110 protein-coding genes, 5 tRNA genes and 1 riboswitch (2 of these 116 only partly in view) are annotated in these 115,343 nt (G+C 54.8%); of the genes, 52 read left to right on the top strand and 63 right to left on the bottom strand.

Annotated features, from left to right (window positions below; genetic code table 11):
* Positions 1-540, bottom strand: partial view of a 3'-5' exonuclease gene (locus DY252_RS11335; protein ID WP_197482584.1) — the 5' portion only. 294 nt of this gene lie to the left of the window's left edge; only the first 540 of its 834 coding nucleotides appear in the window; it begins with the start codon at positions 538-540; its stop codon lies beyond the left edge, outside the window.
* 367 nt (positions 541-907) lie between these two features.
* On the opposite strand from DY252_RS11335, the gene DY252_RS11330 reads away from it, so the two are divergent.
* Positions 908-1,939, top strand: coding sequence for an ABC transporter substrate-binding protein (locus DY252_RS11330; protein WP_064789600.1), 1,032 nt, complete (start codon positions 908-910; stop codon positions 1,937-1,939).
* Positions 1,940-2,032: 93 nt separating this feature from the next.
* Here the strand turns inward: DY252_RS11330 and DY252_RS11325 are convergent, their stop codons facing one another.
* Entirely contained in the window at positions 2,033-2,416 is a 384-nt protein-coding gene (locus DY252_RS11325; RefSeq protein ID WP_064789599.1) for a thiol-disulfide oxidoreductase DCC family protein, read from the bottom strand.
* 195 nt (positions 2,417-2,611) lie between these two features.
* On the opposite strand from DY252_RS11325, the gene DY252_RS11320 reads away from it, so the two are divergent.
* Together DY252_RS11320 and DY252_RS11315 are read left to right on the top strand one after the other, a co-directional pair.
* On the top strand, positions 2,612-3,475 hold the full coding sequence (locus DY252_RS11320) for an ABC transporter permease (protein ID WP_064789598.1): 864 nt from the start codon (positions 2,612-2,614) through the stop codon (positions 3,473-3,475).
* A complete protein-coding gene (locus DY252_RS11315) occupies positions 3,475-4,500 on the top strand; it encodes a quaternary amine ABC transporter ATP-binding protein (protein WP_064789597.1) in 1,026 nt (341 codons plus the stop codon). The genes DY252_RS11320 and DY252_RS11315 overlap by 1 nt, the downstream gene beginning before the upstream one ends.
* A gap of 21 nt (positions 4,501-4,521) precedes the next feature.
* Here the strand turns inward: DY252_RS11315 and DY252_RS11310 are convergent, their stop codons facing one another.
* Together DY252_RS11310 and DY252_RS11305 are read right to left on the bottom strand one after the other, a co-directional pair.
* Positions 4,522-5,025: a M67 family metallopeptidase gene (locus DY252_RS11310; protein WP_064789596.1), complete on the bottom strand. Its 504-nt coding sequence runs from the start codon at positions 5,023-5,025 to the stop codon at positions 4,522-4,524.
* 27 nt (positions 5,026-5,052) lie between these two features.
* A complete protein-coding gene (locus tag DY252_RS11305; protein WP_129542723.1) occupies positions 5,053-5,424 on the bottom strand; it encodes a hypothetical protein in 372 nt (123 codons plus the stop codon).
* Between the two features lie 224 nt (positions 5,425-5,648).
* Here DY252_RS11305 and DY252_RS11300 point away from each other — a divergent pair, with 224 nt between their 5' ends.
* Both DY252_RS11300 and rpoH read left to right on the top strand, forming a co-directional pair.
* Complete coding sequence (locus tag DY252_RS11300; protein WP_064789594.1) at positions 5,649-6,620, top strand: RluA family pseudouridine synthase; 972 nt, start codon at positions 5,649-5,651, stop codon at positions 6,618-6,620.
* A gap of 119 nt (positions 6,621-6,739) precedes the next feature.
* The gene (rpoH, locus tag DY252_RS11295) at positions 6,740-7,606 is read left to right on the top strand and encodes an RNA polymerase sigma factor RpoH (protein WP_040823769.1); all 867 of its coding nucleotides are present in this window, start codon (positions 6,740-6,742) and stop codon (positions 7,604-7,606) included.
* A 97-nt stretch (positions 7,607-7,703) separates the two neighbouring features.
* Here the strand turns inward: rpoH and DY252_RS11290 are convergent, their stop codons facing one another.
* The 10 genes from DY252_RS11290 to DY252_RS11245 form a co-directional block, all read right to left on the bottom strand.
* Positions 7,704-8,189, bottom strand: a complete 486-nt coding sequence (locus DY252_RS11290; RefSeq protein WP_063089899.1) for a hypothetical protein — start codon at positions 8,187-8,189, stop codon at positions 7,704-7,706.
* 9 nt (positions 8,190-8,198) lie between these two features.
* Entirely contained in the window at positions 8,199-10,334 is a 2,136-nt protein-coding gene (locus DY252_RS11285; protein WP_064780871.1) for a serine/threonine-protein kinase, read from the bottom strand.
* 246 nt (positions 10,335-10,580) lie between these two features.
* Positions 10,581-11,876, bottom strand: coding sequence for an adenylosuccinate synthase (locus DY252_RS11280; protein ID WP_063089905.1), 1,296 nt, complete (start codon positions 11,874-11,876; stop codon positions 10,581-10,583).
* 35 nt (positions 11,877-11,911) lie between these two features.
* Positions 11,912-13,078: an ATP phosphoribosyltransferase regulatory subunit gene (locus DY252_RS11275; RefSeq protein WP_064789593.1), complete on the bottom strand. Its 1,167-nt coding sequence runs from the start codon at positions 13,076-13,078 to the stop codon at positions 11,912-11,914.
* Between the two features lie 156 nt (positions 13,079-13,234).
* On the bottom strand, positions 13,235-14,416 hold the full coding sequence (locus DY252_RS11270; RefSeq protein WP_064789592.1) for a phosphoserine transaminase: 1,182 nt from the start codon (positions 14,414-14,416) through the stop codon (positions 13,235-13,237).
* Between the two features lie 173 nt (positions 14,417-14,589).
* Positions 14,590-16,461 (bottom strand): SLC13 family permease, encoded by a 1,872-nt coding sequence (locus DY252_RS11265; RefSeq protein WP_008890832.1) that lies wholly within the window; start codon positions 16,459-16,461, stop codon positions 14,590-14,592.
* Between the two features lie 268 nt (positions 16,462-16,729).
* Positions 16,730-17,554, bottom strand: coding sequence for a PhzF family phenazine biosynthesis protein (locus tag DY252_RS11260; protein ID WP_064789693.1), 825 nt, complete (start codon positions 17,552-17,554; stop codon positions 16,730-16,732).
* A 78-nt stretch (positions 17,555-17,632) separates the two neighbouring features.
* Entirely contained in the window at positions 17,633-19,063 is a 1,431-nt protein-coding gene (locus DY252_RS11255; protein WP_082923537.1) for a pyridoxal phosphate-dependent decarboxylase family protein, read from the bottom strand.
* Entirely contained in the window at positions 19,060-20,022 is a 963-nt protein-coding gene (locus DY252_RS11250; RefSeq protein ID WP_064789692.1) for a threonine dehydratase, read from the bottom strand. Before DY252_RS11250 ends, DY252_RS11255 begins: the two co-directional genes overlap by 4 nt.
* Positions 20,023-20,152: 130 nt before the next feature.
* The gene (locus DY252_RS11245; RefSeq protein ID WP_064789591.1) at positions 20,153-20,416 is read right to left on the bottom strand and encodes a DUF1127 domain-containing protein; all 264 of its coding nucleotides are present in this window, start codon (positions 20,414-20,416) and stop codon (positions 20,153-20,155) included.
* A gap of 79 nt (positions 20,417-20,495) precedes the next feature.
* Between DY252_RS11245 and DY252_RS11240 the strand changes: the two genes are divergently transcribed.
* Positions 20,496-21,962 (top strand): aminotransferase-like domain-containing protein, encoded by a 1,467-nt coding sequence (locus tag DY252_RS11240; protein WP_064789590.1) that lies wholly within the window; start codon positions 20,496-20,498, stop codon positions 21,960-21,962.
* Here the strand turns inward: DY252_RS11240 and DY252_RS22155 are convergent.
* Positions 21,926-22,243 (bottom strand): hypothetical protein, encoded by a 318-nt coding sequence (locus DY252_RS22155; protein WP_165374883.1) that lies wholly within the window; start codon positions 22,241-22,243, stop codon positions 21,926-21,928. The genes DY252_RS11240 and DY252_RS22155 overlap by 37 nt on opposite strands.
* Before the next feature lie 41 nt (positions 22,244-22,284).
* Between DY252_RS22155 and DY252_RS11235 the strand changes: the two genes are divergently transcribed.
* Together DY252_RS11235 and DY252_RS11230 are read left to right on the top strand one after the other, a co-directional pair.
* Positions 22,285-24,528 (top strand): ATP-binding protein, encoded by a 2,244-nt coding sequence (locus tag DY252_RS11235; RefSeq protein ID WP_231959755.1) that lies wholly within the window; start codon positions 22,285-22,287, stop codon positions 24,526-24,528.
* A 2-nt stretch (positions 24,529-24,530) separates the two neighbouring features.
* Complete coding sequence (locus DY252_RS11230) at positions 24,531-25,310, top strand: SPOR domain-containing protein (protein ID WP_064789588.1); 780 nt, start codon at positions 24,531-24,533, stop codon at positions 25,308-25,310.
* An 8-nt stretch (positions 25,311-25,318) separates the two neighbouring features.
* Here the strand turns inward: DY252_RS11230 and DY252_RS11225 are convergent, their stop codons facing one another.
* On the bottom strand, positions 25,319-25,627 hold the full coding sequence (locus DY252_RS11225) for a DUF5818 domain-containing protein (protein WP_008890840.1): 309 nt from the start codon (positions 25,625-25,627) through the stop codon (positions 25,319-25,321).
* Positions 25,628-25,773: 146 nt separating this feature from the next.
* Between DY252_RS11225 and DY252_RS11220 the strand changes: the two genes are divergently transcribed.
* The 4 genes from DY252_RS11220 to DY252_RS11205 all read left to right on the top strand — a co-directional run bounded on the left by DY252_RS11220 (position 25,774) and on the right by DY252_RS11205 (position 31,815).
* Positions 25,774-26,478, top strand: a complete 705-nt coding sequence (locus tag DY252_RS11220) for a GGDEF domain-containing protein (RefSeq protein WP_063089926.1) — start codon at positions 25,774-25,776, stop codon at positions 26,476-26,478.
* Positions 26,479-26,806: 328 nt separating this feature from the next.
* A complete protein-coding gene (locus DY252_RS11215) occupies positions 26,807-28,675 on the top strand; it encodes an EAL domain-containing protein (protein ID WP_064789587.1) in 1,869 nt (622 codons plus the stop codon).
* Entirely contained in the window at positions 28,672-30,408 is a 1,737-nt protein-coding gene (locus DY252_RS11210; protein WP_064789586.1) for a sensor domain-containing diguanylate cyclase, read from the top strand. The genes DY252_RS11215 and DY252_RS11210 overlap by 4 nt, the downstream gene beginning before the upstream one ends.
* A 12-nt stretch (positions 30,409-30,420) precedes the next feature.
* Positions 30,421-31,815, top strand: coding sequence for a DUF2336 domain-containing protein (locus DY252_RS11205; RefSeq protein ID WP_064789585.1), 1,395 nt, complete (start codon positions 30,421-30,423; stop codon positions 31,813-31,815).
* Between the two features lie 34 nt (positions 31,816-31,849).
* Here the strand turns inward: DY252_RS11205 and DY252_RS11200 are convergent, their stop codons facing one another.
* Together DY252_RS11200 and DY252_RS11195 are read right to left on the bottom strand one after the other, a co-directional pair.
* Positions 31,850-32,341: a GNAT family N-acetyltransferase gene (locus DY252_RS11200; RefSeq protein ID WP_064789583.1), complete on the bottom strand. Its 492-nt coding sequence runs from the start codon at positions 32,339-32,341 to the stop codon at positions 31,850-31,852.
* 41 nt (positions 32,342-32,382) lie between these two features.
* The gene (locus DY252_RS11195) at positions 32,383-32,634 is read right to left on the bottom strand and encodes a sulfurtransferase TusA family protein (RefSeq protein WP_063089936.1); all 252 of its coding nucleotides are present in this window, start codon (positions 32,632-32,634) and stop codon (positions 32,383-32,385) included.
* 120 nt (positions 32,635-32,754) lie between these two features.
* Between DY252_RS11195 and DY252_RS11190 the strand changes: the two genes are divergently transcribed.
* The 3 genes from DY252_RS11190 to DY252_RS11180 all read left to right on the top strand — a co-directional run bounded on the left by DY252_RS11190 (position 32,755) and on the right by DY252_RS11180 (position 35,178).
* Complete coding sequence (locus DY252_RS11190) at positions 32,755-33,678, top strand: sulfite exporter TauE/SafE family protein (protein WP_008890848.1); 924 nt, start codon at positions 32,755-32,757, stop codon at positions 33,676-33,678.
* The gene (locus DY252_RS11185; RefSeq protein ID WP_064789581.1) at positions 33,678-34,445 is read left to right on the top strand and encodes a TIGR02186 family protein; all 768 of its coding nucleotides are present in this window, start codon (positions 33,678-33,680) and stop codon (positions 34,443-34,445) included. Before DY252_RS11190 ends, DY252_RS11185 begins: the two co-directional genes overlap by 1 nt.
* 229 nt (positions 34,446-34,674) lie before the next feature.
* Complete coding sequence (locus tag DY252_RS11180) at positions 34,675-35,178, top strand: universal stress protein (RefSeq protein WP_064789579.1); 504 nt, start codon at positions 34,675-34,677, stop codon at positions 35,176-35,178.
* 12 nt (positions 35,179-35,190) lie between these two features.
* Here the strand turns inward: DY252_RS11180 and DY252_RS11175 are convergent, their stop codons facing one another.
* Positions 35,191-37,596 carry a tetratricopeptide repeat protein gene (locus DY252_RS11175; RefSeq protein WP_231959761.1) on the bottom strand — a complete coding sequence of 802 codons (2,406 nt, stop codon included), beginning with the start codon at positions 37,594-37,596 and terminating at the stop codon, positions 35,191-35,193.
* Positions 37,597-37,887: 291 nt separating this feature from the next.
* A complete protein-coding gene (locus tag DY252_RS11170) occupies positions 37,888-38,994 on the bottom strand; it encodes a saccharopine dehydrogenase family protein (protein WP_269451528.1) in 1,107 nt (368 codons plus the stop codon).
* Between the two features lie 140 nt (positions 38,995-39,134).
* On the opposite strand from DY252_RS11170, the gene DY252_RS11165 reads away from it, so the two are divergent.
* Both DY252_RS11165 and DY252_RS11160 read left to right on the top strand, forming a co-directional pair.
* Positions 39,135-39,572 (top strand): Lrp/AsnC family transcriptional regulator, encoded by a 438-nt coding sequence (locus tag DY252_RS11165; protein ID WP_008890855.1) that lies wholly within the window; start codon positions 39,135-39,137, stop codon positions 39,570-39,572.
* Positions 39,573-39,618: 46 nt separating this feature from the next.
* On the top strand, positions 39,619-41,463 hold the full coding sequence (locus DY252_RS11160; RefSeq protein ID WP_231959754.1) for an adenylate/guanylate cyclase domain-containing protein: 1,845 nt from the start codon (positions 39,619-39,621) through the stop codon (positions 41,461-41,463).
* 113 nt (positions 41,464-41,576) lie between these two features.
* On the opposite strand, the gene ykgO is transcribed toward DY252_RS11160, so the two are convergent.
* Entirely contained in the window at positions 41,577-41,702 is a 126-nt protein-coding gene (gene ykgO / locus DY252_RS11155) for a type B 50S ribosomal protein L36 (RefSeq protein ID WP_007090004.1), read from the bottom strand.
* A gap of 161 nt (positions 41,703-41,863) precedes the next feature.
* Positions 41,864-42,922, bottom strand: coding sequence for an SAM-dependent methyltransferase (locus DY252_RS11150; RefSeq protein WP_231959753.1), 1,059 nt, complete (start codon positions 42,920-42,922; stop codon positions 41,864-41,866).
* 182 nt (positions 42,923-43,104) lie between these two features.
* On the opposite strand from DY252_RS11150, the gene DY252_RS11145 reads away from it, so the two are divergent.
* On the top strand, positions 43,105-44,460 hold the full coding sequence (locus DY252_RS11145; protein WP_064789571.1) for a DnaJ domain-containing protein: 1,356 nt from the start codon (positions 43,105-43,107) through the stop codon (positions 44,458-44,460).
* Between the two features lie 48 nt (positions 44,461-44,508).
* Here the strand turns inward: DY252_RS11145 and DY252_RS11140 are convergent, their stop codons facing one another.
* From DY252_RS11140 to DY252_RS11130, 3 genes are all read right to left on the bottom strand, one after another.
* Positions 44,509-45,969 (bottom strand): aminoacyl-histidine dipeptidase, encoded by a 1,461-nt coding sequence (locus tag DY252_RS11140; RefSeq protein ID WP_064789569.1) that lies wholly within the window; start codon positions 45,967-45,969, stop codon positions 44,509-44,511.
* A 188-nt stretch (positions 45,970-46,157) separates the two neighbouring features.
* Positions 46,158-46,667, bottom strand: coding sequence for a GNAT family N-acetyltransferase (locus DY252_RS11135; RefSeq protein WP_064789567.1), 510 nt, complete (start codon positions 46,665-46,667; stop codon positions 46,158-46,160).
* 100 nt (positions 46,668-46,767) lie between these two features.
* Positions 46,768-48,399: a sensor domain-containing diguanylate cyclase gene (locus DY252_RS11130; RefSeq protein ID WP_064789565.1), complete on the bottom strand. Its 1,632-nt coding sequence runs from the start codon at positions 48,397-48,399 to the stop codon at positions 46,768-46,770.
* Positions 48,400-48,685: 286 nt separating this feature from the next.
* Between DY252_RS11130 and DY252_RS11125 the strand changes: the two genes are divergently transcribed.
* Positions 48,686-49,297 carry an NUDIX domain-containing protein gene (locus tag DY252_RS11125; RefSeq protein ID WP_064789564.1) on the top strand — a complete coding sequence of 204 codons (612 nt, stop codon included), beginning with the start codon at positions 48,686-48,688 and terminating at the stop codon, positions 49,295-49,297.
* 138 nt (positions 49,298-49,435) lie between these two features.
* Complete coding sequence (locus tag DY252_RS11120) at positions 49,436-50,434, top strand: cysteine synthase A (RefSeq protein ID WP_063089955.1); 999 nt, start codon at positions 49,436-49,438, stop codon at positions 50,432-50,434.
* Between the two features lie 60 nt (positions 50,435-50,494).
* Here the strand turns inward: DY252_RS11120 and DY252_RS11115 are convergent, their stop codons facing one another.
* On the bottom strand, positions 50,495-51,853 hold the full coding sequence (locus tag DY252_RS11115) for an MFS transporter (protein WP_174713878.1): 1,359 nt from the start codon (positions 51,851-51,853) through the stop codon (positions 50,495-50,497).
* Between the two features lie 111 nt (positions 51,854-51,964).
* Here DY252_RS11115 and DY252_RS11110 point away from each other — a divergent pair, with 111 nt between their 5' ends.
* Positions 51,965-52,870: a LysR family transcriptional regulator gene (locus DY252_RS11110; protein WP_064789562.1), complete on the top strand. Its 906-nt coding sequence runs from the start codon at positions 51,965-51,967 to the stop codon at positions 52,868-52,870.
* 20 nt (positions 52,871-52,890) lie between these two features.
* Here DY252_RS11110 and DY252_RS11105 read toward each other — a convergent pair whose 3' ends face one another.
* Entirely contained in the window at positions 52,891-53,409 is a 519-nt protein-coding gene (locus DY252_RS11105; RefSeq protein WP_064789560.1) for a P-loop nucleotide/nucleoside kinase family protein, read from the bottom strand.
* Positions 53,410-53,560: 151 nt separating this feature from the next.
* Here DY252_RS11105 and DY252_RS11100 point away from each other — a divergent pair, with 151 nt between their 5' ends.
* The 3 genes from DY252_RS11100 (at position 53,561) to DY252_RS22150 (ending at position 56,493) form a co-directional block, all read left to right on the top strand.
* Positions 53,561-54,580 (top strand): LLM class flavin-dependent oxidoreductase, encoded by a 1,020-nt coding sequence (locus DY252_RS11100; protein WP_064789559.1) that lies wholly within the window; start codon positions 53,561-53,563, stop codon positions 54,578-54,580.
* A 178-nt stretch (positions 54,581-54,758) separates the two neighbouring features.
* The gene (locus DY252_RS11095; RefSeq protein ID WP_064789557.1) at positions 54,759-56,333 is read left to right on the top strand and encodes an L-lactate permease; all 1,575 of its coding nucleotides are present in this window, start codon (positions 54,759-54,761) and stop codon (positions 56,331-56,333) included.
* Between the two features lies 1 nt (position 56,334).
* On the top strand, positions 56,335-56,493 hold the full coding sequence (locus tag DY252_RS22150) for a hypothetical protein (protein WP_156518947.1): 159 nt from the start codon (positions 56,335-56,337) through the stop codon (positions 56,491-56,493).
* Between the two features lie 54 nt (positions 56,494-56,547).
* On the opposite strand, the gene DY252_RS11090 is transcribed toward DY252_RS22150, so the two are convergent.
* On the bottom strand, positions 56,548-57,180 hold the full coding sequence (locus DY252_RS11090; RefSeq protein WP_064789555.1) for a LysE family translocator: 633 nt from the start codon (positions 57,178-57,180) through the stop codon (positions 56,548-56,550).
* A gap of 170 nt (positions 57,181-57,350) precedes the next feature.
* Between DY252_RS11090 and DY252_RS11085 the strand changes: the two genes are divergently transcribed.
* Positions 57,351-58,514, top strand: coding sequence for a PA0069 family radical SAM protein (locus tag DY252_RS11085; RefSeq protein WP_064789688.1), 1,164 nt, complete (start codon positions 57,351-57,353; stop codon positions 58,512-58,514).
* A 48-nt stretch (positions 58,515-58,562) separates the two neighbouring features.
* On the opposite strand, the gene DY252_RS11080 is transcribed toward DY252_RS11085, so the two are convergent.
* From DY252_RS11080 to DY252_RS11070, 3 genes are all read right to left on the bottom strand, one after another.
* Positions 58,563-58,841 carry a tyrosine--tRNA ligase gene (locus tag DY252_RS11080; RefSeq protein ID WP_008890871.1) on the bottom strand — a complete coding sequence of 93 codons (279 nt, stop codon included), beginning with the start codon at positions 58,839-58,841 and terminating at the stop codon, positions 58,563-58,565.
* Positions 58,842-59,143: 302 nt separating this feature from the next.
* On the bottom strand, positions 59,144-59,671 hold the full coding sequence (locus DY252_RS11075; protein WP_040823776.1) for a hypothetical protein: 528 nt from the start codon (positions 59,669-59,671) through the stop codon (positions 59,144-59,146).
* 86 nt (positions 59,672-59,757) lie between these two features.
* Positions 59,758-60,417 (bottom strand): hypothetical protein, encoded by a 660-nt coding sequence (locus DY252_RS11070; protein WP_064789551.1) that lies wholly within the window; start codon positions 60,415-60,417, stop codon positions 59,758-59,760.
* Positions 60,418-60,688: 271 nt separating this feature from the next.
* On the opposite strand from DY252_RS11070, the gene DY252_RS11065 reads away from it, so the two are divergent.
* The 5 genes from DY252_RS11065 (at position 60,689) to rpmF (ending at position 63,892) form a co-directional block, all read left to right on the top strand.
* On the top strand, positions 60,689-61,399 hold the full coding sequence (locus tag DY252_RS11065) for an alanyl-tRNA editing protein (RefSeq protein WP_063089972.1): 711 nt from the start codon (positions 60,689-60,691) through the stop codon (positions 61,397-61,399).
* A 168-nt stretch (positions 61,400-61,567) separates the two neighbouring features.
* Complete coding sequence (gene sseA / locus DY252_RS11060; protein ID WP_064789550.1) at positions 61,568-62,425, top strand: 3-mercaptopyruvate sulfurtransferase; 858 nt, start codon at positions 61,568-61,570, stop codon at positions 62,423-62,425.
* 44 nt (positions 62,426-62,469) lie between these two features.
* Complete coding sequence (locus tag DY252_RS11055; protein ID WP_064789548.1) at positions 62,470-62,988, top strand: GNAT family N-acetyltransferase; 519 nt, start codon at positions 62,470-62,472, stop codon at positions 62,986-62,988.
* Positions 62,985-63,671 (top strand): GNAT family N-acetyltransferase, encoded by a 687-nt coding sequence (locus tag DY252_RS11050; RefSeq protein ID WP_064789546.1) that lies wholly within the window; start codon positions 62,985-62,987, stop codon positions 63,669-63,671. Before DY252_RS11055 ends, DY252_RS11050 begins: the two co-directional genes overlap by 4 nt.
* Positions 63,672-63,712: 41 nt before the next feature.
* Positions 63,713-63,892, top strand: coding sequence for a 50S ribosomal protein L32 (gene rpmF / locus DY252_RS11045; protein WP_064789544.1), 180 nt, complete (start codon positions 63,713-63,715; stop codon positions 63,890-63,892).
* Between the two features lie 128 nt (positions 63,893-64,020).
* Here rpmF and DY252_RS11040 read toward each other — a convergent pair whose 3' ends face one another.
* Positions 64,021-64,977: a threonine ammonia-lyase gene (locus DY252_RS11040; RefSeq protein ID WP_064789542.1), complete on the bottom strand. Its 957-nt coding sequence runs from the start codon at positions 64,975-64,977 to the stop codon at positions 64,021-64,023.
* Between the two features lie 168 nt (positions 64,978-65,145).
* On the opposite strand from DY252_RS11040, the gene metC reads away from it, so the two are divergent.
* Positions 65,146-66,330: a cystathionine beta-lyase gene (metC, locus tag DY252_RS11035; RefSeq protein ID WP_064789541.1), complete on the top strand. Its 1,185-nt coding sequence runs from the start codon at positions 65,146-65,148 to the stop codon at positions 66,328-66,330.
* Between the two features lie 143 nt (positions 66,331-66,473).
* Here metC and DY252_RS11030 read toward each other — a convergent pair whose 3' ends face one another.
* From DY252_RS11030 to DY252_RS11015, 4 genes are read right to left on the bottom strand one after another with little or no spacing between them, the layout of a single operon-like run.
* On the bottom strand, positions 66,474-66,941 hold the full coding sequence (locus DY252_RS11030) for a hypothetical protein (protein ID WP_129542721.1): 468 nt from the start codon (positions 66,939-66,941) through the stop codon (positions 66,474-66,476).
* 15 nt (positions 66,942-66,956) lie between these two features.
* Complete coding sequence (locus DY252_RS11025) at positions 66,957-67,763, bottom strand: metal ABC transporter permease (protein WP_197482583.1); 807 nt, start codon at positions 67,761-67,763, stop codon at positions 66,957-66,959.
* Positions 67,760-68,602, bottom strand: coding sequence for a zinc ABC transporter ATP-binding protein ZnuC (znuC, locus tag DY252_RS11020; RefSeq protein WP_064789537.1), 843 nt, complete (start codon positions 68,600-68,602; stop codon positions 67,760-67,762). Before znuC ends, DY252_RS11025 begins: the two co-directional genes overlap by 4 nt.
* Positions 68,583-69,059 carry a Fur family transcriptional regulator gene (locus DY252_RS11015; protein ID WP_064789535.1) on the bottom strand — a complete coding sequence of 159 codons (477 nt, stop codon included), beginning with the start codon at positions 69,057-69,059 and terminating at the stop codon, positions 68,583-68,585. Before DY252_RS11015 ends, znuC begins: the two co-directional genes overlap by 20 nt.
* Positions 69,060-69,210: 151 nt before the next feature.
* Here DY252_RS11015 and hisI point away from each other — a divergent pair, with 151 nt between their 5' ends.
* The 4 genes from hisI (at position 69,211) to DY252_RS10995 (ending at position 72,781) form a co-directional block, all read left to right on the top strand.
* Entirely contained in the window at positions 69,211-69,609 is a 399-nt protein-coding gene (gene hisI, locus DY252_RS11010) for a phosphoribosyl-AMP cyclohydrolase (RefSeq protein ID WP_064789534.1), read from the top strand.
* A gap of 42 nt (positions 69,610-69,651) precedes the next feature.
* The gene (locus DY252_RS11005) at positions 69,652-70,755 is read left to right on the top strand and encodes a CobW family GTP-binding protein (RefSeq protein ID WP_064789533.1); all 1,104 of its coding nucleotides are present in this window, start codon (positions 69,652-69,654) and stop codon (positions 70,753-70,755) included.
* A gap of 336 nt (positions 70,756-71,091) precedes the next feature.
* A complete protein-coding gene (locus DY252_RS11000) occupies positions 71,092-71,922 on the top strand; it encodes an aldo/keto reductase (protein ID WP_064789532.1) in 831 nt (276 codons plus the stop codon).
* A gap of 196 nt (positions 71,923-72,118) precedes the next feature.
* Positions 72,119-72,781, top strand: a complete 663-nt coding sequence (locus tag DY252_RS10995; protein WP_064789531.1) for a YitT family protein — start codon at positions 72,119-72,121, stop codon at positions 72,779-72,781.
* 191 nt (positions 72,782-72,972) lie between these two features.
* Here DY252_RS10995 and DY252_RS10990 read toward each other — a convergent pair whose 3' ends face one another.
* The 6 genes from DY252_RS10990 to DY252_RS10965 all read right to left on the bottom strand — a co-directional run bounded on the left by DY252_RS10990 (position 72,973) and on the right by DY252_RS10965 (position 76,779).
* Entirely contained in the window at positions 72,973-73,755 is a 783-nt protein-coding gene (locus DY252_RS10990; RefSeq protein ID WP_129542720.1) for a hypothetical protein, read from the bottom strand.
* A 482-nt stretch (positions 73,756-74,237) separates the two neighbouring features.
* A tRNA-Arg gene (locus tag DY252_RS10985) sits at positions 74,238-74,314 on the bottom strand.
* A 142-nt stretch (positions 74,315-74,456) separates the two neighbouring features.
* On the bottom strand, positions 74,457-74,750 hold the full coding sequence (locus DY252_RS10980; RefSeq protein ID WP_064789528.1) for an ETC complex I subunit: 294 nt from the start codon (positions 74,748-74,750) through the stop codon (positions 74,457-74,459).
* Between the two features lie 144 nt (positions 74,751-74,894).
* Positions 74,895-74,971, bottom strand: a tRNA-Pro gene (locus DY252_RS10975).
* A gap of 150 nt (positions 74,972-75,121) precedes the next feature.
* Entirely contained in the window at positions 75,122-75,568 is a 447-nt protein-coding gene (locus tag DY252_RS10970) for a DUF192 domain-containing protein (protein WP_064789527.1), read from the bottom strand.
* Complete coding sequence (locus DY252_RS10965; protein WP_082923534.1) at positions 75,565-76,779, bottom strand: acetoin utilization protein AcuC; 1,215 nt, start codon at positions 76,777-76,779, stop codon at positions 75,565-75,567. The genes DY252_RS10970 and DY252_RS10965 overlap by 4 nt, the downstream gene beginning before the upstream one ends.
* A gap of 151 nt (positions 76,780-76,930) precedes the next feature.
* Here DY252_RS10965 and DY252_RS10960 point away from each other — a divergent pair, with 151 nt between their 5' ends.
* From DY252_RS10960 to DY252_RS10925, 7 genes are all read left to right on the top strand, one after another.
* A complete protein-coding gene (locus DY252_RS10960) occupies positions 76,931-78,055 on the top strand; it encodes an alpha/beta hydrolase family protein (protein WP_064789526.1) in 1,125 nt (374 codons plus the stop codon).
* Between the two features lie 103 nt (positions 78,056-78,158).
* Positions 78,159-78,356 (top strand): hypothetical protein, encoded by a 198-nt coding sequence (locus DY252_RS10950; RefSeq protein ID WP_064789525.1) that lies wholly within the window; start codon positions 78,159-78,161, stop codon positions 78,354-78,356.
* 69 nt (positions 78,357-78,425) lie between these two features.
* A riboswitch (TPP riboswitch) is annotated at positions 78,426-78,537 on the top strand.
* Positions 78,528-79,313, top strand: coding sequence for an ABC transporter ATP-binding protein (locus DY252_RS10945; RefSeq protein ID WP_064789524.1), 786 nt, complete (start codon positions 78,528-78,530; stop codon positions 79,311-79,313). It overlaps the preceding riboswitch by 10 nt.
* Positions 79,310-80,122 (top strand): ABC transporter permease, encoded by an 813-nt coding sequence (locus DY252_RS10940; protein ID WP_082923533.1) that lies wholly within the window; start codon positions 79,310-79,312, stop codon positions 80,120-80,122. Before DY252_RS10945 ends, DY252_RS10940 begins: the two co-directional genes overlap by 4 nt.
* Before the next feature lie 78 nt (positions 80,123-80,200).
* Positions 80,201-81,154: an ABC transporter substrate-binding protein gene (locus DY252_RS10935; protein WP_064789523.1), complete on the top strand. Its 954-nt coding sequence runs from the start codon at positions 80,201-80,203 to the stop codon at positions 81,152-81,154.
* Between the two features lie 210 nt (positions 81,155-81,364).
* Positions 81,365-82,417 (top strand): MBL fold metallo-hydrolase, encoded by a 1,053-nt coding sequence (locus tag DY252_RS10930; RefSeq protein WP_231959752.1) that lies wholly within the window; start codon positions 81,365-81,367, stop codon positions 82,415-82,417.
* Positions 82,418-82,507: 90 nt separating this feature from the next.
* A complete protein-coding gene (locus tag DY252_RS10925) occupies positions 82,508-83,359 on the top strand; it encodes an EamA family transporter (protein WP_064789521.1) in 852 nt (283 codons plus the stop codon).
* 45 nt (positions 83,360-83,404) lie between these two features.
* Here the strand turns inward: DY252_RS10925 and DY252_RS10920 are convergent, their stop codons facing one another.
* The gene (locus DY252_RS10920) at positions 83,405-84,718 is read right to left on the bottom strand and encodes an NAD(P)/FAD-dependent oxidoreductase (protein ID WP_064789520.1); all 1,314 of its coding nucleotides are present in this window, start codon (positions 84,716-84,718) and stop codon (positions 83,405-83,407) included.
* 102 nt (positions 84,719-84,820) lie between these two features.
* Between DY252_RS10920 and DY252_RS10915 the strand changes: the two genes are divergently transcribed.
* Entirely contained in the window at positions 84,821-85,975 is a 1,155-nt protein-coding gene (locus DY252_RS10915) for a trans-sulfuration enzyme family protein (RefSeq protein ID WP_064789685.1), read from the top strand.
* A 35-nt stretch (positions 85,976-86,010) separates the two neighbouring features.
* On the top strand, positions 86,011-87,060 hold the full coding sequence (locus DY252_RS10910; RefSeq protein ID WP_064789519.1) for a ChaN family lipoprotein: 1,050 nt from the start codon (positions 86,011-86,013) through the stop codon (positions 87,058-87,060).
* A gap of 31 nt (positions 87,061-87,091) precedes the next feature.
* On the opposite strand, the gene DY252_RS10905 is transcribed toward DY252_RS10910, so the two are convergent.
* From DY252_RS10905 to DY252_RS10885, 5 genes are all read right to left on the bottom strand, one after another.
* Entirely contained in the window at positions 87,092-87,652 is a 561-nt protein-coding gene (locus DY252_RS10905; RefSeq protein ID WP_008890906.1) for a Panacea domain-containing protein, read from the bottom strand.
* Between the two features lie 122 nt (positions 87,653-87,774).
* The gene (locus DY252_RS10900) at positions 87,775-88,221 is read right to left on the bottom strand and encodes a hypothetical protein (protein ID WP_064789518.1); all 447 of its coding nucleotides are present in this window, start codon (positions 88,219-88,221) and stop codon (positions 87,775-87,777) included.
* Between the two features lie 127 nt (positions 88,222-88,348).
* Positions 88,349-88,876 carry an adenine phosphoribosyltransferase gene (locus tag DY252_RS10895; protein WP_008890908.1) on the bottom strand — a complete coding sequence of 176 codons (528 nt, stop codon included), beginning with the start codon at positions 88,874-88,876 and terminating at the stop codon, positions 88,349-88,351.
* A 164-nt stretch (positions 88,877-89,040) separates the two neighbouring features.
* Positions 89,041-89,274 carry a hypothetical protein gene (locus DY252_RS10890; RefSeq protein WP_064789684.1) on the bottom strand — a complete coding sequence of 78 codons (234 nt, stop codon included), beginning with the start codon at positions 89,272-89,274 and terminating at the stop codon, positions 89,041-89,043.
* 329 nt (positions 89,275-89,603) lie between these two features.
* The gene (locus tag DY252_RS10885) at positions 89,604-89,870 is read right to left on the bottom strand and encodes a hypothetical protein (protein ID WP_064780770.1); all 267 of its coding nucleotides are present in this window, start codon (positions 89,868-89,870) and stop codon (positions 89,604-89,606) included.
* A gap of 247 nt (positions 89,871-90,117) precedes the next feature.
* Between DY252_RS10885 and DY252_RS10880 the strand changes: the two genes are divergently transcribed.
* The 3 genes from DY252_RS10880 (at position 90,118) to DY252_RS10870 (ending at position 93,623) form a co-directional block, all read left to right on the top strand.
* The gene (locus DY252_RS10880) at positions 90,118-91,830 is read left to right on the top strand and encodes a methyl-accepting chemotaxis protein (RefSeq protein WP_082923532.1); all 1,713 of its coding nucleotides are present in this window, start codon (positions 90,118-90,120) and stop codon (positions 91,828-91,830) included.
* A gap of 294 nt (positions 91,831-92,124) precedes the next feature.
* Positions 92,125-92,919 carry a motility protein A gene (locus tag DY252_RS10875; protein ID WP_064789517.1) on the top strand — a complete coding sequence of 265 codons (795 nt, stop codon included), beginning with the start codon at positions 92,125-92,127 and terminating at the stop codon, positions 92,917-92,919.
* 11 nt (positions 92,920-92,930) lie between these two features.
* Positions 92,931-93,623 (top strand): OmpA/MotB family protein, encoded by a 693-nt coding sequence (locus DY252_RS10870; protein ID WP_064789516.1) that lies wholly within the window; start codon positions 92,931-92,933, stop codon positions 93,621-93,623.
* A 31-nt stretch (positions 93,624-93,654) separates the two neighbouring features.
* On the opposite strand, the gene DY252_RS10865 is transcribed toward DY252_RS10870, so the two are convergent.
* The 3 genes from DY252_RS10865 to DY252_RS10855 all read right to left on the bottom strand — a co-directional run bounded on the left by DY252_RS10865 (position 93,655) and on the right by DY252_RS10855 (position 96,847).
* Positions 93,655-94,479 carry an MBL fold metallo-hydrolase gene (locus tag DY252_RS10865; protein ID WP_008890914.1) on the bottom strand — a complete coding sequence of 275 codons (825 nt, stop codon included), beginning with the start codon at positions 94,477-94,479 and terminating at the stop codon, positions 93,655-93,657.
* A gap of 110 nt (positions 94,480-94,589) precedes the next feature.
* Positions 94,590-95,315, bottom strand: coding sequence for an SAM hydrolase/SAM-dependent halogenase family protein (locus tag DY252_RS10860; RefSeq protein WP_064789515.1), 726 nt, complete (start codon positions 95,313-95,315; stop codon positions 94,590-94,592).
* Positions 95,316-95,437: 122 nt separating this feature from the next.
* Positions 95,438-96,847 (bottom strand): SPOR domain-containing protein, encoded by a 1,410-nt coding sequence (locus tag DY252_RS10855; RefSeq protein WP_064789514.1) that lies wholly within the window; start codon positions 96,845-96,847, stop codon positions 95,438-95,440.
* A 333-nt stretch (positions 96,848-97,180) separates the two neighbouring features.
* On the opposite strand from DY252_RS10855, the gene DY252_RS10850 reads away from it, so the two are divergent.
* On the top strand, positions 97,181-98,479 hold the full coding sequence (locus DY252_RS10850; protein WP_008890917.1) for an EAL domain-containing protein: 1,299 nt from the start codon (positions 97,181-97,183) through the stop codon (positions 98,477-98,479).
* Positions 98,480-98,590: 111 nt separating this feature from the next.
* Positions 98,591-99,961, top strand: a complete 1,371-nt coding sequence (locus tag DY252_RS10845; protein WP_064789513.1) for a DNA polymerase IV — start codon at positions 98,591-98,593, stop codon at positions 99,959-99,961.
* A 78-nt stretch (positions 99,962-100,039) separates the two neighbouring features.
* On the opposite strand, the gene DY252_RS10840 is transcribed toward DY252_RS10845, so the two are convergent.
* From DY252_RS10840 to DY252_RS10815, 6 genes are all read right to left on the bottom strand, one after another.
* Positions 100,040-100,115, bottom strand: a tRNA-Glu gene (locus tag DY252_RS10840).
* Between the two features lie 44 nt (positions 100,116-100,159).
* A tRNA-Glu gene (locus DY252_RS10835) sits at positions 100,160-100,235 on the bottom strand.
* Between the two features lie 37 nt (positions 100,236-100,272).
* Positions 100,273-100,348, bottom strand: a tRNA-Glu gene (locus DY252_RS10830).
* A 154-nt stretch (positions 100,349-100,502) separates the two neighbouring features.
* A complete protein-coding gene (locus DY252_RS10825) occupies positions 100,503-101,765 on the bottom strand; it encodes an MFS transporter (RefSeq protein ID WP_064789512.1) in 1,263 nt (420 codons plus the stop codon).
* An 80-nt stretch (positions 101,766-101,845) separates the two neighbouring features.
* The gene (recJ, locus tag DY252_RS10820) at positions 101,846-103,636 is read right to left on the bottom strand and encodes a single-stranded-DNA-specific exonuclease RecJ (protein ID WP_064789511.1); all 1,791 of its coding nucleotides are present in this window, start codon (positions 103,634-103,636) and stop codon (positions 101,846-101,848) included.
* A gap of 83 nt (positions 103,637-103,719) precedes the next feature.
* Positions 103,720-104,259: a peroxiredoxin gene (locus tag DY252_RS10815; RefSeq protein WP_231959751.1), complete on the bottom strand. Its 540-nt coding sequence runs from the start codon at positions 104,257-104,259 to the stop codon at positions 103,720-103,722.
* A 194-nt stretch (positions 104,260-104,453) separates the two neighbouring features.
* Between DY252_RS10815 and DY252_RS10810 the strand changes: the two genes are divergently transcribed.
* A complete protein-coding gene (locus DY252_RS10810; RefSeq protein ID WP_231959750.1) occupies positions 104,454-104,771 on the top strand; it encodes a hypothetical protein in 318 nt (105 codons plus the stop codon).
* On the opposite strand, the gene DY252_RS10805 is transcribed toward DY252_RS10810, so the two are convergent.
* The 5 genes from DY252_RS10805 to DY252_RS10785 all read right to left on the bottom strand — a co-directional run bounded on the left by DY252_RS10805 (position 104,772) and on the right by DY252_RS10785 (position 111,670).
* Positions 104,772-106,064, bottom strand: a complete 1,293-nt coding sequence (locus tag DY252_RS10805) for an Hsp70 family protein (protein ID WP_064789509.1) — start codon at positions 106,062-106,064, stop codon at positions 104,772-104,774.
* Positions 106,065-106,210: 146 nt separating this feature from the next.
* The gene (glpX, locus tag DY252_RS10800; protein ID WP_008890926.1) at positions 106,211-107,170 is read right to left on the bottom strand and encodes a class II fructose-bisphosphatase; all 960 of its coding nucleotides are present in this window, start codon (positions 107,168-107,170) and stop codon (positions 106,211-106,213) included.
* Between the two features lie 146 nt (positions 107,171-107,316).
* Complete coding sequence (locus DY252_RS10795) at positions 107,317-108,621, bottom strand: homoserine dehydrogenase (protein WP_008890927.1); 1,305 nt, start codon at positions 108,619-108,621, stop codon at positions 107,317-107,319.
* 122 nt (positions 108,622-108,743) lie between these two features.
* Complete coding sequence (locus tag DY252_RS10790; RefSeq protein WP_064789508.1) at positions 108,744-109,985, bottom strand: LL-diaminopimelate aminotransferase; 1,242 nt, start codon at positions 109,983-109,985, stop codon at positions 108,744-108,746.
* Between the two features lie 332 nt (positions 109,986-110,317).
* The gene (locus DY252_RS10785) at positions 110,318-111,670 is read right to left on the bottom strand and encodes an OmpA family protein (protein WP_064789507.1); all 1,353 of its coding nucleotides are present in this window, start codon (positions 111,668-111,670) and stop codon (positions 110,318-110,320) included.
* 261 nt (positions 111,671-111,931) lie between these two features.
* Between DY252_RS10785 and DY252_RS10780 the strand changes: the two genes are divergently transcribed.
* Together DY252_RS10780 and DY252_RS10775 are read left to right on the top strand one after the other, a co-directional pair.
* Positions 111,932-113,734, top strand: a complete 1,803-nt coding sequence (locus tag DY252_RS10780) for a PHA/PHB synthase family protein (protein WP_064789506.1) — start codon at positions 111,932-111,934, stop codon at positions 113,732-113,734.
* Between the two features lie 86 nt (positions 113,735-113,820).
* Positions 113,821-114,696 carry an NAD(P)-dependent oxidoreductase gene (locus tag DY252_RS10775; protein WP_245960878.1) on the top strand — a complete coding sequence of 292 codons (876 nt, stop codon included), beginning with the start codon at positions 113,821-113,823 and terminating at the stop codon, positions 114,694-114,696.
* Here DY252_RS10775 and DY252_RS10770 read toward each other — a convergent pair.
* Positions 114,693-115,343, bottom strand: partial view of a cytochrome-c peroxidase gene (locus tag DY252_RS10770; protein WP_174713877.1) — the 3' portion only. 627 nt of this gene lie beyond the right edge of the window; the window shows 651 of its 1,278 coding nt (coding positions 628-1,278); its start codon lies off the right edge, out of view — the gene reads right to left on this strand; the stop codon is at positions 114,693-114,695. The genes DY252_RS10775 and DY252_RS10770 overlap by 4 nt on opposite strands.

Here is a 115,343-nt window from a genome sequence, read left to right as displayed (position 1 = left end):
ACAAACCTCGTTCATCTTGGTCCGGGCCGAGGCGCCGTAATCGGATAGAACTTCCGCCAGATCGCAATGCCAGTTCGGCGCATAGCGCGCGGTATAGTTTTCCCACTTGTTGGACGCCTGATGCAGCCAACGGGCTGAAACGCCATGTTTCATCGCGCGGTATTTCAACACCGGCAAATCAAAACCACGACCATTGAAACTCACAAGACGCGGATAAAGCTTGCCGCAATAGGCAAAGAACCCGTTCACAAGGTCCTTTTCCTCGGATGTCAATTCGCCGCCGGATCGCAACTCTTCGATCTCGTACATTTCGGTATCGCCATCACGTTGAATGGTCGCGCGCAAGAAGCTGATCGCCACCACCTTATGAAACGGTTGGCGCGGGAAGCCATTGCGACCACTGGTGATTTCAAGATGATAGTCTTCCAGCATCTTGCGCCCGGTTTCAGGATCCGGCGCGGTTTCACCGGTCAGCTGCGGCAGAACATCAATATCGGGCACGGTTTCGATATCAAAAACGAACAGGTTGGTATGCATCATGACGGCTCCCGATTATCTGTGCCCGATTGGTTGGTTTGCCCAACATAACGACAAAGTCCGACAAATTCACGGGCAGAGTTAAACCAATCGCGCCGACACCCGTAAATCACATTACCTGACATCTCCTGCCATCCCTGTCAGGAGCATTCTGCAATGATATCAGCACGGAAACACCCATCACGTCGGCGTTATAATCGACACCGGGGGTTGCGCGCATTCTAACCACACGTCTAGAATTGCCGCACCTGTATCAGGGGCACGGTCAAATCGAAGTTCGGGATCACACCTGATCCCAAGCTTTGCGGGCTTCCCGCACCGACCATGCATTTGATGCGATTCCGGACCGCAACCACGAAGGGACAGAAGGATGAAAACCCTGCCTACCGGAGCCGCAATGCTTTTGGCCGCTGGCCTTGCATTTACTTCTCATTCAAGCGCAAACGCGCAAGATGCCACATGCGAGATTGATCGACCGGTGATGTTTGCCGGTCTCAATTACGACAGTGCGCTTTTCCATAACGCCGTTGCCCGCTTCATCATTGAAAAGGGCTATGGCTGTCAGACCGATGCCCTGCCCGGCGATGTCATTCCGCTTTTGACCGGCGTTGGCAAAGGGGATGTTGATATCGTCATGGAAATCTGGCGCGACAACGTTGCCGAAGCCTGGACCAAGGCCGAGGACGCCGGCAATGTCAGCCAGATCGGGGTTAACTTTGATGACGCTGTCGAAGGCTGGTTCGTGCCGACCTACGTCATCGAAGGCGATGCAGAACGTGGTATCGAACCGATGGCACCTGACCTCAAATCGGTCGATGATCTGGCAAAATACACCGAACTGTTCGAAGACCCCGAAGAACCCGGCAAAGGCCGTTTTTATAACTGCCCGTCAGGCTGGGTTTGCGAGAAGGTCAATTCGGCCAAGCTTGGTGCCTATGACCTTGATGACAGCTTCACCAACTTCCGCCCGGGCACTGGTGCGGCGCTTTCGGCTGCCATCGCATCGGCGCATAAACGCGGCAAACCGGCCCTTTATTACTATTGGGGGCCGACCTGGGTGATGGGTCTTTATGACAGCACGCGTCTTGAAGAACCCGCCTATGACAAGGCGATCTTTGATGCGCTAAAAACGGAAGAAAACCCGACCAAGGCAACCGCCTACCCGCAAAGCACGATCACGATTGGTGTGAATAACGACTTCAAAGCCGCCGCACCAACCCTGATCAATTTCCTGACCAACTACGAAACCAGCAACGCGCTGGTCTCGGAAATGCTGGCCTATATGCAGGAAAATGACGAAAAGCCCGATGGGGCCGCGATGCATTTCCTGAAATCCAAGCCGGACGTCTGGAAAGACTGGGTACCAGCGGATGTTGCAGCACGCGTTGAAAGTGCTATGTAAGTAACACCACCAATAAATTACTCAAACACCCCGCAGGAGAAATCCTGCGGGGTGTTTTGTTTAGCGAGAAAAATACGACGATAATTGAATAAACTAGGTCGGCCGGGATCCATCCTCAACAGCCGCCAACTGGCAGTGTGTAAGGCGCTTGAAGCGCCAAGCGGCCCACAGTCGATAAACAAGATTTGCGATCTGCCGAATAACCGGCAGCGCGACGACCGCGGCTAAAACACGCCATCTGTCTAGCTGGCGCCAGATCAGAATGAATGCATCAGCACCTGCATGCCATTCCCCTGATGAGTCTATGGCACGCATTTGCTTTAATCCTTGGACAAGGGATATGCCGTGTTTTTCAAGATCACTGGCATGCTCCGTGACGTCCTGCCATTCGAAAACGCCCTCGGGTGCGATCTTGCGGTAGTAATTGATTTCGCGCGAACACAGACCGCATTTTCCATCAAAGAACACAGTGATCATCGCAACCTCTCAGGAAAACAATTTTCTCTATGAGTTACGGCAATAGCTGACATCTGGATTATCAATCACAGAACAACACAGCCAAAAGAAGTCAGGAGATGTCAGGTAGGCTTCGATTAACGGTCGCGCGGTCCACGTGATCTTGTTAGGCTCTTACGCTCATTGATTTTTTGAGCAGATCGGGCCAGTTGCGCCATGTTTCCAGAACAGTTGAATGTGCCTTTGGGCAAGTGGGTCAATCAGTTTGTTGATTGGCTGGTGATCAATTATGGCGCAGCGTTTGAGGCCTTTGCTGACAGTTTGCTGACCGTACTGGTCGCGTTGGAGCAGGTTCTGCGTGGTGCGCCCTGGTGGGTGGTCCTGATCGCCATTGCCGCCATCACCTGGCATGCCAGCAAAAACTGGAAGCTGGTTGTCGGCTTGGTTGTTGCGATGTTTGCCATCGGGATGCTGGGCCTTTGGGACAAGGCGATGCAGACCCTGGCCCTGATGATTGTCGCCACATCCCTTTCAGTTCTGATTGGCATTCCGGTGGGTATTGCCATGGCGATGTCCAATCGTCTGCGGGCCATCATGTTGCCGATCCTTGATACCATGCAGACCATGCCGAGTTTTGTTTATCTGATCCCTGCCCTGATGCTTTTTGGATTGGGCAAGGTTCCGGCGATCCTCGCCACCGTGATTTACGCTGCCCCGCCCGTCATGCGATTGACCGATTTGGGCATTCGGCTTGTTGATCAGGAAGTGCTGGAAGCATCACGGTCATTCGGGGCCAGCCGCAAGCAGATCCTGTTTGGGGTGCAGTTGCCGCTTGCGCTTCCCAACATCATGGCCGGGATCAACCAGACGACGATGATGTCAATCTCGATGGTCGTCATTGCCTCGATGATTGGCGCGCGCGGATTGGGGGAGCAGGTCCTGATGGGTATTCAGCGTCTGGACGTTGGTGCGGGCATGGAAGCCGGGGTTGCGATTGTGTTGCTGGCCGTGGTGTTTGACCGGATCGGTCAGGCTTATGGCAAGCGATCACAACGATCGCACGATGCGGAGGACGCGTAATGAGCTACATCGAAATCCGCAATATTTTCAAAATCTTCGGGCCCGATCCGCAGTCTGCACTTGAACTGGTAAAGGGTGGTGCTGACAAGGATGAAATCCTTGCCAAGACCGGTCATACGGTTGGTCTTCACTATGTGTCCCTGTCGATTGAACAAGGGGAAACCTTTGTCGTCATGGGCCTGTCTGGATCGGGAAAATCAACCCTGATCCGCCATCTTAATCGACTGATTGATCCGACAGCGGGCGAAGTATCATTTGGTGGCGAAGATATCCTTGCCATGGATATCCCGACACTGAACGCCTTTCGTCGAAAGCGGCTTGGTATGGTGTTTCAGCGCTTTGGCCTGCTTCCCCACCGCAATGTGATGGATAACGTTGCCTATGGGCTCGAAATCCAGGGTACCGCGCGTAAGGAGCGCGAAGCCGCCGCATCAAAATGGATCGAGCGTGTCGGTCTGGAGGGGTATGAGGCCAAATATCCCGATCAGTTATCAGGTGGCATGCAGCAACGTGTCGGCCTTGCCCGGGCCCTTGCGACCGATCCGGAAGTCTTGCTGATGGATGAGGCTTTCTCCGCCCTTGATCCATTGATCCGGTCTGACATGCAAGATGAACTGATGAAGCTTCAGGCGGAGCTTCATAAGACCATCGTGTTCATTACCCATGACCTGGACGAGGCGCTTAAGATCGGCGACCGGATCGCAATCCTCAAAGACGGCAAGCTTGTGCAGGTCGGGCGGCCAGAAGAGATCGTTCTTAGACCCGCAGATGATTATGTGCAGGCCTTTACCCGCGGTGTGAACAGATCACGCGTCCTGCGCGCAAAGTCGATTATGGAGCCGATCACATCTGGCGAACACCAAGCGGCACGCGAAGACTGGCCAAGCATCCAGGCACATGCACGCCTTGCAGATATCCTGCCTGTTGCACTTGCCAATGGCACGTCAATGACGGTGCGGGATGCCAAAGACACTGCAATTGGGACGCTGTCGCCACAGCAGATTGTCGAAGCACTGGAAGGTTAAGCCAGAGCGCCTTGCGAGACCTTAGCGGTCAATAATCTGGCAGCGCCGGAAGTAGCGCAGTTCAGATTGCTCTGCCGCGTCGGCGGTTGATTGGTGAATGATGCGATAAAGGCCGCTGTCGCCTGCGCGATTGTGCTCTGTGGCAATGATCAGCCACAGAAAACCATTTTCATCAGCGCGTGCGCGGTCTGTCGGCGATGGCAGGGCCTTGCCATTGGGATGGGAATGGAAACATCCCACAACCTGCTCCCGCTTTTGCCGCGCAGTACGATGGGCTTCAATCAGGGTTTGTGGATCAATTTCAAACGTGGTCAGCGGATCTTCCGCGACGTTGCGCGCAAACACCACACGGTCGATCCGGTTCGGGGTATCAATGGCGGCAATCAGAAGTCCACAGGCTTCCTCCGGCCATTTAACAGCGGCGAAATCGCGTATTTCTTCGAGAAGCGCCTTGCCAAGTGCGATGTGGGTCTGATCATCGCCACCTAATGAGTTGTTGTTTGCGATCCCCTGCCCGTTTGCCATCGCTGCACGCGCCCTTGTGGTTTGAGACTACTGCGCATCCTGTTGCAACAGGATACGGCCAAGGACCTTCTTTTCGCTCAGGGAAACAATAACGAGACGTGCGCTGTCACCGTGCCGACCTTCGATATGGAGCGTCGCCTGCTGACCATCGACAGAATAGCCAACAAGACGTTCACCTTCTTCAAGATCGATAACGACATCACCGAATGCGCCAAGAGCACCTTGCGCGGCCGCATTATCGCCACCCGCAAACGGCACGGACGGCGTCACCGTTGGTGTATTTGCCTCAACACTTGGATCGGTGGCGTTCTTGTCAAGCGACAGGCCATAGACGACAAGTCCGATACCCACCACGATCAGAATGCCCATGAACGCGACCAGAGCCTTAACTACACGCATCGTATTTCCAACTGACAAAGTTTGATGAAACCTGCATGCTCGCCACACGCGCGATCATACGTACCCTGTTTCAAGGCCATAGCGACAAGCACGATCAATTGCAAGGCAACAACGCCAAATGAAGCAAGTTGTCGCAATTCGTTGCAATCGCCGGACAAAGCGCTAAAAGCGGCGAACACATGCATTATTACAGTCACCCAATCAAACCATGCCAATAGCAAACGATGTCTGAAAACCTGACCTATACCGCGACAGACCAGGACGAAGGTGCCCGCCTTGATAAGGTGTTGGCGACCGCCTGGCCCAATCAGTCGCGTTCGCGGATCAAGGCCTTGATCGAAGACGGTCAGCTTTGCGTCAATGGCACGCCTGCGGCCAAGATGTCTGCCAAGGTCAAGGCTGGTGATGTTTTTGATCTGAGCGTTCCCGAACCGGAAATGGCCGAACCGACGCCCGAAGACATCAAGCTTGATGTGCTTTTTGAAGATGAAGACCTGCTGGTGATCAACAAGCCCGCCGGCATGGTTGTTCATCCTGCAGCCGGCAATGAAAGCGGAACGCTTGTTAATGCGCTTCTGGCCCACTGCGGGGACAGTCTTTCGGGTATTGGCGGGGTTAAACGCCCGGGGATTGTGCACAGGCTGGACAAGGACACCAGCGGCGCAATGGTGGTCGCCAAGAACGATGCAGCCCATCGCGCCCTTTCAAACCTGTTTGCCGAGGACAAGGAAAACATCGAGCGCGCCTACCTTGCGGTCGTGTGGGGTGTTCCTCGCCCCCGCTCAGGTGATATCGAAGGCAATATTGGCCGCAGCCCGCGCAATCGGAAAAAGATGGCGGTGGTCAAAAAAGGGGGGAAATATGCCCTCACACACTACAAGACTCTGCAAACTCGCGACGACTCGTTGGCGTCCCTTGTTGAATGCCGCCTTGCAACCGGACGGACGCATCAAATTCGTGTTCATATGAACCATATCGGGCACGCACTTGTATGTGATCCGGTTTACAGCCGAAACAGACCAGCTGGCAAACTCAACCTAGAAGCGCAACAGATTTTGAACGCATTCAACAAACAGGCGCTGCATGCCCGAACGTTAGGATTTCTGCACCCTCGCACCGGTGCCTATATATCCACAGAGGCACCTATACCAGGTGACCTTTTGGCACTAATGAAGGCTCTAGAACTATACCTTTGAATAGTTGATACTAGCCTTACTGTCTAATTTTCCATTGACGGTTTCTAATACTCCCGTATAAGCTCTTAAAAAGTGCAAGGGGTAAAATGCACTTTTCGAAAGCAATACGGGAGGCTTTGATGAAGCAAGGAAACGCTCTTCCAACTATCTCTCAAGATGGTCTCACGGTATACCTTCAACGTATACGCCGCTACCCGATGCTTACCCCGGAACAGGAAACGACCTATGCCTGCAATTTCCGGGACAAGGATTGCGATAAATCTGCTGAAAAACTGATTACCAGCCACTTGCGCCTGGTCGCCAAGATCGCGATGAGTTACCGCGGTTATGGCCTGCCGATCAATGAACTCATTTCCGAGGGCAATGTCGGCCTGCTGCAGTCGGTAAAACGCTTCGACCCGGACAAGGGCTTCCGCCTTGCGACATATGCAATGTGGTGGATCCGCGCCGCCATCCAGGAATACATCCTGCATTCATGGTCGCTTGTGAAAATGGGTACGACTGCGGCACAGAAAAAGCTGTTCTTCAACCTGCGCAAACTCAAAAGCCAGATGCAGGCAATCGATGAAGGCGACCTTCAACCTGAACAGGTCGAACTGATCGCAACCAAACTCAATGTGTCCGAAGATGACGTTGTGATGATGAACCGCCGCCTGGCCGGTCCGGATCACTCACTGAACGCGCCGGTCCGTATTGAGGGTGACGGTGAATGGGTCGACTGGATCGAAAGCGATGACGAAGATCAGGAAACCCTTTATGGCAAGCGTGAAGAATTCCTGCAGCGCATGAGCATGCTCAAAAACGCGATGTCGCATCTCAATGATCGTGAACGCGATATTCTGACGCAGCGCCGCCTGCTTGAAAGCCCGGTCACCCTTGAAAACCTGAGCCTTGCCTATGGCATCTCACGCGAGCGCATCCGTCAGATCGAAGTACGCGCCTTTGAAAAGGTCCGCAAATCGATCCATACGGACCTGCCCCACTGATACTGCCTGCTTTGCGTCCCTTCTGAAACAACTTGCGGCGGACAGTGTCCGCCGCTTTCTTTTTTGTATGGTCTTTTTCAATCAGGTCACTCTGTGATCAGTTCCCGGACCGATCCACTTCCTTGATCAGACTATCGCCCCAGGTTTTGATAAGTCCGCGCTGCTTCTTGCGCAATTCACTGACACGACGCTGGGCTGCCAGGTTCAGGACATTGGCAACAATTGGCGGCATGGCGAGATATAGCAGCCAACCAAGGCCAGCTGCCCCATACATGATCGACAGCGCCAGCGGCTGGAAAACGGCCTGCGTTGCGCCGCCAACCGTTTGCGATGGCTGCATCCAGACTTCCAGAATGTAGGGCGCAACCCCTGAAAAGTTCAGCCCAAAGACACACCGTGCCATTGTCCTGCCCGCGCTGCGATCAAAGATAAAGGCCACAAGTGACGGCAACAGCCCGACCGTCAACGTGATAAAGGTGGGAAGTGCGACCATGAACAGCAGCACTGCGGATGCAATAACCGACAAGCCGGAAAATGCGCTGCGACCGCCTTTTTTTGTGCCTGCTCGTTTACCCTTTGCCATGGCGATCCCTTAAAAGATATGCATCAAGAACAGCGCGGACACTGTCAGTAGTGCGATCATGGTAGACGCGAAAGCAGCCGCCTGTTGCCCGACCTTTTCGGCAAGCTCCATACGGGCCGGCCCCGACGATTCAAGATCAAACACTTCGCTTTCGGCTTCGGAATATTCCGCGACGGCTTCGACAAACTCTGACTGGTCCTTGCGACGTTCCTGTTCGTCATTGATCAGGTTATACAGCTCGACAAGATTACCGCGTTTGGCCAGTTTGGGAATCTCGGTCTCGACCCGTTCACGACGTGCCTTGCTATGGAATACCTTGATCGCCGGTTCCATCAACCGCGCAACCCAATGCGACAGGTTCTGCAAATTGTCCGGCCCATGACGCCATTGCACAATCGCCAGCATGCTGATGATTGCGCGACTATATTCGACCTCGTCTGACGGGTTTTGCATCGCCAACAACTGCCCTTCGACATCATCCTCAAGGCGGGCGGCAATGAAGGCGGCGATATGACGATCCACCGGCCAGCTTTCTTCGGATGCGGTTTCGGCTGCCTTTTCAAGGGCTGGCAGCAGATCTGCGATCTCGACGACATATTCCTCTTCGACCAGCGGGCTAAGGCAATGCTGGTTGCGCACGGTCGCATAGAGGCAGCGCTCATACCCGTAACCGGCACTTTGCTGCTGAATGTAATAGCGCAGGTTCTTGTATAGCTGCTGTTGCCTCTGGACCTCGGGGCTGTAACCCATCTGACGGCCAAACCAGAAAGATGGAATATCGCGCACGATCACGTCGGCAAAACGTTGGGGGCCCTTTCCATGTTGGACATCATAGGACAGCATGAAACCAAGCCCGTCGACCATCGACGAAAAGCCCTTGAACCGGATCGGGCCTGCCGGATCCAGAATCAGGATGGACCGCGCAACCAACACGTCCTCTGCCGACCGTTTATCCGTCCCGGCCCACTGCAGTTGTCGCATGGCATCCGATAGCGCCTTGGCGCGATCATTATCGCCAAGGCCGCGCCGCAACCAGACTTCTACAGTGCTGTCACGCAACGGGCCAAGCGCGGTCACCCAATTCTTGGCGATCCCCTGCGCCAATGAGCGCACGGTATAATAATCCCGACCAGCCAGGTTTTGAGACCGTGCTGCGCGTTTTTCCGTATTGGCCTGAACCGGCTTGGTCCGTCTTCCGTCCAGCCAGGCATTCAACTCGGCCAAGCCCCAGCGTTCTTCGGGGTCATCACACAACAGGCCACGAACCGGTTCAATCAGAACAAGCGGCAGCTTTTCGTGTGATGCGATTGCCTGAAACGACCCTTTGGCCAGTTTGAGTTCGATAATTTCCTGGTCATTCAGCTTTTTGAGGGGCTGGCGACCGATGCCAAGCTCGGCCAAAGTCATACCAAGCGCATAGAAATCGTCGGTCGCATTGCCAGAACCACGACCGGCAGGATCAGCACTCATACGTGCCGTGGTCTCATAAACCGCTGGCTGATCATAACCGGGCGGGCCACTGGCACAATCGCCAAGCACGACCTTTTCACGCATGGGATCGGCAAAGAACAGGTTATCGGCGCGAATATTGCGGTGTGCCAGCCCCTTCTCGCTGAATGCCTGCATGGCATTCATCAGCGGCTCGACCACAACCGTGGCAATATCATGCTCATCGATGGCGAGTTTCTTGTGTTCTCGCGCAACAACCTTTCCGCCTGCCGGCTTTTCATAGAAAAGCACCATCGTCTTGCGACCAATTGGCGGCCAGTAGGCGGTTTCATAATCGATAAGGTCAATCTGACCGGCCATATGCATACCGGCCAGGAAGGTCAGATGGTCATGGCGGGTCGGAAGAACCGGATCGGTTACCAGTGCAAAGGCGCTGCCCTCTTCCCGGCGGAGATTGTCAGCCGAATAGGCTTTGCAGTGGCCCATATCGAATTCGGGCATCCGCAAATCCAGAAAGACGCGAAAATTGCCGATCTCGACACTTTTGCCGCCTGCATTGATTGCAACACCATCAAGTTCTGGGGATTCTTCGGGTTCCTCAGGCGCAGGTGCACCTCCGCCCGGTGCATCCATCACCGGCCCTGTCGCAGCACCATTCGAAACGTCCTGTTCCTGATCTTCTGCTTGCTCTGCCATGGTCCCGATATTTCTTTGCAGGTTATCATTCCCTGAGTGACGCACATACTTGGGCCAAAAGTCTTCCTGACCTAGCCCTCAGAACGCTATCCTCAAAAGGTTGATAAAACGATACTTGTGATCCCCCCTGTCGGCAAGCTGTTATCCCGCGGCCGCAGTCACGGATGAACGGTAAGCCAAGCAACTGAAAACAAAAAAGCCACCAGTCATAAACTGGTGGCTTTCGAAGTTCGTAAATTCAGTCAATCAGGCGCTGAACGGATCGTGCACCAGAATGGTGTCATCGCGCTCCGGGCTGGTTGACAGAAGCGCAACCGGTGCTTCAATCAGCTCTTCGATGCGGCGAACATATTTGATCGCCGTTGCCGGAAGGTCGGCCCAGCTACGCGCACCCATGGTCGTTTCCGACCAGCCGTCGATGGTTTCGTAAACCGGTTTGGCTTTTGCCTGCAGACGCTGGTTGGCCGGCAGATGGTCATAGATTTTGCCATCAATGTCGTAACCGGTGCAGATCTTGATTTCATCAAATCCATCAAGAACATCCAGCTTGGTAAGCGCAATACCGGTGATGCCGTTGACCTTGACCGACTGACGGACAAGGGCCGCATCAAACCAGCCACAACGGCGCTTCCGCCCGGTAACCACACCGAACTCATGACCGCGCTGACCAAGACGTTCGCCGTCTTCATCAAACAGCTCGGACGGGAACGGACCTTCGCCAACACGGGTGGTGTATGCCTTGGTGATACCCAGAACATAACCAACACCCGACGGGCCCATACCGGAACCGGCAGCAGCCTGACCGGAAACAGTGTTCGACGAGGTCACAAACGGATAAGTGCCGTGATCAACGTCAAGCATGGTGCCCTGTGCGCCTTCGAACAGGATGCGTTTACCCGCTTCCTTGAATTGATTAAGCGACTTCCAGACAGTGTCGGAGAACGGCAAGATTTTCGGTGCGATTTCCTTAAGCTGCGCAAGCAGTTCCGCCCCGTCTACTTCCGGCTGGCCGAGACCACGCAGAAGTGCATTATGGTGCGTCAGTAGGTTTTCGACCTTGGCTTCAAGCAGATCAGTGTCTGCCAGATCACCTACGCGGATCGCACGGCGACCAACGCGGTCTTCATATGCCGGGCCAATGCCACGACCGGTGGTGCCGATCTTGTTGTCGCCCGAAGCCGCGGCTTCGCGCGCACGATCAAGATTGCCATGCAGCGGCAGGATCAAGCAGGCATTTTCCGCCAAACGCAGGTTTTCCGGGGTGATATCCACGCCCTGCTCTTTCAGGCGGCCGATTTCAGCAAGCAGCGCCCACGGATCGACAACAACGCCGTTGCCGATCACCGAAAGTTTGTTTTCACGGACGATACCTGACGGCAGCAGGCTCAGCTTATAGGTGGTTCCGTCGATCACCAAAGTATGACCGGCGTTGTGACCACCCTGGAAACGCACAACAACGTCTGCCCGTTCGGACAGCCAGTCGACGATCTTGCCTTTACCTTCGTCCCCCCACTGGGAACCGATCACGGCAACATTGGTCATCGCAAAACTCCTTGCGCGATAAAAAGTTCGTTCGATTAGGCGTTCAGCGGCACAACCTTACCGCCGATATAAATATGATTGCAGCCCATGCCTTGCGCTTCAATGCGTGCGGCGGCTTCGGTTTTGGCCTCGGCCGCACCTTCAAGCGCGGCAACGGTGTAATGGCCTTCGGCACGCAATTTGCGCGCTTCACGCTGTGGCGTACCAAGTGGCAGATAAACACGATCAACCGGCTCTGCATCTGGAAGACCGCGCAAAATACTGTCCATGTAAAGCGACATACCCGTTGCAGCTTCGCCCGATGCACCACCGGCACGATAACGGCCACCCCGGCCGATTTCACCGCGGACGTTACGCGCAAACAGTGTGAAGCTGACGCCGGTCTGATAGCGGAAACCAGCCATCTCAACCGGATCAATGGTAAGGGCAGCATCAAGGCCGGACGCCAGAACGCGTTCAGCGACATCGATCAGACGATAGAGTTCCTCGGATGCACCCAGCGGCAGTTCGAGCTTTTTGAGTTTCGGCAAAGCGGACTGTGCCGGGCCAGCGGCCTCAAGCAAGGCAACCAGAACACCGGTAACTTTGCCATCGGCGGCACGAAGGGCTGCGACATCACGACGTTCAAGCGCCTCGGTCAATACTTCACGGTCATCGCGCGACACACCAAAGGCATCAAAAAGACGAACCGGGAGTGTTGGCAAATTTAGGTCAACCGAAACATCGGCCAAACCGATGCTTTCCAAAGCTTCGAGTGCGAGCAGAACAATCTCGGTATCAGCAGCAGCACTCGACACACCGATCAACTCGGCACCAACCTGTGCAAACTGGCGTTCCGGGCGCAGGTGCGATCCCTTGATCCGCAAGACATCGCCGGAATACGAAAGACGCAGAGGACGGGGCGCATCAACCAGACGGGTCGCTGCAATGCGTCCGACCTGGGGTGTCATATCGGAACGAACGCCCATCATGCGGCGGGACTCAGGATCCATCAAACGGAACGTCTGGGTCGACAATTCCGGTGCAGCACCTTCAAGCAAGCTTTCTTCGAACTCGACCAGTGGGGTTTTCACGCGGTCATAGCCTGCATGTGCCAGGCTGGCCATCAGCTTTTCACGGATTTCAGCTTCCCGTGCAGCGGTTCCTGGCAGGACATCCTGCAGGCCGGCGGGCAAAAGAGCTTTCCTGGCAAGTTCGGTCATTTTGTGTGCTTTCCCGGACGAGGCGCGCAGATTTAAATTGATAATATCCCGAGCAACGCTCAGGGCTCACTATCCGGTAGCGGTTACTACCGCGTTGTGCCGGACAGAGCAACGGGGAAAAACCCTGTAACGCAAATAATACGTACGAATTATTTCCTAGTTGGCCGCAAATTCGGCTTTTACCACCGCATATGCCCAATCCAGCCAAGGCAGCAAAGCCTTGATATCTCTGGGCTCAACGGTTGCACCACCCCAAATACGCAGTCCCGGAGGCGCGTCACGATACCCGTTGATATCAAGTGCGACATTTTCCGCTTCAAGAAGCTGCGAAACCTTTTTCGGCAGCAAAGCCTGCTGATCGGCAGACAGACCAAGCGCCCATGGATCGACAATCTTGATGCACATCGAGGTGTTTGAGCCTGTTGCCGGATCCTCGGCAAGGTCGGCCGCCCAGTCGCTACTGGCAAGCCACGCATCAAGATGCGCCCGGTTTGCGCGGGTACGTTTCAGAAGCCCTTCAAGGCCACCAATCTCTTCGGCCCATTTCAAGGCATCAATGGCATCTTCGACAACCAACATCGATGGCGTATTGATCGTTTCCCCGCGGAAAATGCCGTCAATCAGCTTGCCGCCCTTGGTCATGCGGAAGATTTTCGGCATTGGCCAGGATGGCGTGTAGCTTTCAAGGCGTTCAACGGCACGCGGGCTCAGGATAATGATCCCGTGACCACCCTCGCCGCCCAGAACCTTCTGCCAGCTATAGGTCACGACATCGAGCTTGTCCCACGGCAGTTCCATAGCAAAGATCGCCGAGGTCGCGTCGCAAATGGTCAAACCCTTGCGGTCATCGGCAATCCAGTCGCCATTGGGCACACGGACACCGGCCGTCGTGCCGTTCCAGGTGAAGACAACATCGCGATCAAAATCAACCGATGCCAGATCCGGCAGTTTGCCGTAATCGGCTTCAAGGGTGCGTACATCATCAAGCTTGAGCTGCTTGATCACATCGGTGACCCAGGTCGCCCCGAAGCTTTCCCACGCCAGCATATCAACGCCACGTGCGCCCAGCATCGACCAAAGCGCCATTTCAACCGCACCGGTATCGGATGCCGGAACCACACCCAACAGATAATCTTCTGGCAGGTTCAAAATTGCGCGTGAACGGTCAATCACCTCTTCAAGGCGCTGCTTACCCAGCTTGGATCGATGTGAACGGCCAAGGATCTCCGTCTGCAATGCGTCTGCGGACCAACCCGGGCGTTTTTTGCACGGACCTGACGAAAAATTCGGGCTGGTCGGACGAGTGGTCGGCTTCGCAAGTACGGCAGTCTGGGCCATCTGTAAGTTCCTGAGAAAGAAGGATAACCAATGCAGGTTGGTTTAGAATATTCAAGCGACCCGATCCTATTGCCCCAAAGGCAAAAGTCAAACGCCTTCCACACAGACATGACAGCCATTTTTGCATGGCTGAAACGAACCGCTGCAAACATTCATTCGTTGGTTTATGCGCCTTAGAACGGGATGTCGTAATACCAAGGCGCAAACAGGCTGAACGCAATCCAAAGAATGATGATCAGCGGCGTCCCTGCCTTCAGGAAGTCGATAAACCGATAGTGCCCCGGCCCCATGACAAGAAGGTTGGTTTGATACCCGACCGGCGATGCAAACGAGCAGTTGGCCGCCATCACCACCGCAATCGCAAACACATGTGGCTCCACGCCAAGTTGCTGCGCCATGCCAATGCCGATGGGCGTAAAAAGAACCGCACAGGCATTGTTGGACAAAACGTTGGTAAAGCCAGCCACAATCAGGAAGAACAGCGACAGAATAACTGGTGCGGGTGCGCCGCGGGTTGCGGCCAATAACTGATCGGCAACGAATTCTGCACCGCCGGTCAACTGCAACGCATTACCAAGGGCAAGTGCAGCGGCAACAAGCAAAACAATCTTGCGATCAATTGCGCGCGATGCCTGACGCAAATTAAGCGCGCCGGATGCGATCATCAATCCGGCCCCAATAAAGCTTGAAACCATGATCGGCACGACACCGGTCGCAGCAAGCGCAATCACGCCAAGGAAAATGGCCGCAGCCCGACGCGCGTGGAATGGTCGGGGCAAGGTTCTGGTCGACCATTCCAGCAACACAACGTCGCGGATGGTGCGAAGGGCCTCGACATCCTCTGATCGTCCCTGCACCAGCAAAACGTCCCCGGCCTCAAGCCGGATCTCGGTCATCTGGCTTCGGATCATGCGCGAACGACGCTGGATCCCAAGTACAAGGCACTTGTACTGATAGCGGAAACCGATCTGCTCAAGGTTAAAGCCAATCAGGCGCGACCCCGGTGGCAACATGACTTCGGCCAACAGCTGCGTGGATTTCTGCGGGGTTTCGTCACCGTCTGCACCAACGGCAGCGGCATCTGAATGCAACAATCCCGGATCCTTTTGCAGGGCCTCGGTCAGTGCCTTGCGAGTGGCGGCAACCACCAGAACGTCGCCCGCCTGAATTTCCATATCATCTTCAAACGGCGGTAGTTCTGCATGTTCACGCCGAACAATCATCTGAACGGTGATATTTGGCAGGTTCTTGAAGAACCCGGCGACCGGCTTTGTCCCAATCATGTTGGCCGCCGGCCCAACCGTGATCTGGGCGATGAATTGCTTGCCGCTGCTATCGGGATTGGCAAGCTTGCTGCGCATGGATGCCAACGCCGGAAGCAGGCGCGGCGCAATCAACAAGACATAGACGAAGCCGGTCAGGGCAAGCACGCTGCCAATCGTTGTGAATTCAAAGAATTCAAGCCCCGGCATGCCGAGTTCGATCAGGGAACTTGATACCAGAAGGTTGGTCGATGAACCGATCAGGGTCGTCATGCCGCCAAGGATCGCGGCATAGGAAAGCGGGATCATCAATGCCGATGGGGAACGTTCAATGCGCTCGGCAAGTGCCTGAATAATCGGGATAAAGATAACAACAACCGGCGTATTGTTCAGGAAGGCCGACAATACCATCACCACGAACAACCCGACGAAAATCGCAATCGAGGCATTCTTGCCGCCATGTTCCGTAATCAGACCGGCGATGTAACTGACCCCGCCGGTCAGGACCATCCCCTGACCGACAACCAGCAAGGACAACACCGTCAGCAAGGCCGGGTTGGCAAAGCCCGACATGACCGTGGCAGGCCCCATCAGGTTTTCACCATCCGCATCAAGCAGCGGGAAAAAATCAAAGAAAAGCAAAAGCGTTGCGATAAGGGCAATACTGGTCAGTTCGAGCGAGATGCGCTCCAACCCATACAGAACAAGCGATCCGGCAACGAGTGCAAGGACCACCCACATCTGCATCGGCGTTGCAGAACTAGCAACAACACTTTCGAGCACGATAAACTTTCCCCTGTAAAGCCTGCATTCTTGCGGTTATCGCGCACCTTTGCACCGGCGAGATCTGTCCACAATCGTTTCATTTTGCCTTTTACTTAGACGAAAGCCCTATAGCGCGGTCAATAAAAAAACAATGCAAACCAGATCCAATGCGGATTATTGGTTAGAACAACATCAAACTGAACACTGCCTGTTCAACAAGAAAAAGGCAGGCAACCACGACGTTGCCCGCTTTCTTTTGACGTCGTTCCGGCCGCCACCAAACTGGTCAGGCTGGCACCACGATCTCTCCCTTGAGATACTGGAACGCCTCACCTTTCAGATGGACGCGATCACCGTCAATTTTGCAGACAACAACGCCACCGCGTGCGGATGCCTGGTAGCCAACAACATCAGCTTTCCCTAGATTTTCGGCCCAGTACGGCCCAACGACGCAATGCATGTAACCTGTGACCGGGTCTTCATTGATGCCAAGGGCTGGCAGGAAATAACGTGAAACCATATCAAGTCCGGTTTTATCGCCAGGTGCGGTCACAATCACCCCACGATCAGCCAGTTTGGCCAACGCTGACATGTCTGGACGCATATTGCGAACGATGGATGCATCGCGATAAACAAGCACGATATCGGTATCGCGGCTAACCACCCCAAATGTCTCGATCGGCTCAGCACCGCCAAGGGCATTGAGAACTTCTTTGGAAACAACATCGGTCTTGATCGGCTGTTTCGGGAAATTGAGGACGATCGCATCCCCCTCTCGCCGGGCGGTCAAAATGCCGCTTTTGCTTTGCAGTTTGATCAGATCACCCTCAAAGCCAAGCCGATTGAAAATTACAAATGCACTGGCAAGCGTCGCATGCCCGCAAAGAGGCACCTCGACGGTTGGCGTAAACCAGCGAATGTGAAAGTTGGCATCGCCCCCTGCACTGGGCACAAAAAACGCCGTTTCCGAGAGGTTATTCTCCATCGCAATTTTCTGCAGGACATCATCAGGCAACCAATCTGACAGCGGCACAACCGCTGCCGGGTTACCGGCAAACAAAACATCGGTGAAGGCATCTATCTGATAGATCGGCAGGGTTTGGGACGTCATCATATTATCCTGAACTCGGCATATGCGTGATGTAAAAGTCGATACATCGTGTGGGTTATCGATGATTTGGGTTCGTCTTTACAAGGCCGTTTGAATGGCCTGCTTAACGACCACAAGATCTTCGTCGCGGGTCCGCCAGTTGCTGAATGCCGCGCGGAATCCGAAACGACCGCCATAAACCGTCGGTGTCAGGAAAACCTTGCCGGTTTCATTGATACGCTGGAGCAATGCCCGATTCTCGTCATCAGTTCCACGCGATGCGAACATTGTCACATTGAGTTTGGGCTCAGACAATAGTTCGAGCTTCTCATGGGTTCGAATCCACGCGGCCAGGTTTGCCGCCTGATCACAGTTTGCCCGGATGATGGATGCAATTCCGTCGCGACCATAAGCCGTCATCGCCATCCAAAGCGGCAACGCGCGGAAGCGTCTGGAGTTTTCGACGCCGCGATTGATATAGCTATTCCCATCCGCCTTGGTATCGAGATACGGCGCGAAGGCGCGACAGCATGTCTCCAGCACCGAAATATGACGGGTCAGGAAAATCCCGCAATCATATGGGACATTGAGCCACTTATGCCCGTCTGATGTGATGGAGTCCGCGCGTGCTATTCCCTTGGTAAGGTGGGCGCGACGATCATCCAGGGCAGTGAAAAAGCCAAACGCGGCATCTACATGAAGCCATGCGCCAAAGTCACGACACAAATCGGCAATCACATCAAGGTTATCGAAATCCGTCGCGTTCACCGTCCCGGCCGACGCAATAATGATCTTGGCGCGTGCATCACTGGCCACAAGCTTGGCCTTGAGGTCTGCAATATCAGTTTCTTCCGATCCCGGTTTGGTTGCGACCTTGGTAAAGCTGTTACGACCAATGCCGGCAATCGACAAATCCTTGACCATGCTGGCGTGCGGACTCGCGGCAAAAATCTCAAGATCTGGCAGAACGCTTGCACCATCGGCATCGACATTCACACCGACCTGCTCGCCGCACCATTGCCGGGCAGCAACCAGTCCCAGAAGGTTTGATACCGTTGCACCGGTCGTCAACACACCATCAAACGTATCTGATGGCACACCACCCAGTTCACACAGCCAGTTGATGACCTGTTCTTCAACCGCAGCGTTTGCCGATCCTTCCGGTCCTGTGGCATTCTGATCAATTGCACTGGCAAGCCAATCGCCAACAAGGGCGGCCGGCGTCGTGCCGCCGGTAACAAATCCAAGATAACGAGGACCAATTGATGCGGCGAGCAGCGGCAGAATTTCTTCCTTCGCTGCCCGCAACGCATCAAGCGCACCGCGTCCCTGCCCCGGTATGGGGCGCGAGGGGTCAAAGGCAGAGAAATCGCGGCAGGTTACATCCATGTTATCCGCACCCTGAATAAAGCTGTGCGCGACATCACCTGTTTCCACAAGAATGCGGCCAAGTTTTTCAAGATCATCAAACATGAGATGACGTTCATCAACAGTGGGGCTGTCATCAGAACGATTTAAAATGCTGTTCATTTGTTTTCTCCTGAAAGGATGCGCGCAAAGTCGGCGCGATCAATGTTCGCCCCGGTCAACACAACGGCGACCTTCTTGCCGATATTGCTTTCGCGCTGCGCAATCGCAGCCGCCAGCGGCACGGCACCTGCCCCCTCGGCAATGGTGTGACACGAACTGAAATAGAGGCGCATGGCATCCGTGATCTGTTCATCATCGACAGCAACAATGTTCGCAGCACCGCTTTTAATGATCTCAAACGCGCCCGGATCGGGGCTACGGCAAGCAACCCCGTCGGCAAATGTATTCGCCGTCGATGTCTGGATGATTTCACCGGCCATGAATGATTGACGTATGGCATCCGCACCCGTTGCGACCACACCAGTAATCTCGGTCTTAAGGCCCAGCGCATCACGCACCGTGATCAGAGAACAAATCCCGGACCCCATGCCAACCGGCACATAGATACGATCCAGACCGGAAATAGCGTCAAAAAGCTCCAACCCGTAGGACGCGACACCACGCACAAGTTCCCGATGGAACGGCGGGACCATTACAAGGTCTTCCTTGGTAGCAAGTGCCTTGGCGTATTCGGCTGCCTCCTGAAAGTCATGACCATGTTCAATCACCTCTGCACCCCAGGCCCGCATTGCGGCATTCTTTTCAACGGAATTGCCATGCGGGACAATAATAGTCGCAGGCATGCCAAAACGACTGGCCGCATGGGCAAGGCTTTGACCATGATTGCCCCGTGTCGCCGAGATAATCCCGCGGTTCACATCAACCGACTTTCCGAGATAACGACAAAAAGTCAGCCCGCCCCGGATTTTGAACGCACCAAGTCGGGTGTGGTTTTCGTGTTTGACATACAGGGACAATCCGGTCGCGCGATCAAGCAGCGGCCACTGAATTGTCGGCGTTGGTGCAACATATTGATGCACAAAATCCGCGGCCTCGCGCAACTCACCTGTATTAAACATTGTATTGTATCCCTGATAGATCAAAACCGTGACAATTTGCGTTTCCAGCCGCTTCCCGCCGAACGGAGGCACAATGGGAGCAAAGTGCCTCCGTCAAACGCGGCGGTGGCGAGCCGCGCCGGGGGAAACCTTACAGGAACGGCTTTGACAGTTCTTGTTCGATATCTGATCGGGTCAGCCCGACATCCTTAAGCATATGATCATCAAGCCTTTGCAAAGCATGACGATCGCGCGAATGCGCCTGCAAACGGGCAAGGTATTCAGCCGCAGAGATCATCACACCAATGATCGCGGCACGCCAGGTCACAGGCTGCTTGGCCTGTTTAGAGGTGCTTACTGTGCGCTCAGTGACCTTGATGCCAGGAAGCTGGATTGTATCGTTACAATTTACCATTTCCATCTCCTTTCGGTGAATTGTCTCGATATTGTTTTGTCATTGACATTATTATTGTGTCAATTTAAACATTGTAACCATGACAATATGGTTCCCGAAACTTGATGAGGCTGGTGGTCCTGTTTATCGACAGATCGCGCAAGCCATCCGCAAAGCGGTCAAAGACGGCTCTCTGAAACCCGGAGACCGACTGCCCACCCATCGCGACCTTGCCTATCAACTTGGCGTCACGGTCGGCACAATTACCCGCTCCTACCGCGAGGCGGAAAGATTGGGGTTGGTGGCTGGTGAAGTTGGCCGTGGAACCTATGTGCTCGACAATATCCAGTCGGAACTTGATATGGCGGCCACCGCCCCGATTCCGATGGCCTTTACCAACAACCTCACCCAGCTGGCGCGATCGACCGGTGCTGCGCCATCGACGAATTCCCAGTCAAACTCGACCGAAGATACCGGACCGATCAATTTCAGGATGAACTGCCCTCTCCCGCCAAGGGAAGGCCGCATTTGCGAGACCCTGATTGAGGTTGCGACTACCATGTCGACAGACGATATGGTGTCGTACAAATCGGAATATGGCGTTGCCCATCAGCGTGAAGCATTGGCTTTTTCCGCCGGAAGACTGGGGCTGGATGACAATCCGGAACGCGTGTTACCAACGGCGGGCGTGCAACATGGCATGACAGTCTCGCTGCTGGCGACAGTACGCCCCGGCGATCTTGTCCTGTGCGAAGAACTCACCTATCCCAACCTGCGCAGCCTTGCCAATTTGTTGCAGTTCCGTCTGCGCGGTGTGGCCATGGACGACGACGGCATCATGCCTGACGCGCTCGAAAACATGTGTCGCACACAAAGTCCGCGTGCTATTTATCTGATGCCGACGCTGCACAACCCGCTGTGCAGCACCATGAGCCAGAAGCGCCGCATCGAAATTGCCGAAATCTTGCGTAAATATGATTTGACATTGATCGAAGACGGCATTTATCGATTCCTTGATCCGGATGCCCCACCCCCGCTGTCTTGCTTTGCACCGGAACGCAGCATTTATCTTGATGGCGTATCAAAAAGCATCGGTGGTGGTTTGCGTGTCGGCTATATCCATGCACCGGGCGAAATGATCGGCAAACTTGCCAGTGCAATTCGGTCCACCTGCTGGATGGTTTCAACCATCAACCTGGAACTTGTCACACGCATGATCATGGATGGCAGCCTTGCCCAGTTCGAGGCATGGCACCGCGAAGAAGCGGCCAAGCGCCTCGCGATCGTGCTTGGCACGCTCAAGGGTTATGATATCCGTTTCCACCCGACCAACTATCACATCTGGCTGGAACTTCCCGAACATATCGACACCAGTGAACTGGTGATGGATGCGGCCAACAATGGTGTTCTTTTGACCGCAGCACAGCAATTCGCTGTTGGCCACGTGCCAAGGGGTTTGCGCCTATGCTTCGGCGCAGAACGATCCCCCGAAAGATTGCGCCGCGGCGTGCAAATCGTCGACCGACTGCTTCAAAGCAGTGATTTTGGCAATTCTGTCGTCATGTAACGCACGTTTTTCTTGTGCGTGATGGCCGTGGAATTTTGAGGCGAAGTCACGGTTCTTACTGGCATTTCAATTATTTCCGCACGCAACGCTTGACCGGGTGATTGCGTTGCTTCCAAGATATATTGCAGGAGCTTCTTGCCCCTACTTGATACCTTGATCTTGGGCAGCAGAAAGTCAGCAGATGCCAGTTTCCCGCCTTGACGCAGATGATTGCGGTTTCCCGCATTTCCGTATTCGCAGCCCACACAAAGACCAACAGCCGAAAATATTCGATTTTTCATCGCATTACCGCGCGGCAGAGGCTCTTAAATTCGGACTTTCGATGTCCGAACCCGGTTTCAACATTTTTGTTCTTGGCCTTGATCGCGCTGGCCGCATGACGGCGACACTCGATTACCTCAACAAGGCCATGGAAGAACGCGACGCCCCCGATGATTGGGTCTATCTGAACAATTTTTCGCGCACCAATCGCCCGCGCCCCTATGCCCTTCCGGCCGGTCAGGGGCAAAAGCTTTTGGCGGCGATGGAAACGCTGATCACGCATCTGCGAGAAGCTTTTGCCTCGGCCTTCAATGCCCCGGCCCACCTGACCGAAACCCAGACCCAGACCGAAGAAGCCCGTGCACAGCTTCGCGAAAAGTTCGATGCGTTGCGTGAATATGCGCGTGAACGGGGTCTGGATGTTCAGGAAAACGAAAAAGGCGTGATGATTGTCGCGCTGAACGAGGAAGGCGAACCGGTTTCCCTTGATGAAATTCCCAAGGATCGCCGCAATGAGGCCGAAGACGCGTTTGAGGACGTCGCCGAAGAAGCCCGCAAAACGCTGCTTTCCACCCGCGACCTCGAAGAACAGATCGCCGACACCCTTGATAGCCTGCGTCGCGGGGCAGCAAAGGTTGTTCTGAAACCGCGCATCAAGAAACTGCGCGACAAATTCACAAGCCCCGGCCTTAAGGCATGGTTCGACGCGCTTGAAAAAGACATTCTCGACAATATCGACGCGTTTGAGGAAGCCAGCGACCAACCCGCCATCGAAAGCGGGGACGGCAAGATCCCCGAAACGGTCGATGATCGCTATGCCGTCAACCTGCTGATCGATCATTCGCGTGATAACCACCCCGATGTCGTGCTTGAACCGAGTCCAAGCTACGACAACCTGTTTGGGCAAATTCAGTACCGCCCGATGGGTGGCGGCATGCATCCGCATTTCAGCCTGATCAAGCCAGGCGCACTTCATCGCGCCAATGGCGGCGTACTTGTGTTGCGTGCGGAAAGCCTTCTGGAACACGAAGAATGCTGGGGCTTTTTGAAAGCAGCCCTTCGTGACCGTGAAATCCGTATCGAGGAAACCCACAAGGGCGGCCCGCCGACCGCAGGCGCACCGGAACCCCGCCCGATCCCGCTTGACCTCAAGGTCGTGATCGTCGGCGCGCCGAAGTTCTATTACACCTTCTTCTCGTTGGATGTGGATTTCAGAAACCACTTCCGGGTCAAGGCAGATATTGATGCCGACATGCCAGCGGCTGGTCGCAACATTTCGATCTATACCGGGCTTCTGCGGGCATCCGCCCTGTCACGCTCCGGCATCCCGGTTGATAATGGTGCGATCCGACAATTGCTTGGTCAGGCGGCGCGTTGGGCAGGCGAACGTGACAAGCTGACAGCCCAGATTGAACGGGTCGAAGATGTCGCGATCGAGGCCGGAGCACTTAGCAAGGCCGAAGGTCGCGAAACCATTCGTGCGGCGGATGTACGGCGTGCGATCGAGGAGCGGCGCCATCGCAATTCACGCCTTGAAGACCGATCCCATGAACGGGTCCAACGGCGCGAAATCCTGATCGACAGCTTTGGCAGCGTGGTTGGTCAAGTCAACGCACTGACGGTTCTCGATTATGGCGATCATGCATTTGGCCTGCCAGCACGCGTATCGGCACGGTCCTATGTCGGTAGCCTCGGCGTTCTAAACATCGAACGCATGGTCGATATGTCTGGCCCATTGCAGCAAAAGTCTGTGATGATCATCGAAGGCTTCCTGAAATCACGCTTTGCGCAGGACTTCCCGCTTTCCTTTGCCTGTAACGTTACGTTCGAACAGAACTATGGCGGGATCGAAGGGGATTCTGCGTCGATGGCGGAACTTTGCGCCATCATTTCCGCTGTTTCCAACATCCCGATGCGCCAGAATGTCGGCATCACGGGGTCGATGAACCAGTTTGGCCAGGCGCAGCCGGTCGGCGGTATTTCTCACAAGATCGAAGGTTTCTATCGCATTTGCGCTGATCAGGGCTTTACCGGTGATCAGGGCGTAATCATTCCCTCGGCCAATGCGGAAAACGTTGTCCTGCGCGAGGAAGTCGTTCAAGCCATTCGCCAGGGCAAATTCAACATCTGGACGGTGGAACACATCAATGATGCGATTGAGCTTCTGACCGGGATGGCAACAGGTGACCGGACAGATGGTCAATATGCGCCAGACACAGTCTATGGCAAAGCCATGGAACGCCTGCGCAACAATGATCTGATTTTGCGCGAACGCCATGCATATGGCCCGCGCACGGAGATGTAGGAATGGCGAAACCACCCCACGCATATCCAAACCCTGCGATACAGTTGTCGCAGGCGATTGGCTTTGCCGGATTGTGGGGTGGTTTTTCTTTTTCGGTCACTTTTGCTGCGGCACTGATGACCGCCATGATCTTTAATATCGGTGCAGTGGCACAATCGCTTGCCCCTGAAACAGGACCAACCGGGATCGATATCATCCCGACAGATTTGCCTGCCCGCGCGTCAAGTGTGCGATCAGGCAATCAGCCTCTCAGCCTCCTGCCCGGAACAATTTCAACTGAAACCCGGCTTAAGGAAGAAATCGAAATCCCCTCCTTGGCAGATCAGTATCAACGGACGATCAACGGTAAACCACCAATCCGTTCGGTCCAACCAGTCCGTCAAAGGACACCAAAGCCCACGGAAACTCGGATTACCCCGGCACCTTCAATAACTTCGCCTCCGACTCAGACCACGCTGCCCGATGTGACCGTGCAACGCACGACGGCATCTGATCTTGTTGAAACAGCAACGCCTGTGTCGGCAGTCAACGGTGGTGGTTTCCGGATTCAGCTTGGCGCCTTTCGCGACACATTTACCGCTGAAACCTATTGGGCAAGCTTTAGTATCCGCTATCCGGAACTGGCGAAATCGCACGACAAAAAAATCGTATCCGCCGATCTCGGCAGTCAGGGCATTTATCACCGGCTGCAGCTTGCCGGATTTGAAGACTCGGAGTCTGCGCAAAAACAATGCCGCCAGCTCAAGGCTGACGGCACCGATTGTTTTGCAACTGCGCGCTAGACCAAGGCTCAGTCAGCAGGTGCAAGCAGGACAATCTTGTCTACGATCAGGGTTGTTGCCTCGGTACAGGTCGTCATCAGTGCCAGATGGCCGGTGATGCGTACCTTATCGCCCGGGCGCAGCCTGCTTGCCTTGTTGGCGAGTGCATAAAGCGTCCCGTCTTCGGCACGGAACGTAACGCATTCCTGCCCCTGATCGGTGATTTCACCACCAACCGTAAAGTTTTCTTTTTGCAGGAACGAACACCCTGCCAACGCCAGAGCCACACCCGCAACCGCGATTTTTCGCGCCAATCCGGCCCCAAAAAGGTACTTCATCCGTCGTGCTCCTTTGCGTGATCGACCGTGCTTCGTCACAAATACGCTTCATGTGCGTTAATGTTCTTGTAACGCCATGAAAGATAGAATGGTTCCACCCCTTTTAAGGGTTTCGGTATCCAATGTCATTGAGAACAAGACGCCCAATGGAAAAGTCGCAGATAGATTTATTGATAGAGCTTGCTGCTGATTTTCAGCATCAGACGGCAATCAACAATCGCGCGACCGAAGAAACAGACGAAAGCGAACAACGTAGTGCGCTTTCGACATTGGTTGATCTTGCCCGTGACATGCAAACCCGCCTTGATCAGCAGCAAAACCGGATCAGACAGCTCGAACTCATGGTCGAAACCGATGAGTTGACCGGGCTTTATAACCGTCGCGGCTTCATGAAGCGCACGCGGGAGGCAATCTCGCGCGCGTCACGGACCGACGAACGCGGCATTCTGGTCATTGCCGATCTTGATGGCTTCAAACAAATCAATGACATGCACGGGCATGCTGCGGGGGACGCCGTCCTTCGACATTTTGGGCAGAACCTGCGCACGCACACCCGGTCTGATGATTTTGTTGCCCGCTTTGGCGGCGACGAATTTGCCATCCTGATGACCGGCAGCGATCCTGCCGCAGCGGCAAAACGGATTGTGCAGCTTCAGAACGCGACCGAGCGATTCCCGCTGATATGGCAGGGCAAGGCGCTGTCGATCAGGGCAAGCTTCGGTCACGCATCCTTTGGCGCAAAATGCGATATTGCCGATTTGATCCGCGAAGCTGATGAAGCCATGTACGATCAGAAGCACAGCCGCCGCGAGGCAAACGAGCCCCGGAAAGCCGACCATAACGCCGCCTGATATCCGTTAAAACAGGATGTCGACCTCACCCCCCTAACCTTCCTTGTCGATTATATGCTCTGCTGCGCGCAGACCGGCCATGAACACCCCATGGGGTTGTACCAACATAGTCAATCAGTCGACCTGAAATCGGCTCTCCGAGACCGTCAAATCAGACGGCGATCCATCACTTGCGTCGTGTGAGAAATCGATCTTTTGAAGCCGGAATGTTTTTTTTGCCATATCAAGTGCAAATCCTTCATATCCTTTGTAAGATCGCTATTTATGAGAGACAGGCAAAGCTGCGGCTTAGAAAAACAAACAGGCGGCTTACGATGACGGGTCGAAAATGACAGACAGCACCGGCCACTCGGCGGAAACGAATGACCAAGACCTTCTGGCAGCCATGGCATTCTGCTGGGCTGACATGCTTCTTGAGGTCGATGAGAACGGCTATATTCTGTTTGTCGCAGGCGCGACCGAAAGCCTTCTGGGATGCACGCCAGACCGTCTGATCGGCGAAGCCTTCGAGAAAATTGTTGTTAAGTCCGAACGTCCTTTGCTGCGCGCCTATCTTCACGGCGGCACTGGGCTGAAACGCCTTGAAGAGCTTGATCTTGATTTCCAGCTTTGCGAGTCCGACGGCAAACCGGTTCAGGAAACTGTGCCGCTGTCACTCAGCGGCTACATGATCGCCGATCCTTCAAGCCGCTATTACATCGCAGCGCGCCACCGCGCCATTCGTCCTCGGGCCAGATCGGGCATTGACCGTATCATTTTGCAGAATGCCGTCATTCGCCAGAACATGAACGCCGAAACCAGCCAGACCGGTTCGGTTGGTGATCTTTCAAGCATGAACTACCATAACGAAGCCTTGGTCGTGCTCGAAAACCTGGCTGCTTCGCGCTCCCAGGCGGAAACGGCCGCAACCAATGAATTGGCACGTCTGATCGGAATTGGCGCCAAGCAATTCAATGCCAGTGTGGTTAAGGATCAGGAACAGTCACGACGACCGCACAAAATTCATCCGGTTGACGAACCGATGATCGAACTCGAACGCCGTATCGTGGCCTATGCCAGTGCGCTGCGCGCCGACCTTGAGGAAATTGATAAAACCACCTCGGCCGAGAATATCAGCGGATTGATGTCGTTGACCAATACCTCGGGCGTTAACGGCAAAAATACCAAAAAGTCCAAAACAGCAGACCTGTTTGGCAATGACTACGAAAGTGCTCGGAACATCCATCATTTCGATACTGAGAATGCCGAAAGTGACCGGGATACCAACCTGACACGGGCAGTTGCCTATGCGCTCAACCGGATGCAGCGCAAGGCACAGAATGACGTCACCGCCGCCCGCCTTTCGGCAAGCCTGCCGCACCTGATCAACGAAACACTGAAGTCCGTGCGTGCCTTCCGCGAGATTGTAGAAAATGGGTCCTTTGCAGTTGCATTGCAGCCGATTGTCCATCTTGGCAATCGGGAAATGCATCATTTCGAAGCCTTGGCGCGTTTTAACATCGGTGAAAGTCCGCTCGCTGTTGACCAGATCATTCATTTCGCCGAGGGAACCGGTCTGATTACCGAGTTTGATCTGGCAATGTGCAGCAAGGTTCTTGATCACCTGCGCGAAAATCCTGACAGCATCCCCTACCCGGTTGCCGTCAATCTTTCCGGCCATTCGCTTGAACAGGCCGGTTTCATGCCGGCTCTGATCGAACTGCTTGGCAACTATGACATCCCCTCGGAACAAATCCTTTTCGAAGTTACCGAAACGTCGCGTATTCGCGGATTGACCGATGTGAATAACGGGTTGCAGATGCTCCGAGCCCGCGGCCATGCGATCTGTCTGGATGACTTTGGTGCCGGGGCTGCCAACTTCGAATATCTGAGTGCGCTTGATGTCGACATTATCAAGTTTGATGGCGGGGCAATGAGAACTGCGCTTGCCAATCCAAAAGGGCGCGCATTTCTTAAGGCGACCGCCCTGCTTTGTCGCGATCTTGGTATTCATACGATCGCCGAAATGATCCACGATCAGGCCAGTTACGAACTGGTATGTGATCTGGGTATCGACTATGGTCAAGGCTATCATCTGGGGCCGCCAATCACGATTGGCAGCGAAGACGATTATCACAAGACCAATCTCGCCAGCTCAAATAGCAGTGCCGACACCGACGATCAGAACGCGTCGACCACAACAGGAGGACGCGCATGACTTCCCGTCATCCGGTGGATCCGCAAAACCAGAACACAGACTTTGCAGACGATCTGACAAACTACGATGCCGACGTGTTTACCCTTGACCCCAAAGTCATGGCCGAGGCCGAGGCCCCCGTCATCGTGATGGACGCAAAGGGCGTGCCGCTATTTGCCAACAAAAATGCTGTCGGCTTTGCCAATGGCATTCGTGACGGCCTGTTCCCTGAAATCTATCAACTGATCCGACGCGCCCTGACCACACCGGGTGGCGTGGTTGAACTGATGACCTTTGAAGTCCAGCGCGGCACCGCAACACTGGAGCTAACTGCCCTGCCGACCACCAAAAACGAGGTCATGATCCTGCCGCGTGATGTCAGCATGGACCGGAACTTGCGTGAAGCACTGATCGACTCGCGCCAGCGCTACCGCGACATTGTCGAAGTATCGTCCGCCTTTGCCTGGGAAACCGATGAAACGGGAAAGTTTATCTTTGTCTCTCCGCGCGGAGCACTTGGATACCGTGCTGATGACATTGTCGGACGGTTCCCGGGGAAATTCCTGCTTGATACTGCCGATCAGGACAGCGAACACGTATTTCGCAGCCAGAAGGCCGTGCGTGATGTCCCGGTTTGGTTCCGGCGTTCGAACGGACGCGATGCGTGTCTTTCGGTTTCATCGACGCCCGTCTATTCGCGCGACGGGGTCTGGATCGGCACACGTGGTCTTGCCCACGACATTACCGAACAACGCCGCCGCGAAAGCGAAGTCGCAACCGCCCGAAATCGTGACCGCCTGATGACCTATATCGTGCGCACCATGCGTGATGAAATTGATCCACTTATGGTCCTTAAGGGCGCGTCAGAGGCCAGCACGCGTGCATTGGCCTGCTCCCATTGCGTTATCTTCAAACGAAATGATGAAACTGGCGACCTTGAACTAACCGCCGGCGATGCAGACAAGGCGGCCAATGAGATCGCCCACCAGGCGCTTCACCAAATGCAAAAAACGAATGAAACGTTTGATGCCCATGTCGGGAACTACCGGCTCATTGGCCTTCGTTGCCATTATCATCAGCGCAACAATGGCGCTGTGATCTTTATGTTTGATGCGGATCACCCGGAACCAACCGACGGCGAACGTGCCATCATGACCGAGGTTGCCGATCAGGTCGGTATCGCCATTGAACAGGCCATCCAGCATGAACGCATCCTGACGCTTTCGCGTACTGATGGCATGACCGGACTTCTGAACCGTCGCGCGTTCTTTGAGGAACTCAAACGTCGCCACAGTCGCCTGCGCCGTGAAAATGCGCCTGCGGCTTTGATGTATGTCGATATGGACAACTTCAAACTGGTCAATGATATCCATGGCCATCAGGCTGGCGACGACGCCATTCTTACGTTAACGCAAGTGTTACTTGATAATGTGCGGCCATCTGATCTTGTAGCCCGCCTTGGTGGCGACGAATTTGTTCTGTGGTTGGAAGGTGCTGATATTCCGGCCGCGTCGGCACGCGCCAAGACCCTGATGAAGGAAAGTGCCGTTCTTGGAAAATATTCCGGGGATGCCGAACATCCATTGGGCATTTCCGTGGGTATTGCGGTTCACGAACCTGATTCAAAAGAAACGCTTGAACAACTTGTGCAACGCGCAGATCAGACCATGTATCAGGTCAAGAAACTTGGCAAAGGCCGTTTTGGTATCGCTGCCGCGCCGGGGTCAAAAGACCCGGCAAAAATCGAAGTTTAGGAGGAATGCCCGATGAAGGGATTTTTGCAGCGGGTATTTACCAAGCGAAGCGAAACGCCAATCACCTATGACGAAGCCAAGGAAATGGCGGCAAGCCCGGATGCAGATGTTCGCGGCAAGCTGGCACAACGCCATGATACCCGCCCTGAAATCCTGTATTTCCTCGCCACTGACCACGATTCTTCCGTTCGTCGTCACATTGCTGCCAACCAGGCAACACCAGTTCAGGCCGATGTCCTTCTGACCGATGATAGCGATGACAGTGTTCGCGGCAGTCTTGCCGAGAAGATCGCGCATCTTTCTGCCGGTCTGACCGCCCACGAGACGGACAAACTGCGCCGTATGACCTATGAGGCGCTCGACAAGCTTGTCCGTGACCAGGCTGTTCACGTCCGCCAAGTGATCTCTGAAACCCTCAAAGATATTGCCGACGCCCCGCAGCCAATCATTCAGCAGCTTGCACGCGACGCCGAAAGTGTCGTTTCTGGACCGGTCTTGCAGTATTCGCCGGTTCTGACCGAGGAAGATCTGCTTGAAATCATTGAAGGCAGCTCTGGTCGTGGTGCGCTCAGCTTTGTGTCGCGCCGCAGAAATGTTGGTGAAAAGCTTGCCGATGCCATTGCCGCAAGCAGTGACAAGGATGCGATTTCCCATCTGCTTGGCAACAAGTCTGCACAGATCCGCGAAGAAACGCTTGATCAACTGATTGATCGCGCACCGGACTACCCGGAATGGCACGAACCCCTTGTCAAACGCCCAACCCTGACACCGACCGCAGCCGGAAAACTGGCGCGCTTTGTCGCCGAAAACCTGATCAGTGTGCTGGAACGCCGCAAAGACCTGAAGAAGGACCAGCTTGATGCGGTCCGCGAAGTCGTTCAGCGCCGTATCGCATCTGGCGAATTCGAAAAGCGCGACGACGTTGCGACCGATGCGAAAAAGATCAAAGCCGACAAGGAAAAAGCCAAACCGTCGGACAAGGCAGAACCGAAGTCTGACAAAAAAGGCGAGGTTGCAGAAGACGGTGACGAAGAACAAGGCGAACCTGCCTTTGAAAAGGCACTTGCCATGCATGCCAAGAAAAAGCTGACCGATCAGGAAGTGGCAAAGGCGCTGGCCGCAAACGATGTCAAATTCGCCCGCGCATCGCTGGCCGTTCTGGCCGGAATTTCGCCCGACGCCGTATCTAAGGTGCTGAACACCCATTCGGCAAAAGGCGTTGTGTCCTTGGCATGGAAGGCTGGCCTTCCAGCCGATCTTGCTGTGAAAATTCAGGTCAAGCTTGGTCACGTGCCGCCGAGCCAGACACTTAATCCCCGCAGCGGAAATCAGTATCCGCTAAGCGAGGATGACATGAATTGGCAGCTTGAATTCTTTACCGGCATGGCGACCAGCGGCGCACGCTGAGGTCCGCCGCTATTGGTCATTCCTCCTGTCGGACCTATTTCAGGTTCGCCGGGCGTTCCATGCTGATATGGGCGATACCGTCTTCGTCATATTCATCACCGAATTGCACGAAGCCGAGGCTTTCGTAGAAACCTCGAAGATATAGCTGCCCGTTCAGGTAGATCGGTTTGCCTGCAAACTGCTTTTCACAAACCTCAATCGCACGGCGCATCACCTCGCGGCCAATGCCCTGCCCGCGCAAACGATCGCTGGTAACAACACGGCCAATCGCGGGACGGTCACCTTGTTCTGCATGGTCGGGATCAATACCCGGTGCAACGATACGCGCAGCAGCCAGAACATCGTCCCCCTCATAGGCAACAATGTGCCTGCATCGCGGGTCAAGCCCGTCTATGTCGGGAAATATGCAGGTCTGCTCGATAATAAAAATCTGCTGGCGAAGCTTCAAAAGGCTGTGCACGTGGCGCGCGGACAGATCATCAAAATCACAATCCAGCCAAGTCAGATTAGGTGGGGTTGGCAACATTCAGGGAACTTTCATCGTGTGGGGCCCTTTAAAACCCCGTCTCAGGTACCGGATTTTTCAATGTGATAGATAAAAACATCTTCGTCCTGTTCAGACGATATCAGTCGATTACCGGTCATCTCGCAAAAGGCTTTCATATCAGCAACAGAACCGGGATCGGTCGCAAGGACTTGCAGAATCCCGCCATCCTTGACGTCACGCAGTGCTTTTTTTGCCTTCAGAACGGGCATCGGGCACATCAGTCCGCGCGCGTCGAGAATTGCATCATGGGGACCACTTGAAGATGTCGACATAAGAAACCTTATAAAAAATACGAAACCGGTCCGATATAGCGGCAATTGGCGATTGTTGCATTTGCACAATATGTTAGACTGAACCACAACAATCAATCAAACGCTGTTAGCCCGCCCGCGATGCAAATCTATCTCCCGATTGCCGAGATATCGGTAAATATATTTCTGATCTTGGGACTGGGCGGCGGGGTCGGCTTCTTGTCGGGTCTTTTTGGCGTTGGTGGCGGCTTTCTGATTACGCCGCTTTTGATTTTCTATGGTATTCCCCCAGCCGTATCCGTGGCAACTGCTGCGAACCAGATTGTGGCATCTTCTGTGTCGGGTGTGTTCGCCCATTGGAAGCGCGGTAATGTCGACCTTAAAATGGGTCTGGTTCTTCTGGCAGGCGGTATTGTTGGGTCAACCGTCGGTGTCTGGGTATTTGCCTGGTTACGATCGCTTGGTCAGATCGATCTTGTTATTTCGCTCTGCTACGTGATCTTCCTTGGTATCATTGGCGGCATGATGCTGTTTGAAGCCACGCGCGCCATTTTCCGTACACGGCGTCGCGGCGGCCAAATCCGCCGATCCAAGAAACATCAACACAGCTTTATCCATGGCCTGCCCTTGAAAATGCGGTTTTATCGCTCCGGGCTTTATATCAGCGCCCTGCTGCCGCTTGCCGTTGGCTTCTTTGTTGGCATGCTGACCGCATTGATGGGCGTTGGCGGCGGCTTTGTGATGGTGCCGGCCATGATTTATCTGCTGGGCATGCCAACCGGCGTTGTCATTGGCACATCGCTGTTTCAGATCATCTTTGTCACGGCCAACGTCACCTTCCTGCAATCAGTGCAAACCCAGACGGTTGATGTCGCCCTTGCCATCCTGTTGCTGATTGGCGGCGTAATCGGCGCACAGTTTGGTGCGCAGTTTGGCTCCCGCCTCAAGGCGGAACATCTTCGTGCCCTGCTTGGCCTTTTGGTTTTGTCGGTCTGCCTGAAGCTTCTGTTTGATCTGGTGATTACACCAAGCGACCTTTATTCCGTAATGCCGGGGGATCTGTGATGACAGTACCCTCAGCCATTCGGGCCGCAGTTATGATTGCCTTGGCACTGCCGCTTTTAAGTATCGGGGCTAGCCCCAAAAAGGCATCGGCTGATCCGCTGGTTGTCGATTTATCCAACCATCTTGTGGCCATCACCACCGGCTTTACCGGCACCAATGTTTTGTTGTTTGGCGCGGTCGAGGAAGAAGGTGACGTTGTCGTCACGGTGCGCGGCCCGGATCAGGACATGGTGGTCCGAAAAAAAGAGCGTAAAGTCGGCATTTGGGTCAACAGTGAAAGCGCGCGCTATAAGAACGTGCCAGCCTATTATGCCAGCGCATCAAACCGCCCGATGGACATCATCGCATCCCCGGAGGTCTTGCTCGATTACCGCATTGGCCTTCAAAATCAGCGCTTTATAGGCGAAAGCAAGTTGAGCGATGATGATCAAAAAGTCTATCGCGAGGCGCTGGTGCGCAATATGCAAGGCGCTGGTCTGTTCGGTGAACGCCCGGCCAAGATCAGTTTTCTGTCCAATCAGCTGTTTAGAACTGATATCCATTTTCCGGCCAATACGCCGACGGGAACCTACACCATCAATGTGTATCTGATCCGGGACGGCCGTGTTGCCAGCGTCAAAACCACACCACTGGTTGTTTCAAAAACCGGCATCAGTGCCGAGGTTTATGAATTCGCCCATCGCTACTCGGCCCTTTATGGCATTATTGCCGTGATCATTGCCGTGGTTGCGGGCTGGATTGCCAGTGTTGCATTCCGCAAACGCTAACAGCGCGCAGCCCCACTCACCATCAAAACGCGCATTCCGTGCACTTGCGATTTCGCAGTCGCAGCATAACTGTCAACCAGAATGCACCGCATAAATCTTTGTCGTCATTACCAAAAATCACTTGGAAACCGGCATTGAGTTGCGGCACAATTTAACTGTCCGCTCGTAACAACAGTCCCACATCTGTTCAGTGTCGCAGCGGTTAAGTGCAACTGTTCAGAGAACCCATATGCCTTCTTTTGATGCCGATCAGGAACTTCGTGCGACTTCGAACAGGACATTTCTTGTTGTCGTGGATGACAGCGATGAGATGACCAAGGCATTGCGTTATGCCTGCCGTCGCGCACAACATACCGGCGGTCGTGTCGCCCTTCTGAGCGTCATTGAACCGGCCGAGTTCCAGCATTGGATGGCGGTTGGCGATCTGATGAAGGAAGAAGCCCGCGATGCGGCAGAATCGCGGGTGAACGAGCTGGCCGCCTATGTTCATGAACAAACCGGCAGCATGCCGCTTCTGTTCATCCGCGAAGGACGTCTCAAGGACGAATTGCTGAACCTTCTTGACGAAGAAGAACAGATTTCCATTTTGGTCCTTGCCGCAGGCACAACAAGTGAGGGTCCCGGCCCGCTGATCACGGCATTGACCAAAAGCGACACCGTTGGTCAGTTGCGCCTGCCGCTAACCATTGTGCCAGCGGCACTTTCCGAAGCTGACATTGACGCGCTCAGCTGATCAAAACTGATCTTACATTGCCACGCGCTGTTGTTCTGAAATGCAATTATCCAGAAACTGCATATAGGCATCAAAGGATGATTTCTGGCCAAACAGAATGTGTGACCGGCTCTTGATGGCGTGCGAAACAACCGAGCGACGGCGTTTATCGGTCGCAAGCGTCAGGGCCGTATCAACGAAATCGGCCGAATGATAGGCAACGCAATCAAAGACCGATATCTGACGATAGCAGGTATGACTGCGCCGGGACCGCGCCGCATTACCCGGCAAGGTAACAAGCGGCACACCAAGGCCCAGACAATCAAAGGCCAACATCGCATCATTCCATGCCGGACTTTCAAGCACGACATCCACAGCACATAGAAGCGACAATAAATCACTCCGGTTGCGCACATTCACAAACCGCATCCGACCGGCAACATCGGCATGATTGATGGCAAACCGGCGTCCCCATGCCGCATCCCAGCTATCACGCTCCGGCGCAATCAACAGAAGCTCTGCGGTTTCATCCAGCCGCAAGATTTCGGCGATCAGTGGATCGAACTCGGCCGTCAGGACATCAAGCGGCTGCGGGCACAAATAGGTATTGCGGTCCTGCGCCAATCGCCAGCGCCGCTGCAACTCCGTTGTCGACATCTCGACAGGTTCGGGCGGGGTGGCATTCACAAACAAGCCCGGAAGGCGAACCAGCTTCTCGCTGAACCGCTTTTCACCGCCGGCTGTTTCCCAATCCTCGGCGATCAGATGATAATCAATGTTGGAAAGACCACTGGTCGCGGCAATCCCGCCACCGGAAATCTGGAGCGGCGCCAAGCGCCAGCTTGCCAGCAACATCGTATAGGCATCCGCCTGCGGATCGACATAGTGCAGAACATCAAGGCCAAGCCCGGAAATCACCCGTGCCGAATGCAACGGATCAAGCGGCAACGGCACGACAAGGTCGGCATGTTCGTCAATGCGGGCGGTAATGTCGTCCTCGCCCGTCGGCGGACGAATGATTGTCACATCAAACCGGTCGCGATCAATCGCCTCGGCAAGGCCTTCGATCCAACGCCCGACGCCATTATCACACATATTGGCCGAAACGATGCCGATGCGGATTTTCCCACCGAGCCGCGTGGCAGACGCACTGACTTCTGGCACGTCATAACCGGACACCAGACGTTCCCAGTAATGACCAACCGCGCGTAACTGCTTGTCCCCTTCCGGGCGCAATGCGGCGCGCCAGACCGGCGGAAAGCGGGTCAGAACAATGGGATCGATCCGGTCAGAACCAACAAATTCAAGGTCTGGCTCAAGTGCGTCTTCATCAAGCGTATCATCAAGAAGATCACGCACAACTTCATCATTCTGGGCGGCAAGATCGGTCGGCACGGGGGCAAACAACAAACGGCGTGCTGTACGGAATAGCGCGGTATTCTCGCCCGCGGCAATTTTGCGATCTATCCCGCTTTGCAGGACCGACTGCGCAGAGCCTGTGTCGCCTTCTTCGGCCAGCTCGACGGCAAGACGGAAAACCGCGTCATCCCCACCACCGGCCCCAATGGCCGCGCCAAACTGTTCAACGGCCTCGCCATGACGGCCAACAAGGCTAAGCGCCTCGCCCATCATCAGCAACAATTGCGGATCTTCCGGACTGTGGGCCAATAGCGGCTCAAGTGCACCAATCGCCTCAAGCCCCTGCCCGACACGCAAATTAAGCAACGCAAGGGTCCTGCGCGCCTTCGCGTCATCCGGATCAAGGGCCAGAACCTGTCGCAGGCAATGTTGCGCACCGGCAAACTGACCCAGTTGGAAAAGTGCATCGCCATAGGCGGTCAATGCGCGCGGATGACCGGGTTCAAGAGACAACGCACGGCGCAACGGTTCGCTTGCGGAAACTGTGCGGCCCTGATCCAGGCGAATTTGGCCAATCAGAACCAATGCATTGACGATGTCGTCACGCATCTTAAGCGCGGTCAAACAAGACGTTTCAGCGCCTTCGATATCGCCCATCGCATATTGGCAGGCGGCATAATTGGCATGAATTTCGGCGACATCCGGGGCCAGTTCCAGCGCACGTTCATAATTTTCCCGCGCGTCTTCAAGTTCATCAAGCTGGCGATAGGTATTGGCGATATTGCAATAAAGAGCCGGGGCATCCGGGCACAACCGAATGGCCCGCTTGAACGCGCCAACGGCGTCACGCAATTTGCCGATGGCCTTAAGGGCCTGCGCATGGTCATGCTGAATTTCTGCACTATTGGCATCGGCAATGGCGGCGCGCCCCATGCGCTCTGCTGCCAGGGACTGATTACCATGGCGCATCGCAACGAGACCGGCCAGATGCATTGCCTCTGCGGCCTGTGGGAATGATCGGATCATTCGCTGACAGGATTCTTCTGCCTCTGCGTATCGACCTGCCTCATACAGGTTCAATGCAGAACGGTAGATGTCGGCAAAATCAGACAAGGAATACCTATTACCCAAGAGAAAGCAGATTTCGTCCCACCATAAGGTCCAACCGTTAACAAACCACGTCCTTGATGGAATTTTTCAAAACAATTCATGACGGCGAAGTGATCACTTCTCTAACCGGTTGCAAGAACACCTTTTTCTGAAAAATCAGGAAAACTTCCCTTGATACCGCATTGAAAAACAAAGAAACCCTCCGGAGTTTCCTCTGGAGGGTTTCGGTACAAAATATCAAATGCAGGTCGTTGGGCGTACTCAACCAGCGTGGCTGTAGTATCGACCAAACCGGTTTGCCAGAAAATCTTCCAGCCTGACTTCTTCTTGTCGCACGTAACCGGTTGCCGGCAATTTACCGGTCAGAACCATATCCATCACGGCACACAATCCGGCCGATGTCGTAATCTGGATCGCTGACCAGTCGATATCGCCAACGCGCGTGCCATGGACCTTGCGAATAAAGCTCTCTTCACAAAGCTCGCCTCGCCGCGTGCCGACAGCATCGGCAAAGATCACGATCACGTCCTGCTTGGTGACTGGCAGGGCATTTTCGAAGATTTCCTTCATCATCTCCGGGCGTTCGCCAAGTCTGAGGTCCTCGATCAGGATTTTAAGAATTTCCTGATGCCCCGGATATCGCACCGTCTTGTAGTCAAGGTTATCAACCTTGCCTTCAAGCATGTCACACAGCGCGCCCACGCCACCCGATGTATTGAAGGCCTCATACTCCGTACCGTCGATGGTAAAGCGCTCATAGCCTTCGAGGGGCAGCACTTCGACCCGTTTGCCATTCAGGATCGCCTCGCACGGGTTCAGGTACTCGTTGATCAGCCCGTCAGTTGACCAGGTCAGGTTATATTTCAAACGGTTGGTAGGGTTTTGCGGCAAAGCCCCGACACGCAAACGAAGCTTGTTTACATGATCGAACCGCTTGAACAAGTCATGTGCAGCAATGGAAATAAATCCCGGCGCCAGACCACATTGCGGCACAAACGCGCATTGCGCACCCTTGGAAATTTCGCGGATAGCGCGGGTGGTTTCGACATCTTCGGTAACGTCAAAATAGGATGCCCCAACCGCGCGTGCGACACGGGCAATCGCCACGTTCAAGAAGAACGGGCATGTCGACAGGATCGCATCATGCCCTTTGGCAACGTCGGTGAGTGCGGCCTCATCTGTGACATCCACTTTAACCAAAGTGGCTGCATCATCTTCGGCACATATTTCCAGCATTTCGCCACTGGCATCGGCCAGCGTCACCGCATAATCCCCACTTTCATTGAGCATCACCGCAGCAATGCGACCAATTTTCCCGGCGCCGAGGATCAAAATCTTTTTCATTTTCTCTAACTCCCGAACGAGCAGACATCTTCATTGTCGATGTCGTACCTGCCCTGATCATGTTTTGTTTTTGCCCGATTATGTTCCGCCGCTGGACGAACGCTTTCAACCCGGCAATACTGTCAAAACACAATAAAGCCCCGTCATTTTAATGGGTAAGACCGATGAAACGTCAGATTGATGAAGTTGACCGCCAGCTTATCGCACGCCTGCAAGAAAATGCTCGCATTCCTACTGCTGCCCTTGCGCGTGAAGTCGGTCTGTCTCGCAGTGCTGTTCAGGAAAGGTTGGAGCGCCTTGAAAAGGCAGAAGTTATCAAGGGTTACACCGTTCAGCTCGGCGATGTCGCAAAGCCCGTCTTGCTGGCAGAAGTCCTGATACAGCTTGAACAAAAACAGTCAGCAGGCGTGGTTGGCGCGCTTCAGAAAGTCCCGCACTGCATTCGGTGCCTTGCGGTTTCAGGCGAATATGACCTCATTGCCGAGGTCGCCGCAAACACGCCCGAAGAACTTGATGGCGTGCTTGACCGGATCGGAGAAATGTCGGGGATAAAACGCACATCAAGCTCAATCATCCTTTCAACAAAGTTCGATCGCCGCTAAGATCGGCGCGGGGTTGGGGAAAACCTCTTTTCTGGAAGAAAACCGATTGAAATCAAAACGCAGATATTCAGTCCTTTCTGTACTGCTTGCCGGTTTTATCGCCACCAGTGTCTTTGGCGTCGGACTATCCCTTTATGTCGGTCTTGGAACGGCCTATGAAAACACCCGCAATCTGTGGGTGATGCTGGCTGATATTGACCTGACATCGGTGCAGCGCACCATGCATGAACGCATGGACGAGGTCGAACAACGTTCTGACTGGGTCGCAGAACAGGTTGCCATTGGCGCGCTTGATCCAAGTTTTCAGTATGGCTGGACCAGCACGATGCGCGCCCTTGCAGCCGCAGACATGGGCGTAATGGCCTATGGGCTTGTGACCGGGGAACGTGAATTTATCGGCTTTAATCCCGAAGACATGAGCGACATTCGAAGAACCCTGCCCGAAGACGACATGCTGTTTTCCGAGCTTGCGCATATCCGCGGGCCTATCAGCAACCGCACGGGCTATCCGCGTTGGGACCCCTATTTTGACCGCACTGTTCTAACAAGCTGGGTACCGCTGTTTTATGACGGGCAGTATCTGGGAACGTTCATTCAGTATCTTTCGCTGTCCAATTTGTCAGAAAGCCTGATCCGCGGGCGCGAAGATTTGCCAGGCACGCCCTTTGTCCTGATTGGCGGCAATCGGGTCATGGCCCATCCGGGATTGCGCAACTGGGGGGAAAAAACAACAACCGAGCTGGTCAATGGCGATAACATCGCACGCAGCCCGATTCCCCTGCCCACCATTCATGACATTGGCGACCCTGTTCTTGCCAACATCGGAAAATCCGAAAGCATCCGGCTTGATCCCGATGACGAACGCCACAATAGCGGCATTCGCCTTTCAGGGCTTGAGCACAATGATCGCTATCACCTGATCGTCACGCGCCAGGTTCAAACCGCGCCAATTTCACCGGTCGTGATTGGCATGTATTTTGACCAGGAATTGCTTGACGATGAGTGGGACAGACTGGTTCTGGCCTCTGTTCTTGGCGGTGCTGTCTTTATCCTGTCTGTGATCGTTGCCATCGTCCTGTCGCGACACTTCACCAAGCCGATCCGCAGGTTTGCCAGTGCTGCCCGCGCCTTTGAAGACGAAGACATCGCATCCATCGATGTGCCACAACTTAAAGGCAGCCGCATTCGCGAATATGACGACGCCGCGCGATCATTCAATCACATGATGATGGCGGTACATGACCGCGAACGTATCACCAGCCTGTTTGGTAAGTTCGTGCCGCAATCCATTGCCAAAAAGCTTCTGGCATCGGGCAATGATTCCGGCGTCCTGCCGCCGCAAACATCCGAAGCCACCGTGCTTTTTGTCGATATCGTCGGTTTCACTTCGATGTGCGAAAGCCTGGATCCGAAACAGATCATTGCGATGCTTAATGACTATTTCGACTGCGCGACGCAGATCATCGAACGCCATGGCGGCATCATCACCCAGTTCCAGGGCGATGCGATCCTTGCGGTCTATAACGTGTTTGATGATCTAAAAAACCACGCCGATGCCGCTGTCGATAGCGCCATTGCCCTGCAAGCCGAAGTCGAAAAGCGCAAGTTCGAAGGGCTTGAGTTAAAAGTTCGCTGTGGTGTGAATACCGGCCCGATGGTTGCCGGTAATGTCGGCGCAAAAGCCCGTCTGTCATTCACTGTCCACGGGGATGCCGTCAATACAGCATCACGCCTTGAACAGGAAAACAAGGTTCTGGGAACACAAATCCTGATCTCGGAGACAACCCGCAACCTGCTGGCTGATCCTGATCGTGTTGCCAAGGCAGGTGATGTGCTTTTGCGCGGACGTCATACCACGACAGAGCTGTTTACAACCCGGCCCGACAAATAAAGAAAGGGGGTATTCGCTGCCCCCTTCATCATTCAAGGAATACAAATAACAAAACGCCGCATTGGATAAACCGATGCGGCGTTTTGTAAAACCGTAGAACAAGGTACCGGGAATTAACCCTGGCGCGCCTTGAAACGCGGGTTCTTTTTATTGATCACGTATACGCGGCCACGGCGGCGCACGATACGGCAGCCTTTTTCCCGCAGCTTCGCGGATTTCAATGAGTTCCGGATCTTCATAATCTTAAACCTTAGAAACTTGGCCCCTTCGAGGAAGCCGGAAAATAGAAGTACGACATGCCCCTGTCAACACCTAAAACAGGTTGCGGCGACAGAAAGTGGAACAAATCCCCTCTGCGTCGCCAGCAGCAGTCTCGGCTCAGGATCTTAAACCTGAGCACTCAGTTGATCGTTGCGTAGAACCGATAAAAGGCCAGGCTGCCATTTTCAAGCATTTTTACGCGATTCATCCACATTTCCATCTCTGGCTCGAGATAATCCATAATATCGGGGTCCAGACCGGCTTTCTGGATGTCTGAAAGCATCGTCATCCACGCCAGTTTGATATGCTTCAGGTGCGTTTCCGACTCATCCTTGGCAATACGGATATCGAATTTCAGCTGACCAAGACGGGATTTGTACTCCTGTGCTGTCCACGGAAACAGCTCTTCACCTTCAAGCCTGGCCCAATTTGCCAACTCATCCTCATCAAGATCACGCGTCAGAACATAATCCGTAACCAAAAGCTGCCCGTGATCGCGCAGCGTTTCGGCCAAAGCTTTGAGAAAGGTTTCCTTTTCCGGGATCTTATAAAGCTCGCCATAGGAATAAACGACGTTGAAATAGCCCTTGCGAAGCTCTGGCTGACGCGGGTCAAGCGTTTGAACCGGGACTCTCTTTTGAACACCGGCCTGAACAGATCGCTCCATGCCCAAAAGTGCAAGCTCGCCGTCCGGCTCCAGCGCCGTCACCCAAACGCCAAGACGATCTGCCAGCAAGCGGGCCACACCACCAAGCTTTGCACCAATTTCAAGACAACTGAGTGTTTCATCAAGTGCCAGCGGCTTGGCAAGCTCAAGCGCGTATTCATGACCGCCCGGCATCATGATCCCGTGATCAAACAGTTTGTCATAAAGCCGGATACGATCCGGCGGCCAGCGACCGATTTCGTCATCAAGCGCAAGTTCACTCAGCTCCGGCTCGACCGGACGGGCAAGCCAGACACGCATCTTGCGCAACCAGTCGGTATAGGCATCGATTTCAAGCTGCAGAAGGTAGTATTCAACAGGATCGTCGTACCCTTCCCACTTCGCGCGCATTCGCGTCCCGAAATCAAGGTGATGTCCCGGCGGCATTTCGAATTCGGGCGCCTCGCCTTGGGCGACGCCAACGGAACCTCCGCCCTTTTCGAGCGCATCACCATCCGCATCAGACTTGCGTTGCCAAAATTTCAGTTTCAAGGCGTTTACCTGTTTGTTCGCATCGCGTGCACTTGCGATTCCTGAAAATATGGCAATTAGCCAAAAGTGACAACGTGTTAAGATTTCCAGCATATGATTGCACCGCGAAATACAATCGATAAAATTGTCGTTTGCTGGATTACTGCGCTGACAAGCATGCCTGACAGGAATTTTCATTCATCATGAACACCGATAACCTCGGCATTTATTATCGCATGCTGAACATTGCGCCGGGGGCGAGCGCAAAGGAAATCAAACTGGCCTATCGTAAGCTGGCCTTTGAATTTCATCCGGACCGCAACACAGACCCGGACTCCGAGGACAGATTCAAGGACATTACCGAAGCCTATGAAATCCTGATTGGCGAACGCAAACCGCCCAAACAATCAGGCAATGCGCCCTCGGGAGCCCAAAGGTCCGGCACTGCCAGCAACGGGACATCGACCGCTTATGGCCCGAACGCAGCCGGTGCGCAAAACGCGAACCGCCAGAAACAGGGCTTTGCCGGCACCGGGCGCAAACAGGAAAAAGCCAAGGAAACTGCCGAGGAAAAGTTTGCCCGCGCCAATCAGGCCTATCGCGAACAGCAGGCCAAAGCCAATGCGCGCAAAAGCAACATTCATCCCGGTGCGCGTCGCCACAAAGGCAAAAAGACCGAAGCCAACGCACAAGGCTTCATTCAGTGCGCGGTCACTGGCGTTGTATCGGCACAACCGCGTCAGGTGGAATTCAAGGTCGTGCGTGGTTTTCTGAATTCCTGCAATATTGAAACCATCACCGCCAACCTCGCCCCCAAGGGCGCAAAGCGCATGGCGCTTAAGGCCAGTTTCAAGACCTGGCTTCGGGGCTTCTGGGGCTGGAAGAGCTTTTTACCCGCCTGGAAGGCAATTGTTGGCAACATGCGCGGCGGCACTTTCCCGCCGGAAGGCAACGCCAAAATGCTGTTTACCCAGGCCAATGCCTTTGAACGGTCTGGTAACAAGCCGCTTGCGCGCGCAGTTCTGATGCAGGCGCTTGATTTTATCGGGTCGAACCGCTCTGCCCTTGCTGAACAGGTGCGCGCAACCCAGCGCCGTCTGGATGACGGACAACCGGCACGACGCGTTCGTGACGAGTGGAAGCGTGCGGGCATGTTCGATGCCCTGCTCCATCTTAGTCCGCTGTTTCTGCTAATCTTTGCCGCCCTGATTGCCTTTGGCCCCGGCCAGGGATTTGTCACCCGTGACATCCCAGAACTGGTTGCCCGCCAAGGCACAGAAATCACCCGTCAGATCAAGGACCTGATTGGCGAAGAACGCGAACCCTATTATGTCGATCGCGAACTTCTGAACCTCCGCGATGGTCCAAGTGTCAATGACACCATCATTCGCCGCCTGACCCGCTTTGAAACTGTCTATGTCGCAGGCGACAGTCAGGGCTTCTGGATCGAAATCGAAACCAGCATCGGTGAAAATGGCTTTGTGAACCTTGACGCACTGGTCCCGGGAAATGGTTCTGATGCCCGCGATGCCTGGTGTGCTGAAAACAAATGCGACTGACCGGTTTCCCGATCAGTCGCATCAACTTCATCAAATCCGATTAAGACCTTATCCCTTGGCAGGGATCGCCTTTAGCGCGGCCAGAAGATAATCCCAGAAACGCGCAACGCTTGGCACATGGACGCATTCATCCGGGCTGTGCGCACGTTTGATGGTCGGACCGAAAGATACCATGTCCCAGTGCGGGTATTTCGATCCCAACACACCGCATTCAAGACCGGCGTGAATGACGCGAATTTCCGGCTCCTTGCCAAACATGTCCTTGTGAACCGCCTTCATCAGGCTGACCACTTCGCTGTTAGCATCGGGCTTCCAGCCCGGATAGGCATCGCCCCAGGCAACAGATGCGCCGATATTCTCAAATACCGCTGTTGCGACCTCACGCAGGGAATCGCGCGCAGAATTGATAGAACTACGTGCTGACAACGTCACCTTGGCCTTACCTTCGCCAAGCTTGACGATGGCAAGGTTGATCGAGGTTTCGACAACACCTTCGACTGAGGTGCTCATGGCCTGAACACCGTTCGGCGCACCAACACAGGCATTGTTGAACGCCGTGGAGTCTTTTGCGCTCATTGCCTTTGCAGGGACATCTGCATTGGTTGCGGCAATGGCAAATTTCGGTTCAATCGCGCCGATTTCATCTTTGATGTCGCTGGCAAAAGCATTCAATGCCGCATCGAAATCAGAAACCTTACCTTCCGGCAAAACGATGGTCGCAAACGACTCCCGCGGGATGGCGTTGCGGGCGGTCCCGGCATTGATTTTTACAATACGCGCATCAAAATCACGGATCGCGGTGCGCAGGAAACGCGCCATCAGTTTGTTGGCATTGCCAAGACCAAGGATGATGTCGATGCCAGAATGGCCGCCTTTCAAACCAGTCAGCGCGATATCACGGGCCACCTGCCCTGCGCCAACGGCTTCTTCGCTGTAGTCATAGCTTGCGACCAGATCACCGCCGCCAGCACAACCAACGCAAAGCTCATACTCGTCTTCGGTATCAAGGTTGAGAAGGATCTCACCCTTAAGGCGGCCCGGTTCCAGGTTCATCGCACCGGTCAGGCCGCGTTCTTCGTCAACCGTGAAAAGAAGTTCAAGCGGGCCATGTTCAAGACCGTCTTCGGTCATGAAGCCCATCATTGCCGCCGCACCGATGCCGTTATCGGCACCAAGTGTGGTGTTATCGGCAGTAATCCATTCCCCATCCATGACCATGCGGATCGGGTCGGTGTCAAAATTGTGGGTCGATCCGGAATTGGCCTGGGTCACCATGTCTACATGGGACTGCAAGATCACCATTTTGCGATCTTCAAAGCCGGCAGTCGCCGGAACGGACACGACAAGGTTGCCACCGCTGTCGCGGAAATGCGCAAGCCCCTTGTCATCGGCCATCTTTTCCAGAATCTTTAAAACAGCTTCTTCTTTATTGGACGGACGCGGTGTATCGCAAAGCTTCTGGAAATTGTCCCAGATTGCGACAGGCGCAATTTTACGGATCTCGTTCACGGTGGCGCTCCTGGCAAATTTTCGTCTACGGGTTCTCACTTACCCAGACCTGTTGATTACCTTATTGCCGCGCGAATTTAAAGCGTGCCAAGGACGTTTTCGACCAAGCCACATACAAATTCGAAAAAACCGCATTCCGCGCGCAGTTTGCGCACGCAAAGCGGAAAAATGCGCAATATGATTTTAAGTTAGTCGACACCAACGACCTGACTGCGGCGCTGCAACAGCATGACATCACGCCATTGTCCGGCCAACGGCCCATAGCCCATGCGTCCAAGCCCGCGCTTACGTCCGACGATCTCGAAGCCCAATGCCTTATGCAGGACGAGGCTTGCTTCATTTTCCGGAAAAATACCGGCTTCAAGCGACCAGATACCATTTTCCTCGCTGGCAGCAATCAAGGCTGAAAGCAGCGCTTTGCCAATACCCTTCCCGTGGTGACGGGGGTCAACATAGACGGATATCTCGGCAATCCCGCGATAGACACAGCGATTTGAAACGCCAGATAACCCGGCCCAGCCAATGACGATGTCATTGTCATCGCAGGCAACCAGCCGGCATTCCGGCAAATGCCCCTGATCCCAGTCTTCCCAGGTTCCCGGATTTTCCTGAAACGTGGCATGGCCCGATTTGATGGCCTGCCCATAAATTTCAACAACACGATCAGCATCAGAAACGGTCATGGAACGAACACGCATTACGGCCTCGCACAGAAACTGCCACGCAACTACCAAACAGGTGCGGCATCGAATGTCAGGAAAACATTATGGAAGGCGATGATAATCGATGATCTGTTGATCAGCTATCTTGTTCTTGCCCGGCGAAGCGAAAGACAAGTTGATCACGTCCGGCATCCTTGGCGGCGTACATTGCTTCGTCTGCGACCTTCATCGCTTCTGATAGTTCGATGAATTTTTGCCGGCCCTCGCCGCCGACGGTTGCGCCAAAGCTGGCCGTGACATTGACATATTCCGTGCCAGACTTGTCAATTGGCACCCTGATTTCGCGGATCATGTTCGACAAACGCTCGCCAATGCGTTTGGTGACTGCAGCCGTCGCAGATGGCAACAATACTGCAAATTCCTCACCACCCAGACGAACGACAAGATCGTCATCGCGCAACGCCTGACGCAGGGTATCGGCAACCCTTTCAAGAACCCGGTCGCCCACCGCATGCCCATGGGTATCATTCACATCCTTGAAGTAATCAAGATCAAGAACGATCAACCCGAACAGCCAGCTTTTATCCTTGAGATGGCGAATTTCGCGCAATCTGCTAACCGCGCTTTCAAAACCGCGACGGTTAAGCGCACGGGTCAACGCATCGGTTGATGCCAAGGTGTCTAGCATCTGCTCCTTGTGCTTGTGATCGGTAATATCAGTCGCCGACACCATGACGCCGCCATCATCCATCATGTTCATGCGGATGTCGGCCAGACGGCCGGATGGCGTTTGCATTTCGTCGATATTGGCATGACCATGCCCGTTTCGCATCATCTCGGCACAACATTCATGCAGTGCTGAAATATCAAATACCGGTTCGGATCCATCCGTTGTTTCTCCGCCGAAAAGACGGGAAAACTCGTGATTGAAATGAATAACCTCAAGCTTGGCATCAAGCATCGCGACAGCCGACGGCACCATCCGGATGACTTCGGTAACCGCCTGTTCCAGGCTTGCTTTGGCCCGGACAAGTTGCTGATGCATTTCGACTTCGTCGCGAACATCATGGGCAGTCGTCAGGATCGCCGGTTTACCGTCATACCAAAGAATGCGTTCATCGGTCAGGTCACGCCAGACCGAACTGCCATCATCGAGAATATCGCGCACACGGTGACGGTCGCCGCGTCGTTCGCCGCTGAGAATTGCCGCGACATGGCGAATTGCGCGCGGACGATTTTCGTCGGGGATAAAGCGAAGGATATTTGGATTTTCCATAAAGGCGCTGACGTCCTTTGCCCCCATCAGGCGGGCAAAGCTTTCATTAACGTACAATGCAGTCATGTTGCGATGGACCATCACACCAATAAAGGATCGCCCCAGCATATGGTCGACCTGCATCGCAGTCGTACCATTATCAATCATCTGTGCCGTGGTCAGGACCGCATTACCGCCTTCCCATTCGACGGTCTCGTCACTGATTTCCATCCAGACCGGCGTTCCATCCGTCCGGATGTTGTAGACTTTCTTCCAGCCGTGGAAACCGCTGCTTTTCTGGAAACTGTTGGAAAGCTTGTCCGCCTCGTGATGGAAACTTGGCGGAATATACTGGCGCATGTCCGGGTCGCTCATAAAGTCCGAGACATCGCGACGGCCCAGCATTTTCGCATAGGCATCGTTGACATACACAGCTTCGAGATCCTTGTGTACAACAACGCCTACGCGTGACCGCCCATACAGACGTGCGATTTCTGTTGGTTCGAACCGCATCAACGTCCTGTATCCCCCGACACATCTAAACCCTGAATGAAAGCACAGTTATCTAAGACTTGTTTCTCTGCGCACCATATTCGAAAGATTACATCAGTTTTGATGCAATTGAAACCGACGGATGCCACCCTCGCACCAGCAAATATGGTCACGATGAGAAACATCATGGTATCAAATAACAGCAGATCAGACCGAATATATAAGAACTACAAAATATTAAGCGCAACGATAAATCAACTGAATAGATGACAATGGCACATTTTCTGGGAGAAACGCCGTGACAGAAATGAAATTTAAAATAATTGCCAAAAATCGAAGCTGGGACGGTTACTGCAAGATTGATGTCTATCAGTTGCAACATGACCGATTTGATGGTTGTCAAAGCCCTGTCTTGCAACGCGAAGTCCTGGAACGCGGCCACGCTGTTGCCGTCCTGCCCTATGACCCGGTCCGCGATGAAGTTGTAATGATTGAACAATTCCGCCCCGGTGCCATTCCTGTCAACGACAACGACCCAAAAATGCCGGTTTGGCTGACCGAAATCGTTGCAGGCATCATAGAAGACGGCGAGACGGCAGAAGCTGTTGCACGCCGTGAAACGTTTGAAGAAGCTGGATGCGAACTTATCGGATCGCCAGAACTGATTTCGCATTATTACGTCACACCGGGATGCTCGACTGAAACGGTCCATCTCTTTTATGGTCAGGTCGATACCACCAATGTTGGTGGGCTGCATGGCGTCGCCGAGGAAGGTGAAGATATCCGGGTCTTCACAGTATCGGCCGAAGAATGCTTTGCCATGTTGCAGAATGGACAACTCTGCAATGCAATGACGACCATCGCCGTTCAGTGGCTGATGCTAAACCGCGACCGACTTCGGCAGAATTCAGAGGCTTGAGGATACCACAGCGATTAATCAGAAAAACAGTAATCACACAAACTTTACGTTATATTTTTTAATCTGCCTTGACTTTTGTGTGCAAAAAGACCAATCAACTATCAAACACATTTGAAATCACCATGTTTGGAGTCTGTCATGGACATTCGCAATGGCACCATTGAAGCCATTGGCCGCACCCCGCTTGTGAAGCTTAAAAAGGTTTCCGAGCTGACGGGCTGCACCATTCTTGGCAAGGCGGAATACGCAAACCCGGGCGGATCGGTCAAAGACCGCGCAGCCCTTGCCATCATTCGCGACGCAGAGGCGCGCGGTCTTTTGAAGCCGGGCGGCGTCATCGTCGAAGGTACGGCTGGCAACACCGGCATCGGTCTTGCAGTTGTCGGCAATGCGCTGGGCTACCGCACCGTGATCGTCATCCCGGAAACCCAAAGCCAGGAAAAGAAAGACCTGCTGCGGCTTCTCGGTGCTGATCTGCGCGAAGTTCCGGCTGTCCCCTATCGCGATCAGAACAACTATGTGCATGTTTCGCGCCGTTTGGCCGAAGAACTCGCACAGTCCGAACCCAATGGCGCGATCTGGGCCAATCAGTTTGACAACGTCGCCAACCGTCAGGGCCACATCGACACCACCGCCCCCGAAATCTGGGAACAGACCGATGGCAAGGTGGATGGCTTTATCTGTGCGGTTGGTACCGGTGGCACGCTGGCCGGTGTTTCGATGGCGCTTAAGGATCGTAACAAAAACATCCAGATTGGCCTTGCCGATCCGATGGGTGCCGCCCTTTACAGCCACTACAAGTTCGGTGAACTGAAATCCGAAGGCAGCTCGATCTCTGAGGGTATCGGTCAGGGTCGTATCACCGCCAACCTTGAAGGTGTTGAGATTGACCACCCGTTCCAGATCTCGGACGAGGAAATGTTGCCGATCGTGTTTGACCTGCTCAAGGAAGAAGGTCTGTGCATGGGGGGCTCCACCGGGATCAACATTGCCGGTGCCGTGCGCCTTGCACGTGAACTCGGCCCGGGCAAAACCATCGTCACCATTCTGTGTGACCTTGGAACCCGCTATCAGAGCAAGCTCTGGAACCCTGCGTTCCTCAAGGAAAAAGGCCTGCCGAGCCCGGATTGGCTCTAAGCAGAGACCATCCTGAAAGATAAAACCCCCGTCCGGTTTCCGGCGGGGGTTTTGTTTTACTCAGGTCGCGCGGGCAACCTCGTTTCGGGATTGGCGGGTGTCCTGCGCTGCACGCGCCCAAAGGTAAAGCCCGCAGAACAACGCGCACAGCAACAACGATCCGGCAAAGCCCGCCACCGCGTTCCATCCGCCCTGATCCCAGAACCAGCCGCCAACCGACCCCATGATGCTGGATCCCAGATAATAGGCCAGAAGATACAACGATGCTGCGTGCCCCTTGGCCGTTTCGGCAAGCCGCCCGACCCAGCCACTGGCAATCGAATGGGCAACGAAAAAGCCACTGGTCAGGACGACGATTCCCCCAATGATCACCGACAGGCTGTCAGATACGGTCAGTCCGACACCAAGGGCGACCAACAATAGCCCTACCACCAGCACCGGGCCACGTCCGATTTTGTCAGACAACGCACCGGCAATCGATGAGGTCACCGACCCGCACAGATAGACCACAAAGATCACCCCAATCTGGCTTTGCGAAAGGCCATAGGGCGCACCCGAAAGCCTGAAACCGACATAGTTAAACACTGTCACGAAACAGCCCATGGCAAAGGCCCCGATCAGGAACACAAACGGCAAGCCCGCATGTTTCAGATGCCCGCCCCAGGCCCGCAGGTGATAGCCCACCTGAAAGCCGGGACGCCGGACAAAGTTCCGCGATGCCGGCAACAGGATCACAAATCCAAGTGCTGCGACAAGGCCCAATGCCCCCATCGCACCAAGGGCAACATGCCAGCCAAACAGATCGGTCAGAATACCGATCACGACACGGCCGCTCAGGCCGCCGACCGCCGTCCCACTGATATAGATGCCCATCGCCGTGCCAAGGCCCTTGGGATCTATTTCCTCGGCCAAATAAGCCATGGCAACGGCCGGAACCCCGCCCAGCATCAGACCTTCCAACGCGCGCACCACAAGAAAGGCATGCCAATCGGAAAGAGACGGCGCGATCAGGTTCAAAACCGAAGCCACACAGATAGAGATCAGCATCAATTGCTTGCGCCCGACGGCCTCGGACACAGCACCGGCCAGCAAAATGGCAAAGGCCAGAAACCCGGTGGTCAGTGAAAGTGCAAGCGAGCTTTCAGCCGGTCCAACCACAAAGTGGTTTGCAAGTTCCGGCAACAGTGGCTGAACACAGTAAATCAGCGAAAAGGTCGTATATCCGGCCAAAAACAGTGCAATGCTGATACGGCGAAATGCGGCCGATCCCGGTTTAATCCACACCGGATCAGCAGACGCATTTGCGTTGGTGGACGCGAGCGGGCTTTGCGAACGTATGGGGGGCGTTGCATCAGATGACGCCGTATCAGCAGCACTATCAGAATGTTGTTCTGGGTCAGTGTCCCGGGAAACAGACATTTGCGACCTCTTTTGGAATGGTTCGTGGGGTGACGCTTATGATTGCACTATCGCACCTATCCGTCCAATATATGGAACTGTCTTCTTTGATATCTTTTGGATATATCATCAATGGAACTGCGCCATATCCGCTACTTCCTTGCCGTCGCCCGTGAGGGCAACTTTACCCGTGCTGCGGCCCGCATCGGCATCGGACAACCACCGCTTAGTCAGCAAATCCGCGATCTGGAAAATGAAATCGGCACCGCCCTGTTTCATCGCGTTCCCCACGGGGCTGAGCTGACAGAGGCCGGAACGGCGTTTCTTGAGGTGGTTGCGCAGTTCCCCGATCTGGCAGAGCGCGCCATTCGTGCGGCCCAGCGCGCCGGGCGCGGCGAAGTAGGATCGATCCGGGTGGGATTCACGGCGTCCGCCGCCTTCAGTCCGTCTGTTCCGCGCGTGTTCCGTGATTTTCGGCGCAGTTATCCCGGCGTTGAAATGACGCTCGAAGAAGCCAACTCCGCACAGCTTGTCGCTGGCCTGCGCGATGAACGCCTTGATGCGGTATTCCTGCGCCAGGATACGATTTCAGGCGATGGCATTCGCCTGCATGTGATTTCAAGCGAACCGATGGTGCTTGTCCTTCCATCCGGTCACCCGGCTGCCCAACGTGAAAAGGTCGCCTTGTCTGAACTCCGTGACGAGGCCCTAATCCTGACCCCCCGTGCGGTCGGCCCCACCCATTATGACAAGGTCGTCACTGCCTGTCGAGACGCCGGGTTTGAACCGCAAATGGGTCAGATCGCGCCGCAGCTTGGGTCCGTGATCAATTTCGTTGCGGCCGAGCTTGGCTTTTCACTGGTCCCCAAACCAATGACGCAGCTTCAGGCAAAGGGTGTCGCCTATCGCGAGATCGAGGGCGAAGTGCCGATTGCACAACTTTCACTGGCTTATCGCAGCAACGATATCTCGATTGCTCTTCGCAATTTCGTCAGCCGTACGCTCGCCGCCCATCGGCAGCCAAGCATTGATGAATAGACGAATAGCTATGTTTTAATTCAGATACTGGCGATCTTCTTCCGAACAAAACCAACAAGTATGTCAGAAGAAGCACAAAGGGATTGGGCCGCGGTGTCAATCACCAGATCCACATCCGGCCAGGGGTGATATTCACGATCACAGACCTTTTGCCAGTCGGGCAGTTTCAGGTTTTCTATGTCACCCTTTCGGGTTTCAACCCGGTAACGATGCTCATCAACATCAGAACAAATCAGTTCAATCTGCACAAAAGGCTTGTCTGCGATTATCGCGGCTTCTCGCCACGCGGCGCGGGATAATTCGATCGGATTTACCGCATCGCCGATCACAAGGTGGCCAAGACGCAGATTATCTGTCGCGATCCGGTTTGCAGCGACATACCCAACCGGGCCCATTTCATCGGATGGCACGACACCGCAATCAATAACAGCCTGCTCGATTGTATCAATTCGCAGATGGATCGCGCCAAGTTCCTGAGCCGCCAATCTGGCAATTGACGTTTTGCCGACACCGGGCAATCCACCAAGAATAATCAACATTTTCAACGTCCCTTGATTGTGCCTGTATATGAACATTCCAGTTAGGGACTGGCAAGATGGTTCATTCACGCTAGATTAATGCCAACTGTGAAATCAGGCGCGCCGCTGAAATCTATTTCTGCGATGTCCGCGCCAAACCGAAAGTCTGGCTATGCTAAGATATTCCCTTCTTGATCTTTGCCCGGTAAATGCGGGCGAACATCCCACTGACGCGTTGCGCAATACACTTGCCCTCGCCCAACATGCCGAAAAGCTTGGCTATCATCGTTACTGGCTGGCCGAACACCACAACATGCCCGGCATTGCCAGTGCCGCGACGTCCGTTGTCATGGCCCATGTCGCGGCTGGTACCAAGACCATCCGCGTTGGGTCAGGTGGCGTCATGCTGCCCAACCATGCGCCGCTGGTGATTGCCGAACAGTTCGGTACCCTTGATGCGCTTCATCCCGGCCGTATTGATCTCGGCATTGGCCGCGCGCCAGGCACGGATCAGCGCACCGCAGCCGCCCTTCGTCGTGACATGCATGGATCCGAGGAACGCTTTATTCAGGATGTCTTGCAGGTACAGGCATTCCTTGCCCCGCTTGAAGGCAATCCACCGATCCGGGCCGTGCCGGGCTATGGCTCGCAGGTCCCGATGTGGCTTTTGGGCAGCAGCCTGTTTTCAGCCGATCTTGCCGCGCGCCTTGGCCTGCCCTTTGCCTTTGCTTCGCACTTTGCGCCGGACATGCTGATGGATGCGCTAACCCTTTATCGCAACCGGTTTGAGCCTAGCGAAGCCCTTGATAAACCCTATGCGGTTGCTGCGATGGGTTTCTTTGCCGCTGATACCGACGAGGAAGGCGAATATCTCGCAACCTCGATGCAGCAGCAGTTCCTTAATTTGCGGCGCGGCACGCCGGGCCAACTGCCCAAACCGGTCAAGGATATGAGCGAAATCTGGAACCGCGTTGAAAAGGCCGGTGTTGATCATGCCATGCGCTATGCCGCCATCGGTGGCCGCGAAACGGTGCGCAGGAAACTGCGCGAATTTGCCTATATGACCAAGGCCGACGAAATCATGGTGACGGCTAATATCTATGATCAGACTGCACGCCTGAAATCCTTTGAAATCGCCGCCGACCTGTTTGGCGAAATGAACGACAAGGCAGAGGACAAAGACTGCGCCTGAAGCCATCAACCATTCGATTTTCATCAATGCCGGGCTTGATAAGAGTCCGGCATTTTCATTTCATCATACGAAATACCAAACACGCTGCTTGCGCTTGCATCATTGGTCATACAATATCCCATCTCGTTGAATTTCCTGACGATAGTCCCATGGTTCAAACGGTTATGGTGCGCCCTGCATGACCAACTTCCTTCTGGCATCCCTGCCAATCGCGACCATTCTTTTTCTGATGATCAAGGCAAACTGGGGCGCTGCGCGTGCCGGTGCCGCTGCATGGTTTGTCACCGTCATTTTGGCAGTGTTCTTTTTTGGTGCGCCGACCGACATGCTGATCATCGCCCAGGCCAAGGGCGTGATGCTGGCCCTTTACATCCTTTATATCGTCTGGGCGGCGCTGATCCTGTATTTCGCGGCCGAAGAAGCCGGCGCGATCAAAACCATCGGGCGTGCCATTCGGTCACTGACCGATGATCGACCGCTACAGCTTTTGATATTGGGCTATGTGTTCGCAAGCTTCCTGCAGGGTGTTGCAGGCTTCGGCGTACCGATTGCCGTCGTTGCGCCGCTTTTGCTCGGCATGGGTTTCTCGCCGGTGCTGGCTGTTGCCGCCCCGATGATCGGGCATAGCTGGTCAGTCCTGTTTGGTAATATGGCAACCTCGTTCGAGGCATTGATTGGTGTCACCGGTATTCCCGGCACCGAACTGACCCATTATTCGGCAATCCTTTTGGGCCTGTCGGGCTTTATGTGCGGGGCTGCTGTTTTGTGGCTGGATGGCGGTTTCCGCACCATTCGTCGTCGCATCGTGCCGCTGGTCCTGATTTCCGGCGTGATGGGTGTGGCGCAATATATCATGGCCAATTACGGTGTCTGGACACTCGGCGGTCTGACTGCCGGGATTGCCGGGCTTGTTACCTCGATCATCGTCACCCGGTTCTGGAAACCGCATCCTGATGATGTTGCCGAACAGGTCGTTGATGATCATCAACACATGCCCTTGATCGAGGCCCTGACCCCCTATCTGGTCTTTATTGTGCTGGTCACCATGGCGACCTTCGTACCGGCGGTCGAAATGCTGCTGGGCAAGATCCGCTTCACGCTTGATTTCCCGGAAACGGCCACCGCGAGCGGCTGGGTGATCGAAGCCGAAAGTGCCAAGGCCATTGCGATCTTTGGTCATCCCGGCGCGCTTTTGCTTTATACCGCCGCCATCAGCTTTACCTTCTTTAAGCTGCGCGGTCACTACGATGACGGGATTGGCAAACGCATCTGGCAACGCACGCTTAAAAGCGGTCTTCCGACCAGTATCGGCATGGTGCCGGTGATCGGCCTTGCCATCATCATGGACCATGCGGGCATGACCTACGCCCTGGCCGAAGGCGGGGCTGCGGTCTTTTCCGGGGCCTTTGCCGTTGCCTATCCGGTGATTGCACCGGCAATTGGTGCGCTTGGTGCCTTCATGACCGGCAGCACGAATAATTCCAACGTTGTCTTTGGCATGTTCCAGCGCCACACTGCCGAACTTTCCGGCCTTTCAACCGCCCTTGTTCTGGCCGCCCAAGCAACGGGCGCATCACTTGGCAGCATGCTGGCGCCGTCAAAAATTCTGGTTGGCTGTTCAACAGTGGGTCTGTCGGGCAAGGAAGGACCAGTGCTGTCAGTCGTTCTTAAAACCGGTGTCATCCTGACCGCACTGTGCGGCTTCATGGCGCTGGGTATCCTTCTGATCACGACGATGAACGGGGGCGCGTAACATGAAAAACAAACTGTTTAACCCGGTCTTTCTGGTCCTGACCTCAATCATCCTGCCGATTGCGGCGTTTGAGGCACTGGTGACAGACAACGTCGCTGCAAGCGACATCTTGTTTGCCCTGTTTTGTGCTGTCATGGCCCTGATTGTCGTGCGCAAATAAAAAGCCCGCCGATCAATCTGACCGACAGGCTTATCAGAATATCTTGGGCCAACCTTATGGGCGCAGGGCAGCCAGCTTGACGCCAAAGGCAATGAATACTGCCCCGGTGGTTGCCTTAAGCGCGCGCTGGAAACGACCACTCCCGGCAAAGCGCGTCAGGCGTGCCAGCAACATGATCATGGCTGCAAACCAGATGGCGTTGATTGCCGCATGCAGGCACACCAGCATGAAGGCCGAGGTCACCGCCCCCTCTCCCACCGGGATGAATTGCGGGAACGCCGCCAGATAGAATATCGAGACTTTCGGGTTCAGCGCATTGGTCAAAAACCCCTCGCCATAAGCCTTGATCAGGGTGCGCTTGCGCTTCGCCGGTGATACTTCGGCAACCGTTTTCACCCCGCGCCAGGCATCACGCAATGCCTTAAAACCGACCCAGCAGAGGTAGGCCGCGCCAAGGAACTTCACGATCATGAAGGCCTGTGCGGATTGCACCAGAATCACCGAAATACCAAGGATCGACAAAGTCCCGTGCAGGTAAAAGGCACTGACGAACCCGGCAACATTGGCCATCCCCGCCGCGCGCCCGGATGTCGGGACGGTCTTTGCGACCAGCACACCATTGGGTCCCGGCGACATGACAAGCAGAGACGCAACCAATGCAAAACTCAAAACCTGTGACCAATCCATGGGGCATTCCCTTTCTGATCCGCCGCAAAACCTTCTCGGACTATAAGTCGATCTGATTTTCCGACAAGCAAACAATTGTATCGCAGCAATCCGGAACACGGCAGATCTCGGGCTTGGCGCTTTATCTGATTCCGCTTGAATGTTCCTGTTTTGTTCTATACGTTGTTTGCATGCAAAACCAAACCGCATTCATGGACCAAAATACGGAAAACACGCCTTTTGGTGATGACTGGACGCGCCCGGATCATGACCAAAACGTCTTGCCTGCCCGCGCGCAAAAGGGACGCGGGGCTGTTTCAAATATTAATGGCCGGTTTGAAAGATATATCCATCAGGCAGTTGATGATGGCTGGACGTCACATCTGCTTGAAGAACAGGAACCACCACGGATCAAAACCACCCTTGGCATTGATGGCGCACGTTCTGTCATTACCCGCAATCAAAGCCCCGATGTCCCGTTTGATCGCTCGATCAACCCCTATCGTGGCTGTGAGCATGGCTGTGTGTATTGCTTTGCCCGTCCGACCCACGCCTATCTGGGCTTGTCCCCCGGTCTTGATTTCGAAACGCGTCTTTTCTGGAAGCCAGAGGCAGCCCAGCTTTTGCGCAAGCAACTGTCATCCAAGGCCTATCAACCCGCCCCGATTGTTATTGGCACAAGCACGGATCCCTATCAGCCGGTCGACCGTGACAAGAAACTGACACGGTCGATCATTGAAGTTCTGGCCGATTGCCAACATCCCTTTTCACTGATCACCAAAAGTGCATTGGTCACCCGCGACATCGACCTGATCGCCCCGATGGCTGCCCGAAACCGGGCTTCGGTGGCAGTATCCGTCACAAGCCTTGATCACCGGCTGTCAAACCTTCTGGAACCCCGTGCCTCTGCCCCGCACCGCAGGCTTGAGGCCATCCGAAAACTTTCAGATGCCGGCATTCCCGTCACCGTCCTGTGCGCGCCGGTTATTCAGGGCCTGAATGATACGGAGATCGAAAAGATCGTTGCGGCTTGCAAGGACGCCGGTGCGCAATCGATTGGTCACATCGTCTTGCGGCTGCCGCTTGAAATCGCCGATCTGTTCGAAGAATGGCTGGAGGCCCATTACCCTGATCGCAAGGCAAAGGTGATGTCGCTGATCCGCCAGATGCGCGATGGTCAAACCTATCAATCGGAATTTGGCACCCGCATGCGCGGCACCGGCCCAATTGCCGATCTGATCGCCAAACGCTTTGACGCTGCCCGCAAAAAGCATGGCCTGACCAACCGGTCGCTCAACCTTGATTGCAGCGGCTTCAAACGTCCCAGCGCGAACGGGCAAATGTCGCTGTTCTGAGATCACCAGCAACATTGCCCATATCCCGCAACAGATACCCCATCCGGTTCAGTCCGCGCGCCGGATCAGCATCGTGCTTTTGCCCCCAACCGTAAGGCGCAGCACTTCGCCATCATCAAAGGCGTAGCTCAGGATATGATGGTCAGGATCAATGATCTGTTTGCCTTCGATGGTGACAGCACCGCGTGCAACCAGTTCACTTGCCGCCGTACTGGTCTCGGCAAAACCCGCCATCAGAATAAGCGGCACCACCCCGATCCCGTCTTTCAGGGCATTGGGCGTGAAATCAAGTGTCGGCATGCGATCAGCAAGAGAGATATGGGTCATTTTTCGGTTTCCTTGTTGGTGGGGCCACCTCGGGCAAACCGGTTTATGGAAAAAACAAAGGCCGCCCTGGGGCAGCCGGTCTTGGTTTAATTTACAAACACATCAACAGGCGCCGCGCTATGTGCACGACGTAAAATAGGCGTTCTGATGTGTAATAATGTTTTCCATGCTTTTATGCATATGGCGCTTTTTTCGTTTGGTCAAGCCGCTTGTTGGCCACCCTCCACGCCAAAGAAAAACATCCGCCAGCAAAACGGGCGGGTGCAATGAAACATTGATGGTTTGGCCTGTAAGCGAAGATCCTAGCTGACAACCCGATAGCGGGCATGCACTGCCGGTTCGCTGATGATGGCGGGATCAATCATGGCATTCACCGCGTCCTGTGCTTCGCTGGCGGCAACACCTTCGCGGTCCTTGGCGTTTACATTTCCATCTTCGCAAAGCGCCCTGGCACGTGCACTTTCAAAGAAGCGCAAACCACGTTTTTCCATGACATACAGGGTTTCACCACCCCACTGTCCGGTCCAGACAAGACCAGAAAGACCTTCCATTTCCCGTTCAATCCGGGTCGGAGAAATCGGCATCCCGAGGCAAGTGGTCAAAAGGAAGGAAAGTTCGGCCGCGGTCACCCCGTCTTCGCAGCATTCCTCGGCCAGAACCGACATCACCGCCATGGTCACAACCCGAAGCGAAACCTTTTCCGCATCAAGCCCCGGGAACCGGTTTTGCTGAAGTTCAACAATGTCGTTGGCAATACGATCAACATCACCACGAATGACATAACGGCCCCGCCATACCCGGCAGCTGCTTCTGACTTCCCACGCGCTCATGATTTGGTCCCACCCGTTTTTGTTTGTCCCTGCAAAAAAGATACAACAAACATACATAACGTCAATATCTTTTTCGACTTTTTGTATTATTTCATACACTCGTCACGAAACCAGCGGAAGCCTTCAGCTGCAACGGTGTAACCGTCTTCGCCCTCAACTTCTTCAAGGTAGTCTCTTGCCACGGCCGCATGGAAATCCCGGCTAAAATTGCGCGGCATCCGCAGGTGATTCTGGCGGCGCAAAAGGCGGCGCACATCACCGCGCGTTACAAAACTCCTGCCATCGCGATATTGCAGCCAGATTGCCGCCAACAAGATTATCTCGGCAAAGCCACGTGGTTGCAGGCGTCCGACCAAATCGGCAAAACTGCCAACGAACCCCGTAATGAACATGCCGGGATCTACTGCTCCGGAAAATGCCGCATCGCCTGTATTTCCATTGGCAGAATATGCCTCGCCTGTCCCCTGCACGCCACTGGCTGCGGTCGCGGCGCGATCATTCACCTTGCCCCCCGCACCTTCATTGGCGAAGACATCAACCGCGCCGTTCTCGCGCGGGCGACCGCCACCCGAAACACCAGGTACAGAACCATGCACCGCGTCAACAGCCATTCCCGGTGCCGCCGGTGCCTGCCCGAACAAGGCAGCCATCACCACCGGCAAACGCGCAGGCGGAATCGCGCATTCGAGGTCGACTGGCCCGAAGTCCCCTTCACCGGAAAGCTTGACATGGATAATGGCTGGCACGGCTATATCACTCCTGAATTACACCGCAGCGATACCATACATTACGTACAATTTACAACATCAATATTACATTTATGTATACTAACTTACATTCCAACCAAAGGATTGCCGTAACTTTGGCCTCGACAATTGCCGGTCCGCCACCGCACCATAATCCCGGCAATCAATCCTTTCGCACCAATCCTGTGCGACGAACGGACGCCCCGGCACCAAACGCCGGGCGGTAAAATCAAGAACGCCATCAACCGCCACCAACGGGAGACCAGAAAACATGACACGCCTGATGTTTCGCGAAGACGCCTATGCAAAGAATTGCAACGCCATCGTCACCAGTATTTCGGATCGTGGGATCGAACTTGATCAAACGGTGTTCTACGCAACCGCTGGCGGCCAATCGGGCGATATCGGCACACTAACGCTTGGCGATGGCACGGCACTTCCGGTCGTCACCACGGTCAAGGATCGCGAAACCGGGCGTATCTTGCACATCATTGCTGATGATCATCCCCTGCCCGCGGTCGGCGATACGATCACAGCCGAACTTGATTGGGACAACCGCCACAAGCTGATGCGCTTTCACACCTGCCTGCATCTTTTGTGTGCCGTCATCGAAGGCGATGTCACGGGCGGCAACATCGCCGCCCATAAGGCGCGGCTGGACTTCAACCTGCCAGAGGTCACGCTCGACAAGGATGAAATCAGCGAGAAGCTTAACGAACTGATCGCACGCGATGCCGATGTCTATGACGGGGAAATCTCCGTCGCCGAGCTTAAAGCCAACCCGGAACTGGTGCGCACCATGTCGGTACAGCCGCCAATGGACGGACATTCCATCCGGACTGTCACCATAGAAGGGATTGATTTCCAACCCTGTGGCGGCACCCATGTGCGCAAAACCGGCGAGATCGGCAAAGTCATGGTTTCCAAAATCGAAAAGAAAGGCCGCCAGAACCGCCGGATCAATATCGTATTTGACGACTGACGCCATTTGTAATTGGCAACTGGCAAACATACGGATCACCACCATCCGGTTTGACTGCCAGTTGCCAGCAAGCGGCAGGACCGTTACAAATTTAAATAGATTCAGGACCAAATTTAAAACAATCCCGGAACCAACCGGAAATCCACCACCGTCAATCGGAGCTTGTCCATGACCAACCCACTTTCCGACGCCCTTGTGTCCACCCAATGGCTTGCGGATCACCTTGATGCGCCGGACGTGCGCGTCGTCGATGCCAGCTGGTACATGCCAGCCGAAAACAAGAATGCCCGCGACTTCTATGATGCCGAACACATTCCAGGCGCGGTTTTCTTTGATATCGATGATATCGCCGCCGATGACAGCGCCCCGCTGCCGCACATGATGCCCGATGCGATCAAGTTTTCCGCCAAGGTCCGCAAACTGGGCCTCGGCGATGGTGTCCGTGTGGTTGTCTATAGCCAAAAGGGTTCCGCCCTTGCAGCCTGTCGTGCATGGTGGATGCTGCGTCATTTCGGCCATCATGATGTTGTCGTTCTCGATGGCGGCCTGCCAAAATGGATCGCCGAGGGACGCCCGGTGACTGATGCACCAACCCCGCCGCGCGAACGCCACTTTACCGCACGCGCCAACAGCTTTTTGCTGCGTGAATATGATCAGGTTCTATCGAACGTAAAAACCAAACGCGAACAGCTGGTGGATGCCCGCGCAGGCGAACGGTTCCGTGGCGAGGTTGATGATCCGTGGGGCAAATCCGGCCACGTCCCAGGCTCCTACAACCTGCCCTTTACCAAGCTTCTGAATTCGGATGGCACGTTTAAGTCGGCGGATGAAATCAAGGCCGCGTTCGACGCAGCAGGTGTCGACCTTAACAAACCGATTGTTGCAAGCTGTGGTTCGGGCGTCACGGCCTGTGTTCTTGCCATGGGGGCCTATATTTCCGGCCACAAACAGGTCGCGGTCTATGACGGATCCTGGGCGGAATGGGCCACCACGGAAGACAGCCCGGTTGATACCGGCCCGGCCTGAACATCCGACCCCGTCCGCATCACACATTTAAAATGAGAAACTCGATGCCCGCCCCATCCCCGTTCGGTTCGGATATGACCAACCATACCACCGATGGCGCGGGCATCATTCTTGAACAGCTTAAAGCCCCTTCAAACGACGATATTGCCGCCATCACCCGCCTTTGGATTGCGACCGGCCTGATCCCCGCGATCCGCGATGCGCGGCAGGATATCGAAAACTGTATTGCGGCCGATAATGGCAGCCTGATTGTCGCGCGCATGCCAGATGATCAGCAAATCTTTGCCACCATGATGACCGGCCATGACGCTATCTTTGGCTGGATTCATTATCTGGCGATCGCCGAGCACGCCCAAGGCAGTGGCATTGGCCGCGCACTGGTAAGTTTGGCCGAGGATATCCTGCGTCTTTCGGGCTTAAGTGAAATCCGGATCACGATTGAAAATGCCGCAGCGGGTGATTTTTACGCCAAACTCGGCTATGACTTTATAGCAAGCGTCACCGATCAGGCTGATCCTGATCCGCACCAAAACAAAATACTGCGCAAGAGTTTAGTCCAATGACCCCATCCAATCCGCGCAAGCTGGAAGTTGTGATCAGCTTCCTTGAAATGCAAAGCCCGCCCGAACGCGTACCGACCATCGTCCCGCCCGGCAAGGTCGCGATCATCCGGGCTGAAAACCCGACCCTGTCATTTTATCGCTACCTATATAATACGGTCGGCGAACCTTGGCTGTGGTGGCAACGCCGCCTGATGAGCGACGAAGAACTCTCTGCAATCCTCGCCAAGCCGGAAACACATGTTTATGTGCTTTATGTTGCTGGCGTGCCTGCCGGCTTTGCCGAGCTTGATCTGACGGACTTTGAATCGGATAACGTCATTGATCTGCACTATATGGGCCTGATGCCGGAATTCATCGGCAAGGGCTTTGGCAAATACCTGCTGGATTGGGCGATTGATACCGCCTGGAGCTTCAAACCCACCCGTATCACGGTCAATACCTGCACGCTTGATCATCCAAGTGCACTTGGGGCTTACCAAAAGGCAGGATTTGCTATATACGATCGCCGAACCGATATTGTTGATGATCCGCGCGATACAGGACTGATCCCGCATATCGACCACCATGTCGATCATGATGGTCATCCCGCGAGCGATACACCTGATCGCGAAAGTGATCCGGAAAATGCAAATAATGCAGATTCCGACACTTTGATCGTTGACTTTCCCGACCGCGCACGGTAACAAGCGCGCCTGAGTTTACCCAAGCCAGAGGATGATGACCCATGGCAGTGCCAAAGAAAAAAGTGACCAAGTCCCGTCAGGGCATGCGTCGCTCGCATGACAAGCTCGCCAAGGGCTCGTACCGCGAAGACAAAGAGACCGGCGAACTGCATCGCCCGCACCACATTGATCCGAAGACCGGTATGTACCGTGGTCGTCAGGTGGTCGAGCCGAAGATGTAATTCCGCTCCGGAGAGCTTTTTGCTCTTTGGCGGTTTGCGACGCTATATATTTCCGCGCCGGTCCATCGGACTGGCGTCTGGTTTAAAAAGGGATGAAACCGTTTGGTTTCATCCCTTTTTATTTATCCCTACTCAAATCCATCCGTGCCGGTGCCGCACACAATCACCCCGACCCGCCCCGGATTGGGATCGCCCAGGCGATCATTCATGACGGCCGCAATACCGGCGGCGGCGGAAAGCTCGACCGAAATGCCAAATTCCTTCCAAAGCCACTTGGCAGATTTTTGCATTTCCTCGTCACTGAGCAATGCGATGCGATCCACATTCCTGCCAATCAGATCGACGTTAAGTGCCGATGACTGACGCGGCGCCAGACTGGTGGCCGCCGTATTCACGCTTGGCAAAGTCACGACTTCGTTAGCCTTAAGGCTTTCAAACAGGGTTGCCGCGCCGGCCGGCTCCACACCAATCACCCGGATCGATGGGCGCAACAAGCGCGCGGCGGTCGCCACACCGGCAATCAGCCCGCCGCCGCCAATTGCCACCACCAGCGTATCAAGGTCGGGTTGCTGTTCTAAAAGCTCAAGCGCAATGGTTCCCTGCCCGGCAATCACCTTGGGGTCGGCGAACGGGTGGATATAGGCCATACCGGTTTCACGTGCGTGTTCCATCGCGGCCCGGTTGGCATCATCCCAAACAGCCCCGATCAAAGCCACATCGACACCCTGCGCGCGCAGTTTTTTGACTTTGGGCTGTGGGGTATTGGTCGGCAGGAAGATTTTCACCGGCACAGCAAGGGTGCGCGCCGCATTGATAACACCCATGCCATGATTGCCACCCGATGCGGTGCAAAGCCCGGCTGCTCTTTGTTCAGGTTCAAGGGCCAGTGCAGCATTCATCGCCCCGCGCGCCTTGAAGGATCCACTGACCTGCATGTTTTCAAGTTTCAGGAACATCTCGGGGATGCGATCACGGGCGACAAAGCCGGATGTATCGCCAAAATTACTGGCCGCAAACACCGGGGTCAGGCGCATATGGTCCGATATCGCCTTGCGCGCGGCGCGAAAATCCTGAAGTTCAATCACGGGGCCCCCTTGGTATAGTCTTTGTCATTCACTGCTGTTATCGCCCGTAAAAAATAGCCCGATATCAGGCTTTAACAATGGCTTTGACGCAAAAAGCCTTGAATGGCCGCCGCCAAGGTGGTTTGTCTTTGAGGCATAAGACGTCGCGCCCAAGGAGAACCGCCTGTTATGTCATCGCAAAGCCCCAAACATATCGCAACCAAACTGGTCCATGCCGGTCGCCGTTCCAGCGAGTATCACGGCGTGGTCAACCCGCCGGTTCTGCATGCCTCGACCATCCTGTTTGACAGCCTGGCAGAACTTGAAAAGGCTGGTGCGTCAGCACCCGGTAAAGTCACCTATGGCCGTCATGGCACGCCAACACGCTTTTTGCTGGAAGAAGCCGTGGCCGAACTTGAAGGCGGCTATGGCACGCTTTGCGTCTCATCAGGCGTTTCGGCGATTACCAATGCGATCCTCGCCTTTGTGAAGCCCGGCGATCATATCCTGATCACCGACAGCACCTATTTCCCGACTCGCAACCTGTGCAATACCTTCCTCAAGAAATTCGGGGTCGAGACGGAATATTATGATCCGGCGATTGGCGGCGACATTGCGGGCCTTATTCGCGACAACACCACCCTTGTGTGGTGCGAAAGCCCCGGGTCGCTGACCTTTGAAATGCAGGATATCCCGGCCATCGCCAAGGCCGCGCATGCGCGCAATGTAAAGGTGATGCTTGATAACACCTGGGCTTCCCCGATCCTGTGCCGCCCGTTTGAATTGGGTGCTGATGTGTCGGTTCAGGCCGGCACCAAATACATTGTCGGTCATTCCGATGTTATGCTGGGCACCATCACGACTGCGACCGAAGAAGACCTTCTGACCATCAAGAAGCAGGTCCTGATTTCCGGTGATGCGGTTGGTCCGGATGATTGTTACCTCGCCCAGCGTGGGCTTCGCACCCTTGCCGTGCGCCTCAAACAGCATCACGAAAGCGGTCTTAAGGTCGCAAACTGGCTGCAAGCCCGCCCGGAAGTTAAACGCGTGCTCCATCCGGGTCTGCCCGATGATCCGGGACACGCCATCTGGAAACGCGATTTTTCCGGCGCATGCGGCCTGTTTTCCTTTGTCATGCAGCCGGTCGAAAAAACACAACTCGCCAATATGGTTGATCATATGGAACTGTTTGGCATGGGCTTTAGCTGGGGCGGCTTTGAAAGCCTGATCCTGCCGTCCGATCCAACCAAAATCCGCACTGCCACCAAATGGGACGACGATGGTCAGCTGGTTCGCCTGCATATCGGCCTTGAGGATCCCGATGATCTGATTGCGGATCTTGAAGCCGGGTTCGAGCGGCTCAAAACGGCCTGAAAACAGCACTCAGCAGAAAGAAAAATGGCGCGGAACTTCCGCGCCGTTTTTTTATGTTAGATCGGATCGGAACGAGCCATCTCAATACCATTTCCGCACCCAACTAAATTTTGGAACAACGCCAAAGGCAGACACATCTCATGTTATGGATTTTGATGCTCTAAATTGTTTCTTTGCCAGAAGACGCACAAATCCGAACCACCCGTAGTCACCGCATAGGATGAGACAGTACCAATGGACAACAAACCAAGAATGGAAACAGGACCATCAGCAGCGAAAAGAAACAAGGTTACAATCATCAGGAAAACTCCACCCACCGTGTCTCTATAAGCCCGAGAAGGTCGCAACTCATTTCTCTTCGGTGGCGGATATCTCCACGCATAACGATATCTTCCAGTTCGATAACCGTCGTAGCTACCCACCAACCAACTCAGCGCACCGAACCAATGCCCCAACGTCCCATCAACCATGAAGTAACCGAAATACCGCCAATCAACCAATGCAGCAAAACCGACTGGCACGACTGTCAGTAAACCAACACAAGGACTAGTAATCAGTTTTTGGAACCGTCTAAGGAGATCCGTAAAAAACTGAAGCACTCTGCCGGTCATGACGTTCTCCACGTGTTAACGCTCGACAAGTCTTTTCACCAAAGGTGAAAACCCAGCCGTCAAGACAAACAGAAACGCAGCTGAAATCACGATGCTCGGCCCGGCTGGCGTATCGACATGCCAGGACAGGGAAATCCCCGCCAGAACCGATGCCGCACCAAACAGCCCGGCGCCAATCGCCATCTGTTCAGGTGTGCGGGCAAAGAAACGCGCACTGGCCGCTGGCACGATCAGAAGGGCTGTAATCAGAAGAACGCCTACAATCTTGATCGCCATACCGATCACAAGCGCCATCAGCAGCATGAAGATCAAACGCAGCCGTTCGACCGGGATGCTTTCGGCCGCGGCAATTTCCGGGCTGACTGTCAGCGCAAGCAAGGGCCGCCACATCCAGGCAAGGACACCAAGGGCAAAGGCGCCGCCAACCGCCAAAAGCAAGATATCCCCGGTATTGACCGCCAGAATATCACCAAACAGATAAGCCATCAGATCAACAGCAACCCCCTGCACAAAGGCAAGCGCGACCATGCCCAGTGCCAGCGTGGAATGCGCCAGCATGCCCAGCACCGTATCACTGCCAATCCGCGATTGCCGCTGGCCATAGGCCAGAATAAGCGCGGCTGCCAGACAGGTCGCGATCATGCCGATCCGCACATCCACCCCGATCAGAAGACCAAGTGCAACCCCCAAAAGGGCTGTATGGGCCAGCATGTCACCAAAGAACGCCATGCGTCGCCAGACGATAAAGGCGCCGAACGGCCCACAAACGACGGCCAGCAAAACACCGCCCAAAACGGCGCGAAACAGGAAATCGTCCATCATTGGTTTGTTCCCGCCCCTTCTTTGACGGTTTTACTGTGATCATGTCCGTGATCATGTGAATGGCCATGTGCATGATGATCATGCGAATGATCGTGACCACATCCGCCAACAACATGGCCCGACAAATCATGTTCGTGATCATGTTCGTGGTGATAGATGCCAATCGCATCGGCCTCGCGCACGCCAAACAAGGACCGGTATTCCGGATGCTGGCGCACGGTTTCGGGAATGCCCGAACAACAGACATGGCGATTGAAGCACACCACCTGATCGGTCTTGGCCATCACCAGATGCAGGTCATGCGAAATCATCAGAACAGCGCAATCAAGCTCGCGGCGGATCTCGTCAATCAGGCGATAAAGCTCCGCCTGCCCGGAAACATCCACGCCCTGCGTCGGCTCATCGAGCACCAACAAATGCGGACGTAGCAAAAGGGTGCGGGCCAGCATCACGCGCTGCGTCTCGCCACCTGAAAGCTGGCTCATCTGCGCGTCAATCACATGCCCTGCCCCGACCTGCGCCAGAACGACTTCGCAATCCGCCCGGCTCACGGACCGGGTCAGGCTCAGAAACCGCTTCACCGTCATCGGCAAAACCTGATCGATGGCAAGCTTTTGCGGCACATAGCCAATCGTAAGCCCGCGTTTGCGCACGACTTCACCGCTATCGGCTTTCTGCAACCCCAGAAGCGTCTTGACCAGAGTCGATTTCCCGGCGCCATTTGGCCCGATCAGGGTAATGATCTCGCCCGGACGGATGGCAAGCGATACCTGATCAAGCACGCGCTCATTACCAAAGGACAGAACAAGGTCACGGCCTTCAATGAGTGGCGCAGTCATGGCACAGCCCCTTGATCTCGACCGTGGTCGCCTGAATGGTAAAGCCAACACTGCGGGCTGCCTTGCGCACAGCGTTGCTCATATCCTCGTTGACCGCCTCGGCCACGCGCCCGCAATCGGTGCAGATGAAATACTGCCCCAGATGTTCGCAATCAGGCCGGTCACACCCGAAATAGGCATTAAGCGACTCAATCCGGTGTACCAACCCAAGCTCGGTCAGGAATTCCAGCGCGCGATAAACGGTTGGCGGCTGCACCCGCTGCCCTTCGGCGGTTAGCGCATCAAGCAACTCATAGGCCGTCACCGCCTTGTGCGATTGCCAGATCAGGGTAAAGACCTTGCGGCGCATATCGGTAAAACGGGCATTTTCGCTGTCACAGACTTTCTCTGCCTGCGCAAGTGCGCTATGCACACATCTGTCGTGATCGTGGCCCTTGCGGGGGAAAAGATCGCTCATAGCTGAATATCTCGTATCGACGGCAATCTGGTTTCGGCGGGTTCGACCCAACCAATTTCAAAAAGCCGTGGCATCTGATGAAATGTTATAATATATCATTTTCTGACGCGCCGAACGTCAAAAGTCAACCACCATCGACCGGAGCTTCCCCATGACGGGCTCAAATGCACTGATTGCCGACAAACTGAAATTCAACGAAAACGGCCTGATTCCGGCAATCGCCCAGCAACATGACAGCGGTGAGATCCTGATGATGGCCTGGATGAACCGCGATGCCGTGCTTGAAACGCTTGAAACCGGCCGGGTGTGTTATTTCTCACGCTCCCGCGGGAAACTTTGGCGCAAGGGTGAAAGCTCCGGTCAGGTGCAGAAACTTGTCGATTTTCGCTATGATTGTGACATGGACACCATTCTGGTCGAGGTCGATCAGATTGGCGTTGCCTGCCACACCGGACGGCACAACTGTTTCTATTTCGCTGCCCGCGATGGCAAGGAAGTCGTGATTTCCGAACCGGAAGTTTCGACCGAAGAGCTTTACGGCAAGAAGTAAGCCCCACCAGAAACAAGAACAGCGTAAAAGACCTGATTGATCATGGCCCTTTCCAACGAACAGTTTGACCGCATCGCCACCACCGTCATCACCGGCTTTCTGGGCAGTGGCAAGACCACGCTTTTGAATGCCCTGCTGACCCAGGATGGCATGGATAAGACGGCGGTCCTGATCAACGAGTTCGGCGAAATCGGGCTGGATCATCTTCTGGTGCGCGAAGTGTCCGAAGATGTGGTGTTGCTCAATTCCGGCTGTATCTGTTGTTCGGTGCGCGGTGATCTGATTTCGGGTCTGCGTGATTTGTTTGTCAAACGCACGCGCGGTGAAATCCCGGAATTTGATCGGGTGATCATTGAAACCACCGGCCTTGCCGACCCGGCCCCGATCCTCCACACCCTGATGACCGACCCGCTTCTGACCACCAAGTTCCGCCTGGATAGCGTGGTGACCACGGTCGATGCGATCCATGGCGCAGGCCAACTTGATAACCATCCCGAAAGTGTTAAGCAGGCGGCTGTTGCCGACCGCATCCTGATGACCAAGGCCGATCTGGCCGATGACGCCACGCGCACAGCCCTTGAAACCCGCCTGCGCGCGCTTAATCCGGCTGCCCCGATCTATCCGGTGATCAATGGCGACATTGCGGTTTCAAAGCTGTTCAATGCCGGGCTGTATGACCCGACAACCAAAAGCATGGATGTGCAGAAGTGGCTGCGCGACGAAGCCTATGAGCAGCATGGTGATGCGCATAACCATCATCATGACGATCACGGGCATCATGATCACAGCCACGACGTCAACCGCCATGACGACCACATCCGATCCTTCTGCATCACCTTTGACGAACCGATCCATTGGGACGCCTTTGTCACCTGGGCCGAAATCTTTACCCAGATGCGCGGCGAGAGCCTTTTGCGCGTAAAGGGAATCCTTAATCTGGTCGGCGAAGATGCGCCTGTCGCCATTCATGCCGTGCAGCATGTCTTCCATCCGCCGGCATCCCTGCCCGCCTGGCCAAGCGATGATCATAGATCCAAGATCGTCTTCATTACCAAGGATCTTGGGCCCCAGGTGATCCGTGAATCGCTTTATCACCTTAATGCCGCGGTCAGTGAAACCAATGATGGCAATACGGTCAAAGAATAATCGACCGTGTTTGAGCCACATCAAGGATCACCCCCGCGATTTGCGGCAATCTCGTTCTTGGCTTGATACAGCCTCACTCTAAGTCCTGAACTTCGGGCGACCCATTAGTTTGGTCGCCCTTTTTCTTTGCCTGAAAATCCCCACCCGCAAACGGGGCTGCCCCGGGCCTCTCGCCAATTGCACAGCCCGTACCATCCTGATGTACAGGTTGCGATCGGCGACATGCGCACTAAATCTGGCGCAAATCGGGCAAACTGACACCGGATCGTCATTTGCACATGACACCGCGAAGACCCAAAATCACAACAATCAAACGAAACAAGGGGGTAAAGCAGCATGATTTACCGGAACTGGCAGGACACTAAAATCCCGGCCCTTGGCTTTGGGACATACGAGCTCAACAACGACGAAGCGGCGAAAATGATCGCTGAGGCCGCCAAGATCGGCTATCGCCATTTCGATACCGCCCAGATGTATCACAACGAACAGGGCGTTGGTCAGGGCTTGAAAAATTCCGGCCTTGCACGCGATGACTACTTCCTGACCACCAAGGTCTGGTACGACAAATTCCAAAGCGGTGATTTGCAGACCTCCGTGGTCGAAAGCCTGCGCAAGCTTGATCTCGACCATGTTGATCTGTTGCTGCTGCATTGGCCGACCGATGACGTGCCGCTTGAAGAAACCATGGCAGCCTTGAACGAGGTCAAAAACCTCGGCATGACGCGCCTGATCGGGATTTCAAACTTCCCGACCGCCCTGATTGATCAGGCCGTGTCCCTGACCGATGCGCCGCTGACGGTCAATCAGGTCGAATATCACCCCTATCTCGATCAGTCCAAGGTACTCGAAAGCGTACGCGCGCATGACATGCTGTTGACGGCCTATTGCCCGATTGCGCGTGGCAATGTCATGAAGGACGCAACGCTTAAGGCCATCGGTGAAAAATACGGCAAGTCCCCCGTGCAGGTCACCCTGCGCTGGTTGCTGCAACAAGACAGCGTCATGGCGATCCCGAAATCGGGTTCGCCCAAAAATGCCGCGGCCAATTTCGATATCTTTGATTTCGAGCTTTCGAAAAACGACATGGAAGCAATCCATGATCTTGCCAATCCAAATGGCCGCCTGATTGATCCGTCCTTCGCCCCGGAATGGGACAAGGCCGCCTGATCACCATCCGGCGTAACGGCGAACAAACATACAAAATTACCAAGACCGGCTTGCTTTAAGCCGGTCTTTTGCGTTTGGCGACACCGTTACATCAAAAACACGCGATTTACGCCGCGATCTTGCACACAGCTTGTTTCGCACCTGCGAAAAGCGTATTTTAATTCAATCTAATCAACCAACTGGCAGCACACCGCTTATGAGTACCGCAAACACCAACGATAAAACCGCCCCGACCGCAACCAGCGAAACACCCAAAAAGGACGATATCGCCCATCGCCCGTATGAGGATGTGCTGGCCCTGTTGCTGGGAACCATGGTGGTGTCGCTTGGTGTCACGCTTTATAGCGAAAGCATCCTTGTCACCGGCAGTACCGCCGGGGCCGCCCTTCTGATTGAACATGCCACCGGGCTGTCGTTTGGCGTGATCTTCTTTCTGATCAACCTGCCGTTCTACTGGCTGGCGTTTAAGCGCATGGGCAAGGCCTTCACCATCAAGACCTTCATGGCCGTTGGTCTGGTCTCGGCCTTCTCGAAACTGACTCCGATGCTGGTGGAATTCAACACACTGAACCCGATCTATGCCGCGGTTGCCGGGGGTGCGCTGATGGGGATTGGCCTGCTCATGCTGTTTCGCCATCGCGCCGGCCTTGGCGGGGTCAATATTCTGGCGCTGTACCTTCAGGAAAACTTCAACATCCGCGCCGGTTACTTCCAGCTCGCCGTCGACATGGTGATCCTCGTCTGCGCCTTCCTGACCCTGCCCTTCGACAAGGTCCTGCTCTCAATCCTGGGCGCTGTCATCCTCAACCTGATCATCGCACTGAATCATCGTCCGGGGCGGTATTTTTCGGCACGTTAAGTTCAAAGTTTCCAAATCCCATTTGTCTATGCAGATCGCCTGTAGCGTGGCAAGAAAATCAATCCCGCCCTCGCCATAGCCGCGATCAATCAGATCTGTGCCGATGACCTCACAGCCGTGGTGCTGCGGAACGCGCGCCAACCAACCATCACCACATGCACATTCCTATATTTTATGGCCCGGATAAGTGCCTAGGTTGCTTCTGGCGGCGTCGGGTAAAACTGGTTTTCGTCAGAGCGCTCCCAATCGACCTCGCCAGATCGACCGCCGAGCATCATCGCGCCCTTGTTCACTTTGCGCTTAGCCGGCTTCACGCCCCCCTTGAGATAGCTTGACGTTGCTGAACCTGCGGTCGAAACTTTAACGATCAGGATTTTTAAAACGGAGCGACAATGAATATCCCCAAGTTTAGTGAGGCCATACCAATCATCGGGGCGTGTCTGGGAGGCTTTATATGCGGCGTAATCGCACGCAACGGCTTTGTTGACTGGACCGGTGAAACATTGGTCGCCGGATTTCTGGGGCTTGTGGGTGGGGCATTTGCCTACAGCTCCGCAAAAATGCAGATCAATCACCAAATTCAAGTAAGTTCTGATAACAAAAAAACACTCGCAAAGAGGTTTATGCAAGAACTCAAAGCACAAACGCAAATGATCACCTTCACTACGCGAGCAGTGATCAATGAGGATTTCCAAGTAAATAAAGGTCGAGTGGAGTTCATCCTTGGAGTTTTCAACTCGCACAATTTCCCAGAAATCCCCGCCGAAATTGACGATAGCATCGCAAACGCTGCCATCCGTCTTAGACAGCGAGTGAACCTCTTCATAACGAGCGTCTCGCGAGATCACACAGGGGGCCTCTTTACGATGTCGAACGTATCGTTCAATGAAAATCAGCAAAAAATCATTAAAAATCTGGATAGTCAGGCGCGCGAACTCATCAAAGCAATAGAAGAACAGCTCAACAGCTAACATCACGCCGCCCGCAAAATCATCGAGTTGAAATCGGTATTTGGCCTCGACATGGCGATGCGACCAACGGGACCCTCAGCCGCCGCACGGCAGCACCCGCGTTCGAGCTTGGCCTTAAGCATATGGATGTCTTTGGTATCGCCATCACCCAGAAAGATCCGCTAAAAGCGTTCGCGTGGCCAGATCATCCCCGGGCGAGCCATCTTAAAGCGCGTCACTTAGCCAATCAGGATATCCTCGATCACCGGGCGATCCTCGTATTCACGAAGCCCCCTCCCTGCAGGCACATCACGCTGTTGCGCAGCTTATAGACCTTAGCCTTGAGCAGATCCGAAAACGGTTCATCACAAGCCCGGCCAAGGCATTCAAGCACTTTGGCATGGCCTCCTTTCTGACCTAGCTCCAATATCACGCCCACAGTGCCTAACTCACTTTTTGGTTGGTTGGGCGATCACCACCAAACGATTGAAAAACAAGAATAAAAATGGCGATCCCTGCAGGACTCGAACCTGCAACCTACAGATTAGAAGTCTGTTGCTCTATCCAGTTGAGCTAAGGGACCGCTGGGTGGGGTGGTTACGAACCCCGGGGCATGGCATTGGACGCCTGCCCGACTGTCTTCACAGGCTTTAACGTCCCCTGTCAGACGAAACGGGGCGGAAATCCGCCCCGAGAATTGGTCAAATACGCTGGCGAGTGCCAGATCAGACGACGCGTTTGAACGCGAAGTTATCGGCATAGGCCTTGAGCTGAAGTTTGCGCGGTTTCGGCATTTCGATGTCCGCGACCAGCTTGTGCTTGGCGGCAAAGGCCTGCGCTTCTTCGAGGGTTTCGAAATACATGCGGACCTGACCACGGGTGTCGGTCGATCCGATCCAGCCCATCAGCTGATCGGCAACCTTTTTCGCACCCGGTTCAAATTCCATGACCCAGTGCTTGGTCGCAGCCTGACCGGACTGCATGGCGTTCTTGGCAGGTTTGTAAACACGGACCTTCATCGGGACCCTCGTCTTGACCTTCGGGATAAGATGATGATGGCAGTTAAACGGGCCTCTCTAACCCCTGCTATCAGTTCATCTTTTACACCTTTTATCGTGACTTGGAAATCCCGTTGGGCATCCGAAAAACGATAAAAGGGGAAATGGTCGGGAAGGCGAGATTCGAACTCGCGACCCCCTGCTCCCAAAGCAGGTACGCTACCAGACTGCGCTACTCCCCGACGCGGATGTGGATTTAGCACCATCTTGCTGGGTGGGCAAGACCGCATTGCGTGTTTTTCTCGAAAATATCACACAAAAACCAAAGGCCGCAGATATCACCTGCGGCCTTGCTATTGCTGATTGATTGTCTGGCGTATTGATGGCGCGGCCTAGCGCGGCAGTCCTTCGACCTTTTCGCCAACCTCAAACCCCATCCGGTCAGACGAACCGCCATTGAGTTCAAGCACAAAGCGCACAGGCTTTGGCGATGGAATGATGGTTTCTGATTGCGGCACGGTACGCTTTTCAATGCCGACAATCGTGCCGTCGGCCGCGATGAACAGCATATCAAGCGAGATAAAGGTGTTTTTCATCCACATCGAAATGTCGCGTGGTCCGCCGAAATCAAACAGCATTCCGGCGTCTTCAGCCATTTCGGTTCGGAACGTCAGGCCGCGCGACCTTTCTTCGGGTGTGATGGCCAGTTCGACATTGAACACTTCGCCATCAACAAGAAGACGCGACCGTTCATAACCGGTTGCCTTTGCATTCAGCCCGGCAACAACCGCCGCGCTGACAAAGCACACAACCAAAGCCATCTGAAAGAACGACTTCATACCCCATATCCTCTTAGTCTTTTGACGCGCTCCCGGACCTCGTCCCGGATGGCGCCACCCCGCCATGGATCCGCAAGCGTTGTGAACAACTCACTTGCCGGCTGTCTTCCACGACTATGCGCCCATTTTATGACACGCAGGATATTTTCCGCTGTGATGGGTAACACATCAGGTATTTCGATCCCGTTAATGGTTGCCCACACCCCGGACCAACAGCGTGCAACGCCATATGGACTATATCCTCCGCCGCCAAGAACAAGACTTCGGGGCGCCAATCGGGTCATCGCCCCCGCGACTTCCCAGATCGACTGATTGCCCAAAAGCTGCCTGGACAGTGGATCCTCTGCAAGAGTATCACATCCACATTGTAAAACAATAGCTTGAGGTGCAAAACTTAATCCAAGCGGAATCAAATATTCAAAAAGAATGAAACGCATCTCATCATCATGCATGCCGCCCGGCATCGGAAGGTTGCGCGCCATGCCGCCTGCAATGTCATCAATTGCGCCGGTTTTGGGCCACAGGTCTTCCTGATGGATCGATACGGTCAGAACGCGTTCATCCTCGGCAAAGGCGATCTGCACCCCGTCACCGTGATGGGCGTCGATATCGACATAAAGCACCCGGTCCAACCCGCTATCAAGCAAGGCATAAATGCCCAGAACCGGATCGTTGAAGTAACAGAACCCCGATGCCCGATCGCGCAAACCGTGATGGGTGCCCCCTGCCGGATGATGAATGATCCCGCCATCTTTGATCAGGTTGGCCGCCATCACCGATGATCCGGCGGCAGTCGCCGGACGCCGGAAAATTTCCGGATAGATCGGATTGCCATTCTTGCCCAGACCAAACCGCTCCATCAGATCATCTGGCAGCGATTGATCGCGCTCAGCTTGCATCACGGCGGAAATATAGTCCGGGTCGTGGAACCGTGCGAGCTGGTCGGGCGTTGCCACCGGCCCGGTCAAATAGGTGGTTTCATCCACCCAACCCAGCGCATGTACCATATCCACCACCAGCGACACCCGCGGGATCGCCAGCGGATGCTTGGGACCATAGCTTGAGCCACGATAAATCTCGGCCGCAATCATGCGCGGGGCAGGATCGGCAATACGGTGGTCAGGTATCTCGTCAGAAAGGATCACAATGGCACGCAAGGCAGATTTGGTTGCAGTGCCGAAAGCATTGACCGTTTCATGATGCTCTTTCAAGTTCTGTTTTGTGCAATTCTAGGCTCAGGACCTAGGGCCTTGCACTTACGGGCATGATGCTTTTGGGCTAAACACCTGATTTCATCGACATAACCGGTTGCAAGGCAATTGACGGCCCCCCTGACTTCTCGCAATCTGCAAACACTGCCAAATGGTCCTTGCTGCCACCAACCTGAAAGGCTGTGCCGTGCCATCGCCCCGCCGCATTCGTTACCGCCGCCTTGTCAGGGTGGCGATTGTTCTGTTTGTGCTGCTTGTTGCTGTTCCCGGAAGTCTTGCGCTTATCGGATTGTCTGACTTTGATATCAGCAACCGCCCGACTGAACAGATCAGCTTTTCACACGATGATGCTGTTCTGTCTGGCAGCCTGATCTTGCCAGATGCGCAGCATACAGGCCCGATTGCCCTTCTTGTTCACGGCGATGGCCCGCAGGACCACTTTGCGGGCGATGGCTATTTACCCCTGATCAATGCCCTGCTCGATAGCGGGATCGGTATTTACAGCTGGGACAAGGCCGGCGTCGGCAAAAGCACGGGAAACTGGCTTTCGCAATCCATGAACGACCGCGCAAACGAAGCCGTTGCGGCGTATGACGCAATCAAAACGGCCCATCCCGGAAGCCGACAACAAATCGGCTTTATCGGTTTTTCCCAGGCGGGCTGGGTAATCCCCAAAGCGTCGCGGATGATCCCGGACAATGCCTTTAATGTCATCATTGGCGGGGCGGTGAACTGGCAAAACCAGGGCGATTTTTATACACGCCAACGCCTGTTGGCCGATGGTGCAACACAAGAAGATATCGAACGTCAAATCGAACGCAACCACGTCCGGGACACCGTGATCTTTGCGCCCGACGCAAGTTACGCAACCTACCTTGCAAAAACCAGTGATCCGTCACCGATGGCGTCAGACCGGTACGCATTCGTAAAACGCAATATTGCATCTGACGCAAAAGCAGACCTGGCGCAGCTTGAAACACCGACACTTGCCATGTGGGGGCATGATGATCTGAATGTGGATGCAAAATCCGATGCGGACATCTATCGCGATATCCTGATCGGGCGACATCCTGAAAATGAGGTGGTTGTCATCCCTGATGCCACGCACGGGCTGCTTAGAAGCAATCTGTTCAACTACCAGCTCAGTAGCGAGATGCCGACATCCCGCCAGATGCTTTATGTTGCCCTTGGCCGGTATGCCTATGCGCCCGGCACGTTTGACAAGATCGCGGGCTGGATCAAGCAGGTGGTTGAGGCTTCGACCCCGTACAGATGACGCAAGGGTCCGATGTAACTTATTATGCTGCCCAATTTGGATCGTATCAGGACACGCTGGCGCGTGGCCGAATGATCTTGCCACTTTTGCGCTGTTCAAAAAGATGCGCGATCCAGCCTGCCATGCGCCTGACTGCATTGGCATGATCGCCGCGGAAACAGATGCTGATATTGCCCCGCATGCAGAAGTCACAGACTGGGGCCCGGCCCGACGCATCGCCTTTCCGGTCAGTATCGCAGGAACACCACATCACTGGGATCATCCGGCAGGAAAGCTGCATCGTCATGATGCGCACTGGTAAGCTGTGATCAGGATCAAGTCCAAGAACTGTTACAAAACTTGACGGCAGCGATTTGTCTGCGCATAGTCGCCTGATCTCCGGGGGGGCCGATCGTAAATCGGCTGAGAGGTTTGGTGTTGCCGAACGACCCTTTGAACCTGAACCGGTTAAGACCGGCGTAGGAAGGATCGTATGCGCTGCACAGAACACGCGCCCGACATGGCGCAAAACAATCCAACCAGATTTGATATTGCGCTCCGTGCGGCCCGCGTGGCTTTCAACAGCGTCGATATTTTCCATGATCTAGACCTGACCTTGCAGGCGGGCAGCTTTACCTGCCTGCTCGGTCCAAGTGGTGTCGGCAAAAGCACGCTTTTGCGCTATTTCTCAGGCCTCGTCGAAGGCGATGTTAGCGGGACCATCACCTGTTCGGACAATATCGCGCTTACGGGTCGAGTTGCCTATATGGCACAGCAGGACCTGCTCTTGCCATGGCGCAGTGTTCTTGAAAATGTCGTACTCGGTGCTGTTTTACGCCACGAAAAACCCGATTATGAGAAAGCCTCACATTTACTGACCGAAGTCGGATTGCGTGATGCGGCAAACCTGCGCCCGGCTGAACTGTCTGGTGGCATGAAACAGCGCGCAGCCCTTGCCCGCACATTGATGGAAGATCGCCCGGTCGTTTTGATGGACGAGCCGTTCTCGGCGCTTGATCCGCTCAATCGTCTGCGTTTGCAGGAACTGGCCGCACGGGTGCTGCGGGGCAAGACGGTGTTGCTTGTGACCCACGACCCGCTTGAGGCATTGCGCCTTGGCGATCGGGTTCATGTCCTGACAGGCAGCCCGGCACGCTTGCAAGACGCCATCACGCCCAAGGGCCAAAGCCCGCGCAACATTGCCGATCCCGAGATCCTGGCACAGCAGGCCGAACTGCTCGGCCAACTCGGTGCCGAGCGGTCGGAGGGCGCGGCATGAGCATGCAAAACAATCCTCATACAAATAAAAAAGCACTGTCGGAGCAACGCTGGCTGATCCTTGCGCGGCCGCTGATTATTATCATTGCGCTGATTGCCACTTGGCAATTGTTGGTGATTGTGACCGGTGCGCCGAAATACATGCTGCCACCACCAGCCGATGTTTGGCACACGCTGATCGCACGTCATGCCGTCCTGCTGGATCATGCGAAATACACCATTGCCGAAACCGTGATCGGGCTGTTTGCCGGTGCCGCCCTTGGTACGCTGGCCGCCATTCCGATGGCGCTGTTTTCGCCGGTGCGTTTCTGGTTGATGCCGATTTTGTTGGTTTCGCAGGCCATTCCGTTCTTTGCATTGGCGCCACTTCTGGTGTTGTGGCTGGGCTTTGGGCTGGCATCGAAGATCGCCATGGCGGCCCTGATCATTTTCTTCCCGGTTACCGTCGCCTTTTTCGATGGCCTGTCACGGACGGAAACCGGCTGGCTTGATCTAGCGCGTACCATGGGGGCAAGTCGTTGGCGGCTTTTGACCCATATCCGATTGCCCGCCGCCCTGCCCGCCTTTGCATCGGGCTTTCGGGTTGCCACCGCTGTCGCGCCGATCGGGGCGGTGATTGGTGAGTGGGTCGGGTCCAGTCACGGGTTGGGATATCTGATGCTGCATGCCAATGCGCGGGTTCAGATCGATATGGTTTTTGCCTGTCTGCTGATCCTGTGCGCGTTTTCGATCACGCAATATTTCATTGTCGATCGCATCCTGCGCGCGGCCCTGCCATGGCAACCCGACAGCCTTAAACCGGCTCAATAAGACAGAACACACCTGCCAGTTTGGCAGTGATTTAAATCCTCATACTATTTATTTGGCGCATCTTACGGAGGTTCATCCATGTCACGCCTTAAATCCATGATCACCGCGACCGCACTGGGCGCACTTGTTCTTGGAACGTCTCCAACTGCCTTTGCTGCGGACAAGCTGGTCATACTTCTTGATTGGTTTGTGAACCCCGATCACGCACCGCTAATTGTTGCCAAGGAAAAAGGCTTCTTTGCCAATCATAATCTGGATGTCGAACTGATCGAACCATCCGATCCGTCCGCCCCGCCGCGCCTTGTTGCCGCTGGTCAGGGCGATGTTGCCGTGAACTATCAGCCACAGCTTCATGTTCAGGCCGCCGAAGGCCTGCCGCTGACCCGTATCGGCACACTGGTTGCCACCCCGCTTAACAGCCTGATCGTTCTTGAAGATGGCCCGATCAAGGAAATCGCCGATCTTAAGGGCAAGAAGATCGGTTATTCGCTGGCCGGTTTTGAGGATGCCCTTTTGGGCACCATGCTCGGCAATCATGGGGTTTCGATCGATGATGTCGAGCTGATCAATGTGAACTTCTCGCTCTCGCCGTCGCTTTATTCCGGCCAGGTCGATGCGATCATTGGCGGCTATCGCAATTTCGAGCTCAACCAGATGGAAATCGAAGGCAAACCGGGCAAGGCATTTTATGTCGAGGAAGAAGGCGTTCCGCCCTATGACGAACTCATCCTGACCGTGCGTAACGACAAGGTCGATGATCCGCGTTATGCCCGCATGCTGGCCGCCCTTGAAGAAGGTGTGCAGTACCTGATCAACCATCCGGATGACAGCTGGCAGGCCTTTATTGCCGCCTATCCCAACCTTGATGATGAACTCAATATCAAGGCATGGGCCGATACCCTGCCGCGCTTTGCGCTGCGTCCGGCGGCCCTTGATAAGGCGCGCTATGCCCGCTTTGCCGATTACATGGTCAAACAGGGGTTGATCACCGAAAGCCCTGCGCTTGAAACCTATGCGACCGTGATCGAATAAGATTCAGTCCCCCCTGCTTTCGCAAGGCTCGCCCCAGCAACTGCGAAAGCATTGGTCTGCACCCCGCATGGGCAGACCAGCAAGAAAGGCCGGAATGTGTGTCCCGCGTTCCGGCCTTTCGCTTGCGCAGGTCAAATTCCCAGTTACCTTATGATCACCCGCGCAAAATGCAGAATGGCGATCATACGCAAACCGGATCAGGACCCAAAAGTGCAGCAGCAAACAAAACCAGCCCACCACACAGAAAGCGGTTTCGAAAACCGCCACCCCCTGCCTGATCCGGTCAAACGGTCGTTCTGGCATTTCTTAAAGCGGCGCTATTTCGGTGACAATAACTGGCCGAAGGCCAAACATCAGGTCGGTAAAATCCCCACCGAAACACCTGATCATGACGCCATCCACAACCCGGATCCAAAACGCCTGCAAGTCACTTGGGTCGGCCATGCCACGGTGCTGGTGCAATATGGCGGTCTCAATATCCTGACCGATCCGGTGTTTTCCGACCGCGCATCGCCGTTCAAACGTGTTGGACCAAAACGCTATACCCGACCGGGCCTTGCCATCGATCAGTTGCCCAAGCTTGATCTGGTGTTGCTGTCACATAATCACTATGACCATTTCGACCTAGCCAGCCTGACGCAGCTTGGCAACGCGCCGTGCTATGTCTTGCCGCTGAAGAATGGTGCACTTCTGGAAAAGGCCGGCATTAAGGCGGATCGGTATACCGAACTGGATTGGGATGAAAGCCATCATCACGATGATCTGAAAATCACCCATGTGCCGTCCAATCACTGGTCAAGCCGAACCACCAAGGACCGCAAGGAAATGCTTTGGGGTGGCTATATCCTTGAGTTCGGCGATGGCTATCGGTTCTATTTTGTTGGCGACACCGGCTGGAACGAAACACTGTTTACCGAAATGGGCGCGATCCATGGCGGGATTGATTTTGGCCTGATCCCCATCGGGGCCTATGACCCGCGCGACTTTATGCGCAATTCGCACTGCAATCCCGAAGAAGCCATTCAGATCATGCAGAAAATGGGCGTCAAACAGGCGCTTGCCATTCATTGGGGCACATTTGTTCTGACCGCCGAACCGGTTGATGAACCGCCCGTCCGACTGGCGTCTGCCTGCAAGGATGCCGGAGTTGCGCATAGCGATTTCATTGCCCCACCTATTGGTGCGACCCGGTTCTTTGATGGCAAAAGCACTGCGTCATCGACAACCTCGCGAAAGGTCGAGCATACGGCGTCTGGCTCATAGCAGCCCTTGCAAGTTCGGTTTGGTTGTTTTTCAAACTGCGTGCTAAGCATCAATGATTGCGCCACAAAACCGTAACATTGATGGCCCGCCATGAGTTTGACTGTCTTTCTCGCCGTAATGGGTGCTGCCCTGATGCATGCCGTGTGGAATGCATTGGTCAAGGGTGGCTCCGACAAATTGATGAACATGACAGCGATTGTGCTGGGCCATACGCCGATTGTTCTCGTCCTGTTGCCCTTTGTTGAACTTCCGGCACGTGAAAGCTGGCCATACCTGATTGGCTCCATCGGGCTTCATATCGGCTATCAGTTGTTTCTGATCCTGGCGTATCGTTTGGGCGATCTCAGCCAGGTTTATCCGATCGCGCGCGGGTCTTCGCCGCTGATTGTCGCCGCCGTCTCCGTCCTGATCATGGGCGTGACCCTGCATGTCAGCGAGTGGCTGGCGATTGTCGTGATTGGGGTTGGCATTATCAGCATGTGCATCACGCGGCAAGCTGATGGCATGCGCAACCGCAATGCAGCCGTTGCTGCCATCATCACCGGCTGTTTTATCAGCAGCTACTCACTGGTGGATGGCACTGGCGCAAGACTGGCCGGAACGGCGCTTGGATATTACAGCTATCAGACGATTGGCAACGTTGTGATCTTTGCTGTGATCGTGACCTTCATGCGCCCGCGCATTCTTGCCGATATCGCGCAGTCAGGCAAAAAGGTCTTTGCAATTGGTGGCGCCGCGTCCTTCGGGGCCTATGCCACGGTGATGTGGGCCTTTACACAGGCGCCTATCCCGCTTGTGGTCGCACTGCGTGAAACCGGCATTGTCTTTGCCCTTCTGATCGGGGTGTTCTTCATGGGCGAAAAGCTTAATCTTGTGAAGATGTCCTCGACCATGATGACGTTGGGCGGGGCGATTATCCTGCGTCTGGCGCGCAGCCTGTAACCGCCCCTACCCGATATCGTCCGAGACTGATTGTATCAATCGCGATCAGACCCGTGTGCGCGGGGTGCGACGCGTGCCGTCCTCGAACCGGCCAAGTTCCATCCCCTTTAGCGTGATGGATGGCTGTCCGGTGGTGATCCAGTCGGCCAGCACCTTGCCCACCACCGGCCCCATGGCAAAGCCGTGGCCAGAAAAACCTGATGCGACGAAGAAGTGTTTGGGGTTGTCGAATTGATCAATCACCGGCACCGCGTCAGGGGTGACATCAATATCGCCCGCCCATGTATCGACAATGCCAACCTTCTTGATCTGAGGCAGGACGTTTTGCAGGTTGCGCATCGCATTTTTGACGCGCACCTCATAGGGTTCCGCCTGATTGGTGCGTCGACCGATCATCGGTTGTTTGGCAGCATCCGAGCCCGGCATGCGATCGACCAGATCATCGAAGAACCGCTTGTTAAAGTGGAACTTGAAGGTCGCCCAGTTATCAAACAAGCCCGGCATAAAATCGCGCGCGAATTTAAGACGCCCCATGGTGACATCAATGTCGGTCATGAATTCATCAGCGATGTTCATCGACCCGTCAGCGCGTTGACGAAACGCCAGACCGGCCGCCAGCGTGCCCGCGGCAGAAATATCGGGTACCGGTGTGGTGCGGATCACGGTCCCGCGCGTGGTTTGTTGTGGTAAACGCCGCCCGAACTTGGCAACGAATTTATGCGTCGCAGCCCCGGCCGCACAGATGACGTATTTGCATTTGATTTCGCCCTGCTCGGATACCACCGAACTGATCGCGCCGGCCTCTGTTTCAATCGAAAGCGCGCCGCAGCCCTCGGCAATCACAGCACCCAATTCACTGGCGCGCTTGGCAATTGCCGGGGCGGCCTTTTTCGGTTCGGCCTGCCCGTCTGAGGGCGTGTAGATCCCGCCAACACCCGGTGTTGTGATCCCCGGTGTCAGTTTTTCGACCCCCTTGGGGTCAAGGACCTGGGTTTCGATGCCAAAGTGTTTGGTGTCGTTAATCCAGCCCTCGAATTCCGACATTTCCTTGTCATCGCGGGCGACAAACAGCACCCCGCCCTGGCGCCATTCCAGATCGGCATTCAGTTCCTTTTCAAGACCTTGCCAGATCTTGTTACATTCGATCATCAATGGCAGTTCTACCGGGTCACGCCCCTGTTGGCGGACAAAGCCCCAGGCACGACCGGACTGGTGTGACGCGATGGTATCCTTTTCCAGAAGCACGACTTTCATGCCGGCCTTGGTCAGGTAATAGGCGCTTGATGACCCGTGAATGCCGCCGCCGATGACAACGACGTCGCATTCCTTTGGCAGGGTGATTTTCGGATAATTCGTCATGTGGGGACCTAAAGATTGGTTTTGGTGGCAATTCAATTTGGTGTGTGGCGGGAACCACGTTATGTTGCGCGCCAACAAATCTCAACCAAATCAGGTGCCACCATGTCTGATCATGCAAAAAAACAGTCCCCCGCCACCGTAAGTGCACAGGCGCTTGGCTGGGTCGATGAAGCCACCAAATCCGTTACTCCGCCGCTTTATCCGTCGACCACGTTCGAACGAAACACTGATCTGAGCTATCACGACGGTCGCTGCTATACGCGTGCGGACAACCCGACCTATGATCAGGCCTGTGCAGTCCTGAACGAACTTGAAGGCGGTTCTGAAACCCGCCTGTTTGCATCGGGCATGGCGGCTGCCGTCGCGGTTTTGCATGCGCTGAACCCGGGTGACCATGTCGTCGCCCCCAAGGTGATGTATTGGGCGCTGCGCAGCTTCATGCTTGATAGTGGTGTGCGTGCCGGGCTGAGTTTTGATTTTGTCGATAACGCCGATATTGCCGATTGGGACAAGCACATTGTTGCCGGCAAGACCAAGCTGGTCTGGCTTGAAACCCCGGCCAACCCGGATTGGCAAATCACCGATATTGCCGCTGTTGCCAAACTGGCTAAGGCCGCTGGTGCCTTTGTGGTCGTTGACAACACCGTTGCCACGCCGCTTCTGACCCGTCCGATTGATTTTGGTGCCGATATCGTCATGCATTCGGCGACCAAATATCTGAACGGTCATAGTGACGTTTTGGCGGGATCCCTGACCACTGCCAAGGATAGCGAATTCTGGCAGCGTGTTTGCAAACAGCACGCATCTGGCGGTGCGGTTCTGGGCGTGTTTGAAACGTGGCTTTTGCTGCGCGGGATGCGCACCCTTTCGATCCGTGTGGAACGCGCCAGTGCCAATGCCATGGCGATTGCCAAGCATTTCGAAAACCACCCGGAAATCGAACAGGTTCAGTATCCCGGCCTTGAAAGCCATGTTGGTCATGACATTGCCAAAAAGCAGATGTCAGGTGGTTTTGGCGGGATGTTGTCGCTGCGCGTCAAGGGCGGTGAAAAGCGTGCGGTTGATTTCCATAACCAGTGCAAACTGTTTAAACGCGCGACATCGCTTGGCGGGGTTGAGAGCCTGATCGAACATCGATCCTCGGTCGAAGGCCCGACCAGCCCGGTACCGGCAGACCTTCTGCGTCTCTCGGTCGGGATCGAAGATTGTGATGACCTTGTTAACGACCTTGAAACGGCCTTGCGCTTAAGCAAATAAGACACATCCGTCTTCAATCAGGAATCAACTGATCGATGCCCAAGTCGATGCCGATCCAAATCGCAGTCAGATCATGGACACGTGCTGTTAAACGCAGTGTCGGTATCTCTGTGGTTGCGCTGGCATCGACTATCCTTCCCGTCGCCCCGACGGTTGCGCATGATAGCAATACCCCCCAGGGCAGTCTGACCGACGTCAATGCCCTGCCCCCGGCGCCGGGTTTGATTTTTGACGTGGTGGCTGGCGAATACATCATGTTTGATACGCTGGTGGAACGGCTATCAGGTCGCAAATATATCCTGATTGGTGAAAAGCACGACAATCCCATCCACCATCACCATCAGGCACAGCTGGTCAATGCACTCAGCAAGTCGGATGAGCGTGAACGTGCAATTGTCTGGGAAATGTTTACCCGTGATCAACAGGCATCGCTTGAAGACAGCTGGCAGACGCTTCCGGTTTCGGAACTCGGCCCGGCGATGGCGTGGGAAGATCGCGGTTGGCCGTCATGGCATGACTATGCGCCGATTGCGCAGGCTGCACGCGACAACGGCTTGATGATGGTGGCGGGTAATCTGCCTGATGATCTGCTTAAACCCATGATCAGCAATGGCAACGATGCCCTGCCCGATGATCTGGCTGCCAAGCTTGATTTGCCAGATATGCCGACAGAAATACTTGATCGCTTCAATGTCGAAATCGCCGAGGGGCATTGCAATATGCTGCCCAAAAGCATGCTGGGTGGTTTTTCAGCCGTTCAGTTTGCCCGCGATGCGTCGCTTGCGCGCGCGATGAGCGATGCGGCAAATATTGACGGCATTGATGGTGCCTTCCTGATTGCGGGTGCCATGCATGTCCGCCACAGCATTGCCACCCCCTGGCATTTGCAGCGCTATGAACCGGATCTTGAGGCGCGCGATATCGCAGTCGTCAGCCTGATCGAGGCCGATGATCCCGGCCCGGACGCGTCAAGCATCGAGGATTACGCCATGCGGTTTGGTGCGCCCGACGATATCGATTTCATGTGGTTTACCAATGACATCGCGCGTGGCGATCCGTGCCAGAACCTCGGAATGGGGCAATAACCCCAAACCCCGTTCAGCCAAGCTTTTCGGATTACTTGATCTTGCGCGGCAACCAGTCGGTGGTCGCAACCGGTTTGCCTTTGTGGGAGCGCATGACGCGCGGGCGCACGACTTCCTTGGCCTCGGGCGTGGTCGCGGTTTTGCGGACCGAGGCATAAAATTCAACCAGTTCGTCGAACGGAATGATCGTTCCGATCCCTTCCTTGTAGGCCTTGGTAAAGGGCGGATGATTTCGCACGGTAACACTGAGATGTTCGACCGTGTGATGACCAAACTGCGCCCAGATGCTTTCAAGAAAATGGATGGTTTTCGGATCAACCGATTTCAGCCGCACATCAGGCCGGGATTCTTCCATCACGGCATAAAGGTTGGGTTCGACCGGGCCGAATTCCTCGGCGACAAAGATGGCGGGCATCAACATGTTGCCGTGATAGTTTGCGCCGTAATAGGCCTGCGCCAGATACAACAAACGATGCAGTTTTTGCGGCTGCAGATATTCGTTGTCATTGAGTGCGAGGTCAATGAACCTGAATGCGGCATCAAATACCGTATTAAGAACCGGCTTGTTCTTCATGCTGTGCCCGATGGTCATGGGATACGATCACGTGTTGCCAAGGATCATAAAACCTATGGCAGATACCAACAAGCATCACCGATCAGGTTTTTAAATTTTCAGGGAACGTCGTGGTTTGAAGTGCCTATGGGCAGGCCTGCCTAAACGGTCGCATCCAGATGCTTGCCGCGTACGCCCACACCGTGGGCCACCGCGTTGACCACCGCATAAAACGATGTACCGCTATTGGCCGACAGATCAAACGGGATCGACGGATCAAGCAGGCTGGCAAAATCGATCTCGCTGGGCATATCGACAGCACCCTCGCGGTCACTTGCGCGACGCGCAGCTGATAGATTGCGCTGTTCGGTGCGCTGTTCTTTCTGTTCGCCGGGATTGCCCTGCCCCGATTGACGTTTGTTTTTGCCATCGACATAGGCATTAAACAGAATACCGTCATCATCGGGGTCATAGGTGTAGTTCTGAGACGATGCCTCAACCTGATTGTCCCGGTCTGCCGTCGCCACACCGCGCGCACCAGCAGGCGCAAGTCGGCCATACTGGCCAACCTGTGAAACTGTCTGTGCGTTTTGGACCGGTGCGATCATGTTCCTCTGCCTTGGCGAAAGACCGATATGGGCTAAGACCTAATTCAACTCATGCATTATACATGAATATATAGTGATACGGCAGGAAATTCGCAATTCCTGCCACTCACATCAGTTTCCAAGCGTCTTAATCGCCTTCGAATTCGACCAAGTGGAATTCTTCGATACCGCGATCGCGGATTTTCTGCGCCCCACCAAGATCAGGCAGATCAATGATGAAGGCGCAACCTGCGACCTCTGCCCCGATCTTTTCGACCAGATCAATCGCAGCAAGGGCGGTACCACCGGTTGCAATCAGATCATCCATGATCAGAACACGACTGCCCGGTTTGACGGCGTCCTTATGGATTTCGATGACGTCGGTGCCATATTCGAGTTCATATTCGACACCGACCGTTTCGGCCGGGAGTTTGCCCTGCTTGCGGATGGTGACAAAGCCGACGCCAAGGGCCACGGCAACCGCCGGGCCGATGACAAAGCCACGCGCTTCGATCCCGGCGATCATGTCGATCTTCTTGTCCTGGAATTCAGCGGCGAAGCTGTCGATCACTTCGCTAAGACCATACGGGTCCTCGAACAGCGTCGTGATATCCCGAAACATGATGCCCTTTTTCGGGTAATCGGGAATGGTACGAATCAACGACTTGATCGACATGGGGTACTCCGGCCAGATATCAGGAAATGCGACGTCGCAGATCAAAAGCCATGACTATCACGGCCAGATCACATACGGCGTCACTTGATGCCTGAAACAGAGTGAATTGGCAAGGTACATCCCATCATCACCCGCACCTTGCCAGAGCCAAGCTTTTAACCGCGTCAAGCCGCGTGCGGTGTGGACAGGCGCGGGTTGATGTGTGTGACAGACGGTACCGTCGCAACAAAGTCATTGGCGAGCTTCTTGCTGATTTCTGCGCGTGTTCCACGTGGCAAGCCGGTTTGCGCCGCCTGACGATTGCCCCAAACGGCCCGGTAAAGGCGATAATCATGGTCATTGATCTGACCGAATACTTTTTCGACTTCCATCAGAGTCTGGACGTAACTCTTTTTCATGTCAGTCATCCTGTTGCTCGTTGGTTTTCGACGGTTTTGCCCATCGAATTTTGTCGCATCCATTTTTGTGATGCGGCGTTTACAGAAGCCATATAGTCCTAACTTCATGGCCGCTCAACTGCAGCACGGTGACAAGATCAGGAAGAATTTGTGACAGTTTGCCCAATTCTTCCGATGTCCCAAAATCAGCCTTTCCTGAGGTTAGAAGATTTGTGCCAGTTTGCGGCTTACCAGCCATATAAAAACGGCCCGTCTTCAAAACAGAAGACAGGCCGAAAATAAATTCGATCAATGCGCAAACGACGCGCCTAAAACGCTAGCCTCGCGACCTAGTTCAGTTTTTTGGCCGCTTCGGTCTGCCTGGCCTCTTCGTCGATCTGCTTTTGCAGGGCATCGCCGTATTCACCGTATATCCGGCCCTCAAGCGACAGCTCCAGAAAACGGATATAGTCGTTCTGGTCAGTGATCTTGGCGCGCGCGACTTCGATCACGTCAAACGGGCTTGCCGCATCCAGACCGTATTTGCGGATCAGTCCCAGCATTTCTGCGGTGATCTGATCAAGCTTCTTGCGGGTGTCGCTATAGGAAAGCGTCATCAGATTGTCCTGTGTATCGAATGTGTTTGTTGGGCAGCTTATGCCTGTTTGTCGTTGGGCTTGCAAGCCCCGCAACGTTGAAAACAGCCCGTTTGGCGATACGAACTATACCAATTCAATTCGCCCCGCTTGAGGCATGTCAAAGCACTTTTCCCGCGATCATGCATGGTTCACAAGCCCGCGAAACAGAACAAAAAACATCCTGTTCCGTCGGGTTTATTGAAGCCTATGCCATCGGGGAGTTACCATGCGCATCCTGTCTGCCTTCAACGCCATGAGCATTCGCAAACGCTTTATGTGGGCGTCCGCATTTGGCGTCTCTACCACTGTGATTATTGCGCTTTTGATGATGACTGTGGTCGAGGAAAAAGCCATGGATGAAAAGCTTCATCAGCTAAGTGAAAACGAGCTGACGTCGCTGCATGCGCTGATTGTCAACGTGATGGCCGCCCGCCCCGATGATGTTGATGACATCGGCATTCAGGTTTTCAACAACTGGTTTGACAGCCGCAACGGCGACTATCCCGGCGAACTCTGGTCTGCATGGGGACCGACCACCATGGCTTATATGGAAGAATTCGGCGAGAAGCCGCTTAAAACCCCGCGCGACGAGATTGATATCGAGGCCATCGAAACCGGCAAGATGATTGGCCGTTATACCGATAATGGCACCTATCGCCTGTCGATGCCGATTGTGCTGGGTGAAACCAAGGGTGCGGATCGCGAAGTCTGCTTTAGCTGCCATGGCGCGATGGAGGCCGACACTGGTGACGTCATCGCCGTTCTGTCCTCGAGCCTTTCCGTCGCACCCGAACAGGAAAAAACCAACCGTATTCTGATCGGTATTGTTCTGGGTGGTCTGGCGATCGCAATTGCCACCATCATCGGTATGCGGGTGCTGCTGTCGCGCATTGTTACCGGCCCGCTTTCTGATCTGGGCAACGATATGAACGCGCTGGCTGATGGCAACACCAACTTTGAAATCAACGCCCTGTCGCGCCAGGATGAAATCGGCGAAATGGCGAAATCGGTTGATGTTTTCCGCACCAATGCGATTGCCAAAAAACAGATGGAAGCCGAACAGAAAGAAGAATCCAGACGCCGCGAAGAACGCATGCAAAGCCTTGAACGCCATATCGGCAGTTTCGAAGGCGTGATTGCGCAAATCGTCGGTGCGGTCTCGGCCTCGGCCGAACGCATGCAGACAACGGCACGCGGTCTTGTCGATTCAGCCGACCGGGCCAGCAAAAGCGCAACCACGGTTGCCGCCGCATCCGAACAGGCCACGGTGAATGTCCGTACTGTGGCCGATGCCGCCGACCATCTGTCTGAATCCATTTCCCAGATCGGTGAACAGGCACAGCAATCAACCCAGATTGCCGCCGAGGCATCGCGCGAAGCCGCCCAGTCGTCCGAAACCGTTCAGGGCCTCTCGGAAGTCGCCAACCGCATTGGTGAAATTGTTGAGCTGATAAGTGACATTGCAGGTCAGACCAACCTTCTGGCGCTCAATGCCACCATCGAGGCAGCCCGCGCAGGCGAAGCTGGCAAAGGTTTTGCCGTGGTCGCGGCAGAGGTCAAAAACCTTGCCAACCAGACGGCCCGCGCAACCAACGAAATTGCCGAACAGATCACAGCCATTCAGGAAGAAACTGGCAAAACGGTAAGCTCGATCGGGGATATCTCGGATGTGATCAGCCGCATTACTGAAATGGTCAACACCATCTCGGCCGCAGTTGGCGAACAATCCGATGCCACCGACGAGATCGCGCAAAATGTCGAACAGGCTGCCATCGGCACCCAGGAAGTCAGCAGCAATATCGAACGGGTCAGCAACACCGTCGCCGATACCGATCAGGCTGCCCATCTGGTTCTTGATGTTGCCGAGGAACTTGGGACGCTGTCCAACGATCTGCGTGCGCAGGTCGATCAGTTCCTTGCCGACATCCGCAGCAGCTAAGCTCGAGCTCGCGCAGAAATCGTTCACCATTGACCGGCGGCAAGACAGTTGTTTTGCCGCCGGTTTTGTTTTTGGCAACCATCGGATGAACCGAACTTATGCCAGAAGTTGCACTGATCACGCCCCCTGCATCTGCCCCCGGCCGACATTATCGACTTTGAATTGAATAAAATTAACTTCAAAACAACGAAATGCGGGCCTATTCTTACGTAAAATAATAATATTCTTTTTTAATGTCTGGTGTCTTTGACACAAAAGAGCGCCATGTCGACGACCCGGGGGATTGTGGGGACAATGTCGTTTACGACGATTTTAGGCATTATGGTCGGCCTTGGCCTGTTTATCGGGTCGATCTTTATTTCGACCGATAACTATCTGGTATTCTTAAGCCTTTCGAGTGCACTGATGGTGGTTGGCGGCACGCTGGCCGCGACATTTATTGCCTATGAGGCGCGCTATGTACTGCTGGCACTCAGACTGATTTTCAAGATTTTCCGCGCCCCGCAAATGGGCCGTGCCCAACTGACTGGCGAAGTCGGCCGTGTGGTCAAATGGGGCTATCTGTTGCAGAAAAAGGGTATCAACGCGCTTGAACAGGAAGCCGAACGGGTCGGCAAGGACGAACCGTTTTTGGGCTGGGCAATGGAAGTCGTCATTACCGGCTATGATGGCGAGGAAACCGCCGAGATGCTTCACAATGCCATCGATAACGCCTTTAGCCGCAACCTGGTGCCTGTTGCTATCCTTAAGAGCATGGCGGCCGCCGCCCCGGCCTTTGGGATGATCGGGACACTGGTTGGCCTTGTCATCATGCTTGATAAAATGGCCGATGACCCGACCTCGTTGGGGGCCGGTCTTGCGATTGCGCTGATTACGACATTGTATGGCATTGTTGCCGCCCGGTTCTTTTTCCTGCCAGCGGCCAGCAAAATCCAGCAGCGCGAGGAAATCATGCGGTTTCGCAACTACCTGATCGCTGAAGGCCTGATCATGCTGGCTGATCGCAAAGGCCCGCGCGCCATACAGGACAGGATGAATTCCTTCCTTGATCCGGCCATTCATTTCAATATCGACAAGTCGTCGAAGTAAGGGGATCGATCATGGCCCGCGGCAAGAGACGCCTGCAATACAAGGAAGAAGAACCGGTCAATGAGGATTGGCTTGCGACCTATGCCGATGCCATCACCCTTTTGATGGCGTTTTTCGTTATGCTGGTCAGCTTTTCCAAGGTCGAAATTCCGATGTTTGAAAAGGTCCAGGCCGGCATTGCCGAACAGATCGGCAAACGCGAAGTCGTGCGCCCGACACAGGTGCTTGAAACAGATCTGCGCGATGTGGTTTTCAACATGGCGCTGGACAGTGCGGTCAATGTATCGACCGATGACGAAGGCATCTTGATGGAAATGGGCAGCGCGTCGTTCTTCCAACCGGGGTCAGCCAACCTGACCAATGATGCTGTACTGTTCCTCAAGGATGTCGGTGATCTTCTGAAAGAACCGCGCTATCTCGGTTTTCAGGTCGAAGTTTCCGGTCATACCGACGACAGCCCGATCAACTCACCGCGGTTCCCGACAAACTGGGATCTGGCGGCGGGTCGTGCCATCGCAGTTGTCCGCTTCTTTGCCGCCCTTGGCGTTGATCCCGACAGCAAACGCATGCGCGCCATTTCTTACGGCGATACCAAACCGAAATTGCCAAACCGCAATGATTTCGGCGAACCGATCCCGGAAAACCGCGAAGCCAACCGCCGGATTGAAATCCGTGTCTTCCCGAAATATTCACGCGTGTTCTGATACCGAAGTTCAGGTCCGGGAACTGGCACAGCTATTCGATGTGTAATACCATTTCATCACGGGCAGCAAAGGCGCCAGACCAAGTGGCGCGTGCCTTTTGCTCGATAACGGTCATTGCCGCATCATCATGTTCTGGATCGTGATGGAACAGTGCCAGTTGTTTGGCATTGGCGGCCCGACACAGGCGAATACCTTCCTGCCAGGTAGAATGCCCCCATCCGACTTTTTGCGGGAATTCTTCGTCGGTGTAGGTGCAATCGTAAATCACCAGATCAGCATCTTCGATGAAATCAAGAATGATCGGATCCGGGGTCTCCGGATCATGTTCGGTATCGGTCACATAACACACCGCATTGCCATCATACTCTACACGAAACGCCGTCGCCCCGTTGGGGTGACGCAAGGGTGCCGTCTTGATCACGATACCGTCGGCGGGATGCAATTCATCCCCGACACTGAAATCCTCAAATGTCAGCTTCGATTGCATGGCAGACAGCGGCACGGGAAATGTCGGGTCCGCCATTTGCGCCGAAAACACGCGCTCCACCCCGCCCTGATGGGTCAGATGCCCCGCCATGACCCGGAAGGAAGCATTTGGGTTATAGGCCGGTACAAAGAACGGAAATCCGTTGATATGATCCCAGTGTGTATGGGTCAGGAAGATATGGGCATGGGTGACATTGCGCCGGATCAGATCCTTTCCAAGGTTGCGGATCCCGGTCCCGGCATCAAAGATCAGGACCTCGTCGCCGACACGCATTTCAATGCAACTGGTATTGCCACCATAAACAACATGGTCAGGTGATGGGCATGCAATGCTTCCACGAACGCCCCAGAATTTAACCTCAATCGCCATTCACCAAGCCCTGCTCAAGGATTGATTGCTTATCGCAAACACCAGTTATCACACCTTCAAACGATCACATCACATACCTACGAACCAATCATCGATTGCACGTAACATATTCAATTCACGCCAACAGTGCTTCCGATCACAGCGCCCATCATTTTGTCGGCGCGTCCGCAATTGACCGCGATCTCGCACAGCCCAATCGAATTGCGGTAATGGAAAGCCGATCCTTCCGGCACGTCGGAGAAAGTCCGCGCTCCGGAAACGATATGCGCATTGATCGTGATCTTTTCATCAAGTGAACGCGCAGAAAGTCCCGTCATCAGGTTGCCATAGGGATCGACATAGATCACTTCGGCCAATTCATCGGGCCAATCCTGTGCCGCGCCAAACCGCGCATCAAGTGCGATCGGATGTAATGCAAAAGCCTGATCGGTTGCGACCCATGCCGCAACCGGGGCAAATATATCCCGCCCATGGAAGCTTGCCGATGCATCATCGGTCATCCAGTCAATGACCTTGATCGATACCTTTTTGGCACGCCGTATAATCATTTCAAACAAACCATTATCCGGCCCGACATATGAAACGCCATCGGCCGTAACGACAAGCCCCTGACGCGCACTACCCACGCCCGGATCAACAACACTCAACACCACATCACCCGCCTGAAATTCGCGGGTCAAGGCCGCCAGTAGGTAACTTGCGGCTTTCGGGTTCCGGTCCGGCGCATCACACATCAGATCGCAGATCGGCACATCCGGCGCATGACGCATCACGACCGACCGCATGGTGCCGCTATAGGGGCCGTTTACACCAAAATCGCTAAAGACAAAGATCATGGCATGTTACCGCGATATCGGTTGAATAAGGTTAGCTTGAAGACAACAACGCCGGTGGCAACATTTTGATCCCACCGGCGTTGTCGCTGTTCTTTTAAGATAAGGTCCATGGACCCGAAGTGCTACTTGACCTCGCAGAACTGGCCACGTCGTTTAAGCTCCGCACACAGCGAACTTGCCGCACTATCGCTTAGCCCCGTTGCCATCAGGCGATAATAGGTGCCCTTGCCCGGAATGCTGGCGCGCGTCACACCATGTTGAAGCGGGGCAAGTTGGCCATAGCGGCTGCTCAGGATCTGCCAGCCGCGTTCTGCCTGTGCCTCATTGCGATAAGACGCCAGATGAACGGATTTCGATCCACTTGCCATTGCGGCAGGCGCGCTTGCCATTTCCTCAGCCGCCTGAACCGGGCGGCTTTCACCCGTGGCGACCCGGCGGACCGGCTCCCCGGAATTAAGCGTCATTGCCGTGCCCTGTGCCGGTTCGACAATGGCGGCCTCAATCGCGTCACGTTCGCGCTTGAATTCATCAGGTGTGACCAGCTTCATCTGCTGAAGGTCTTCGATGCGTGCGATCTGGCGTGCCGCATCCATCAGACCTTGCGGCGCTGGCGGCGGGGTTGCGCGTTGGCGCGGCTGGGCTGGCAATAACGCATCGAGAATGGCGGTGCGTTCCGCAACATGTTCCTGCACGGTAATTGCACCGATCTGAAGCGCACGGTTTAGCTGATTAAGGCGCTGTTCGACCTGCTCACCTTCTGGCGGCGGGTTATTCAAGAATGCCGACGGTGCCGGTTGGCTCATGGGCAGCAACGCACCAAGGTTTGCCGAACGGCGGGCGGAATATTCCTCGGGCGTTACAAGTCCGGTGGACTGCAGATTGCGCAAGATCGCAAACCGTTTGGCGACTGCCTCGTCCCCTGCCGACAGGGCTGCACCAGCCGGAACATCCATCGGCCTGGTTGACGCGCTGGTCATGGAAGAAACCGGGTTGCCCGTCATAGGCGCGTTTGTGGCACGACCGGCGGCCACAGCCGCGGCACCATTGCCAAGGCCCGACGGCCCGCTGATGATTTGATCATTGATACTAAGCGACCCGGGAAGGCCGCGCTGAAGCCGCGACAGGTTGAATTCAGCTGCATCACGCAGCGGACGGGGCTGTGTGCCCGTCGCAGAAGACATCAGAACGGTACCGGGCGGGTTCATCGCGATCAGTGTTTCATACCCGTCGCGCGCCCGATCCGGGCGGTTGGTATTTTGATAAAGGACAGACCGCCACAACATTGCATGGCCGTCCTGAGGATTTTTGCGCAGTGCCTCGTCAAACAGTTTTTCAGCAGATGCATAGTCACCGCTGGCCAATTGTTGCAGGCCAAGGGCTGTATAATTGTCATCGGCAAAGGACGTTGCCTCGTCCCAGAAGTCCTGATCCAGCAGCGGCGCACAGGCCGACACCCATGAAACCATACCGATCACAGCAATACCCTTGCCGATTTTCAGCCAGTTCCCGGTCCGCTTTGCGGATACCTGCATGGCGCCAATCCCCTATTCCATAAAACCCGTTTCGGAAATCATGCTGTAGTGCCAGTTCATATTCCAGCAAAACCCGGCATGGACTTCCCCCATACAGCCTTGATTTTGCACCCTGCTTGCCAACAATTCGTTAAAGCAAATTAATCACTGTTTTTGACGCGACACTTGTCCTGCCATACGTATAGTTTCTATACATAGAATAGTGCTAAAGTGAGTGTCTCAACCATTAACCAGACCTTCAGAACATTATGATTTGATCAGACTTCGGTCTTCGGTGTATTCAACCGGCAAATAACCACTCAAAAAAACGTTTTCTCTTTCAGGGGTTTCGGCGTGATTGAACCGCAGCAATATGGCCAACAGGCCCTTCAGGAATACCTGTTGCTGGATTATGTGCAACGGCTGGAGACCCGTAAATACGGGCACCGGGCTGTACATATTCACCTGTCGCGCCTAAAGCCGTTCCATCGCCGCGATTATCATATCCGCGTTGCGACCAATACCTTTGAAAGCTATGTCAAACTCTATGTCGGCCGTATCTTTGTTCTGACCAACAATGATCTGATCTTTGTCTGGAAAGACAAATCGATTGCCGATGTCGAACCGGCTGTTGATACGCTGCGCTATCTGTTCCGCGATGATCCGCTGTCACAGGACGACAGCGAGGAAACCGGTTTTTGCACCTGGTACAACCTCAATACCGAGTTCCAGGAATTCCTGTTGCTGTGTCAGCACCTTGATGAGCGCGCAAAAAAGCTTCAGAAAAGCCTGAACATGCGCAGCGCGATCCAGCGTGAAAAAGACAACAACGTCCTGAACCCGATCACGGCCGAGAACCTCGGCGAACTTGAAGAAACCATTCACACAGCCGATCTGTCCGAACATATTCGCCAGCAACCGGTCTGTGTCTTTGCGCATGGCAGTTCCAAGGAACTGCATCCAGTATTTGACGAGTTCTTTGTCTCGATCACCGATCTGCGCAACGCGCTGATGCCCAATATTGATCTGGCGTCAAACCGCTGGCTGTTCCAGCACATGACCGAGACACTCGACAAACGCATGCTGAACTACCTGTGCAAGCGGACCTTCAAGACGCATGCAAGTTCGTTCTCGATCAACCTCAATCTTGGCACTCTGACGTCGAAGGATTTTGACAAGTTTGACGAAACGGTGCGCCGCAACTGGCAGGGCAACGTGATCATCGAGCTTAATCAGGTTGATCTGTTTTCGAACCTTGAAACCTATCTCAGTGTGCGTGACGATTTCCATGAACGCGGCTATCGCATCCTGATCGACAACCTGACGGTTGAAGCCCTGTCCTTTGTTGATCGTAAACGCCTTAAGGCAGACTTCATCAAGGTCGCATGGCGCGAAGAGATGACCGATAATGTCATCCGCAAAAAATACTCGGAAATGGACAGCCTGGTGAAGAACTCCGGCCGGGAACGTGTGATCCTGTGCCGCTGTGATTCGCCCACCGCGATCAAGTTCGGCCAGTCGCTTGGCATCACCCTGTTCCAGGGGCGCTACATCGACAACATGATCGCCCGCCAGCGCCGCGCCAAGCGCGACGCCAAAAAGCCCGTCAGACCTGCGCCGACAAGACCAACCGACGACAAGCCGACGCGATAACCGACAGTCGCCAGACATCCTCCTGACAAACCGGTCAGGAGCCTTGGTCTACCGGCGACCACCTTCATTTCACCCCTTGGCAAAACGGGAACAAAAGCAGTACACATAATCATGTTGTACGCGCTGTGCCCGGATTGCCATCACAAATGGCGACTGCATCTTGACCGACCGCTCCCCAAAAGCGGTAGCGGGTCCTATGTGCCCTGCCCGGTCTGTTCCTGCAAGCGCGCCATCGCCCACCCGGAACTGCCGGAGCTCTCGATTGGTCATCTTGATTGCGATGCCTTTTATGCCTCGATCGAAAAGCGTGATCGACCGGAACTGATCGATCAGCCTGTCATCATTGGCGGCGGTCATCGTGGTGTTGTTGCGACATGCTGTTATGTTGCGCGCAAATATGGTGTGCGGTCCGCCATGCCTGCGTTCAAGGCACGGGAACTCTGCCCTGATGCGGTGTTTTTGAAGTCCGATATGAAAAAGTATCAGCGCGAAGGCTATCGCATTCGCGACATGATGCGCGCGCTCACCCCCGATATCGAACCGCTGTCGATTGACGAGGCCTTTATGGACCTGTCAAACGCCATGGAAACCCATGGCAAATCAGCGGCGGAATGCCTGATTGATCTTCAGGCGACGATCAAACGCGAAGTCGGCATTACCGTTTCGATCGGGCTTTCCTATAACAAGTTTCTTGCCAAGATTTCATCCGACCTTAACAAGCCGTTTGGCTTTTCCATGATCGGTCGGCGTGAGGCGCTTGATTTCCTGGCCGACAAGCCAGTGCGCATGATGTGGGGGGTAGGGCCCGCGATGGAGCGCAAACTGCACGCAGATGGCGTTACAACCATCGGGCAACTGCAGGAAATGGACATCCATACCCTTCAGGGCCGATATGGCAGCATCGGCAAGCGGTTCTTTTACTTCTCGCGCGGTGAAGATAACCGGCGTGTGGAGCAAAGCACGGAACGCAAAAGCCTGTCTTCGGAAACCACCTTCAACGAAGATATCTCAAGCCTGTCCGAGCTTTCTGAGATCGCCACCCGCCTGACATCGCGGGTCGCCCGCGATCTGGCGCGCAAGGAAATCGCGGGGCATACCGTGATCCTCAAACTGAAATCATCGGACTTCAAGCTCCGCACCCGCAACATGCGCCTGACCTATCCGACCTTGCGCGAAGACGTCATTCTGGATGCCGCCCTGACCCTGCTTAAAAAGGAAATCGATGGCACACGCTATCGGTTGCTTGGCGTCGGGGTCACCGACCTTTACGACGCCGACATGGCCGATCCGGTTGATTTGTTTGCCGGTGATATCGCCGCCATCACCGATGATGCCGCGCAGTCAGACGCAACCACACCAGAAGCCCCGCGCACGGTGATCGACCTGCCCCGCCCGACTGCCGAACAATTGCGCGAAAGCCTGACACGGCGTTATCGACAGCACAAAAAGATGGCACCACGCCAACACAAATTCCGTTTCTAGAAACGAAATCGCAGAAAAGACAAATGATGCACGGCGCGACATTTGCGCGGCAACATATTGATTTATATTTGGAAAATATGGCGTCCCCTAGGGGATTCGAACCCCTGTTGCCGCCGTGAAAGGGCGGTGTCCTAGGCCTCTAGACGAAGGGGACACAGGCACAAGCATTTATGTGCGAATGTCGTGACTTTCGGTTGGTGGCGTCCCCTAGGGGATTCGAACCCCTGTTGCCGCCGTGAAAGGGCGGTGTCCTAGGCCTCTAGACGAAGGGGACACATACGCACCAATCGAAGTCAGTCTATGTTAACGAGTGGCGTCCCCTAGGGGATTCGAACCCCTGTTGCCGCCGTGAAAGGGCGGTGTCCTAGGCCTCTAGACGAAGGGGACGCAGCGCGTTAACGAGGCCGGTTTTTAGCGATTGGGTGGGGTCAGGTCAAGCGGCTTTTTCGCCCCTGTGACGTTTTTTTTAATCCCTTGGCGTAAATGATGCCATTCCCGACCAAATACTGAAAAACCTTGGCACACTGTTTAACCAGACGGTTTATTGGCTACGGCGTCGGGTTCCAATCCAGAAACTGATCCCAGCCACAGCGAGACCACAGCCCAAAAAGACAAACATCGCCTTGTAACCAGTATCCGGGTCGGCCCCATAATACCCGACAATCAACCCGGCAATGCCTTGCAGGACGAACAGACCGCCAAACGTCGCGAGATTAATCGTGGTCAGTGCGCGGCCAATCTGATGTTCGGCGACCGCCTTGCGCGATGCGGCGTAATTAAGCGTCGCACTGCTGCCTAGGAAGCCGTGCAGCAACATCAAAACCATGGCGATGCCGGTGCCCATTGGCCCGATAAAGGCCTGCAACAGGCAGGCAACCGCCCCGACCAGCACAGCAAAGACGATCAGGCCACGGGTATTATCAGGCATCATGCGCGACAGTTGCCCGTAGGTCGGCGGACCAATGATCATGCCAATCGTCATCACCAGAAGGATATTGCCAACCTCGACCGCGCCCAGATCAAACACGTCATGCAAATAAGGCCCACCCCACAGGCCACGGACTGTCAGGATCGTCGGATAGCTGAAAAACGCCACACCCGACAGCAACCAGACCTGCCGGTTTGACCAGACCGACACCATGCCGCGCAGGACATCACCGACACTTTCGCCGCGCTGGGCATGGGTTGCATGGCCCGGCGGGTTGTCGCGGACCAGAATGAAGTCAAGCACCACCGCAATCAACGCAATGCCGGCAAGGCCGTAATAAACCGCCCGCCAGCCATAGGCCTCAACCAGTGTGGCAAGCGGCGTTGCCGAGGCCAGAACACCCATCAAACTGAACGAAACGATCAGTCCGGATGCGGTGGCGAACTTTTCGGGGGCGGTCCAGCGCGCGGCCAGAACCAGTGCCGACATGAAGGCCGCCGAACAGCCAACGCCAATCACCGCTTGGCCTGCCATCAGGCCCAGCACACTTTGCGCATTGGCAAAGATAAAGACGCCCGCCACGGTGACCATGGTCAAAAACCCGTTGGTCAGGCGCGGTCCATACCGGTCGAGCAGCACCCCAACCGGGATCTGCATCAAGGCAAAGGCAAAATGGAAACTGCCTGATATCAGGCCAAGCTGTTCGGGTGTAACGGCAAGCTGTTCACGCAGCGGCCCGGCAAGTAGCGCCTGGGCAGAACGGAAAAACTGACTAAGCGAAAAGGCCAGCATGATCGGCATCAGAACGATCAAAAACGATCCGAGGCCATGCTTGGGCGTCGCAGAGGTGGGTGTGGGGCGCGAATTTTGTGTCATGGTGCCTTCAGGATTAGTCTGATCAAACCATAACGGCAAGCATTTGCAGCATCATAGCTGCCCTGCCCGGGGTCACGTCGCTAGACCGGCAAGGCCACATCGTCAATGATCAGCTGCACACCATCACGCCCCTGCCAGCTATCGCGGCGCAAATGCCCCAGAACATGCAACGGGCGTCCACCATGCTTGATCAGGGTCTGTCCCATATCATTATCAAGGCATCTGAACGCAATCGCCTTAAGCCGCCCCTGCCCGTTTGACCCGGTCAGGATACAGCGCACATGATCCTGTCCGACAACATCGGCCTTGACCGCCCGGCAATCAACAAAGGCAAATCGGGGCTCGGCATTGCCCGCACCAAAAGGCCCCAGCTTTTCAAGTGAGTCGATAAGCTCAAGTGTCGCGCCCTTGGCATGAAGCGCCCCGTCGACCGTGATGGTCGGGCGGATATCGTTTTCGGCAATGATCTTGGCAAAGCGTTCCTCAAGGAAGGCCTCGAACGCCTCAAGCTTTTCGGGATCAAGCGTAAAGCCCGCCGCCATATGGTGCCCGCCACCATTGATCAGAAGCCCGGCTTGACGGGCCGCAATGATCGCATCGCCCAGATCAATCCCGCGCACAGATCGCGCAGATCCCTTATAGACGCCGTCAACCTTGCCCATCACAAGCGATGGCACGTGATAGCGATCCTTAAGCCTGCTTGCGACAATACCGATCACGCCGGGATGCCAGTCATCGCCGCCGACCAGCACCATGGAGCCGACCTTTGACTTGCCCTCGACCGCGCTGATGGCCTGATCAAGGACGATATCCTCGATCGCCTTGCGTTCACGATTATATTCATCAAGCCTGCGGGCGATATCCTGCGCCTCTGCGGGGTTCTCGCCCGAAAGCAGGGTGGTGCCCAGAAAACTCTCGCCAACGCGCCCACCGGCATTCACACGCGGCCCAAGGACATAACCCAGATGATAGGCACTCGGCACCTCGTTGACGCCGGCAATATCGGCAAGTGATGTCATGCCGACATTGGATCGGTGCTTCATCACCTTAAGGCCCTGGGTCACAAACGCCCGGTTCAATCCGCGCAACGGCACCACATCACACACCGTACCAAGCGCTACCAGATCAAGCCAGTTGCGCAAATCGGGTGCGCGAACGCCCTTCTTTTCAAGCCAGCCGCGATTGCGCAATTCGCGCAACAACGCCACACAGACCAGAAACGCCACACCCGCCGCACAAAGATGCCCAAGCCCGCTTTCATCATCGAGCCGATTGGGGTTCACAACCGCGACCGCAGGCGGCAATTCCGGCTCTGCTGCGTGGTGGTCGACAACAATGATTTCGATCCCGGCATCGCGGGCTTCTTGTAACGGCGCATAGGCGGTCACCCCGCAATCAACCGTCAGGATTAGCTTGGCACCCTTGCGCTGCAGCTCCAGAAGGGCGGGCGCATTCGGGCCATAGCCCTCTTTCATGCGATCGGGAATATGGACAGGAACATCAACACCAATGGCGCGGAAAAACCGTTTCAACAACGCCGTACTAGTCGCGCCATCAACGTCATAGTCGCCAAATACCGCAATCCCCTCGCCCGCCTCAATCGCATCGGCAATGCGGGCGGCGGCCTTGTCCATATCCTGCAAGCTGGATGGATCGGGCATCAGATCACGTAGTGTCGGGGACAGGAAACTTTCGGCGTCATCAAGGTCAATGCCGCGCGCGGCCATTACCCGGCCAACAATTTCGGGCACGCCAAAACGCTGGGCAATCGTCGTTGCCAATCGTTCGTCATTTGCGCGTTCACGCCACCATTTGCCGGTGACGGATCGCTCAATGCCCATAAAGGTGGTTTCTTGTGAATGCTCTGTCATGCCCTATGGAATAGCGCAATCTCGGGCGGTCTGAAACCGGATATTTTACCAATCGATCAAACCGCGCCGAGAGTTGGCAATCCCTAGCCGACCGGGTTTTCGCCGCACCATTTCAAAACGTTCTCGGCGTCTGCGGCGGGATCATCGACGGGATAGAACACCTTGGTGATCTTGCCATCATCAATGACCATGGTCAGCCGCTTGAACAGGCGCATGTCATCGGCTTCAAAATCCGGCATTGCCATGGCTTCCTTAAAGCGATGATCCGCATCCGACAGCAAGGCAAATGGCAGATGAAGGCGCTCAGCTGCTTCTTTTTGATAATCGGTTGTCTGGCTTGAAAGCCCGAACAGGTTTTCCACCCCGACCGCACGCAATTCCGAGGCGTGATCACGGAACGAACAGGATTGCGGCGTACACCCCTTGGCACCGGGAATTTCATTCCAGCCTTCCGGTGACGGCACGCCGGGCTCTGCCGTGCGCGGATAGGCATAGACAACTGTGCGGCCCGGCAATGTCGACAAATCAACAGATGTGTCGTTGGTTGCGGACAACCCCATTGCAGGCAGGATCTGCCCCGTCAGGCGTTCAATCACATGTGCGTCGCTTTCTGAACTCATCATGATCCTCCCAGGATACAAGAGCGGGCTTTTATCACGAACAATGTTCGGCCCTTTGGCTTTCAAGATAAGTCTGAACCCAACGCTTAAAAAGAAGCATCGATTTCGTATTGTGAAAAACATTTTGCTGCATCACACCATTTGCCTGCGCGGCAAAGCTGTGCAAACTGGTGCGATAACAAAAATGGATACGCGCAATGCCCCACAAAAAAGGTCTCAGGATCGGATTAACCATCCTGTCCGTACTTGCTGCCGTGATGTCGATGCCAATGGTGATGTTTTCACCAATGATGTTTGACGCACCGGGATCAGATGAAAATATCTACACCCAGTTCCTGTTTTTCAGCGTCTTGGCATTTCCGGTGCTCTGCCTTATGGGTGGCATTCTTCCATGGGTATTCAAACGCCACCCGAAATCGATCTGGCTTTATGGGCTCAGCGGCCTTGCCATCGGGCTTCTCATTCTAGCAGTTGTGTTGCTGTCGGTTCAGTGCGGCGGCGACTTTGCCTGTTGATCAGACGATGCCTTCGTCCGCCGCGATCAGGGCCAACCCGAGTGCCACCGACAGGAACGGCTGGCCGATTTCGATGCGGTCCTTGCCAAAGCGATCTTCGAACAGCTTGCGCACCGCCGGGACATAGGATGTGCCGCCGGTCATGAAGACCTTTGAGACGTCCCGTGCATCGACACCGGCCTGATCAAGGCAGTTCTTGGCCGCCAGTTCGATCTCGGCCATGTCGGGTGCAATCGAGGTTTCGAAATCGGCACGGGTCAGTTTTTCTTCGATCTCCACTCCACCATGGGCGAATTGCAATATGGTGCTGTCCTTTTCAGAAAGCTCTGCCTTGGCCTTTGACACCGACTGATAGAGGTGGAAACCCATTTCGTCTTCGATGATCGCTACCAGATCCTCGATATCATCGGGCTTGGTCGCTGACCTGATCAGGCCTTTGATTTCGTTGATGGTTTTGGGTTGATTCATCATGGCCAGTTCGTGCCAGCGCGAAAACGCCGTGTAATATTGCCGCGGAACCGGCAGGGTCGCGCCCATGGATTTGTATTCCGATCCAAAGCCCAAACGTGGCCAGACGGCCTTCTGGATGATGCGATAATCAAACCGGTCGCCTGCAACACCAAGACCGGTGTGCGAGAGCGGCTGCACCCCGCGAATGCCCAATCCCGGCGTAAAGCGGATCAGCGAAAAGTCACTGGTACCACCGCCAAAGTCGGCGACAAGAACAGTTTCGGGTTTATCCAGTTCGCGGCCGTAATAGTAAGATGCCGCCAATGGTTCGAACACCATGGCCTCGACATCAAAACCGGCCTGCTCATACGCAGCGCGCAAGCGCATTTCGGCAAAGTCATTGTCCGGATTATTACCCGCAAACGCCACCGGACGCCCGGAAATCACCCGCTGCCCCAGCCAACCAAGGCTGTGCTGCGCGAAGTGATGGATCTGTGTCAGGAACGTACCAATCAGATCTTCAATGGAATAGTTGGTCCCGAAGATATCCGTGCCCTCAAAATCCTTGGCCGCCAGATAGGATTTCATCGACTGGATCAGGCGGCAATCGTGGCTTTCCTTAAGGTATTCCTCAATCGCGAACGGGCCGGAGCAGCTTTTGGTGTGGGTTGGCGCATTCGGCGCCTTCAGATCCTGATCTTCCCAGAAATACAGAATGGTCCGATAGGTATCGAAGCTTTTGGTGCCGACCTCGAACGTGGCGGATTGCACGTTTCCTGCACTGTCTGCCACGGCAAGAACAGAGTTCGTCGTTCCGAAATCAAGGGCAATAATTTCCGACATCAGGCAGGCTCCGGGATTTGGTGTTGGTCACAGGGGGGCGGAGGATGTAACGCAGTCCACCTGCCCCTGCAAGCCATTAAACGAAAAAAGGGAGTGCCGAGAATTACATCAAGGCACTCCCTTTTCGAAATTTGAGAACTGATCGCTTATTTGTACCAGATTTTCCGGCTGAAATCGTGCACTGCGCGGACATAACGTACGGTACCGGATTGCGAACGCATCACGATGCTTTCGGTTTCGGCCCCATTGGCAAAACGACGCACGCCGCGCAACATCGCGCCATCGGTCACACCGGTCGCGGCAAACATGACATTGCCCTTGGCAAGTTCGGTCAGCTTGTATTTGCGGGTCAGGTCTTCGATGCCCCATTTTTTCGCGCGCGCGATTTCGTCATCGTTGCGGAAAACAAGACGCCCCTGGAACTGACCACCGATGCAACGAAGGGCCGCTGCGGCCAGGACACCTTCCGGCGCGCCACCGGTACCCATGTAAAGATCAATGCCCGAGGTTTTCTGCGAAGTCGCGATCACACCGGCAACGTCGCCATCCCCGATCAGCATGATGCGTGCACCGGCTTCGCGGGTTTTGGCAATGATTTCCTGATGGCGCGGGCGATCAAGAATACACACAACCAGATCAGCAACATCACAACCCTTTGCCTTGGCAAGGCTTTTGAGGTTTTCGGCCGGGCTGGCGTCAAGGTCGACAACATCATCCGGAAGACCACCGCCAACGGCAATCTTTTCCATGTACGTGTCCGGCGCATTGAGGAACCCGCCCTTTTCGGCCATGGCAACGACGGCCAAAGAGTTGGGACCACCGGTCGCACAAATGGTCGTGCCTTCAAGCGGATCAAGCGCGATATCGATTTCCGGGCCTTCACCGGAGCCAACTTCTTCGCCGATAAACAGCATCGGGGCTTCGTCGCGTTCGCCTTCGCCAATCACGACCGTGCCTTTGATATCCATGCTGTTAAGCGCATTGCGCATGGCGTCAACGGCGGCCTGATCGGCTGCCTTTTCGTCGCCGCGTCCCATCAGGCCAGAGCACGCAAGTGCCGCCGCCTCGGTTACGCGAACCGTTTCAAGCGCAAGATTTCGATCCATATCTTCTTCCTCGTATTGCTGATGTGGGGTCTGGGGGCCCCATCTCATTGTTGTCTTTTTATTTTTATGCTCGATTTTCTGTCCGAGCTATACAACATCGCCCCGCATCATGGCAGATACGGGGCGAATATGTGTTGTTCATTTTGTTAAGATGCGAAGCTTTCAATCCGCATCAGAACCGGCGGCTGTGAATTGCTTTCGAACGCTGCAATATCATTCACCGCACCCGACATGGCGGACTCAGTCGTTTCGTGCGCGACGATGACCACCGGCACAACGCCGCCTTCGGTTTCGGCCCGGCCATGCTGGATCATGGACGCCATCGACACCCCATGCTTGGCAAGGGTTGCGGTCACCTCGGCCATGACACCCGGGCGATCCCACACCATCAGGCGCAGGTAATAGGCGCCAACATGCTTTTCGAGCGACGCACGCACGTTTTTCTTAAGGCGATCAGCCGGCAGACCAAACACCGGTGCCGCACGACCGGCCGCGATATCGACGATGTCGGCAACTACCGCCGATGCCGTCGGACGTTCGCCCGCCCCGCGGCCCTGAAGCACCACCGGACCGACATAGTCCCCTTCAAGGGCGACCGCGTTAAAGACGCCTTCGACCTTGGAAATCTGGGTCGCACGATCGACCATCACCGGGGAAACGCGCTGCTCGATGCCCTCGGCCGTCTGTTTGGCGATACCAAGCAACTTGATGCGATAACCAAGTTCTTCAGCAAGCTGGATATCAAGCGCTGACACACTGCGGATGCCTTCGACCGCAACCGCGTCAAAGTCGACTTCGACCCCAAAGGCGAGGCTCGCCAGGATCGCAAGCTTATGCGCGGCATCAATGCCATCGACATCAAAGGTCGGATCGGCTTCGGCATAGCCAAGTTTTTGTGCCTCTGCCAGAACGTCGGCAAAGTCGCGACCCTGTTCACGCATGGTGGTCAGGATGTAGTTACACGTGCCGTTCAAAATGCCGGTCACGCGCGAAATCTCGTTACCAGCCAAACCTTCACGCAATGCCTTGATCACCGGGATACCGCCAGCAACCGCCGCCTCATAGGCGATGGTGACATTGTTGGCATCGGCAATCCGCGCAAGTTCCGCCCCCTTAAGCGCAATCAGCGCCTTGTTGGCGGTCACAACGTGCTTGCCGTTTTCAAGGGCGGCCTTGCAGGTGTCATAGGCAATGCCATCTGATCCGCCGATCAGTTCGACGAGGATGTCGATATCCTTGTCCGCGGCAAGATCACGTGCATCATCATACCAGGTCAGGCCTTCGGTGGAAAAACCACGATCGCGAGTTCGATCACGCGCCGATACCGCTGTGACGACAATCTGGCGACCCGAACGGTCTGTCAGAAGGTCGCGATGTTCACTCAGCAGTTTAACGGTTCCGGCACCGACCGTACCAAGGCCTGCCACACCGATTTTGACGACGTCTTTCACGATAACTCCTTGTCGCGTGGTTACATCTTTGGCTCCGCCCGTGATCAAAAAAGATCACTGCGCCCTGATAACAGAACGCCCGGGACATGTCCCGGGCGAAACACAGAATGCTTTATGAGATATCAGACGGATTTCTTCAACAGTTCACGTGCAGATTCTGCATCGGGGCATTTGGCAAAGAACTGTTTGATGTTGCGATTGGCCTGACGAATGCGGTGCTTGTTTTCCACAAGCGCGATACGCACATGACGATCGCCATACTCGCCAAAGCCAAGCCCCGGTGCCACGGCAACGCCTGCTTCCTGCAAAAGAAGCTTGGAAAAATCAAGCGATCCCAGTTCGGCAAAGGCATCTGGGATCGGCGCCCAGGCAAACATGGTTGCCGCCGGGCTCGGGATTTCCCAACCGGCACTTTGCGCCCCTTCGATGAAGATATCCCGGCGTTCGCGGTACAGGTTCCTGAATTCCTCGACACAATCCTGCGGACCATTAAGGGCGGCGGTTGCCGCCACCTGAACCGGGGTAAATGCGCCATAATCAAGGTATGACTTGATGCGGGTCAGTGCGTTGATCAGCTTTTTATTGCCGGTGGCAAAACCGATACGCCAACCCGCCATCGAATAGGTTTTCGACAGCGAATAGAATTCAACGGCGATATCCTTTGCACCCTTGCACTGCAGGATCGAGGGCGGCGGATTGCCATCAAAATAGATCTCGGAATAGGCAATATCTGAGAGCACATAGATTTCATGCTTGCGGCAGAAATCGACAACTTCCTGATAGAACGCCAGATCCACCACAAGGGCGGTCGGGTTGGCCGGGAAGTTCAGGACCACCGCACTTGGTTTCGGGACCGAGTGTTTCACCGCGCGATGAAGCTGATCCATAAAGCTTTCGGTATTGAACGTCCCCTGATCATCGTGACCAATCGGGATATGGCGCAATGCGGCCCCGGCAATGATGAAGCCGAATGCATGGATCGGATAGGACGGGTTGGGCACCAAAAAAATATCGCCGGGGCTTGTGATCGCCGCAGCCAGGTTTGCCAAACCTTCCTTGGAACCAAGGGTCACAACGGTTTCGGTTTCCGGATCAATATCAACACCAAAACGACGTCCGTAATAGGCCGCCAATGCCTTGCGCAGGCCGGGAATGCCGCGCGACATCGAATAGCCATGGGTGCGCGGGTTCTGAACCGTTTCAACCAGCTTGTCGACGATATGCTGCGGGGTTGCCGGGTCCGGGTTGCCCATGCCGAAATCGATAATGTCCTCCCCCGCTCGCCGCGCCGCCGCCTTCATCGCATTTACTTCTGCGAATACATAAGGCGGTAGACGTTTTATGCGGTGGAAGTCCTGCGACATTATCCTGTTTCCTCGTTAAATCACTGAAATTCGAATTTTATGCGAAAAGCATATCCTCGATTTCTCGAAAGTTGCGTTTAGGCCCGATATTCAGGCCATTAATAGCGTACAATTCGAAGGATGTACCTTTTCTTGAAATCATACTCAACGAATTAATGCGCGGAAAATACGCATAAATGCGTTTTACGGCACCGAAAGGACTGGGTGACGTCAGGCTGACGGCAAAAACCCGACCATTTCGGCACGCCCGACGCTCCAAACACAAAAAAACGCGGAAGAATTTCTCCCTCCGCGTTTTGCTGTTTGGTTCTGAACTGTTCTGATCGACGTGATCAGTAATCCAGATAAATCTCGACACGACGGTTGCCGGCTTCGCCCGCCGGAACGCCTTCGTAGTAGCGCGGATCGGCCGAGCCATCCGCCCCGACAAAGATTGCATTCGGATTGACGCCAAGCTCAATCAAACGCGACACGACGGCCGCAGCACGGCCTTCGGACACACGGCGATTTACCGCCAGGTGCTGTTCAAGCGACATATTGCCGGTACGCATTGATGCATGACCAATCACGCGGATAAAGCCGCTGGTCTGCTGCCAGGTTGCGGCAACCTGTTCAAGAACGTTGTAATCTGCACCACCAAGGTTGGTCGAACCGTGCGCGAACTGGATCTGTGCGATCTGGACTTCACTGACAGCCGGGCCGGCCTGATCGATCGACTGCACGCCAAGGCGTGATGCCAGGGCATCATTGGTGACCGTCATGTCATAAGATGCGGAGTCGCCATACATCGGCTCCGCCCCGCCCAACTGGCTTTCATCGACGATCACCGAACCATTATCGGAATACATCGAATAATCAAATTCCTGCGTCTGCACTGGCGCCGGTTCGTTGGCAAAGACGCCCTGACCTTCGGCCAGACGACGCTGATACTGATCCATGACCGGATCACCAGACGATACAGGAGCACCCGCACCCGTCTGCTGTGCAGACTGTCCACTCTGCGCTGCCTGTGCTGCCTCATAGGCTGCCAGCTGCTGCGCCCGGGCATCATCACCCTGGGCCGCAGTCGGTGCTGCAGGCGGGGCTTCTGACGTCGGGACCGGGCCACTGGACGGGGATTTTGCATTCCATTCGTCGGCAATCTTGGAGCCGCTTGGCGCAGAGGTGACCGCGCTCGTGGTTGCAGCTGCCGCGGCAGTACTGCCGGTATCGGCCATCGAACTGCTGGAAACCGGTGTTGTCGGTGCCGGATTGATCGCGGGTTGCGACGCCGGTGCAGCCGGTGCGGCTTGCAGCGCGTTCACAGGCGGGCTGCTTTGACGGCGGCCACCCTGTTCATACTGGGCATTCTGGCGGTCTGCGGCCAGGCCGGCAACCAGTGCATCACGTTCTGCATCGCCGGTGACAACCGGTTTGGCGGGCGTGTCGGAAAGGTTCGGGTACTCGCCATCCTCACCCGGAATGGCTTCGTCGGATTTGACGGCGCGCTCTTCATCTTCGCCATCAAACATGTCTCCGACGGATTTGCCCCACTCGACCGGATTGATCGCATCGGGAACCGAAGAACAGGCGCCAAGTGTCAGCACCACAGCCAGGGCCGAGCCCGTCTGCAGCAATACCCGCAGCTTCCCCCTTGCAGTCTCCTGCCAAGCCCCCTGCCCGGTGGTCGATTTCAGAACGCCCATTTCTTTTCGCTGCTCCAAATTCAGTTGGACGACGTCTGCATTAAATCAATCCGCAAAAACGTCACCTTATAATTCTTGTACTACCCCTAAACGACGCGCTAGGCTAAGGCCATGATAAGCTTGGGATCAAGCAAAGTTTCAACCCGGAACGTCAATCGGATACCCGGAACATAGAACGTCAAAAGTCTTGCGATATTGCAAAGACGCAAAAATGTTCTGAAGTTACCTTGTATCCGCGGCGGTATCATAAGGGAATGCCCCATGAGCGATCAACAGGCCATCGAAACTGAAAACAAACATCCGGATCCCGAAAAGCTCTCTGCCGCTATGGCAGAGATTGCTGAGAAAAGTCAACGACTTGTGTCTGAATTCCTGGCAAAGCAGGCAGAAGATCCGGAAATATCCGACCCGGACCCGCTGAATATCGGCTCTGCCTTTGCCGAATTGACCACGCACATGATGCAAAACCCGGTCAAGCTGGTCGAAGCCCAGATGGAGCTTTGGCAGCAATATTATACGCTGTGGCACAACACCACCCTGCGTATGATGGGCGAAGAAGCCGAACCGGTTGTCTCCCCGCAAAAGGGGGATCGTCGATTCCGTGACGAGGCATGGGAAAACAATGAACTGTTTGATTTCATCAAGCAGTCATATCTCCTGTCATCCCAATGGATGCAAAACGTTGTCCACGATGTGGACGGGCTTGACGATAAAACCGCCCAGAAAGTCGAATTTTACACCCGCCAATTCGTCGATGCGATTTCACCGACCAACTTCCTGATGACCAACCCGGAAGTCATACGGACCACAATCGAATCTGGTGGCGAAAACCTGCTTAAGGGCTTGCAAAACCTTCTGGAAGACCTTGAACGCGGCAAGGGTAAACTGCAAATCCGCATGACCGATCTTGATGCCTTCAAGGTTGGCGAAAATGTCGCCACCACCGAAGGATCAGTGGTCGGCAAAACGCCGTTGATGGAACTTCTGCAATACAAGCCAAGCACCGACAAGGTTGCAAAACGCCCGCTTGTGATCGTCCCGCCATGGATCAACAAATACTACATTCTTGATCTGCGCCCGGAAAACTCCTTCATCAAATGGGCCGTTGATCAGGGCCACACGGTCTTTGTACTGTCCTGGGTTAACCCGGACAGCGAACTTGCCGAAAAATCGTTTGAAGACTACGCCAAGGAAGGCGTTCTTGCCGCCCTTGACATGATCGAACAGGCCACCGGCGAGAAAGAAGTCAATGCCATCGGCTATTGCCTTGGCGGCACACTTCTGGCCTCGACATTGGCCTATATGGCGAAAACAGGGGATGACCGGGTTAAATCCGCGACCTTCCTGACCACGCTGACCGATTTTGAAAAGTCGGGCGAACTTTCGGTCTTTGTTGATGACGAACAGATCAAAAGCCTTGAACACAAGATGTCCAAAGAGGGCTACCTTGACGGGCGCGATATGTCGATGTCGTTTAACATGCTGCGCGCCAATGATCTGATCTGGTCGTTTGTTGTATCCAACTACATGCTGGGCAAGGATCCGTTCCCGTTTGATCTGCTGTACTGGAACTCCGATTCCACCCGCATGCCCAAGGCAATGCACAGCTTCTATTTGCGCAATATGTATAACAAGAACCTGTTGCGTGAACCGGGCGGCATCAAGATCTTTGGCGAACCGATTGATCTGCGTGACATCAAAATCCCGGTCTATTTCCTGTCAACCCGCGAAGACCATATCGCACCTTGGCAGGCAACCTATGCCGGTACGCAATTAATGTCCGGCCAGGTCAAATTCGTCCTCTCGGCATCGGGCCATATTGCCGGTGTGGTCAACCCGCCTGCGGCCAAGAAATATTGCTATTGGACGTACAATCGCAATCCGGCCAACCCGGATGACTGGATGGCCAAGGCCGCCCAGCATGAAGGATCCTGGTGGACCGATTGGCAAAACTGGGTCGGCCGTCGTGCCGGTGGCAAGGTCGATGCCCGCAAACCGGGCGATGGCAAGCTTAAGGTCATTGGCCCGGCACCGGGCGAGTATGTCAAAGTGAGCTTGTCCTGATCTGATCGCAGACCACCCTGACACATTTTCACGGTCTGCCATCACGGCAGACCGTTTTCTTTTATCCGAATAGATCCAAGGGAATAATGATGGCCCACACAATCGGCTTTCTTGGCGCTGGCCGCATGGCATCGGCGATGATCAAACGCCTGCTTTCAAAGGGGTATGACGTCAAGGTCTGGAACAGAAACAAAGCCAAGCTTGAACCGCTTGTTACCCTTGGCGCGGTCGCCTGCGACACACCGGCAATGGCCGCCAAAGATGTCGATACCGTGATTTCATTTATGTCTGATGACGCAGCAGCACGATCTGTTTGGCTGGGCGATGATGGTGCGCTTGCCGCCATGCGAAAAGACAGCATTGCGATTGAATGCTCCACCCTGTCACACGGCTTTGTGCTTGAGCTTTCAAAAACAATCGAGGCCGCTGGTGTTCGATATGTTGATAGCCCGGTAACGGGCATTCCCGCCGATGTTGAAGCCGGCAACACCATCTTTTTGATCGGGGCCGCGCCTGAAACCCTTGATCGCATCACCCCGATCCTCAATGACACCGGCAAAAAGACCATTCATTTCGGCCCGATCGGGTCTGGCACGGTTTACAAGCTGATGCACAACTTGCTCGGCGCTGTTCATATCGCCGCTGCTGCCGAATTGGTTGCGGTCGCGCAAAAGGCAGGGCTTGATGGTCAAACCGTTGCCGATACCTTTGCCATCGGTGCAAATGCCAGTGGGTCCGGCCTTATGACGGTTCCTGGCATGGTCAGCGGCAATCATCACGAAAACATCCACTTCACCAATGTCTTGCGCGCCAAGGATGCATCCTATGCCCTTGCGCTTGTCAAGGACCTCGGCATGGCGACACCCGTTGGGCAAAGTGCCTATGAAGTCTTTGAAAAGGCGACAAAATCCGGCCTTGGCGATCTGGCACAGAGTGCGGTGATTGAAACGCTGAAAGCCTAGTTTGCTTTGGCCGCCTGATGCTGTTCCAAAAGCGGTTCATAGCGCGCGTCGGTCAATGTCTTGAGGAAGGCCACAATGGCATCGATGCGCTTTTCATCAAGGGCATCGCCCTGCTCAAGCTCTTTAAGCGAAATGGTTTCGGCCACTTCCGGTTCGCCCCACGGCTTACCGGTTTCCGGGTTGGTCTGATTGATCTCTGCCTTGCTGTTATATTTGTTATAGAACCGAACCACCGTCTCAAGATCGGCAAAGACCCCGTTATGCATATAGGGCCCTGTCACCGCCACATTGCGCAGTGACGGGGTTTTGTATTTGCCGCGATAGACCGGATCGTCGATGGCGGCGTTATCGAGCAACCCGTTATCGGTAAATTCTACATCCTTACGGACAGCAGCGCGCGTCGCAACATTGCGCGGCACGCCGATATTGTGGAATTCGTAATTGGTGAAAGTTTCGCCTTCGGCTGTCGGGCTGGTTTTCAGCATGTGGCAGGTATTGCAATTGGTGAATTGTTGCGAAAAGAACAGGACACGCCCCAATTCTTCCTCTGGCGTCATTTTGTATTCGCCGCGCAGGAACCGGTCATATTTGCTATCGAACGGTGCGAACTCATCACCCTCTTCAAAGGCGGCAATTGCCTTGGTCAT

The sequence above is a fragment of the Thalassospira indica genome (assembly GCF_003403095.1).
In the GTDB taxonomy this organism is placed as follows: domain Bacteria; phylum Pseudomonadota; class Alphaproteobacteria; order Rhodospirillales; family Thalassospiraceae; genus Thalassospira; species Thalassospira indica.
The sequence above is the reverse complement of the archived record's forward strand: the minus strand, read 5'-3'. Positions and strand labels throughout refer to the sequence as shown.

Excerpts from the sequence above, each read along its gene's own strand:
- metC (WP_064789541.1), top strand. The coding sequence starts at position 65,146 with ATGTCATCGCAAAGCCCCAAACATATCGCAACCAAACTGGTCCATGCC.
- recJ (WP_064789511.1), bottom strand. The coding sequence starts at position 103,636 with ATGACAGAGCATTCACAAGAAACCACCTTTATGGGCATTGAGCGATCC.
- DY252_RS11080 (WP_008890871.1), bottom strand. The coding sequence starts at position 58,841 with ATGACCCATATCTCTCTTGCTGATCGCATGCCGACACTTGATTTCACG.
- DY252_RS11105 (WP_064789560.1), bottom strand. The coding sequence starts at position 53,409 with ATGTTGATTATTCTTGGTGGATTGCCCGGTGTCGGCAAAACGTCAATT.
- DY252_RS11210 (WP_064789586.1), top strand. The coding sequence starts at position 28,672 with ATGACTTCCCGTCATCCGGTGGATCCGCAAAACCAGAACACAGACTTT.
- DY252_RS11130 (WP_064789565.1), bottom strand. The coding sequence starts at position 48,399 with ATGCGGTTCGAACCAACAGAAATCGCACGTCTGTATGGGCGGTCACGC.
- DY252_RS11025 (WP_197482583.1), bottom strand. The coding sequence starts at position 67,763 with ATGATGGACGATTTCCTGTTTCGCGCCGTTTTGGGCGGTGTTTTGCTG.
- DY252_RS10910 (WP_064789519.1), top strand. The coding sequence starts at position 86,011 with ATGCCCAAGTCGATGCCGATCCAAATCGCAGTCAGATCATGGACACGT.
- DY252_RS11235 (WP_231959755.1), top strand. The coding sequence starts at position 22,285 with ATGTCCGAACCCGGTTTCAACATTTTTGTTCTTGGCCTTGATCGCGCT.
- DY252_RS10875 (WP_064789517.1), top strand. The coding sequence starts at position 92,125 with ATGTCGTTTACGACGATTTTAGGCATTATGGTCGGCCTTGGCCTGTTT.
- DY252_RS10815 (WP_231959751.1), bottom strand. The coding sequence starts at position 104,259 with ATGATGAGTTCAGAAAGCGACGCACATGTGATTGAACGCCTGACGGGG.
- DY252_RS10945 (WP_064789524.1), top strand. The coding sequence starts at position 78,528 with ATGCGCTGCACAGAACACGCGCCCGACATGGCGCAAAACAATCCAACC.
- rpmF (WP_064789544.1), top strand. The coding sequence starts at position 63,713 with ATGGCAGTGCCAAAGAAAAAAGTGACCAAGTCCCGTCAGGGCATGCGT.
- DY252_RS10960 (WP_064789526.1), top strand. The coding sequence starts at position 76,931 with ATGGTCCTTGCTGCCACCAACCTGAAAGGCTGTGCCGTGCCATCGCCC.
- DY252_RS10825 (WP_064789512.1), bottom strand. The coding sequence starts at position 101,765 with ATGACACAAAATTCGCGCCCCACACCCACCTCTGCGACGCCCAAGCAT.
- DY252_RS10890 (WP_064789684.1), bottom strand. The coding sequence starts at position 89,274 with ATGAAAAAGAGTTACGTCCAGACTCTGATGGAAGTCGAAAAAGTATTC.
- DY252_RS11280 (WP_063089905.1), bottom strand. The coding sequence starts at position 11,876 with ATGACCAATGTTGCCGTGATCGGTTCCCAGTGGGGGGACGAAGGTAAA.
- DY252_RS10970 (WP_064789527.1), bottom strand. The coding sequence starts at position 75,568 with ATGAAGTCGTTCTTTCAGATGGCTTTGGTTGTGTGCTTTGTCAGCGCG.
- DY252_RS11305 (WP_129542723.1), bottom strand. The coding sequence starts at position 5,424 with ATGCGTGTAGTTAAGGCTCTGGTCGCGTTCATGGGCATTCTGATCGTG.
- sseA (WP_064789550.1), top strand. The coding sequence starts at position 61,568 with ATGACCAACCCACTTTCCGACGCCCTTGTGTCCACCCAATGGCTTGCG.
- DY252_RS11015 (WP_064789535.1), bottom strand. The coding sequence starts at position 69,059 with ATGAGCGATCTTTTCCCCCGCAAGGGCCACGATCACGACAGATGTGTG.
- DY252_RS10905 (WP_008890906.1), bottom strand. The coding sequence starts at position 87,652 with ATGACCATCGGGCACAGCATGAAGAACAAGCCGGTTCTTAATACGGTA.
- DY252_RS11125 (WP_064789564.1), top strand. The coding sequence starts at position 48,686 with ATGAAATTTAAAATAATTGCCAAAAATCGAAGCTGGGACGGTTACTGC.
- DY252_RS11115 (WP_174713878.1), bottom strand. The coding sequence starts at position 51,853 with ATGTCTGTTTCCCGGGACACTGACCCAGAACAACATTCTGATAGTGCT.
- DY252_RS10915 (WP_064789685.1), top strand. The coding sequence starts at position 84,821 with ATGTCTGATCATGCAAAAAAACAGTCCCCCGCCACCGTAAGTGCACAG.
- DY252_RS22155 (WP_165374883.1), bottom strand. The coding sequence starts at position 22,243 with ATGAAAAATCGAATATTTTCGGCTGTTGGTCTTTGTGTGGGCTGCGAA.
- DY252_RS11270 (WP_064789592.1), bottom strand. The coding sequence starts at position 14,416 with ATGGCCCAGACTGCCGTACTTGCGAAGCCGACCACTCGTCCGACCAGC.
- DY252_RS11055 (WP_064789548.1), top strand. The coding sequence starts at position 62,470 with ATGCCCGCCCCATCCCCGTTCGGTTCGGATATGACCAACCATACCACC.
- DY252_RS11320 (WP_064789598.1), top strand. The coding sequence starts at position 2,612 with ATGTTTCCAGAACAGTTGAATGTGCCTTTGGGCAAGTGGGTCAATCAG.
- DY252_RS11240 (WP_064789590.1), top strand. The coding sequence starts at position 20,496 with ATGACAATATGGTTCCCGAAACTTGATGAGGCTGGTGGTCCTGTTTAT.
- DY252_RS11030 (WP_129542721.1), bottom strand. The coding sequence starts at position 66,941 with ATGACCGGCAGAGTGCTTCAGTTTTTTACGGATCTCCTTAGACGGTTC.
- DY252_RS10780 (WP_064789506.1), top strand. The coding sequence starts at position 111,932 with ATGAGCGATCAACAGGCCATCGAAACTGAAAACAAACATCCGGATCCC.
- DY252_RS10995 (WP_064789531.1), top strand. The coding sequence starts at position 72,119 with ATGAGTACCGCAAACACCAACGATAAAACCGCCCCGACCGCAACCAGC.
- znuC (WP_064789537.1), bottom strand. The coding sequence starts at position 68,602 with ATGACTGCGCCACTCATTGAAGGCCGTGACCTTGTTCTGTCCTTTGGT.
- DY252_RS10885 (WP_064780770.1), bottom strand. The coding sequence starts at position 89,870 with ATGACGCTTTCCTATAGCGACACCCGCAAGAAGCTTGATCAGATCACC.
- DY252_RS11220 (WP_063089926.1), top strand. The coding sequence starts at position 25,774 with ATGGAAAAGTCGCAGATAGATTTATTGATAGAGCTTGCTGCTGATTTT.
- DY252_RS10940 (WP_082923533.1), top strand. The coding sequence starts at position 79,310 with ATGAGCATGCAAAACAATCCTCATACAAATAAAAAAGCACTGTCGGAG.
- DY252_RS10920 (WP_064789520.1), bottom strand. The coding sequence starts at position 84,718 with ATGACGAATTATCCGAAAATCACCCTGCCAAAGGAATGCGACGTCGTT.
- DY252_RS11050 (WP_064789546.1), top strand. The coding sequence starts at position 62,985 with ATGACCCCATCCAATCCGCGCAAGCTGGAAGTTGTGATCAGCTTCCTT.
- DY252_RS10990 (WP_129542720.1), bottom strand. The coding sequence starts at position 73,755 with ATGTTAGCTGTTGAGCTGTTCTTCTATTGCTTTGATGAGTTCGCGCGC.
- hisI (WP_064789534.1), top strand. The coding sequence starts at position 69,211 with ATGACGGGCTCAAATGCACTGATTGCCGACAAACTGAAATTCAACGAA.
- DY252_RS10865 (WP_008890914.1), bottom strand. The coding sequence starts at position 94,479 with ATGGCGATTGAGGTTAAATTCTGGGGCGTTCGTGGAAGCATTGCATGC.
- DY252_RS10845 (WP_064789513.1), top strand. The coding sequence starts at position 98,591 with ATGTTGTACGCGCTGTGCCCGGATTGCCATCACAAATGGCGACTGCAT.
- DY252_RS10805 (WP_064789509.1), bottom strand. The coding sequence starts at position 106,064 with ATGTCGGAAATTATTGCCCTTGATTTCGGAACGACGAACTCTGTTCTT.
- DY252_RS11145 (WP_064789571.1), top strand. The coding sequence starts at position 43,105 with ATGAACACCGATAACCTCGGCATTTATTATCGCATGCTGAACATTGCG.
- DY252_RS11255 (WP_082923537.1), bottom strand. The coding sequence starts at position 19,063 with ATGAACAGCATTTTAAATCGTTCTGATGACAGCCCCACTGTTGATGAA.
- DY252_RS10880 (WP_082923532.1), top strand. The coding sequence starts at position 90,118 with ATGCGCATCCTGTCTGCCTTCAACGCCATGAGCATTCGCAAACGCTTT.
- DY252_RS11225 (WP_008890840.1), bottom strand. The coding sequence starts at position 25,627 with ATGAAGTACCTTTTTGGGGCCGGATTGGCGCGAAAAATCGCGGTTGCG.
- DY252_RS11100 (WP_064789559.1), top strand. The coding sequence starts at position 53,561 with ATGCTAAGATATTCCCTTCTTGATCTTTGCCCGGTAAATGCGGGCGAA.
- DY252_RS11310 (WP_064789596.1), bottom strand. The coding sequence starts at position 5,025 with ATGGCAAACGGGCAGGGGATCGCAAACAACAACTCATTAGGTGGCGAT.
- DY252_RS11260 (WP_064789693.1), bottom strand. The coding sequence starts at position 17,554 with ATGACGTCCCAAACCCTGCCGATCTATCAGATAGATGCCTTCACCGAT.
- DY252_RS10950 (WP_064789525.1), top strand. The coding sequence starts at position 78,159 with ATGCGCGATCCAGCCTGCCATGCGCCTGACTGCATTGGCATGATCGCC.
- DY252_RS11330 (WP_064789600.1), top strand. The coding sequence starts at position 908 with ATGAAAACCCTGCCTACCGGAGCCGCAATGCTTTTGGCCGCTGGCCTT.
- DY252_RS22150 (WP_156518947.1), top strand. The coding sequence starts at position 56,335 with ATGAAAAACAAACTGTTTAACCCGGTCTTTCTGGTCCTGACCTCAATC.
- DY252_RS11180 (WP_064789579.1), top strand. The coding sequence starts at position 34,675 with ATGCCTTCTTTTGATGCCGATCAGGAACTTCGTGCGACTTCGAACAGG.
- DY252_RS11290 (WP_063089899.1), bottom strand. The coding sequence starts at position 8,189 with ATGGCAAAGGGTAAACGAGCAGGCACAAAAAAAGGCGGTCGCAGCGCA.
- DY252_RS11000 (WP_064789532.1), top strand. The coding sequence starts at position 71,092 with ATGATTTACCGGAACTGGCAGGACACTAAAATCCCGGCCCTTGGCTTT.
- DY252_RS10775 (WP_245960878.1), top strand. The coding sequence starts at position 113,821 with ATGATGGCCCACACAATCGGCTTTCTTGGCGCTGGCCGCATGGCATCG.
- DY252_RS10935 (WP_064789523.1), top strand. The coding sequence starts at position 80,201 with ATGTCACGCCTTAAATCCATGATCACCGCGACCGCACTGGGCGCACTT.
- DY252_RS10810 (WP_231959750.1), top strand. The coding sequence starts at position 104,454 with ATGCCCCACAAAAAAGGTCTCAGGATCGGATTAACCATCCTGTCCGTA.
- DY252_RS11185 (WP_064789581.1), top strand. The coding sequence starts at position 33,678 with ATGACAGTACCCTCAGCCATTCGGGCCGCAGTTATGATTGCCTTGGCA.
- DY252_RS10980 (WP_064789528.1), bottom strand. The coding sequence starts at position 74,750 with ATGAAGGTCCGTGTTTACAAACCTGCCAAGAACGCCATGCAGTCCGGT.
- DY252_RS11065 (WP_063089972.1), top strand. The coding sequence starts at position 60,689 with ATGACACGCCTGATGTTTCGCGAAGACGCCTATGCAAAGAATTGCAAC.
- DY252_RS10895 (WP_008890908.1), bottom strand. The coding sequence starts at position 88,876 with ATGTCGATCAAGTCGTTGATTCGTACCATTCCCGATTACCCGAAAAAG.
- DY252_RS11110 (WP_064789562.1), top strand. The coding sequence starts at position 51,965 with ATGGAACTGCGCCATATCCGCTACTTCCTTGCCGTCGCCCGTGAGGGC.
- DY252_RS11275 (WP_064789593.1), bottom strand. The coding sequence starts at position 13,078 with ATGACCGAACTTGCCAGGAAAGCTCTTTTGCCCGCCGGCCTGCAGGAT.
- DY252_RS11300 (WP_064789594.1), top strand. The coding sequence starts at position 5,649 with ATGTCTGAAAACCTGACCTATACCGCGACAGACCAGGACGAAGGTGCC.
- DY252_RS11315 (WP_064789597.1), top strand. The coding sequence starts at position 3,475 with ATGAGCTACATCGAAATCCGCAATATTTTCAAAATCTTCGGGCCCGAT.
- DY252_RS11230 (WP_064789588.1), top strand. The coding sequence starts at position 24,531 with ATGGCGAAACCACCCCACGCATATCCAAACCCTGCGATACAGTTGTCG.
- DY252_RS11245 (WP_064789591.1), bottom strand. The coding sequence starts at position 20,416 with ATGGTAAATTGTAACGATACAATCCAGCTTCCTGGCATCAAGGTCACT.
- DY252_RS10785 (WP_064789507.1), bottom strand. The coding sequence starts at position 111,670 with ATGGGCGTTCTGAAATCGACCACCGGGCAGGGGGCTTGGCAGGAGACT.
- DY252_RS11135 (WP_064789567.1), bottom strand. The coding sequence starts at position 46,667 with ATGCGTGTTCGTTCCATGACCGTTTCTGATGCTGATCGTGTTGTTGAA.
- DY252_RS11075 (WP_040823776.1), bottom strand. The coding sequence starts at position 59,671 with ATGAGCGCGTGGGAAGTCAGAAGCAGCTGCCGGGTATGGCGGGGCCGT.
- DY252_RS11090 (WP_064789555.1), bottom strand. The coding sequence starts at position 57,180 with ATGGATTGGTCACAGGTTTTGAGTTTTGCATTGGTTGCGTCTCTGCTT.
- DY252_RS11005 (WP_064789533.1), top strand. The coding sequence starts at position 69,652 with ATGGCCCTTTCCAACGAACAGTTTGACCGCATCGCCACCACCGTCATC.
- DY252_RS11285 (WP_064780871.1), bottom strand. The coding sequence starts at position 10,334 with ATGGCAGAGCAAGCAGAAGATCAGGAACAGGACGTTTCGAATGGTGCT.
- DY252_RS11165 (WP_008890855.1), top strand. The coding sequence starts at position 39,135 with ATGAAACGTCAGATTGATGAAGTTGACCGCCAGCTTATCGCACGCCTG.
- glpX (WP_008890926.1), bottom strand. The coding sequence starts at position 107,170 with ATGGATCGAAATCTTGCGCTTGAAACGGTTCGCGTAACCGAGGCGGCG.
- DY252_RS11190 (WP_008890848.1), top strand. The coding sequence starts at position 32,755 with ATGCAAATCTATCTCCCGATTGCCGAGATATCGGTAAATATATTTCTG.
- DY252_RS10870 (WP_064789516.1), top strand. The coding sequence starts at position 92,931 with ATGGCCCGCGGCAAGAGACGCCTGCAATACAAGGAAGAAGAACCGGTC.
- DY252_RS11085 (WP_064789688.1), top strand. The coding sequence starts at position 57,351 with ATGCAAAACCAAACCGCATTCATGGACCAAAATACGGAAAACACGCCT.
- DY252_RS10860 (WP_064789515.1), bottom strand. The coding sequence starts at position 95,315 with ATGATCTTTGTCTTTAGCGATTTTGGTGTAAACGGCCCCTATAGCGGC.
- DY252_RS11215 (WP_064789587.1), top strand. The coding sequence starts at position 26,807 with ATGACAGACAGCACCGGCCACTCGGCGGAAACGAATGACCAAGACCTT.
- DY252_RS11200 (WP_064789583.1), bottom strand. The coding sequence starts at position 32,341 with ATGTTGCCAACCCCACCTAATCTGACTTGGCTGGATTGTGATTTTGAT.
- DY252_RS11325 (WP_064789599.1), bottom strand. The coding sequence starts at position 2,416 with ATGATCACTGTGTTCTTTGATGGAAAATGCGGTCTGTGTTCGCGCGAA.
- DY252_RS11205 (WP_064789585.1), top strand. The coding sequence starts at position 30,421 with ATGAAGGGATTTTTGCAGCGGGTATTTACCAAGCGAAGCGAAACGCCA.
- DY252_RS11095 (WP_064789557.1), top strand. The coding sequence starts at position 54,759 with ATGACCAACTTCCTTCTGGCATCCCTGCCAATCGCGACCATTCTTTTT.
- DY252_RS10790 (WP_064789508.1), bottom strand. The coding sequence starts at position 109,985 with ATGTCGCAGGACTTCCACCGCATAAAACGTCTACCGCCTTATGTATTC.
- ykgO (WP_007090004.1), bottom strand. The coding sequence starts at position 41,702 with ATGAAGATCCGGAACTCATTGAAATCCGCGAAGCTGCGGGAAAAAGGC.
- DY252_RS11250 (WP_064789692.1), bottom strand. The coding sequence starts at position 20,022 with ATGTTTAATACAGGTGAGTTGCGCGAGGCCGCGGATTTTGTGCATCAA.
- rpoH (WP_040823769.1), top strand. The coding sequence starts at position 6,740 with ATGAAGCAAGGAAACGCTCTTCCAACTATCTCTCAAGATGGTCTCACG.
- DY252_RS11120 (WP_063089955.1), top strand. The coding sequence starts at position 49,436 with ATGGACATTCGCAATGGCACCATTGAAGCCATTGGCCGCACCCCGCTT.
- DY252_RS10855 (WP_064789514.1), bottom strand. The coding sequence starts at position 96,847 with ATGCAGGTATCCGCAAAGCGGACCGGGAACTGGCTGAAAATCGGCAAG.
- DY252_RS11195 (WP_063089936.1), bottom strand. The coding sequence starts at position 32,634 with ATGTCGACATCTTCAAGTGGTCCCCATGATGCAATTCTCGACGCGCGC.
- DY252_RS10925 (WP_064789521.1), top strand. The coding sequence starts at position 82,508 with ATGAGTTTGACTGTCTTTCTCGCCGTAATGGGTGCTGCCCTGATGCAT.
- DY252_RS10900 (WP_064789518.1), bottom strand. The coding sequence starts at position 88,221 with ATGATCGCACCGGTCCAAAACGCACAGACAGTTTCACAGGTTGGCCAG.